This is a genomic window from Waterburya agarophytonicola KI4 (assembly GCF_020640915.1).
Lineage (GTDB): Bacteria > Cyanobacteriota > Cyanobacteriia > Cyanobacteriales > Xenococcaceae > Waterburya > Waterburya agarophytonicola.
In genome coordinates this window covers 1-115343 of sequence record NZ_JADWDC010000001.1, presented here as the reverse complement: position 1 = coordinate 115343, position 115343 = coordinate 1, and the positions used below count along the sequence as shown (strand labels likewise).

The 115343-nt window shown below is 38.8% G+C and carries 84 protein-coding genes (1 of these 84 running past the window's edge); 45 read left to right on the top strand and 39 right to left on the bottom strand.

All coding sequences use genetic code 11. The features are described 5' to 3' along the window. On the bottom strand, positions 1–53 hold the beginning of the coding sequence (locus I4641_RS00420) for a hypothetical protein (RefSeq protein WP_229638443.1). It extends 241 nt beyond the left edge of the window; only the first 53 of its 294 coding nucleotides appear in the window; it begins with the start codon at positions 51–53; the stop codon falls past the left edge of the window. A 263-nt stretch (positions 54–316) separates the two neighbouring features. Here I4641_RS00420 and psb29 point away from each other — a divergent pair, with 263 nt between their 5' ends. After that, a complete protein-coding gene (gene psb29 / locus I4641_RS00415; RefSeq protein WP_369426696.1) occupies positions 317–1039 on the top strand; it encodes a photosystem II biogenesis protein Psp29 in 723 nt (240 codons plus the stop codon). A gap of 62 nt (positions 1040–1101) precedes the next feature. Here psb29 and I4641_RS00410 read toward each other — a convergent pair whose 3' ends face one another. Further along, complete coding sequence (locus tag I4641_RS00410) at positions 1102–3426, bottom strand: ATP-binding protein (protein WP_229638441.1); 2325 nt, start codon at positions 3424–3426, stop codon at positions 1102–1104. Positions 3427–3539: 113 nt separating this feature from the next. Between I4641_RS00410 and cobN the strand changes: the two genes are divergently transcribed. After that, complete coding sequence (gene cobN / locus I4641_RS00405) at positions 3540–7325, top strand: cobaltochelatase subunit CobN (RefSeq protein WP_229638440.1); 3786 nt, start codon at positions 3540–3542, stop codon at positions 7323–7325. A gap of 6 nt (positions 7326–7331) precedes the next feature. On the opposite strand, the gene I4641_RS00400 is transcribed toward cobN, so the two are convergent. The 3 genes from I4641_RS00400 to I4641_RS00390 all read right to left on the bottom strand — a co-directional run bounded on the left by I4641_RS00400 (position 7332) and on the right by I4641_RS00390 (position 11033). Next, positions 7332–8813, bottom strand: coding sequence for a DNA integrity scanning protein DisA nucleotide-binding domain protein (locus tag I4641_RS00400; RefSeq protein ID WP_229638439.1), 1482 nt, complete (start codon positions 8811–8813; stop codon positions 7332–7334). A gap of 64 nt (positions 8814–8877) precedes the next feature. Then, complete coding sequence (locus tag I4641_RS00395) at positions 8878–10386, bottom strand: hypothetical protein (RefSeq protein ID WP_229638438.1); 1509 nt, start codon at positions 10384–10386, stop codon at positions 8878–8880. A gap of 5 nt (positions 10387–10391) precedes the next feature. After that, positions 10392–11033, bottom strand: coding sequence for a TetR/AcrR family transcriptional regulator (locus I4641_RS00390; RefSeq protein ID WP_229638437.1), 642 nt, complete (start codon positions 11031–11033; stop codon positions 10392–10394). A 230-nt stretch (positions 11034–11263) separates the two neighbouring features. Here I4641_RS00390 and I4641_RS00385 point away from each other — a divergent pair, with 230 nt between their 5' ends. The 6 genes from I4641_RS00385 (at position 11264) to I4641_RS00360 (ending at position 22075) form a co-directional block, all read left to right on the top strand. After that, positions 11264–12814, top strand: coding sequence for a M16 family metallopeptidase (locus I4641_RS00385; RefSeq protein WP_369426695.1), 1551 nt, complete (start codon positions 11264–11266; stop codon positions 12812–12814). Positions 12815–13074: 260 nt separating this feature from the next. Next, complete coding sequence (locus I4641_RS00380; RefSeq protein WP_229638435.1) at positions 13075–13692, top strand: calcium-binding protein; 618 nt, start codon at positions 13075–13077, stop codon at positions 13690–13692. Positions 13693–14129: 437 nt separating this feature from the next. After that, positions 14130–14801 (top strand): calcium-binding protein, encoded by a 672-nt coding sequence (locus tag I4641_RS00375; protein WP_229638434.1) that lies wholly within the window; start codon positions 14130–14132, stop codon positions 14799–14801. A 354-nt stretch (positions 14802–15155) separates the two neighbouring features. Further along, on the top strand, positions 15156–19781 hold the full coding sequence (locus I4641_RS00370; RefSeq protein ID WP_229638433.1) for a tetratricopeptide repeat protein: 4626 nt from the start codon (positions 15156–15158) through the stop codon (positions 19779–19781). 40 nt (positions 19782–19821) lie between these two features. Then, positions 19822–20934, top strand: coding sequence for a tetratricopeptide repeat protein (locus I4641_RS00365; protein WP_229638432.1), 1113 nt, complete (start codon positions 19822–19824; stop codon positions 20932–20934). A 199-nt stretch (positions 20935–21133) separates the two neighbouring features. Continuing rightward, a complete protein-coding gene (locus tag I4641_RS00360; RefSeq protein ID WP_229638431.1) occupies positions 21134–22075 on the top strand; it encodes a WcbI family polysaccharide biosynthesis putative acetyltransferase in 942 nt (313 codons plus the stop codon). A 30-nt stretch (positions 22076–22105) separates the two neighbouring features. Here the strand turns inward: I4641_RS00360 and I4641_RS00355 are convergent, their stop codons facing one another. Both I4641_RS00355 and I4641_RS00350 read right to left on the bottom strand, forming a co-directional pair. Next, positions 22106–22765: a M3 family metallopeptidase gene (locus I4641_RS00355; RefSeq protein WP_229638510.1), complete on the bottom strand. Its 660-nt coding sequence runs from the start codon at positions 22763–22765 to the stop codon at positions 22106–22108. Between the two features lie 25 nt (positions 22766–22790). Then, on the bottom strand, positions 22791–23801 hold the full coding sequence (locus tag I4641_RS00350; RefSeq protein WP_229638430.1) for a M3 family metallopeptidase: 1011 nt from the start codon (positions 23799–23801) through the stop codon (positions 22791–22793). A 73-nt stretch (positions 23802–23874) separates the two neighbouring features. Between I4641_RS00350 and I4641_RS00345 the strand changes: the two genes are divergently transcribed. The 3 genes from I4641_RS00345 to I4641_RS00335 all read left to right on the top strand — a co-directional run bounded on the left by I4641_RS00345 (position 23875) and on the right by I4641_RS00335 (position 25650). Further along, positions 23875–24483 carry a DNA-3-methyladenine glycosylase family protein gene (locus I4641_RS00345; RefSeq protein ID WP_229638429.1) on the top strand — a complete coding sequence of 203 codons (609 nt, stop codon included), beginning with the start codon at positions 23875–23877 and terminating at the stop codon, positions 24481–24483. A gap of 106 nt (positions 24484–24589) precedes the next feature. Continuing rightward, on the top strand, positions 24590–25414 hold the full coding sequence (locus tag I4641_RS00340; RefSeq protein ID WP_229638428.1) for a SirB1 family protein: 825 nt from the start codon (positions 24590–24592) through the stop codon (positions 25412–25414). Next, complete coding sequence (locus I4641_RS00335; protein ID WP_369426694.1) at positions 25381–25650, top strand: DUF72 domain-containing protein; 270 nt, start codon at positions 25381–25383, stop codon at positions 25648–25650. Before I4641_RS00340 ends, I4641_RS00335 begins: the two co-directional genes overlap by 34 nt. A gap of 715 nt (positions 25651–26365) precedes the next feature. Here the strand turns inward: I4641_RS00335 and I4641_RS00330 are convergent. After that, on the bottom strand, positions 26366–26896 hold the full coding sequence (locus I4641_RS00330) for a phosphoribosyltransferase (RefSeq protein WP_229638509.1): 531 nt from the start codon (positions 26894–26896) through the stop codon (positions 26366–26368). A 97-nt stretch (positions 26897–26993) separates the two neighbouring features. Between I4641_RS00330 and I4641_RS00325 the strand changes: the two genes are divergently transcribed. Further along, complete coding sequence (locus I4641_RS00325; RefSeq protein WP_439655313.1) at positions 26994–28598, top strand: MFS transporter; 1605 nt, start codon at positions 26994–26996, stop codon at positions 28596–28598. A 193-nt stretch (positions 28599–28791) separates the two neighbouring features. On the opposite strand, the gene I4641_RS00320 is transcribed toward I4641_RS00325, so the two are convergent. Further along, complete coding sequence (locus I4641_RS00320; protein ID WP_229638425.1) at positions 28792–29664, bottom strand: tetratricopeptide repeat protein; 873 nt, start codon at positions 29662–29664, stop codon at positions 28792–28794. A 101-nt stretch (positions 29665–29765) separates the two neighbouring features. Continuing rightward, positions 29766–31718: a DUF8459 domain-containing protein gene (locus tag I4641_RS00315; RefSeq protein WP_229638424.1), complete on the bottom strand. Its 1953-nt coding sequence runs from the start codon at positions 31716–31718 to the stop codon at positions 29766–29768. A gap of 191 nt (positions 31719–31909) precedes the next feature. On the opposite strand from I4641_RS00315, the gene I4641_RS00310 reads away from it, so the two are divergent. The 4 genes from I4641_RS00310 to I4641_RS00295 all read left to right on the top strand — a co-directional run bounded on the left by I4641_RS00310 (position 31910) and on the right by I4641_RS00295 (position 38429). Continuing rightward, entirely contained in the window at positions 31910–33577 is a 1668-nt protein-coding gene (locus I4641_RS00310) for a peptide ABC transporter substrate-binding protein (protein ID WP_369426693.1), read from the top strand. 197 nt (positions 33578–33774) lie between these two features. Then, complete coding sequence (locus I4641_RS00305; RefSeq protein WP_229638422.1) at positions 33775–35991, top strand: calcium-binding protein; 2217 nt, start codon at positions 33775–33777, stop codon at positions 35989–35991. Between the two features lie 54 nt (positions 35992–36045). Next, positions 36046–36567, top strand: a complete 522-nt coding sequence (locus I4641_RS00300; RefSeq protein ID WP_229638421.1) for a PFE-CTERM domain-containing protein — start codon at positions 36046–36048, stop codon at positions 36565–36567. A gap of 41 nt (positions 36568–36608) precedes the next feature. Then, positions 36609–38429: a right-handed parallel beta-helix repeat-containing protein gene (locus I4641_RS00295; RefSeq protein WP_229638420.1), complete on the top strand. Its 1821-nt coding sequence runs from the start codon at positions 36609–36611 to the stop codon at positions 38427–38429. Positions 38430–38454: 25 nt separating this feature from the next. Here I4641_RS00295 and I4641_RS00290 read toward each other — a convergent pair whose 3' ends face one another. The 3 genes from I4641_RS00290 to I4641_RS00280 form a co-directional block, all read right to left on the bottom strand. Beyond that, complete coding sequence (locus tag I4641_RS00290; RefSeq protein WP_229638419.1) at positions 38455–39144, bottom strand: potassium channel family protein; 690 nt, start codon at positions 39142–39144, stop codon at positions 38455–38457. 101 nt (positions 39145–39245) lie between these two features. After that, entirely contained in the window at positions 39246–40580 is a 1335-nt protein-coding gene (locus I4641_RS00285; RefSeq protein WP_229638418.1) for a TrkH family potassium uptake protein, read from the bottom strand. 139 nt (positions 40581–40719) lie between these two features. After that, on the bottom strand, positions 40720–41730 hold the full coding sequence (locus I4641_RS00280) for a glycosyltransferase family 2 protein (protein WP_369426692.1): 1011 nt from the start codon (positions 41728–41730) through the stop codon (positions 40720–40722). Positions 41731–42401: 671 nt separating this feature from the next. On the opposite strand from I4641_RS00280, the gene I4641_RS00275 reads away from it, so the two are divergent. From I4641_RS00275 to mrdA, 7 genes are all read left to right on the top strand, one after another. Beyond that, on the top strand, positions 42402–43037 hold the full coding sequence (locus I4641_RS00275) for a calcium-binding protein (RefSeq protein ID WP_229638416.1): 636 nt from the start codon (positions 42402–42404) through the stop codon (positions 43035–43037). Positions 43038–43204: 167 nt separating this feature from the next. Continuing rightward, on the top strand, positions 43205–45925 hold the full coding sequence (locus I4641_RS00270) for a tetratricopeptide repeat protein (RefSeq protein WP_229638415.1): 2721 nt from the start codon (positions 43205–43207) through the stop codon (positions 45923–45925). 97 nt (positions 45926–46022) lie between these two features. Beyond that, the gene (locus I4641_RS00265) at positions 46023–47486 is read left to right on the top strand and encodes a tetratricopeptide repeat protein (protein ID WP_229638414.1); all 1464 of its coding nucleotides are present in this window, start codon (positions 46023–46025) and stop codon (positions 47484–47486) included. Positions 47487–47513: 27 nt separating this feature from the next. After that, entirely contained in the window at positions 47514–49580 is a 2067-nt protein-coding gene (locus I4641_RS00260) for a tetratricopeptide repeat protein (RefSeq protein WP_229638413.1), read from the top strand. 13 nt (positions 49581–49593) lie between these two features. Beyond that, positions 49594–50238, top strand: coding sequence for a deoxyribonuclease V (gene nfi / locus I4641_RS00255; protein WP_229638412.1), 645 nt, complete (start codon positions 49594–49596; stop codon positions 50236–50238). Positions 50239–50587: 349 nt separating this feature from the next. Next, on the top strand, positions 50588–51751 hold the full coding sequence (gene corA, locus I4641_RS00250) for a magnesium/cobalt transporter CorA (protein ID WP_229638411.1): 1164 nt from the start codon (positions 50588–50590) through the stop codon (positions 51749–51751). 101 nt (positions 51752–51852) lie between these two features. Further along, positions 51853–53631: a penicillin-binding protein 2 gene (mrdA, locus tag I4641_RS00245; protein ID WP_229638410.1), complete on the top strand. Its 1779-nt coding sequence runs from the start codon at positions 51853–51855 to the stop codon at positions 53629–53631. Positions 53632–53641: 10 nt separating this feature from the next. Here the strand turns inward: mrdA and I4641_RS00240 are convergent, their stop codons facing one another. From I4641_RS00240 to ald, 5 genes are all read right to left on the bottom strand, one after another. Continuing rightward, positions 53642–55009 (bottom strand): pre-peptidase C-terminal domain-containing protein, encoded by a 1368-nt coding sequence (locus I4641_RS00240; protein WP_229638409.1) that lies wholly within the window; start codon positions 55007–55009, stop codon positions 53642–53644. 233 nt (positions 55010–55242) lie between these two features. Further along, entirely contained in the window at positions 55243–56715 is a 1473-nt protein-coding gene (locus I4641_RS00235) for a glycosyltransferase family 39 protein (protein ID WP_229638408.1), read from the bottom strand. A 13-nt stretch (positions 56716–56728) separates the two neighbouring features. Beyond that, positions 56729–58519 (bottom strand): SLC13 family permease, encoded by a 1791-nt coding sequence (locus tag I4641_RS00230; protein ID WP_229638407.1) that lies wholly within the window; start codon positions 58517–58519, stop codon positions 56729–56731. 90 nt (positions 58520–58609) lie between these two features. Further along, positions 58610–60121 (bottom strand): DUF8648 domain-containing protein, encoded by a 1512-nt coding sequence (locus tag I4641_RS00225; protein ID WP_229638406.1) that lies wholly within the window; start codon positions 60119–60121, stop codon positions 58610–58612. A gap of 155 nt (positions 60122–60276) precedes the next feature. After that, on the bottom strand, positions 60277–61356 hold the full coding sequence (gene ald / locus I4641_RS00220; protein WP_229638405.1) for an alanine dehydrogenase: 1080 nt from the start codon (positions 61354–61356) through the stop codon (positions 60277–60279). A 186-nt stretch (positions 61357–61542) separates the two neighbouring features. Here ald and I4641_RS00215 point away from each other — a divergent pair, with 186 nt between their 5' ends. Continuing rightward, entirely contained in the window at positions 61543–62694 is a 1152-nt protein-coding gene (locus I4641_RS00215; RefSeq protein ID WP_229638404.1) for an LptF/LptG family permease, read from the top strand. A 30-nt stretch (positions 62695–62724) separates the two neighbouring features. Here I4641_RS00215 and I4641_RS00210 read toward each other — a convergent pair whose 3' ends face one another. Then, on the bottom strand, positions 62725–63318 hold the full coding sequence (locus I4641_RS00210) for a (2Fe-2S) ferredoxin domain-containing protein (protein WP_229638403.1): 594 nt from the start codon (positions 63316–63318) through the stop codon (positions 62725–62727). 187 nt (positions 63319–63505) lie between these two features. Between I4641_RS00210 and I4641_RS00205 the strand changes: the two genes are divergently transcribed. Further along, the gene (locus I4641_RS00205) at positions 63506–67255 is read left to right on the top strand and encodes a two-partner secretion domain-containing protein (protein ID WP_229638402.1); all 3750 of its coding nucleotides are present in this window, start codon (positions 63506–63508) and stop codon (positions 67253–67255) included. Positions 67256–67328: 73 nt separating this feature from the next. Here I4641_RS00205 and I4641_RS00200 read toward each other — a convergent pair whose 3' ends face one another. After that, positions 67329–67742, bottom strand: a complete 414-nt coding sequence (locus I4641_RS00200; protein WP_229638401.1) for a nuclease A inhibitor family protein — start codon at positions 67740–67742, stop codon at positions 67329–67331. A gap of 67 nt (positions 67743–67809) precedes the next feature. Between I4641_RS00200 and I4641_RS00195 the strand changes: the two genes are divergently transcribed. Then, the gene (locus tag I4641_RS00195; RefSeq protein WP_229638400.1) at positions 67810–68220 is read left to right on the top strand and encodes a hypothetical protein; all 411 of its coding nucleotides are present in this window, start codon (positions 67810–67812) and stop codon (positions 68218–68220) included. A 35-nt stretch (positions 68221–68255) separates the two neighbouring features. Here I4641_RS00195 and I4641_RS00190 read toward each other — a convergent pair whose 3' ends face one another. Next, on the bottom strand, positions 68256–69107 hold the full coding sequence (locus tag I4641_RS00190) for an alpha/beta fold hydrolase (RefSeq protein ID WP_229638399.1): 852 nt from the start codon (positions 69105–69107) through the stop codon (positions 68256–68258). 175 nt (positions 69108–69282) lie between these two features. Here I4641_RS00190 and I4641_RS00185 point away from each other — a divergent pair, with 175 nt between their 5' ends. The 6 genes from I4641_RS00185 (at position 69283) to dxs (ending at position 75633) form a co-directional block, all read left to right on the top strand. Then, on the top strand, positions 69283–69564 hold the full coding sequence (locus tag I4641_RS00185) for a hypothetical protein (protein ID WP_229638398.1): 282 nt from the start codon (positions 69283–69285) through the stop codon (positions 69562–69564). Between the two features lie 146 nt (positions 69565–69710). Then, complete coding sequence (locus I4641_RS00180; RefSeq protein ID WP_229638397.1) at positions 69711–70706, top strand: mechanosensitive ion channel family protein; 996 nt, start codon at positions 69711–69713, stop codon at positions 70704–70706. Further along, positions 70672–71886 carry a hypothetical protein gene (locus I4641_RS00175; protein ID WP_229638396.1) on the top strand — a complete coding sequence of 405 codons (1215 nt, stop codon included), beginning with the start codon at positions 70672–70674 and terminating at the stop codon, positions 71884–71886. The genes I4641_RS00180 and I4641_RS00175 overlap by 35 nt, the downstream gene beginning before the upstream one ends. Before the next feature lie 7 nt (positions 71887–71893). Continuing rightward, positions 71894–72766: a mechanosensitive ion channel family protein gene (locus I4641_RS00170; RefSeq protein WP_229638395.1), complete on the top strand. Its 873-nt coding sequence runs from the start codon at positions 71894–71896 to the stop codon at positions 72764–72766. A gap of 179 nt (positions 72767–72945) precedes the next feature. Next, the gene (locus I4641_RS00165; RefSeq protein WP_229638394.1) at positions 72946–73389 is read left to right on the top strand and encodes a Na-translocating system protein MpsC family protein; all 444 of its coding nucleotides are present in this window, start codon (positions 72946–72948) and stop codon (positions 73387–73389) included. 324 nt (positions 73390–73713) lie between these two features. Continuing rightward, complete coding sequence (gene dxs, locus I4641_RS00160) at positions 73714–75633, top strand: 1-deoxy-D-xylulose-5-phosphate synthase (RefSeq protein ID WP_229638393.1); 1920 nt, start codon at positions 73714–73716, stop codon at positions 75631–75633. 210 nt (positions 75634–75843) lie between these two features. Here dxs and pruA read toward each other — a convergent pair whose 3' ends face one another. Together pruA and I4641_RS00150 are read right to left on the bottom strand one after the other, a co-directional pair. Then, positions 75844–78837, bottom strand: coding sequence for an L-glutamate gamma-semialdehyde dehydrogenase (gene pruA / locus I4641_RS00155; RefSeq protein ID WP_229638392.1), 2994 nt, complete (start codon positions 78835–78837; stop codon positions 75844–75846). 586 nt (positions 78838–79423) lie between these two features. After that, on the bottom strand, positions 79424–79990 hold the full coding sequence (locus tag I4641_RS00150) for a hypothetical protein (protein ID WP_229638391.1): 567 nt from the start codon (positions 79988–79990) through the stop codon (positions 79424–79426). A gap of 467 nt (positions 79991–80457) precedes the next feature. Here I4641_RS00150 and I4641_RS00145 point away from each other — a divergent pair, with 467 nt between their 5' ends. From I4641_RS00145 to I4641_RS00130, 4 genes are all read left to right on the top strand, one after another. Further along, complete coding sequence (locus tag I4641_RS00145; RefSeq protein ID WP_229638390.1) at positions 80458–81855, top strand: glycoside hydrolase 100 family protein; 1398 nt, start codon at positions 80458–80460, stop codon at positions 81853–81855. A 498-nt stretch (positions 81856–82353) separates the two neighbouring features. Continuing rightward, entirely contained in the window at positions 82354–82884 is a 531-nt protein-coding gene (locus I4641_RS00140) for a LabA-like NYN domain-containing protein (protein WP_229638389.1), read from the top strand. Positions 82885–83121: 237 nt separating this feature from the next. Then, positions 83122–84723 carry a 2-isopropylmalate synthase gene (locus I4641_RS00135; protein ID WP_229638388.1) on the top strand — a complete coding sequence of 534 codons (1602 nt, stop codon included), beginning with the start codon at positions 83122–83124 and terminating at the stop codon, positions 84721–84723. A gap of 123 nt (positions 84724–84846) precedes the next feature. Beyond that, complete coding sequence (locus tag I4641_RS00130) at positions 84847–85791, top strand: hypothetical protein (protein WP_229638387.1); 945 nt, start codon at positions 84847–84849, stop codon at positions 85789–85791. A gap of 126 nt (positions 85792–85917) precedes the next feature. Here the strand turns inward: I4641_RS00130 and I4641_RS00125 are convergent, their stop codons facing one another. Further along, complete coding sequence (locus I4641_RS00125; protein ID WP_229638386.1) at positions 85918–87405, bottom strand: TldD/PmbA family protein; 1488 nt, start codon at positions 87403–87405, stop codon at positions 85918–85920. Positions 87406–87542: 137 nt separating this feature from the next. Here I4641_RS00125 and I4641_RS00120 point away from each other — a divergent pair, with 137 nt between their 5' ends. Next, a complete protein-coding gene (locus I4641_RS00120) occupies positions 87543–89300 on the top strand; it encodes a glycoside hydrolase family 9 protein (protein ID WP_229638385.1) in 1758 nt (585 codons plus the stop codon). On the opposite strand, the gene I4641_RS00115 is transcribed toward I4641_RS00120, so the two are convergent. Beyond that, on the bottom strand, positions 89297–91111 hold the full coding sequence (locus I4641_RS00115; protein ID WP_229638384.1) for a hypothetical protein: 1815 nt from the start codon (positions 91109–91111) through the stop codon (positions 89297–89299). The genes I4641_RS00120 and I4641_RS00115 overlap by 4 nt on opposite strands. 220 nt (positions 91112–91331) lie before the next feature. Here I4641_RS00115 and I4641_RS00110 point away from each other — a divergent pair, with 220 nt between their 5' ends. After that, positions 91332–91520, top strand: coding sequence for a hypothetical protein (locus I4641_RS00110; RefSeq protein ID WP_229638383.1), 189 nt, complete (start codon positions 91332–91334; stop codon positions 91518–91520). A 153-nt stretch (positions 91521–91673) separates the two neighbouring features. Here the strand turns inward: I4641_RS00110 and I4641_RS00105 are convergent, their stop codons facing one another. Together I4641_RS00105 and glpX are read right to left on the bottom strand one after the other, a co-directional pair. Further along, complete coding sequence (locus I4641_RS00105; RefSeq protein ID WP_229638382.1) at positions 91674–92960, bottom strand: glutamyl-tRNA reductase; 1287 nt, start codon at positions 92958–92960, stop codon at positions 91674–91676. Positions 92961–93230: 270 nt separating this feature from the next. Continuing rightward, a complete protein-coding gene (gene glpX / locus I4641_RS00100) occupies positions 93231–94268 on the bottom strand; it encodes a class II fructose-bisphosphatase (protein WP_369426691.1) in 1038 nt (345 codons plus the stop codon). A gap of 355 nt (positions 94269–94623) precedes the next feature. Between glpX and tsaB the strand changes: the two genes are divergently transcribed. The 3 genes from tsaB to I4641_RS00085 all read left to right on the top strand — a co-directional run bounded on the left by tsaB (position 94624) and on the right by I4641_RS00085 (position 96109). Then, positions 94624–95259, top strand: a complete 636-nt coding sequence (tsaB, locus tag I4641_RS00095; protein WP_229638380.1) for a tRNA (adenosine(37)-N6)-threonylcarbamoyltransferase complex dimerization subunit type 1 TsaB — start codon at positions 94624–94626, stop codon at positions 95257–95259. 211 nt (positions 95260–95470) lie between these two features. Next, positions 95471–95854, top strand: a complete 384-nt coding sequence (locus I4641_RS00090; protein ID WP_229638379.1) for a CsbD family protein — start codon at positions 95471–95473, stop codon at positions 95852–95854. A 42-nt stretch (positions 95855–95896) separates the two neighbouring features. Then, positions 95897–96109, top strand: a complete 213-nt coding sequence (locus I4641_RS00085; protein ID WP_229638378.1) for a hypothetical protein — start codon at positions 95897–95899, stop codon at positions 96107–96109. Between the two features lie 87 nt (positions 96110–96196). Here I4641_RS00085 and pelF read toward each other — a convergent pair whose 3' ends face one another. From pelF to I4641_RS00070, 3 genes are all read right to left on the bottom strand, one after another. Beyond that, a complete protein-coding gene (gene pelF / locus I4641_RS00080; RefSeq protein ID WP_229638377.1) occupies positions 96197–97678 on the bottom strand; it encodes a GT4 family glycosyltransferase PelF in 1482 nt (493 codons plus the stop codon). A gap of 2 nt (positions 97679–97680) precedes the next feature. Beyond that, positions 97681–99438, bottom strand: coding sequence for a response regulator (locus I4641_RS00075; protein ID WP_229638376.1), 1758 nt, complete (start codon positions 99436–99438; stop codon positions 97681–97683). A 207-nt stretch (positions 99439–99645) separates the two neighbouring features. Continuing rightward, positions 99646–100530 (bottom strand): TetR/AcrR family transcriptional regulator, encoded by an 885-nt coding sequence (locus I4641_RS00070; protein WP_229638375.1) that lies wholly within the window; start codon positions 100528–100530, stop codon positions 99646–99648. Between the two features lie 225 nt (positions 100531–100755). On the opposite strand from I4641_RS00070, the gene I4641_RS00065 reads away from it, so the two are divergent. Then, a complete protein-coding gene (locus I4641_RS00065) occupies positions 100756–101730 on the top strand; it encodes a Rieske 2Fe-2S domain-containing protein (protein WP_229638374.1) in 975 nt (324 codons plus the stop codon). A 166-nt stretch (positions 101731–101896) separates the two neighbouring features. Here the strand turns inward: I4641_RS00065 and clpB are convergent, their stop codons facing one another. After that, entirely contained in the window at positions 101897–104515 is a 2619-nt protein-coding gene (gene clpB, locus I4641_RS00060) for an ATP-dependent chaperone ClpB (RefSeq protein WP_229638373.1), read from the bottom strand. A gap of 345 nt (positions 104516–104860) precedes the next feature. Then, positions 104861–105577, bottom strand: a complete 717-nt coding sequence (locus tag I4641_RS00055) for a hypothetical protein (protein WP_369426690.1) — start codon at positions 105575–105577, stop codon at positions 104861–104863. A 533-nt stretch (positions 105578–106110) separates the two neighbouring features. Between I4641_RS00055 and I4641_RS00050 the strand changes: the two genes are divergently transcribed. After that, a complete protein-coding gene (locus I4641_RS00050; protein ID WP_229638371.1) occupies positions 106111–107304 on the top strand; it encodes an ATP-grasp domain-containing protein in 1194 nt (397 codons plus the stop codon). Between the two features lie 60 nt (positions 107305–107364). After that, the gene (locus I4641_RS00045) at positions 107365–108375 is read left to right on the top strand and encodes a succinate--CoA ligase subunit alpha (RefSeq protein WP_229638370.1); all 1011 of its coding nucleotides are present in this window, start codon (positions 107365–107367) and stop codon (positions 108373–108375) included. Between the two features lie 43 nt (positions 108376–108418). Here the strand turns inward: I4641_RS00045 and I4641_RS00040 are convergent, their stop codons facing one another. From I4641_RS00040 to ilvD, 7 genes are all read right to left on the bottom strand, one after another. Continuing rightward, positions 108419–109489, bottom strand: coding sequence for an acyltransferase family protein (locus I4641_RS00040; RefSeq protein WP_229638369.1), 1071 nt, complete (start codon positions 109487–109489; stop codon positions 108419–108421). Between the two features lie 55 nt (positions 109490–109544). Beyond that, positions 109545–110141: a DivIVA domain-containing protein gene (locus I4641_RS00035; RefSeq protein WP_229638368.1), complete on the bottom strand. Its 597-nt coding sequence runs from the start codon at positions 110139–110141 to the stop codon at positions 109545–109547. Between the two features lie 123 nt (positions 110142–110264). Beyond that, positions 110265–110744, bottom strand: a complete 480-nt coding sequence (coaD, locus tag I4641_RS00030) for a pantetheine-phosphate adenylyltransferase (RefSeq protein WP_229638367.1) — start codon at positions 110742–110744, stop codon at positions 110265–110267. A gap of 29 nt (positions 110745–110773) precedes the next feature. Further along, positions 110774–111835, bottom strand: coding sequence for an AI-2E family transporter (locus I4641_RS00025; protein ID WP_229638366.1), 1062 nt, complete (start codon positions 111833–111835; stop codon positions 110774–110776). Positions 111836–111868: 33 nt separating this feature from the next. Further along, on the bottom strand, positions 111869–112507 hold the full coding sequence (gene trmB, locus I4641_RS00020) for a tRNA (guanosine(46)-N7)-methyltransferase TrmB (protein ID WP_229638365.1): 639 nt from the start codon (positions 112505–112507) through the stop codon (positions 111869–111871). Between the two features lie 27 nt (positions 112508–112534). Continuing rightward, a complete protein-coding gene (locus I4641_RS00015) occupies positions 112535–113074 on the bottom strand; it encodes a DUF4330 domain-containing protein (protein WP_229638364.1) in 540 nt (179 codons plus the stop codon). 180 nt (positions 113075–113254) lie between these two features. After that, positions 113255–114940 (bottom strand): dihydroxy-acid dehydratase, encoded by a 1686-nt coding sequence (gene ilvD / locus I4641_RS00010; RefSeq protein ID WP_229638363.1) that lies wholly within the window; start codon positions 114938–114940, stop codon positions 113255–113257. Between the two features lie 203 nt (positions 114941–115143). Between ilvD and I4641_RS00005 the strand changes: the two genes are divergently transcribed. After that, the gene (locus tag I4641_RS00005) at positions 115144–115293 is read left to right on the top strand and encodes a hypothetical protein (RefSeq protein ID WP_229638362.1); all 150 of its coding nucleotides are present in this window, start codon (positions 115144–115146) and stop codon (positions 115291–115293) included. Positions 115294–115343 lie beyond the last annotated feature (50 nt).

Genomic DNA, 115343 nt, shown 5'->3' with positions numbered 1-115343 from the left:
AATCGAGGACAACTAAGCTTTTGAGTTTGGTTTTGAATAGCGGGTAATCCCATAGATAAGTATTTAAAATTAACAATTGATTTATTTTCGCACAACCCATTTCAACAACTCATTAAAGAGGAAAATAGACCCCTGCAAGATGATCGCGATCGCCCAATTAAATAGGCATAGCATCAAGTCAAATAGTCAAACTGTGACAAAATCGTTGCATAATATAAAGATATGCTAAGAGTTTTATTTTAGTAAATCTCATAAATCTAAAGATAACTAAAATCTAAGACTCGTAGGATAAATAAATTGTTAGATAAAAAAATTAATACTTATTATGAAAACTGTTTCTGATAGTAAAAGAGCTTTTCATGCTGCTTATCCTCGTCCTATCAACTCTATTTATCGTCGGGTAATCGAAGAATTATTAGTAGAGATGCACTTACTATCAGTAAATGCAGACTTTAAGAGCGATCCTATTTATTATTTGGGAATTGTTACTTCTTTTGAGCGTTTGATGCAGGGCTACGAGCCAGAAGCTGACAAAGAGAAAATTTTCAACGCTTTGTGTACTTCTACCGATGCCGATCCTCAAATCTATAAAGCTCAAGCAGGAACATTGCTATCTTTAGCTAAAGACAAATCTACATCTGATTTAATCGCTTGGCTGAGCAATCCAGAAGCAGGAGAAGATACTGGTTATATTGTAGAACCAATTAAAGCGATCTCAGCTAACGATAATTTTAAATATAGTCGTCCTTTTGCTATTGGTATCTATACCCTCTTGGAAGAAAGCGATCGCGAATTAGTCCAAGATCGAGACAAGCGAGATGCAATTCTAGATACTATCATCGAGAATTTTGGTCTTTCTGGAGAAAAGATGAAAAAAGACCTAGAATTGTATCGCGGAAACCTAGAGAAAATGACTCAGTTACTCAAAGTAATTGAAGATGTTTTGGAAGCGAGTCGCAAACAAAGAGAAAAAAGAGAGCAAGAAAAGCAATCTGGCACAACTGAGACTAAAGAAACTGAAGAAGCAACGGCTGAATAGCTTCAGGACTTTTCTTAGTTATGCAATGGTGGAAATTGAGAGGGAGATTCGGGAAAGAAAATCTATTTTTCCCTGATTCCTTGTTTTTCTTGACTTGTTTTGGCGATCAGGCTTTCAATCTTCTCAATCATTTGGGTTGGAGTCATAGTTTTAAAAAGATATTGATCAACTTGATATTGAGAAAACCATCTCTCCTCATCTAAGTTATTTGAATTTGTAGGATAATGGCGATCGCAAAGCAGAACCAAGTCAGTACTGTCTTTGAGGGATTTCCTTTCGATCGCCCGCGCAATGTTATTGACTCCTACTGAATCAAAATCGCGATCGACAATGATCAATCTAGGTTTGACCAATTCAATTTGATTCATTGCCATCCCAGAGTCCATCAACCAGACGACTTGACAGTCAATAGTGTTTAGTAGTTGGCAAATAAAAGTAGCACTTTCTTCATCTTCCGTCACCAGCATAATTGTTGCAGAATTGGGTTGAAATTTACCTGAGATAGCTGGTTTTTGACTTAAATGAGGAGTAAATATCTTTTCTGGCAGATAGACTGTGAACTGAGAACCCTGACCTACAGAGGATTCTACTTCAATACTTCCACCGTGCAGTTCGATCAGTTTTTTAGTTAAAGCCAATCCCAATCCCGTACCACCATGAGTACGATGTTTAAAGTGTTCTATTTGTTTGAATTTTTCAAATAGTAAGGGAATTTCTTCTGGTGCGATGCCAATTCCCGTATCTTCAACCTGAAAAATTACCTGGCGTTTTTCCCTCCAAACTCGAAGTGTTACCTGTCCGTCTTCGGGAGTAAACTTAATCCCGTTGCTGAGGAGGTTAAATAAAATTTCTTTTAATCTAATTTCATCGGCAAAAAAATATTCTTGCTCTATTTTGAGCTTAATTTCTGAATTGAGAGTAATTTTTTTGGCTCTTGCAGTTTCATGAAGTATCTGCAAAGACTGTCTGGCTATATTTGCCAAGGATATTTGTTTGACATCTAATAAATGTTTTCCCGACTCAACATCAGAAAATTCTAAAATATTGTTAATCAACGCCAACAAATGCTTGCCACTTTGTTGAATTAGGTGCAAATATTGCTGTTGTTTCTCTGGAGATAGGGGTATGCTAGATTTGCTAGAAGACCATTGTAACAAAGTACTAGAGAGTCCAATGACACAAGTTAAAGGAGTACGCAATTCGTGGCTCATACTACCCAAAAATTCGTGTTTAGATTTGCTAGCAGCCTCGGCTGCAATCAAAGCATCTTTAATCTGTTGAGCTTGATTTTGAACTTGTTGTTCGAGAAGAGTTTTTTGTTGTTGCAATCGCTGATAAGAGCGATCGCGGTAAATAGCCACAGCCAAATAGTCTGCTATTTGAGACAAAAATTTGAGTTCGAGGTCGTGCCATTGTCTGGTTTCAAAGCACTGATGAGCAATAATCAATCCCCATAATTGCCTGCGGACAGTGATAGGGGTTACTGTTTTGGCTTTTACCTGAAATTTGTGCATCAAAGACTTAAGACAAGGATTCAAATTATGATTTTGGTCTATATCATTGATTACTAAACTAAATCCTTGATGATATTTGCGTTTGCATTGAGTAAATTTACCCCAACAAGCTTCTTGTTGAAAATATAAAGCAGAATCTACATTTTCTTGCTTTGCCTCATAAGTAATAGTGTCTATAGTATTCTCTGTTCCTGAAATATATTCGGACTTCAAAGGTACGTCTAATTGATAGATCAGCAGCCGATCCAAGCCCAGAAAATTACAGCTACGATTTAGTGCTGCTTGAATTATTTCAGATAAGCTTAAATCTCGATCTAACTGAACCTTAATTTGCTCAAAAATATGTTCTTGTTCTACTTGATAGTGTAGTAGTTTATCCATCGGTGGATCGGGGTTAGAAATGTTAATATATTTGCCTTTGTCTTCGTCATCAATCAGTAATTTCACTATTTTTAGGATAAATATAATATGGGAATTATCTTGATGGTCGCTTAATTGATTTATTAAATCTTTTTGTATATATTCAATTACATCATTTTTCCAAGGAGAACACTTTCCTATTTGAATTAGTTTTTGCGTTATTATTTCTCTATCGAAGGTTATGGTTATCCAATTTTGTTGAGATTTTTCTATTCGGTCTATGTGTAGAAAAGCATTGAAATCCAATGCAATTATCAAGAAAAAAGATTCTGTTTCTAATTGTTTATTTAGATAAACTTTATCGTCTTTTTTTGTTAACTTAAATAATGAATCCTGTGTGACTAGTCGATTTTGATTTTCCTGGGACATTGATAGCCAAAGTCGAACCAGTTTTAAAACAACTTGGCGATCGACAATTCTCTTTATAGTTAAAGAATAGGAGGACTCTGACACAATTTATATCCAGCAAAATAATATATTTTTTACTTCTTTTTACCTAGCTTGGCTCATTTTTTGACTCTTAATCTAAACCGTAACTATTTCTCAAGATTAGATACATAATAATTATGCATAAATTAGCTGCTCTCCCAGGAGGCTGGAATCCCAACACAGAGGGAGTAATTTTCGTTTCTCAATCTCCTGCACCTATTGTGTTCCTTACTTATGCAGATACTGACATTCAAACTATTGCTTCAGCCCGTTCTTTGTTAGAGGAAAGTTTTGCCGATATTCGAGTAGTTAATCTGTTAAATTTACAACAGCAATTAAGTATTGATGAATATGTAGAGACAGTATTATCAAAAGCACAAGTAATTGTCCTACGTTTGCTTGGTGGAAGCACTTATTGGAACTATGGATTAGAAAGAATCAAAGAAATTATCGAAATCAACAAGATAGATTTATTTGTATTACCAGGAGATCTTGCCCCCGATCTCGATCTAATTAGTCATTCTACAGTTTCATTGTCAGTAGTAAATCAATTATGGCGTTATTTAATTGAAGGGGGAAGAGAAAATTTTGCTAATGCTTTGCAGTTTATTAGTGATATTTGTTTGCACACAAACTACCAGCCACCAGCACCAAAATCTGTCCCAGAATTAGGGTTTTATCAATGGCAAAAGCAAACCCATGGGACTGCAAAAAATATCCAGAACGGCGATCGCCTTAGCTGTGGGATACTTTTTTACCGCTCTCATTACTTGGCGGGTAATACCCTACCAATTGATTGCTTATGTCAATCTATAGTAGCTAAAAATCTGACCCCAATTCCTATATTTGTCTCTTCGTTAAGAAATATAGAAATACAGCAACAATTATTAGTTTTACTACAAGAAAAACCGATTAAAGTACTATTCAATAGTACTAGTTTTTCTTTGGCTAAAATTAGCGAATCACCGAACCTAGAATTTTGGCAACGGTTAAATATTCCGATCTTGCAGGTAATTCTAAGTAGCAGTACTCTAGAACAATGGTCGTCTAGTTTACCAGGATTGATGCCCAGAGATGTAGCGATGAATGTGGCACTACCAGAAGTGGATGGTAGGATTATTACCCGCGCTATTTCTTTTAAATCGGTACAAACTTGGAACGAACAACTAGAAACCAATGTCGTTGTTTATCAACCCCAAAGCGATCGCATTAATTTTGTGGCAGAGGTGGCAAAAAATTGGGCAAACCTGGCGAATACTGCCAATCAAGATAAAAAAGTGGCGTTGATTTTGGCGAACTATCCCAATAAAGATGGGAGAATTGCTAACGGGGTGGGTTTGGATACTCCTGCAAGCTGTATTAAAATCCTCGAAGCTTTACAGCAAGGAGGCTATACCGTTACGGATCTGCCCGCAACAGGAGATGAATTGATTCGACGCTTGACTGGGGGTATTACCAACGATCCTGAAAGTTATATGAGTCGTCCCAGTTACCAGAGTTTATCCATTGAAGAATATCAGCAATATTGGCAGACATTACCGAATATTGTGCAGCAAGGTATTACGGAGAGATGGGGTGAGATTGGGTCGAAGGGTGATTCATCCTCCCATATTAAAATTCCTGGAATACAGTTGGGGAATGTGTTTGTAGGGATACAACCATCCCGAGGATACGATCGCGATCCGAGTTTAAATTATCACGCCCCCGATCTCGAACCTACCCACGAGTATTTAGCTTACTATCATTGGTTGCGGAATTGTTTTGGGGTACAGGCGATCGTTCATGTGGGCAAACACGGTAACTTAGAATGGCTACCAGGCAAGAGTTTGGCTTTATCTAATAGTTGCTATCCTGAAGTGGCATTGCAAGCTATTCCCAATATCTACCCTTTTATTGTTAACGATCCAGGGGAAGGATCTCAAGCAAAAAGGCGATCGCAAGCGATAATTATCGATCACCTGACTCCCCCTCTGACTCGTGCGGAATTGTATGATGGGTTGGAAAAATTAGAGGCATTAATCGATGAATATTACGAAGCCCAGAGTTTAGATCCGACAAGATTGGCTATTATCAGCGATCGCATTACCCAATTAGTCAAACAAGAAAATCTGGACGAAGATCTTGGCATACAACCCCATGATACTCTATCTTTAGCTCAATTTTTGTCAGTAGCTGATGGCTATCTCTGCGAACTAAAAGAAGCCCAGATAAGAGACGGCTTGCATATTTTTGGTCAATGTCCCCAAAAAGAACAATTACGAGATTTAATTATTGCGATCGCCCGTTCTCCTAGTTACGATCGCATTGGTATTACCCAAGCCATCGCCAAAGATTTTGGTTTAGATTTCGATCCTTTATTAGGTTTTGATGGAGAGATAGGGCGACTGGGGAACAAGACAACTGGGAGACAAGGAAATTGGGGAGATGGTTATAGACAGCAGTTGCAAAAAGCCCGAAATAAAGGAGATGCGATCGCAATATTAGAAGAAATTGCTATTGAATTAGTAGACAAAGTAATCAATAGCCCTTCCCCTTTTCCCTTTGCCCTTTCCCCTTTACTTAAAAATCAAATCCAATGGATACAAAACACTTTATTGCCCAATTTAATCAAAAGCGATCGCGAAATAATCAATTTAATTAAAGCCTTAAACGGTGAATATATACCCAGTGGGGGATCGGGCGCGCCTACTAGGGGTAGACCAGAAGTATTACCCACGGGACGTAATTTTTACTCGGTGGATATCCGAGGAATTCCGACAGAAACAGCTTGGGAAGTAGGCAGCAAGGCTGCACAAGCAGTAATCGAACGCTATACCCAAGAAAATGGTGAATACCCTCAATCTTTAGCTATTTCGATCTGGGGTACATCTACTATGCGTACGGGAGGAGATGATATTGCTCAAGTTATGGCACTGATGGGAGTTAGACCAGTTTGGGATGGTATTTCCCGTCGCGTGATTGATTTTGAAGTATTGCCCGCCTCCCTCTTAAATCGTCCCCGCGTTGATGTGACGGTAAGGATATCGGGGTTTTTTAGAGACTCTTTCCCCAACATAATTAACTTATTAAATAAAGTAACCCAAGCCGTGGCAAATTTACCAGAATCAGCGGAAGTAAATCCGTTATCTGCTGCGGTACGAATAGAACAGCAGCTACTAGAAGATCGGGGGATAGACCCCGAAACAGCCCAAAAGAAAGCCAGTTATCGTATATTTGGTTCCAAACCAGGGGCATACGGTGCGGGGATACAAGGGTTAATTGAAGCCCAAAATTGGCAGAGTGACGCAGATTTAGCGAGAGCTTATCTTAACTGGAGTTCCTATGCTTATGATAGTACTGGTCGAGGTTATGCCGTACCAGAATCTTTTCAACGTCGTTTAAAACAGCTACAGATAGTTTTGCACAATCAAGATAACCGCGAACACGATCTTCTAGATTCTGATGATTATTATCAATTTCAGGGAGGAATGACGGCTGCGGTGCGCAGTTTGACGGGGAAAAACCCCGAAGTATATTTTGGCGACAATTCCCAACCAGCTAACCCCAGAGTGCGGAAGTTAACCGAAGAAATAGCCAGGGTATATCGATCGCGAGTAGTCAATCCCAAATGGATTAAAGGGGTAATGCGTCACGGTTATAAAGGAGCGTTTGAAATGGCAGCAACGGTAGATTATTTGTTTGCTTACGATGCTACGGCTAATTGCGTGGCAGATTATATGTATCAAGGGGTAGCCCAGGCTTATATCTTTGACCCCGAGGTACAAGAATTTATTCAGCATAAAAACCCTTGGGCGTTGCGGGATATGTCCGAAAGACTCTTAGAAGCCCATCAAAGAGGATTATGGCAAAATGTCGATTCTCAGATAATAGATGACTTAAAAGCGATCGCCAACCAAGCAGAAGGAGAAATTGAGGAAATATGAAATCAATTATTGTTTAAGAGGAGGATAAAGATCGACATAACCATCTTCGGAGACAATTAAAGCCAAACAGTTAACTTGACGGCTTCTTTCACCATCTACATAGCGTATGGCGGAGTTGTATCTCGCTCCTCTAGTGGAACTACCATTTTTAGTAATTTTACCGTCAAGAATTACCCCAAAAGCATGAATTATTCCATTGGGTGAAATCAAAATTGCCCCATCGACGCTAGATACATGGGAAATAATCTCTTTGGTAATAACCACAGGCTCTATGACAGTACTTTGAGCAGCTAGTCTGATTGTTTCTTGTTGAGCTTCGGGGGTGATAACTAACATGGTACCGTGACGTTGTTTGACCGCTGCTTCTACCGCTGCGATCAGCCTATTAGCTGTTTCTCGGTTGACTTCAAAGAGTTGGCGTATGCGATCGCAAAATAGTTGTTTGTCAAAACGAGATCGGGGGAGTCTGGGTTGTCGGTATTCAACCCGCAGCATGATATTCTCTGCATGAACTAATTCCCAAGTGTAGTGTTCGGAAAATCTAATTTCAAAGAGGTTTTCTTGACTGGGTTGATAGGTATCGAGGGGAATTCCCAAACCCCATACGCTTTCAATATCGCATAGCAAAGCCATTTGATTGCCCGAGACTTCTAAAAGCTTTCTGATTCCTCGATAGTTGTAGATATCGATGGGAGTTTTTAATTTAACTTTGGCAAAAATATCGGGATGATTGGTTTGACAGATAATCAGTCTACCTTCACTGACTGCACCTTCATAACGCTCTGCTGCGATCGCATTGGCAAAAGATAATAAGTCTATTTTGTTTAATTTGCTAATATGTACTTCGATAGATTGAAGCAAACTAGATGCTGCATCTTCGATGACTCGCTCGCAATTGACTAAAGATCTGGTGTTACTCTCTGATGATTTTTGTAGTTCGTTCTCGCTTTCTTTTAAGACGCGATAGACAATTGCTTCTAAAAAACAGCGATCGATTCTGCGCTTCCGCATAGAAGGAATTTCATGTTCTTGTTTGGTTAAGCGATATTGGCGATCGAAACTTGGACGATCGAGTTGAATGACTGTGATTATCCAGTGGTTATTTTTTTTGACGGGGAAACTACAAAAAGAAGTTTGCTGTCTTTTGTCGTCATGATTGCTGAGGATAGATCGAATAGCATTGCGTAAAGCTTTGGGATAAAGAGAGTCTTTGTGGGCGCGATCGAGACTATCTGCACTCATAAAGAATAGTTGTTCTGGATCGTTGTCAAAGTTATCTTGGGCTTCCGCGAAAACTCCTTTAAAGTCATGGGGGATAAATCCACAATCCGATCTATGTAAAACAATGTCCCCCAGATCGTTACCAGATAGAGGAATAGCGATCGCAAATGTATAGGATACTGTTGATAATTCTAAAGTCTGGAATATTTGTTTGAGAAGATTTTCAACTGCATCGATAAAAGAATATTGCCATTGCCAGATCGACATTTATCAATAAATGAAATTACTTGTTACTTATGTAAGGGCGGAACAGCCGTTCGCCCCTTCTTATTTAATATTCAGGGGATTTGTGAGAAATGTTCCGCAAGCTGCGAGTTTGTTCGAGGATGTCTTCAATATCTTCTTGAGAAAGACGTTCGACATAATTGATTTTTATTTCTTCTAATAAGTCAATTAATAATAATTCTATTTTATTCATGCTTTGTTGTGCCTGTAGTTCATTAGAAAGGCTACTTCCTAAGTTACTCACTAAGCTTTCTAGCAAGCGATCGAATTGTTCGTCTTCGGCTAATGCTGCTTGTAGAGTACTGCTAAAGGCACTGTAAGTTTGTGATATTAATTGATTGCTCAAATTAATAATAGTGCGATCGCCTCCTGGTAAGAGTTTGATTCCCCGATAGGCTGGACTTTCTCGAATAGCTTTATCTACACTGTATTGTAGTAGACTTTCTGCTTCTGGTTGAATGGCGGGTAAGACGCGATCGGCAATTACCTTAGCCAAAATTCTAATTATCTCCGCCGTCTCGTTGGTATTGTTGATATCAACATAAGGGTTGGCTGTTTGTTGGGATAGCAACCGACTGATATCTCCATTACGGATCGAACTTTGTATTTGATTAATTAAGCGAATAATAACTACTTCGGTAATATCTTCGGCAATTCCCGCTACCAAACCTTGACTGAGTTGTTTCTGAATTGAATTGAGATTGATAATTTGTGCTTGATTCAAACGCACCGTGACGGGAATGACTCTCAACCATCGCCAACCAGGAATAAAGAAAAAGAAATCGTACCATCGCCATAGCATGGCATCTAACCAGCTTATATTAATATGACGACGACTAATTAACCAAGTACGTCCCAAAAATTCTACAGCAAAAAATATGCCAAAGGGAAAATCAATAAAACCGAAATAGTCAACATATCCGCCATTTTCACCAACGACGCGGTAGTAATTAGTTTCAAATAGAGGTTTGATTTCGCGATCGAAGAATTCTAATTCTGGAGTGACTTTTCCTTGAAAATTTTTTACCGTCCAATATTGCCAAAATGCTGTCTTGGCTGAATTATCCTTATTGGGCAAATGCGATCGCATTCTGTTTTTGATTCTTTCGAGGTTTCCCGTTTTGTTGGCTTCGGAAAAAGCATCCGTTTGCACAATTTCAATACTGCGACGACGAATATCGCCAAAAAGATTTTGCGCTACAGGGGTATCAACCCCGTTAACGGTTAATTCTGCCCGTAATTGTGCTACTTTGTCGAGATATTCTTCTGTATCTCGATTGGGAATTATCCCTTTAACCGCATCATATTGAGTAATAAAGCGAGAAACGTCTTCAGAAATTAAATCCAACTTAACACCATCGAGTTTAATATATGCCGACTTAATTCCTCCTATGGTAACTTGACCAGATAGCCAAAAATCTCTTAGAGGGACATAACTAAGATCGAAACCGACAATAATTAAATTAATTACTGCCACCAAAGCCATCAATTTCTCGAACCAAATATTCGGTCGATATTTTCTCGTTCTCTTATAAGATCTTGGTACTATAGTCATTTCATTTATTGTTCGTCATTCAGAACACCTCTTAAAAAGATATCAGAAATACCTTCTGCCATTTCTTGCATAGCCTGGGGAGATGCGTCTGGATCGATAATAGTTTCTTCAGAAAAACCTGCGATCGCAAATATACCCAGAAAGACTTTTGCCACTATTTTGGGGTTCATTTGACGATAAATTCCTTTAGACATCGCCGTTTCAAAAAAGGCTTCTGCTACATCCGTCATCTTATTAATTACTTCAGCTTGAATAGTTTCTTTGAGTTCGGGATGATATTGCGCTTCAATAAAACAAACTCGCATCAAATCGCCGTTTTTCCGCATATTGATCATTCGGCGACGCATTACTTGAGACACTGCTTTGTAGCTGCCCATTTCACTCAATTCTGTTAATAAATCCGTGAGAATATCAACCCATCCTGCCGTAGCAACCTCGACTAAAATAGCTTTTTTGCTAGCGAAATGACGGAACAAAGTACCTTCTGCCACCTTAGCGGATTTGGCTAAATCTTTGGTACTCGTGCCATCGTAACCTTGTCTTGCAAATAGTTTCAGTGCTGCCTGTAAAATTTTAGTGCGCGTATCTTCTTCTGTTTGAGGAGTCTTACGCATCTCTCTCCAGGCTTGCTGAGAAAAAACTTGCATGGGCTTTGGTAATTAATTAAAAACTATAGTGGGATTCATGATATAGCAATTTCGTTCGATTAATATTAATTCTCGTGTACCCGCGCTTCAATTATATGAGTAGAATATAACCGCAATGATTATATAGAAGGCAAAGAGTGAGAAATTTCTGGGGATATTTGATGGAGTCTAGCAAATTGAACAGATTATTCATCCAAGATAGTCGAAAATTGGCGATCGCGCCCTCGACGATGAGAAGCAAGGGCTGTTTCGCAAAAATGCGTTGGCTAACTATAGTACTAGTAGCTTGTTTGTTTTGGAACTTTTCAAGTTTGGTTGCTTTGGCAGCACCCCAAGACAGTCAAGCAAAGTCTTCTATTCAACCCTATCTAGATCGAGTACAGGAGCAAATTACCGAATTTACTCTAGATAATGGTCTGAAATTTATTGTTTTGGAAAACCACGATGCACCTATAATCTCTTTTGTTACCTACGCTAATGTTGGTGGTGTAGACGAGCCTGATGGCAAAACTGGTGTCGCTCACTTTCTGGAGCATTTAGCCTTTAAAGGTACTCAACAAATTGGCACTACTAATTATCGTGCCGAAGCGAAACAATTAAATCAGTTAGATCGTTTATTTGCCGATCTTCAAGAAGCTCAAAAGTCGGGAGACGAGAGGAAAATAGCCAAGCTATCCGATAAATTTGTCGCAACTCAATCTGCTGCGAGTAAATATGTCAAGCAAAACGAATATGGCAATATTGTCGATACGGCGGGGGGAGTTGGTTTGAATGCAGCAACTTCTGCTGACTACACTAGCTATTTTTATAGTTTTCCTGCCAATAAATTAGAGTTATGGATGTCTTTAGAGTCAGAGAGATTCTTGCAACCTGTATTTCGCGAGTTTTATCCAGAAAAACAAGTGATTTTAGAAGAAAGACGGATGCGGACGGATAATTCTCCTATTGGCAAAATGATTGAGGAATTTTTAGATACAGCCTACACCGCCCACCCCTACAAAAGACCGGTTATTGGCTATCAAGCAGACATCGAAAGCCTTTCAAGGGATGATGTTCAAAAGTTTTTTCAGGCTTATTATGCACCCAATAACTTAACTATAGCGATCGCGGGAGATGTCGATCCCGAACAAGTGCAACAGCTAGCCCAGACTTATTTTGGACGATTCCAAGCTCAACCCCAACCGTCGGCTGTCGACAAACCCGAACCCCCTCAAACTGAAACGAGGGAAGTAACTCTGAAGTTCCCTTCTCAACCCTGGTATCTCGAAGGCTATCATATCCCTGCATTGAGTCATCCCGACTATCCCGTTTATGAAGTTATTTCCGAACTCCTTAGCAGCGGTAGAACATCTCGTCTTTATCGCTCCTTAGTCGAGGAAAAACAAGTCGCTCTTTCAGCCCAGGGTTTTAGTGGTTTCCCTGGAGATAAGTATCCCAGCCTGATATTGGTTTATGCCCTTACTTCTCCTGGTACTAGTATTGACGATCTGGCGGTCGCTTTAAGAACGGAAATCGATCGCCTCAAAACCGAACCCATCCAACCAGGGGAGTTAGAACGAGTCAAAACTCAGTTAAAAGCAGGTTTATTAAGAACTCTCGATTCTAATATGGGTATGGCACAGATACTAGCAGAATATGATGCTAAAACTGGCGACTGGCACAACATTTTTAATGAATTAACTAAGCTCGAAACCATTACCCCAGGTGACATTCAACGAGTCGCTAACATTACCTTTACTCAGGAAAACAGAACTATCGGCAGATTATTATCTTCTAATTGACCTTAAAAAATAATAAAGATTTTTCCAGCAAAATAACCGCTTTTATGTAATTCCTGGCACATAGGGCTTTGAAGATTTCCGATAACCTAAGTATAAGCAATTAGTTTTTGCCCACGGCATAGTGTTGTTCTATACCTAAAAACGTATGTTGAACTCTGAAGAAATTAAAATAGTTCAAAAGTGCTATAGGTATAAATAGCAAAAAAACTTGAAACGTAGTATAAGTAAAGCAGTTATTTTGGTATTAGGAGTTGGGCATAGTGTCTACAGTAATTGGTAAAATAGATATATCTGCTTTTGATGGCGATGGCTTATTGATCGAAGGTACAGAGGGCAATGATGTACTGCGAGGAACTGGAGGAAGCGATTTGTTTATTGCTTATGGAGGAGATGATGTTATTCGAGCGGGAGGAGGAGACGATAGTATTGTTGGAGGAGCAGGAGACGATCTGATTTTTGGCGGATTCGGTAATGACGTTGTTGAAGCAGGTAGCGGGAACGATACCATTTTTGGTCAATTTGGCGACGATTGCATTCATGGTGCAGAAGGAGACGACTTCATCAGTGGAGGAAAAGGAAAAGACACTATTGATGGCGGTGCTGGCTCGGATACAATGTTTGGTGGCGGAGGTCAAGATGTTTTTCTTTTCGACATCGAAGATTTTGCTGCTGGAGAAGTAGATTTGATTAGTGATTTCCACGTCGGTCAGGATAAGATTGTGATTGATGGTTTGGGTGCTGGAGATACAGTTGCATTCGATCCTTCAAGCAACAGTATCGTAGTTAATGGCAACAGTGTCATTGACCTGAATTTAGTCGATAATTTCCGCGATCCTAAAATAGAAGAAAATGAGGACGGAGATTACGAAATCATCTAGATTGTTAGTTTTTAAATTAGCGATCGCCAATATGTAGTTTGGGCTGCCATGATGCAGTCTATCTTTAAATTTTTATTTATGATTATGCTTTGATGGGCCAGATAAAAGCATTTTTTTGAAATTGACCAGACGCCCTAATATTCAACTGCAATTATTGAAATTCGCAGTTGAATTGCTATACCTGACATAGTATTGTGATGTACGCTACAAATAGAACATTCTAGAAATAAACTTTATTTTTTTTTAATACCTTTAAAATTCCCATTAACTCCCCTCAAATAAAACCTGAAAAGCACTTGAATTAAGAATCGTAGCATCTTACGGCGATCAAATAATTGCAGCATATTAATACAAAAGTATTAAACCAATTTATTGGCAAAAAATAATAAAGGAAATATAAAAGAGTCAGTAAATTTGGTAGGGAGTAATTTGGTATTATGTCTTCAGTCATAGATTCAATAAACGTTTCAGAATTTGACGGCGACGGCTTAAGAATGATCGGTACAGATGGATTCAATGCCTTTAATGGTAGCAATCTTGGAGATCTAATTGATGCCCGTGGTGCAGGGGATTTAATTGATGCTGGTAAGGGCGATGATTTGATTGATGCTGGCATGGGTGATGATTTGATTGATGCTGGCATGGGTGACGATAGTGTTTTAGGTGGCGGTGGTAAAGACTTGATCTTTGGTGAAAAAGGTGCAGATATTATCGTCTCAGGAGAAGGTAATGACGTAATTTTCGGAGGAAACGGAGCCGATCTTATTTTCTCTGGAGATGGCGATGATACTGTGTTTGGCGGCAAAGGCAACGATACTATCAATGGAGGAGAAGGTAACGATGTCCTATTCGGCGATGCTGGAATGGATGTATTTGAGTTTGCCATCGAAGATCTAGATGCTCGATTTATCAACCTGGTTGGTGATTTTGAAGTAGGAGAAGACAAAATTGTGATTACAGGAATGAGCGATAGCAATGATGTAACTTTTGATGCTAACAATGGTTTTATAATGCTTGATGGCGATGCAGTTATTAGCTTAAAAGATGTCAGTAATTCCACTGAAATGAACATGGAATTTAATGAAAGTGGTGATTTTGAGATCATGTAATATAAGTATTTTTTACTGCACTATTAAATGTAGGTAAATTACAAAATAATACTTTATTTCTCTACTGAGTCTTAGCAAACTTAAGGTTTGACTAAGCTCAGTTTTTTTTAGCAAATTTGCCAATATATGTTATTGTTTAAACAATTGTATTGAAAGGTTAATATAAATAGTCATAATGTAACCCGCATTACAAAATTCCCTCTAGAAAGTAAGACCTTATACCTTTTATCTCAAGGGACGGGCAAGATTGTGGCGATTACTATTTGAGTATCGATTTAATCTGTTTTCCAGGACTATCTTTTTTTCATTAAAAGTAAATTTAGTTACCTAATTTCCAACCGATTTATTATTAAGATGATCCCAAACATTTTCGACCTATCAGGGAAAAGTAACAATACTAGCCCTAAGTTTGAGGCAGCAATTTCTTCTAGTTTTGGTCTTGGTGGTAAATCTAAAGACGAACTGACTGGGGAACAGATAGCTAGTGTTGAAAAGGCTGAAAATGAAGTTTGGCAAGGTTTAAAATCAGAAAAAGTCGGAAAACTGGAACTAGCAGCATTTCATTATCGCTCGGCAATTAAGTCTCATCCAGAATGTTCTAAAGCCTATGGATTACTTGCCAATGTTTTGAAAAAAATTAGAACCAGAGGGGAAAACAATTTAGCTGACTCAAAGCCAGAAAAAGCAAAAATTGCGAGTTTGACTGTTGGAGAAGTAGCAAAGGAAAATCAAAAAGTTTCCCAGATAACTATCGAGGAGAAAAAAACTACAACTAATTATGTTATTTCGCCCCCCAAGACGGCAACTGTGCTGTTAACCGAAAATAAGTTTAGTGATTCGATAACTCTTGATTTTTCTCATATAAACCTCATACCTGTTAATATAAATCCCAAAGTGAATCAGATTAATTCATCATTGCGATCGAAGAATGATATTGTCTTGCTACCCAATGTAGAAGTTTCTCCTGCTGGAGACATAGTTTTAGAGGATAACTTAGCTATATCTCAAGTATACATCGAACAAGGTTTAGCTTTTTTCGAGCAAAAACAATGGGACAAAAGTATTGCTGCTTGTAAAGAAGCACTGAGGATTTGCCCTAGCATGGGGACAGCCTACAAAATTTGGGGCAATTGTTTGCAACAATCGGGCAATACCGCTGATGCGATTGGAATTTATGCCAAGGCGTTGGAGTCGCAACCGAATATGGCAGAAGTTTACTGTAACTTGGGCAGTATTTATGCCAAAAGCAAAAAGTGGCAGCAAGCGATTGAACACTATCAAAAATCAATCATCATCGATCCTAATTGTGCTGCACCCTATCGCAATATAGCCAAGGTTTGGGATGAATTGGGGGAATATGAAAAGTCGGAAGAATGCTTTTTCAAAGCCTTGGCAATCAAACCCGAGTTGATATCTGCCAAAAATCATTTCGATTTGGCACATAATTTAGCGGAAGAGAACAAACTAGAACGAGCGATCGCTTGTTACAAGCACTGCATTCATTTAGAACCAGAATTTTTGAATGCTTATGTGAGATTGGCGCAACTTTTAGAGGAAAGCGGACAGACGGAAGAAGCCCTTTATTATTATAAAACCCTGGCTAATTTGCAGACAGGAGTAAAAAATCCAGAAGATCAATCTAGATCTAGAAAACAGATTCGTCAGTTTTTGTCTGGAAAGAAGCAAAAGCCTCTTCCCCAACTTTCCCCTCAGAATCAGGCTAGTATTGTGGGGAATGACTCCAGAAAAACTTTACCTCAGTTAAACCCAGGTAAAAGTCTTACTAGACAAGAAAAAATTCAGCAATATCTCCAAAGGATAAAGCAGCAGCCAGATTCGGCATCAGTACGAATTGAGTTGGGCAATCTTTATTTTCTCGATGGACAGTGGGAATCGGCTATTACTTATTATCTTCAAGCCATTAAACTTGCTCCCCACGAAGCAAAATACTATATAAATTTGGGTAAAGCTTTGTCCAAAGCTGGGGATACGGTAAAAGCAAATCGAGCTTTTTACGAGGGATTTAGCTTAGAACCTGAAAAAGTTACCGCCCAAAATCATTTATTGTTGGGTAATAAACTCCTCGAACAAAAACAGACAGAATTAGCGATCGCTTGTTATCGTCGAGCAATTACCCTCGAACCAGGGTTAGTCGAAGCATATTGGCAACTGGGTATGATCTTACTAAATAGTGGCAAGGCTCAAGGTGCGATCGCTTGCTATCAACAGGCGTTAAAAGTCGACTCCCGCAATCCTCGCAGTTATTTCTTATTGGGTAGTGCTTTCCTAGAAACGAAGCAATTCCCCGCAGCTATCAGTTGTTATCAAAAAGCAGCCCAAATCGAAGGGAATAACGCAGACATATACCACAATTTAGGCGAGGCTTTAGTTAAGGAAAAGAAATGGCAAGAAGCTGAAGTTGCTTACAAAAAGGCGATCGCCATTAATCCTGATAATTCTTGGCATCACAACAATCTGGGCAATGTAATGCTGGAAACCCAACAGTGGCAAGCAGCAATTTTAAACTTCGAGCGCGCTATTGAGCTAAATCCAGGATTTGTTTGGTCGCACTACAATTTAGGAGAAGCATTAGCCAAATTAGAACGGTGGAATGAAGCAGTTGAGGCATATACTGTAGCACAAAAGCTGCGACCAGACTTGCCCGAACCACGACAGAAATTAGGCAGGGTACTCCACCAACGCACTAAGGAAACTCGTTTATCTGCTTTGGCTTTTTCTAAAGAACAGATCGAACAAGATCCAGACAATACAGAACCCTACCATCAAGCAATATCCTTAGATCGAAAAGATCCTGAATTATATCTAGGTTTGGGCAAAGTTCTAGTCAAACAAAATAAGCTGGACGAAGCGATCGCTATTTATCAAACTGGTTTAAAGTTACAACCCCGTAATATTGAATTGGCGATGGCGTTGAGCGAGGCTTTCTTAGTCAAAAATCCCGAACTTAATTTTCAGGATATCATCAACAAATTGACAGGAGAAGAAGCCCAAAAAACTACAACCAAAACTAAAACTAGTTTACTAACTGTTCCTTATAGCGACTCCCCCACAGTTTCGATTATTATTCCCGTCTACAACAAAATTGATTACACTTTTAGATGTTTAGAATCTGTCGTGGCTAACGTTACATCAAATTTGGCGATCGAAGTTTTGGTGGTCAACGATTGCTCTACCGATGATACGGTGGAAGTCTTAGAGCAAGTAGAAGGATTGAGATTGATTAATAATGAAGAAAACCTCGGCTTTCTTCATTCCTGTAATAAAGGAGCATCTTTATCGAAAGGGAAATATATTTATCTCCTCAACAACGATACAGAAATACGTCCCAACTGTATTGAAAGTTTGATTGAAGTCTTCGAGGAAGGCGAAAATGTTGGTGCAGTTGGCTCTAAGCTAGTTTATCCCAACGGTGCTTTACAAGAAGCTGGGGGTATTGTTTGGCAAGATTCTTCTGGATGGAATTATGGCAGAATGGGCAATCCTCACGATCCTCAATATAACTATCTTCGCCCTGTAGACTACTGTTCGGCAGCTAGTTTATTAGTGCCCAAAGAGATTTTTGATAGTTTGGGCGGTTTTGATGCAGATTTAGCCCCTGCTTACTATGAAGACACCGACTTGTGTTTTGCTATCCGCAATAAACTGGGTTTGAAAGTGATGTATCAACCCAAATCAGAAGTGATTCACTACGAAGGAATCAGTTGCGGTACGGATACGGGGGGCGGAGGAATCAAACGCTATCAGGTAATTAACGCAGCCAAGTTTAAGCAAAAGTGGCAAATGGCTTTGGCAAGTCACCTAGAAAACGTCGGTATAGATAATGTACCTGATGCTTGTCGTAGATATCTAGGAGAAAAAAGCATTTTAGTTATTGATGCTTATCCTCCTTGTTACGATCGCGAATCGGGTTCGAGAAGATTGTTTGAGTTGCTCAAAATATTTAAACGACTAAATTATCACGTTATATTTGCCTCGGATAATGGTTATAAAGAAGAACCCTATACCTCTCAAATGCAGAATTTGCAGATCGAGGTACTCTATACCCAGGATGGTTATGGGACTCCCATCTTAGAACAAATTCAAGACAGATTGCCCCTGTTGGATTTTGCCTGGATTTGTCGTCCTGAGATGAATGAAAAATATCTCTCTCTGATGCGCCAGCAACCCAGTATCAAGGTTATCTATGACACTATAGATTTACATTACCTGAGAATGAAAAGAGCTTGGGAATTATCCCCCGCACCCAGATCGATTGAAGCAGCTAAAGAATGGGTGAGAATGGAAAAAAGAGAAATGAAAATGGCACAAGAAGCCGATCTCGTGATTACAGTCACCCCCACAGAAAAAGATATTTTAAATCAGAGAGAAATTCCTCATGTGGAAGTAGTGCCGAATATTCATTATCCTTATATCGGCGAGAAAAAAGACTTCCACGAACGAGAAGGATTGCTCTTTATTGGCGGTTATAACCATACTCCCAATATCGATGCTGTTGTCTGGTTGTGTAAAGAAATTATGCCCTTGGTTTGGCAAAAGTCGCCAGAGATTAAAGTTACTTTGTTGGGTAATAATCCTTCAGAAGCCGTTAGAGAATTGGCGAGCGATCGAGTTGATGTTACGGGCTATATTGAAGATGTCACTCCTTACTTTATCAGCCATCGCGTGTTTGTTGCCCCTTTAACCTATGGTGCGGGAATGAAAGGCAAAATCGGACAAAGCTTGGAGTATGGCTTGCCCATAGTATCTACTGCTATTGGTACGGAAGGGATGAATTTAGTATCGGGAAGAGACGCTTTAGAAGCAAATACAGCTAGTGATTTTGCCGAACAAATTTTACGCCTATATCGAGATGAAAACCTATGGCATCAAATCGAACAAAATGCCCATAATGCCATTGCATCCTACTATCCAGAATCAATTCAGAAGAATATAGCTCAACTGATGAATCAGTTTAGTTAACTCGAAGCAGCACTTATTTTTTACAACTAATGGTATTTCCATGAAAAAAACTGTTTTAATTCATCATCACATTTTCAAAAATGCTGGGACTTCATTTAATTATGCTTTGAAGCAGCATTTTGGCGAGCAATTCTTTGAATACGATTTGCCCGATAGTCAGGTGGTAGATAGTAATGATTTGGCTGGATTTATTGCCAGTCACCCCCAAGCAGCAGCAATATCCAGCCATCATGCTTGTTTTCCTACCCCCCAAGCAGAAGATTATCAAACGATATCTTCGATAATTTTAAGAAAACCTTTGGCTAGAATTAAATCCATTTATAGCTTTGAAAGAAAACAAAATGCTCAAACTCAAGGGGCAATTAAGGCTAAAGAATTAGATTTTAAAGACTACGTACAGTGGCGAATTAAAGCAACTCCAGCAGTACTTTGCAACTATCAAACTCACTACTGTTCTAGAGATAAGAAAAATGCAGCAGTGAAACTAAATCAAGAAACATTAAAGAAAGCTGTTAATAATTTAAAAAAATGTACTGTTGTTGGTACGGTAGAAAATTTTGAAGATACTTTAAAAATAGCCAGGTTAAAATTAAACCAATTCTTCCCTGATATCGATCTTAAATATAGTCGTTTAAATACTGCTGAAAAACCATCTATCCCTCAAGATGAAAGACAAAATTTAATTGATGTTTTAGGGGATGCCATTGTTAGCGAATTAGAAGAGAATAATCAATTAGATGAACATCTATATCGGGTTGCTAGCCAAATAATGAGAGATAATTTGCTATCGTTAAAATCTCTTCAAAAAGATGCTTCGGACTATTTGAACACTGGGAAGCAACTAGAATCAGAAGGTTTTATCACCGAGGCTGTTTCGTGTTATGAGAAAGCGATCGCTCTTAATCCAGACTCACCTTGGGCTTACCACAATCTGGGAGATATTTTTCTCAGGCAAAATAGACTCGATCTAGCTGCTCAATATTATCAAAAAGCGATCGCGATCGAAGATTGCTTGCCTTGGGCATACAATGCCTTGGGAGATATATATAAGCGCAAGAATCAGCTAGATAAAGCATTGGCTTACTACCAAAAAGCTGTAAAACTCAAGCCAGATATTAAACAAAATCTTGTTGGTCTACAAAAGGTAAAATAAAGTTAATTGCTGGGTTAATTAGGCTTACAATAATGTTAATTGGTCATTGGTCATTAGTGATTGGTCATTAGTTGTTGGCGATTAATCGCTCGGTGACTGGTCACTATTGAAAATATAGCAACTTGCACTCAAAACTAAACCCTTGAAGTTTTAAGCTGCCATGACTATTTGGTTTTCTTAGCTAGGAAATAGCATTTTCATGAAAAAGTATTTGATTTATGGCAATTGTCAAACCGTAATCATCAAACAATTATTAGAACAAAATCCTGAATTTAATTCGACTTACGAACAAATCGAACTAAAAGTAGTTCATTTAATGTCAGAAAATGATCTTGATGACTTGGAAAAAGCAGTTTCAGAAACTGATATTTTCGTTCATCAAAATATATCAGATAATTATAAAGGAATCCCCCAACTAGGAACTAATTATCTAAAAACAAAATTAAAAACTGAAAGTAAAAGTATTTCAATCCCCGTATCTTTTTTTACAGGATATAACCCAGAAATGGTTTATATCAAAGATCGCAATAATGTTACAGTAGTATCTGACTTTAGCGACTATCATGATTTTAATTTAATTAAGCTATTTGATTCTGGAGTCTCTCCTGATGAAGCTGCAAAAATAATTCAAGATGTTAATTTTTTTACTCCAAGATATATTCTGAGTAATTTGCACTATAGCATTGCAGAACTGGAAAGAAGAGAAGCAAACATTGATATTAAAATATCGAATTTTTTGCGTAAATATCATAGAAACCACAAGCTATTCCATACTATAAATCATCCTGCCAAAGTTGTTTTAAATTATATTAGCAACGAAATTTTAAACCTAATTGGTTGTTCTGCTGTAGCAACTGAAAGCTTATTTAATGATAATGAAGAAGTTCTAGATACTACCACCTTCCCCATTTATCCCGCAATTGCTCGTCAATTAAATCTAGCATTTTCATCTAAATCCGAATATAAACTCAAATCTAATTTATATTCTCTAGAAGAAGGTATCGCAAAATTCTTTGAATTTTATGAAGCGAATCGAAGCTTAATACAATTAAATATTAATAAACACCAACAAAATTTTTCTGTCTATGGCAGCGATCGCCTAAGATCAGATGCGCGAAATATGTCAATGCTAGTCAAATAGACCACCTTGGCAGGTTGGTCACTTTATTACCTATAGTTTCAAAAACTCCTGCGCCTTATCCACCACATCAGATAACGAACCAGCTTTAAAGGGAGAAACCAAATTAGCCGAACTCACCAAGGCTTGAAAAGGTGCTTTACCCCCGCGCTGACATAGAGCAATATATTCAGTTAAAGTCGATTCAAAATCAACTTCTGCCCTAACCCAAAACTGCATCGCACAACACAACGCCAAAGTATAATCAATATAGTAAAAAGGAGAACAATATATGTGTTGTTTTTCTTGCCATAAACCACCCTGGGCAGGATATTCTAGATCGCCATATTCGCGCCAAGGAAGATAACGCGCTTCCATTTGTTGCCACATTTGATTTCTTTCTTGAGGGGTGGCTTCGGGATTGGCATAAACCAGGTGCTGAAAATGATCGACCGCACAGCCGTAGGGTAAGAATAGAATTGATTGTGCTAAATGAATTTCGCGAAAACGTTCGGCATCATCACCAAAAAACTTATCCATCTGCGACCATGTTAGAAATTCTAAACTCATGGAATGAATTTCACAGGATTCTAAAGTAGGCCAAAGATAATCTATCGTAGGTATGTTGCGACTTTGCCAAGCTTGGAAAGCATGACCCATTTCGTGAGTGAATACTTCTATATCACCTTTTGTACCGTTGAAGTTAGCAAAGATATAAGGGACTCCGACCGTGGGAAAGCTAGTACAAAAACCCCCCCCCCCCCGCTTTACCTTTACGACTTTTGAGATCGATAAAGTCTCCTTGCACCATCATGGCAAAGAAACTACCTAACTCTGGGTGCATAGCATCAAACATTTCTTGTGCTTGTTTGAGCATCCAGTCATGATCTCCTTGGGGTTCGGGGTTTCCTTGGAGATCGAATACTGCTTCATCCCAAAATTGAACCCGATCTAGATTTAACTTTTCTGCTTTTTTGGCAATAATTTTTTGTGCCAGAGGTACTACTTTATCAACTACTTCATCGCGATAGCTGGCTACATCACTTTGATTATAGTCAATGCGCTGCATTCGTTTATATCCCAAAGCAATATAATTCTCATAGCCTAATTTCTGCGCCATTTTGTGACGAAGTTTGACTAGACTATCGTAAATATTGTCTAGCTTCTCTTGATTTTGGTCAAAGAAATTCCAGCGAGCCTTTTCTGCCTCATGACGGGTCTTGCGATCGCTATCTTGAGTATACTTACGAATACCTGATAAGTTAACCGTTTCTCCCTGAAATTCAATCGTTCCAGAAGCTAACAACTGAACATACTCATTAATTAATTTAGACTCTTGAACTAAATCGTCCTCAATGATCGATTCAAAAGTAGTAACATCGGCTGACCACAAACTAAAGGCTTGTTCTCCTAAAATAGATATAAATTCTTCTTGATCTGCACTATCTAGCAACCTTCTTTTCATGGCTACTTCTAACGCTGTCAATTTTGGCTGCAATTCGTCACTATATGATTGAGCTTGTTTGTATTCTTCGTTGCTTGTATCTTGACTAAAATGTAGAGAGGTTATCGCACTCCAGCTATCGAGGCGACGGCGTAAATCTTCCCACTGCTGTAAAGCTTTTTGTTTGGCTGCGGTAGTTTCAGCTTTATCTAAAGCATGATTAATGCTTTTGTATTCTGCCGTGACTCGCTCGATTTGGGGAGTTTCTACTTTTATATTGGCAAAATTAATTGTAGTCTGGCTCATGATCGACAGGGGAAGATAGTTACATTTTAGATTCTAACGAAATTCGATCTTTGGGTTATTGTTAAAATTGGATATGAATCCAGAAGCTTTCATTACAGGTATAGAAGAGTTAATTAAACGCGATCGCGATTTGGCTAAAATAATTGATAATTTGGGGTATCCTCCACAATGGCAAAGAGAACCAGGTTTTCCTACGCTAATGCGAATTATCTTAGAACAACAGGTGTCTCTAGCTTCGGCTAAGGCTACTTTTGATCGCCTTAATAATACAGTTGAAAAATTAACGCCAGCAAGTTTTTTAAGCCTCGATGATGTTGCACTGAAAACTATTGGCTTTAGTCGACAAAAGACTTGTTACGGTAGAGAATTAGCTCGAACTATTGTAGACAAGCAATTAAATTTAAACAGTTTGGCACAATTAGATGATGAAGAAGTTAGAGCAAAATTAACTAGCATTAAAGGCATCGGTGATTGGACAGTAGATATGTATTTGATGATGGCGTTGCAGCGTCAGGATATATTTCCTAGCAAAGACTTAGCTGTAGTTATAGCTGTTAAAGAAATAAAAGACTTATCCACTCGTCCTAAAAAAGCAGAATTAGAGTCTATTGCTCGATTATGGCAGCCTTATAGAGCGATCGCTACTCAAATTCTCTGGCATTATTATCTCAATCGTAACTAATTCCCAAAAGTTTACATTTTCATTTTGATTCAGTAAAAATACGTAACAATTGCCCTAAAAATATTAAGATAATCCCAATGCAGATATGAAACACAGATCTTAAATAATGGATAATCAATTGTTGTGGCATGATTTTTATCAAGAAATCAATCAACCAGACGAGCAAATAGATTTAGCTAAAGCATCTCTGTGTTATGCCCAAGCAGAATATCCCGATCTCGATCTCCAAAAGTATTTGAGTTTTTTAGATGCGATCGCATCTGAAGTACAATCTCAATTAGCGGGGGAGACATATCCTTTAAAAGTAATTAAAACAATTAACTTCGAGCTGTTTGACGGTTTGGGTTTCCAAGGTAACCTTCGAAGATATTACGAGGCTGAAAACAGTTTTTTGAATCGAGTAATAGAACGTCGAGTCGGTATTCCTATTACTTTATCGGTTATTTATTTAGCTGTGGCTCAACGAATTAATTTTCCCATGGTGGGCATTGGAATGCCAGGACACTTTTTGATTCGCCCTGATTTTGAAGAGGTAGGAATTTTTGTCGATGCTTTTAGTCAAGGAGAAATTTTATTCGAGCAAGACTGTCAAAGAAAGTTGAGCAAAATTTATCAACAACCAGTGCAATTAAAACAAAATTGGCTTGTCCCCGTCAGCAATAAGCAAATTTTGGCAAGAATGCTCAATAATCTGAAGTTTATTTATCTTCATCAACGCCAAGTCAATAAAGCTTTGGCTATCATGAGTGGCATTATTAAAATGTTCCCTGATAATAGTGAGGAAATACGCGATCGCGGTTTACTGTACTATCAGACAAATCGTTGGCAAGAAGCTCTAATTGATTTGGAATATTTTTTAAAAATTGCCCCCGATAGCGACGATGCAGAAACAATTAGATTGCTTTTGGAAAAAATAAACCAAGTATCTTAACTCATTATAGCGATCGCCAATATAATCAGTCTTACCTCGAAGAATGGGCGGTTAATCTAAATGATTGGTTGCGTCAAGGGAAAACAATTTATTTTTTTGTTCATTGTCCTCAAGAATTGCGATCGCCGAATACCGCTAACTATTTTCAATCCCTATTAAATCAAAAAGACACCAATATACCTGCATTACCCTGGAATAAGATCGATCCCCACCCGACACAATTGAGTTTATTTTGATTTTTTTATTGTAAATAAATGTAAACTTAATTCCCCAAAACAAATTATAAAATGTTTATAAAGCTTATAATTGGATATAGTGAAGAACAAGCACAGAGAATTCAACTTAATAATTCAATTGCTGTAATTCCAAATTTACGACTCAATCAAGATATTGCTTAACAGTTCTATAAATACAGTCTAGGGATGTTGTTTGGCTGACGACGTCTCTATCTTTTTGTTTAAACTCTCGATTCATCAAAATTCAAGACAGCTAGCTGGTATGTAGATTTTTTTTAACCGCAGAACATCTAACGATTGGCAAGCAATAGGTCGAACTCACAAAAATTAACAATATCTCAAATTACTATCTGAGCTAGACTTGGTTGATTTTCAGGCTTAAAAGAAGGTTCGCTCCTGGTTCACGAAAGCAGACCTCTGACTTACAATAGAAACAATAGAAAGAAGTACATTAAGAGCAGAGAGTAACTTAGGCTCTAAACTAACGGCTCGCTGCTGCTTAAATTTACGACTCGATTCACAGTATTGCTTAACGGTTCTATATGGTTGGTTTTAGGTGTGTTGTTTGGCTGACAACGCTCCTAATTTTTTTTTGCGTTTCTCCAACTAGAATATAAGTTAATAGAAAACTTACTCTAATGTCTTCCGTAAATATACTAGTTTTTCGAGCTAATTTAACCAGTTTTTTTGAAGTTTTGAAGTTTTTTTGGCTAATTTAATCGATTTGCTTGACCTTATCTTCACAAAACTCCCTCGCAAGCCCAGAAATGCTCGTCTTTTCATATTTTTCAAAAGGTTGATTGATCCAAGGACTATTAGACAAATAATCGACATAATAATTGGGTATTTTTACGGAGACACTTTTATACCAAATTACTGCCGTACGAAGATCTGTGATGTTTTCACCGTAGTTAGTTTGCAACCACTTTACCGACTCCGCCAAACTAATCCCAGAATCAACAAGATCGTCTACCAACAAAATGCGATCGCCTAGAGGTTCAATAGTAGAAATATGTTGGGAAAACTTAATCTTACCGCGATCGCGATTATCTTCACCTCCATAAGAAGCCGTAGAGAGAATAGCCAGAGGGACATCGTATAATCGACAAAGAATATCTCCTACTCGCAAGCCACCCTTTGCCAAACAAATAATTTGATTAAATTGCCAATTAGACTGATACACCTTGACAGCCAGGGTTTCAATTTTATGATGATATTCTGACCAAGTGATGTTTAAATCTGTCATATAAAATAGGAACATTGAAAAATTGGATATTACTGAGAAGCCAGTAGACCGAGAAAAGCTCAACTTTTCCACCAAATTAGCTTATGGTTCGGGGGATATGGGTCCTGCTATTACGGCTAATATTTTAGTATTTTTCTTGCTATATTTCTTTACTAATGTGGCAGGATTACCTGCGGGGTTAGCAGGAAGTATTCTCGCTATCGGCAAAATAGGCGATGCCATTAACGATCCGATTGCAGGAATTCTAAGCGATCGCACTCGTACTCGTTGGGGTAGACGTATTCCCTGGATGTTATTTGGTGCAATTCCCTTTGGCATTTTCTTTTTTCTGCAATGGATCGTACCTACCTTTAGTGCAGATCCCGATGTAAACAAGTGGTGTTTGTTTGCCTACTACATTATCATCGCTACGCTGTTTAATTTGGCTTATACGGTGGTCAATTTGCCTTATACAGCCTTAACCCCAGAATTAACTCAAGACTATAACGAACGGACTAGCCTCAATAGTTTTCGCTTTGCTTTTTCGATTGGTGGAAGTATTTTATCTTTAATCTTGGCAGGTTTTATCACCGAAGCCTATCCCATCGATTTAGAACAGAGATATTTAGTATTTGCTTTCATCTCAACTTTGTTATCTGTAATCGCTATCTTGTGGTGTACTTTTCGCATTCAAGAAAAAGGTGCTATTCCCCTATTACCAAAGCAGGGTAAAAAAATACTGGGGTTTATTCTAACTGCTTTAGGGGTCATGGCGATTGTCTATGGCTTAAATTCAATTTCCGAATCGGCAACTTTACCAGCAGCCGAAGCCATTCGAGGTAAAAAATATTTACTTCAAGGAATTGTAGGCATTTTATTTGGCTTACAGTTTATTGGTTTTGGTTTGACGATGATTTTTGCCAAAATAGAAGCACATCTTAATAGTACAGAAGCGATCGCAGCTAAACACGCAGCGGATAATGCGCCAACTCTTCCCATCAAACAACAGCTTAAAATTGCTTTTGCCAACAAAGCCTTTTTATATGTGATGGGCATTTATATGTGTTCCTGGTTGGGAGTACAAATGACAGCTTCAATTCTGATTTATTATGTGGTGGGCTGGATGGGTATGAGTGAAGATGCTTTCCCCACTGTTGCGATCGCAGTTCAAGGAACGGCTTTAGTGATGTTGTTTTTCTGGAAGTTGGTCAGCGACAAACTCGGAAAAAAAGCTGTTTACTATATGGGTAGTGCTATTTGGATAGTTGCTCAAGCAGCTTTATTCCTGATCAAGCCAGAACAAACCACCTTACTTTATATAGCTGCAATCATGGCAGGGTTTGGCGTATCCGTAGCTTATCTAATTCCTTGGTCGATGATTCCTGATGTTGTAGATCTCGATGAATTAAATACTGGCAAAAGAAGAGAAGGTATTTTCTACAGTTTCATGGTATTCATGCAAAAGTTAGGATTAGCTTTAGCTTTGTTTGTGATTGGAATAGCCTTAGAGTGGTCTGGTTTCGTCGAGCGAATTCCAGGAGAAGCCATCCCCATCCAGCCAGAAAGTGCCTTATTTGCTATTCGCGTGGCGATCGCTCCTCTACCTACATTATTCCTGATTGTCGGCATAATTTTGACCTATTTTTACCCCATTACCAAACAAGTTCACGCAGATATCATCAGACAGCTAAAAGCAAGAAAAGAAGAACAAATCATTAGATAATATGGTGTTGGTGAATTAAGGTATGAAACTGAAAAGTAATCTGTTCGTAGCTTATAGCTAAAAGCTAAGAGCTTATAGCTTTTTAATTGACTTGGCGATCGCTAAAATTCTCAAAAGTAAGAATAACTAATTTAAAACTGTTGCTTCAATAGCGATCGCTTGAGTAGTTTAATTTAGTTAGTTCATTTTCAATCTAGCCAGCTTTTTGATAGCATAATTGAGCTTCCGATTCCTTGCCTTGTTTCATCAACACATTCCCCAAAGAACGATATACAACCCTAAAATTTGGTTGAATTTCTAATGCTCTTTGGTAACATCGTATGGCATCATCCAACTGATTCATTTGTTTTAAGACATCGCCTAATTTTTTATAGGCTTTGCTAAAGTTGGGATTTAATTCCAAAGCTCTTTGATAATTGCCCACAGCTTCTTTAAGCAATCCTTGTTTGAAGTAGATATTGCCTACATTCAAGTATTGTTTGTGATTGTTGCCACGCAAGTTGAGAGCTTTTAAATAGTAGATAGTTGCTTGGTTTAATTCTCCTTGCTTCTCTAGCAAATTAGCAAACTTATTATAAAAATCTGCACCCCAATCTGACTTCATGTCTGCTGCTTGTTGGTAAGCGGCGATCGCATCTGAGTTGGTATTATTTACTTGGGATAAGAGATCGCCATAATCTCGATACACCCCAGGATGTAAATCTTGTTTGATTTCTATTGCTTCGGCTAAAGCTGCAATTGCCCCATATACCTTACCTTGCATTTTCAGAGTTCCTGCCAGCTTGATATATGCACTGTGACTATTGGATCTCAACCCGATTATTTTACGGTAGCATCTTGCTGCTTCGAAGTACTTTTTTTGCTGGTGATATATTTCACCGAGTTGATATATTGGTTGAATAAAATCTGGTTTGAGAGCGATCGCTTTTTTATAACAGGCGATCGACTCTTGTTCCATGCCCTGTTCTTTCAATTCATTACCCCGCGTTAGCTTTTCTTTGGCTAAAGCAAGCAAATCATCTGTTTGAGGTTCTTTTTTTAATCCACTACTTTGAATCTCAGTCATTTCGCTTTCTAATATTTTTCTATCGAGCAAGATAGCAGCATTTTACAACTACTTTGCCTAAATCTACTTTTTGTTAAGATAATCATCCATAATTTCCTCCGTCAATCATCAAACATTAATTTATGGTCATTTTCATCTAGGTAAAAGCGATAAAAGAGGGGTTCGTTTTTGAAGTTATGTTCGTCTAGGATGTGGTGAATTATATTTTGTTCGATCATTAGTTGCCCGATCGCGATCGCTTCAGAGAGAGTGGCTTTTTCGTACTGGATCAACCAAGATACTGCTTCTGTTCCTAAGAAAACTTTAGAGTAAGTTTTTAAGCCATAACGACGATCCATAATTTTTACCCCATGTTCCCCTCGCATTGCTGCTACTAAATCATCCCAGTCATATTCATCTCGAATTGTTAATTCTTCTATTGATGGTAAATTGTGATCGCCTGACTCTGTTTTTCCTTGGGGGTAATACAATTTTGGTTGAGAAGGGGCATATATTTTAACTAAATTAGCCACTAATTCATCCAACTGAGGAATATTAAAATTAAGATCTCGCTGAGGAAAAGGAATTTCGATGCCATACTTGCGAAAATTAAGATCAATATGCCGTTGCAGATGGTTTCTAACTTTTGGTTCTTTAAAAGGATCTTTAATAAAAACTACGACGCGAAATAGTAATGAGCGATCGCCAAAATTGCGAAATTTAGCTTTTGGTGGTGGATGTTTAAGAATGTCTGGGTGATAAACTTGGGCTGCTGCTAACAAAGCTTTGTAGACTAAATCGCGATCGGAATCATAGGCTACATCGGCATAAACCTTGACTCTAGTTAATCCGCTGCGGTGCCAATTCCTAACAGTTTCTTCGATAAAACGGGAGTTGGGGATAGTCATAATGTAGCGATCCACGTGAGAAATTTCAGTAGTGCGCGCACCAATATGCAATACTAGTCCCCGATCGTCTCCTACTTCTACCAGTTCACCAATTTTAATCGGTCGAGTTAGGGTCAAGATTATACCGCTAACAAAGTCCTTAACTATATTTTGTAACCCGAAGCCAATTCCCACCCCTAAAGCACTAATAACAATAGTTAGAGAACGAAAATCAATACCCCCCCCATTTAAAATCAATAACATACCGAGAAACAATAATCCGTAGCGAGTCAAAAAAGCGATCGAACTTTGTAGAGTGCTTTCAAATCCTGTCAGGGGGAGTATATTTAACTTCAGCATTTGGGAAAACCATCTGACAAATATCAGCCAGCCAATACCGAGGGATATTAAGATGATTATGCGACGCAACGATATAGCCGTCTCTCCACCAAAGTCAAAGATTTCTGTATTAAAAGTATCGCTGACAGACTGCCAGATATTATATTGCCAAGTTCTAGTCTGGGGAAACAAATAAGTGCAGTAATAGACAAGTATGAGCCAAACTAAAGTTTGTAAGGTCAAAATAGCCAAAATAGTCCAGGAAATCCACCTTTGAGAAGATTCTAGACGTTTGCGACTAAAGTGACGTTTGAGACAAAATAAACCAAATTGAATCCCTGCAACTAGAGTAAAGGCGATCGCTATCATTTTAATTGTCCATTTGAGACGAGCAGGCGATCGCTCTTTGATTCCTTTCTCTAAAGCTAATTCTATTTGTTCTTGCCATATTTCAGCCTGTTCTTGAGCCATTATCCCAGGAATCAAGTCATTTTCGCTAACTGTTAGCAAATGACGATCATTAACGCGAATTACTGTCCAGTCAGATTGTTGAGCGACAGCTACATTTAATTCTTCTGGGGAATTGGCATACTCTTTGAGTTTGTTTTGTAAAAGAGAATTAATTTTTTCGGCTCGTTGAGTAGCTGAAAAATTACCAGAACTACCAATTTCAAATAATTTCTGACCATCTAAAACAATATCAGCCTTGCGAGACAAAGCGTTGTGGGGTTTCACCTCGGCAATAGTCGGAACTAAGTACAAACTGAGAAAAAACCAGCAAGTAATTAAAATAATGACAATTTTTTTGACTTTACGAGGCTTACAAAAAGACTCCAAAATGACATTCATCCGCTTTAATTACTAAATTATTGTTTCAAGAGTTAGTTAACAGTGACGATATCATAGCCTCTGTGTATTAATAACTCATAAGAAACAAAAAGCTCATATAATGTAGCATTCAAGATTAAGACTGGTTAAGGAGTGTAAAGCGATCGCATATGAGTTCATTTTCTAAATTCTGTATATCTTTAGGTATAGCAATGACCATTACCGCTTGTGGTAGTCCATCAGGTACATCGGTTAATCAACAAGATAGCAGCACCCTAAAATTACTCTATTGGCAAGCTCCTACAATTCTTAATCCCCATCTCTCCACAGGGTTTAAAGATGCCGAAGCTAGTCGTATTAGTCTTGAACCCTTAGCTAGTTTTGATAATGAAGGAAGTTTAATTCCCTTTTTAGCAGCAGAAATACCTACTACAGAAAATGGAGGTGTAGCGGAAGATGGCAAATCTGTCACTTGGAAGCTGAAGCAGGATGTCAAATGGTCTGACGGTAAACCTTTTACTGCTCAGGATGTGGTATTTACTTATAACTTTTTGAGCAACCCCCAAGTAGCTGCGGTATCGTCTGGTAGTTATGAAGTAGTAGAGAGCGTTGAAGCTGTTGATGACTATACGGTTAAAATTAATTTTAAAGAGGTCAATCCCGCTTGGTCGTTGATTTTTGTTGGTGGGGAAGGAATGATCCTACCCAAACATATTTATGAACCTTACAACGGCGCCAATGCCAGAGAAGCACCTGCTAATCTTAAACCTGTGGGTACAGGAGCTTACCGAGTAGTAGATTTTCGACCAGGAGATACGGTAATCTATGAGCCTAATCCTGAATTTCGTCAAGCAGAAAAATTAGGTTTTGCCAGAATTGAGCTTAAAGGCGGTGGTGATGCCACATCCGCAGCCAGAGCCGTATTACAGACGGGAGATGCTGATTTTGCTTATAATCTCCAGGTAGAAGCACCAGTACTTGAGAAACTCGAACAAGCAGGACAAGGAAAAGTAATATCTAACTATGGCGCGCTGATGGAGAGAATTATTATCAACCACAGCGATCCTAATAAAGTTGCTCCCTCAGGAGAAAGATCTAGTCTAGATTTTCCTCATCCCTTTTTAAGCGATCGCAATATTCGTCAAGCTTTTTCTCTAGCAGTAGACAGAGACATCGTAGCGGAACAGTTGTATGGCGTTACGGGTAAAGCTACCCCGAATTTTTTGGTCGCACCAACCGAATATGCTTCTCCCAATACTAGCTATGAATACAATCCCGCAAAAGCCCAAAAATTACTAGATCAAGCGGGATGGAAAGATAGCAATGGTAATGGTATTCGCGATAAAAATGGTACGGAAATGCAAATCGTATTTCAAACTTCCGTTAATCCCCTGCGTCAGAAAACCCAAACCGTAGTCAAGCAAGGATTACAATCTATTGGGGTAAGAGTGGAATTAAAAAGTATCGATCCTAGCGTCTATTTTTCTAGCGACTCTAGTAATAACGACACGGTAGAACATTTCTATGCAGATTTGCAGATGTTCACCACGGGAAATACTAGCCCCGATCCTGCTTCTTACATGAATTATATGACCTGCAATCAGATTCCTCAAAAAGCAAATAATTGGTCGGGGGATAATAACTCCCGCTACTGCAACCCAGAATACGATCGCCTGTGGCAAGAAGCTAGCCAAGAATTAGACCCCGAAAAGCGATCTCAATTATTTATTGCCATGAACGATATTTTAATCAAAGATACCAATGTTATTCCCTTAGTTCATCGTGCAGATGTCATGGCTTTTGGTAATAGTTTAATTGGTTACGAGCCAACCGCTTGGGATATGCGTACTTGGGATATTATGAACTGGAAACGAAAATAAGACAGGCATTCTCAGTAAAACCGATCGCCATAAAAATACTGAAGTCCAAACAAAATTTAAGTGTTATAAAGTTGTTGTAAAAACTCAACTTAACTTGATTAGAATCACTTATTTTCAGAATTTAAAGCATTGTTAAATAGATTACTTTAAAACTGAATTAAGTATTTATATCTTCTTCAAGTTTTGACTTATGCAGAATGTTTCCCCAACAATTTAATTTATCCGATCTAGCGAGTTTTAATGGTGGCGACGGTACAGAGGGTTTCATCATTAAAGGCATTGATGGCGGTGACAATCTAGGTATTTCAGTAAACAGTGGGGGGGATGTTAACGGCGATGGTATTGACGATCTGATTATTGGTGCAAGTGGTATTTACGATCCTGATAGTGCCTCAAATCCTTCAGGAAAAAGCTATATCGTATTTGGCAAAAGCACTTTTCAAGCTGAGATAAATCTATCAAATATTGTCAATGGCGACGGTACAGAAGGTTTTGTAATTAACGGTATCGATCGCGGTGATTTTGCAGGCTATTCCGTAAGCGGTATAGGAGATCTTAATGGCGATCGCCTTGATGATATTATTATTGGGGCGCGTAGTGCTGATGGCAAGGATAATAGTAGTCAGAGTGCGGGAGAAAGCTATGTTGTCTATGGTGGTAATAATTTAGGCGAGAAGATTAACTTATCAGATATTGCCAGTGGAGATGGTAGCGATGGCTTTGTTGTTTATGGTGTGGGCAATGGCGATGTTTTAGGGACATCGGTTAGCAGCGCAGGAGATGTCAACGGGGACGATATTGATGACATTATTATTGGGGCTAAATTCGCTGATGGCAATAGTAATGATGATGTGGATTTGGGTGTCACTTATGTTGTCTTTGGCGATCATAATTTAGCTGGAGAAATTAACCTAACCAATCTTGCTAGTGGAGATGGTAGGGATGGTTTTGTGATTTACGGTGCAGATCCCTATGACTTTTCTGGTACGTCTGTAAATGGTGCGGGAGATATTAACAATGATGGTATTGAAGATATTATTATTGGTTCTCGTCGAGGTAGTGGAATTGATAATAAAACCGACTATTCAGGAGAAAGTTATGTTATTTTTGGCGGCAATGCTATTGGCGCGACAGTAAATCTAGGGGATATTATCAGTGGCGATGGTAGCCGTGGTTTGGCGATCTATGGTGTAGATGATTACGACTTTTCTGGTACTTCCGTAAGCGGTATCGGAGATGTTAATGGCGATCGCATTGATGACATTATTATCAGTGCCGAGTCTGGGGGAGGGAAGAATAATAATACGGACTATTCAGGGGAAAGTTATATTATCTATGGCTCGAATGATTTAGGCGCAAACATTAATTTATCCAATATTGTCAGTGGTGATGGTAGTAATGGTTTTGTCCTGTATGGTGTCGATGAGTATGACTTTTCTGGTACGTCGGTAAGTAGTGCGGGGGATATTAATAATGATGGCAAAAATGACATTATTATTGGGGTTCCTAGTGCGGATGGCAATAACAACAGTACCGAAGATTCGGGAGAGAGTTATGTTGTTTTTGGCGGAGATGCTTTAGGTGCAGAAATAAATCTATCAGACATTGTAGGTGGTGACGGTAGTAGTGGCTTTGCACTTTATGGCATTAATGCTGATGATTTCTTGGGTACATCCGTGAGTAGTGCGGGGGATCTCAATGGTGATGGTATTGATGACATTATTATTGGTGCAAATGGTGTCGATCTCAACAATGATGCTCAAGATGCGGGAGCAAGCTATGTTGTTTTTGGCAAATTAGACCCTAATAGTATTACCGATCCTGTCCCCTCTGGAGATAGAAACCTATCTGGAACTGGTGCAGGCGATCGCCTTGAGAGTGGTGCGGGTAATGATATTACCCGTGGAGGTAAGGGGAATGATGCTATTGATGGGGATAACGGTAAAGATCGTTTATTTGGTGATGATGGTGCTGACGATCTCAATGGAGGAAAAGATGATGACTTTCTTCAAGGTGGTGACAGTAACGACCTTGTTAAAGGAGGCAAGGGAGATGATATTGTTTACGGCGATGGGGGAGATGATACCCTTTTGGGCGGTTCTGGTGCGGACACGCTGTACGGAGATGCAGGGGAAGACATAATTGATGGCGGTACTGGCAGGGACAGAATGCTTGGGGGTACAGATGCCGATATTTTTGTTATTCGTCCAGGGGATCTCAATAATATTATCTACGACTTTGAAGATACCAAAGATCTGATTCGTTTAGATGCTGGTTTAACCTTTGGGGATCTAACTATTACTGACAATGGCTTAAATACTGGTACAAGCATTAGTCAAACGAGTACTGGCGATTTGCTTGTTTCCGCGATCGACATTGATGAAATAAATATTACTAGTGCTGATTTTATTTAGCTATTTTTTGTTTGTCTGTATATAAATTTATTGGTTATTCAAGACTCAATTACTATGAACAATTTTATAAAAACTTTAACTTTTTGTAGTCTATTTATTATTTCTTTATTATTAAAAAAATCTCCTGCCATTGCTTTTAGCTTGACTTTAGAAAGCCAGATAAATAATGATTATTCCTACACTATCGATCTGGATGCTGATGATGCTCTTGATCTAGGCGATCGCCTTATTTTAACCAACTTGTCTGGAGTTACCGCTGCTTCTGCTAATAGTCCTTACACCATCGACTCTAGCGATTTTGACCTGACTTCGGCAAATTTTGCAGTGGATACCGCCATTAGTGGCACAAATACTTTGACAGGGGTCATTTCTTTAACTTCTGCCGACGCTTTAGATGGCTTAGAATATCAAGCTTTCTATTCTGATAATGGTACTCCTAGAGTAGCTTCGGGAAATATCGTTGCTGTTCCTTTTAATGTTTCGCCAAATTTGGGCATTCTTATATTGCTATCTGGTTTTGGTTGTCATCGTTTAAAACGCAAATTAATAAGCAAATTAAATAAAGATCTACCTTGATCGAGACTGGCAAAATACAAATATTATTATAGGAAATAATAATGAATCAAAAAGTTACTTGGGTTACAGCAATTATTAGTATTTTAATTAACAGTAATACTGTTTTGGCAGAAACTTTTATCAATAAAAATAACCTTCGAGATACAACGATAGAAAAAAGCTTACTAGCAAGCTTGCCCGTAGTGTCATGCAACACAAATCTCACCGTAGGTGAAGAATATGCCTGTATAGTATCTGGTGCGAGTCAAGGAGCGAGATATTCCTTAAAAAATGCTCCCACTGGAATGGCAATTCAATACGGCAGCGGTCATTTACACTGGACACCTGCCAGTAATCAATCGGGGACTCAAACTGCAACCATCCTTCGCACCCTCGACGGACAACAATCAGAAACCCCCATTACTTTTACCGTCCAGGCGGGTACAACCACATCACAAAACGCTATCTATCTTGCACCCAATGGCAATGATAACAATTCTGGTATAAGCGTAGACCAACCATTACTATCCCTTCACAAAGCTGCTAGCCTGGCACAGCCTGGAGACACAATTTACCTGCGTGGGGGAACTTATACTAATGAGGGGTTTGGTAATAGTTTCATCGGACGCAGAAATAATCTCGCTCGCATTACCAATTCAGGAAGCCCAGGTCAAGAAATTATCATCCGACCCCACGGTAATGAATATGTAAAGTTAAAGTCAGACGTTAATGGCATTGTTTTCAAGGGTGCATCTTACTGGAAAATTCAAGGAATTGAATTTCAGGGTACAGCGCAACAAATAGATCCAGATCAAACTCTGAAACTTTGGTGGGATGATACGGATGCCTCCAACGAAATTAAAGGACAGGGTATTGCCATGAATACCTCTTTTGAGATCGAGATTGTAGACTGTATTGTGCGGGACTTTCCCGGGGCGGGAGTGAGCAACAATGGTGGGGCGAATATTACCCTCAAAGATAGCGTTGTCTACAATAATGCTTGGTGGTCTTTTGCTGGGACTCATGGTTTTGCCAACTCCAAACCCGCAACCCCAGACCAAAATAATCCCACGGATTTTAAAATGACCATGACGGGAAATCTCGTATTTGGTAACCAGTCTTCAATGATTTCCCACGTTTTTAGTAAGGGCTTTGTCAAATTAGAAATTGATGAGGGAAATGGTTTGCATATGCAAAATACGGAAGGGTTGTTCTACGGTCGCTTTTTAGCAGAAAATAATCTTGTAATGTATAACGGCAAAGCGGGCTTGGGACTAAACACTATTGCCAATAGCACCATCCGTAATAATTCTTTCTATCAAAATGCTCAAGCAGTCGATGGCAGTGGCGAACTATCATTACAACCGCCCGATCCCAATTCAAATCCACAGCCTAATGTAATTAAAAAAAATCTGTTTCACGCCCTCCCCGACAGACAAACACTCAAAGTTTTTAACAATGGTCAAAACGATCTTTATGAAGGAATCAGCAACAATTATGCCGTGCCAGCTCTAGATGCTGAAGCAATTAAAGATAATGTAACTCAGGCAAATAGTGTCTTTGTTGATCCTCAGAATCTAAATTTCTCCCCTGCTTCTGGCATCACTGCTGATTATGGAGTCCCCCAAGATACCCTTGATTCTTTTACAGCCAAAATAGAAGAATATGGCATCACTCCCAAGCCAGCCAAGACAAAAGTTAATGACCCATATATCAAGAAATTAAAGATAGAAATTTTCAAAAGATGGCCCGCACCAAATCCCAATGACACCATCCCCGATAATTTAGTTTTAGAAGATGGCGATAGTGGCTTGTGTTATACCTACGAGCAACGAGGGGATTATCCCGCACCACCAAGAACTAAAACACCATGTAAAAAATAGATTATGACCGTTTGGGATTAGTTTTTCATATCGGTAATTTTTGTAAGTTTTTGTTATCGCCAATCACCACCATCACCAAGCCTTTTTTTAGTACTTGTCCTGGGTTGGGGTTGGTGATAAATTTTTCTCCATTACCAATTGCCAGAACGTTTACCCCATAGCACTTGCGTAAGTCTAACTGGGATAGAGTTTTACCATGAAATGCTTCTGGTACTAAGACCTCGACAATACTATTTTCTGTATCTAATTCAAAACGTTCGAGAAATGCGGGTTGAGTTAAGTTAATTGCCAAAGCGCAGCCTGCTTCGTATTCAGGGAAAACTACTCGATCTGCCCCAACTCTGCGCAAGACTTTGCCGTGAATTTCCGATGATGCTTTTGCCACTACTTGTTCTACTCCCGCCTCTTTCACATTGAGAGTAGTAATAATACTTTCTTGAAGGTAGTTGCCAATTGCTACAATTACCGTATCCATCTCAAAAATACCAGCTTCTTTGAGAGATTCAGGCTCGGTAGAATCGAGTTGAATGGCGTGAGAGGCAACTTTTTGAGTCAAGACTTGAGTTACTAACTTTTGGTCGATGTCTGTCCCCAAAACCTCGTAACCCATTTTATGCAAAGAAGTACATACGGCTCTACCAAAGCGTCCTAAGCCGATAACAGCAAACTGACGGTTTTTGCTACGAGAGTTAGTTAAAAAATTGAGAGATTTCAATTGTTGCCTCTGCTTCCTAACTGAATAATTCTAACTATTGGCATTGTAATCTATGGATTTTAATTAAGATAACTTTTTCTCACTTTGCCACGATCGAGTTTTTAACCGACCAACAGATTCTCTTCGGGATATTGCAAACTACTAGGGCTAGGATCGCCAATAATAGCTGCAATAACCATCAAAATGCTAACTCGACCAATATACATCGCCAACACCAAAATCATTTTCGAGGCTACGGCAAAACTAGAAGTAATTCCCGTAGATAAGCCAACTGTGGCAAAAGCCGAAATAACTTCAAACAGAATTGGTAAAAAATCAAATTCTGTATCAATGGCAGAAATCAAAATAGTCACCAAGACAATTGATGCAGCCGTACCAAATACTACTGCTACTGCTTTGAGGATTAGAGTGCTGGGGACTTCTCTTTGATATAAAACTACTTCATTTTTACCCCGTAAGACCGATTTGGTGCTGTTATATAAAATTCTAAAGGTAGTGGTTTTGATTCCGCCTCCCGTACCGCTAGGACTCGCTCCAATAAACATAAAGCCCATAGTGATAAATAATCCTGCGGTGGTCATGTTACCCAAGTCAATGCTATTAAATCCTGCGGTTCGAGTACTCATAGACTGAAACCAAGCAGCGAGAAATTTATCTTGAAAATTAAAATCACCTAAAGTAGCAGAATTGTGTAATTCGGTGAAGAAAAACGCGATCGTTCCTACTATTAAAAGCAATGCGGTAGTGCTGACGACTACTTTAAAATTGAGGGAAAAACAAAATCTCTCGGATTTTCCCTTGATTTTATCGATCGACCACAAATACATCTCAATAATTACCTGATAGCCAATTCCGCCAAAAATAACTAAGCCAGGAATCACTAAATTGATTACCCAAGAGGAACGGTAGCCAACTAAACTATCAGAAAAGAGACTAAACCCCGCATTATTCCAAGCACTGATACTATGAAAAATTGAATACCACAAACCCCCAGACCAACCAAACTCGCGGACAAAAGTGTTTAAGAGTAATAAGATACCTGTAATTTCAAAGATCGCTGTGGTGGCAATAATCGATCGCACTAAATTGTTACTACCCTGCAAAAACGGGCGATCGAATGATTCTTGAATGGCAAATTTCTGTCTCAGATCGAATTTTCTGCCCAGAAGTAAAATCAAAAAAGTAGTGGTCATCATATAACCCAAGCCACCAACTTGAATTAGCAGCAAAATAGTTAATTGTCCCCAGAAAGAAAAATCGCTTCCCGTATCTACTACCGCCAAGCCCGTAACGCAGACAGCAGAAGTAGAAGTGAACAAAGCTACCACAAAACTATTCCAATCTCCTGAAGCCGTAGCAAAAGGCATCATCAGGAGTACTGTTCCAATGACGATCAGAACCAAAAACCCTATACAAATTGTCCGAGCAATAGTCATAAAAAATACGGGATGTGTGGAAACCTAAGTGTGACGTGAAGCTAATCCTTCAAGGCTTTAATTTAACCGAAAAATATATAGTTGACGTTCGTCTATCATCGATCTTTTATTATGATTTGGTCAACCACACAGCGATCGATTATCGATCCCCTTCTACCTGAATTCTCTGCTCTTCAATTAGCCATCGAAGGAACTTCTGCCATTCATCAGAGCTAGTTAAGCTGTAGGCGTTAAACTTTACTCCCCAATTACTAGAAAATTCAGCAAAGCTTTCAATCCAACTGACTACCGTTGTCATTCCCGAATTGGGGCGATAATGCCAAGCTTGCTTGAGATATTCTATAGTTTCTGTTTGATGTCCCGTAAAGTGGAGATACCAAGCAATCCAGACTAACGTACCATAGCGGACAGATTGCTCCATTAACCGCAGGCGATCGGGTAAATCGGGTTGAGCAAAGAAATCGTCTGTAACTGCTGTCAGAGAGAGAGCTTGGGGCAAACCTTTGTGCATGGCACTAGCATCGTGTTGGCGATAGTATACGGTAACTTCTCGTAGCCAAACAGTTTTGCAGCCTTTGAGGGCGAGTTTGAGTACCAAGTTGGTATCTTCTGCGGGAGGAAAACGAGGATCGAAACCTCCAACATATTGCAACCATTCTCGACGAAACATCATGGCACTGGGCAAAACTGGTTTCCAGCGCAGCCAATTTTCTAGATCCAACTCAGGAATATATTCCCAAGGACAGACATCTAATAATTTGTTTCCCTCTGCATCAACTCGCTGCCAACCACTATGAACTATACCGACATCGGGACGCTGCATCAAAATCTCCGCCTGTCGAGCTAGTTTTCCTGGAGCAAAATAATCATCGGCATCGAGAAAAGCAATTAGATTGGCTTGGGCTACTGCTATACCGTGATTGCGAGCTGCTGCAACTCCTTGGTTTTTCTGTTTGATATAGCGAATGCGATCGCGATAGGGCATCAAAACTTGTTCGGTTGAGTCGGTCGAACCATCGTCAATGACCAACACTTCATAGCTACAGCCTTCCTGTTGTAAGACACTTTCTATTGCTTGGACAATATAGCGATCGCAATTATAGCTCGGAATTATTACGCCAACAGTAGGCTCGCCATCGATCGATTCCATCATTCAGAGTTTAATCCTACTCATATGTAATTTTTCTCTTTAATTTTGACTTAATCATTAGCAGTCTGTCACAATTGACCGCTATTTTTTTATTCTCTAGTTTAAAGTCTACCCAATTGACCTCCGTATTAATCGCCATTCTTTGTTTTTTTTAATTGGTTTAAAATATTTTTTATGAGTTATTACTTAGTCAGTTTCACGATCAACTAGAGTTGGATCTTAAATTTGAACAACAAATAAATATTTTATCGATCTTAATGATTATCAAGATCGATAAAATGGCGATATAAGTATTTTTATTTAATTGCTTTTAAATTATTTTATTTTTATGTTTATTTTTAAGTATTACTACTTAAGCATTTAATCTGGTTGTTTTTTTTGACACCCACAATTCTTTACTGGATAATAACTTTAACCATTAAAATATTTGTGATATATTTTTTGCTGATATTTTTAAAGATGAATATTTTGCGGTATTTATCATTGACATTTACACAAAAATAGACACAATATATAAAAAGTAATATATGACATATAGCTTTTTTTCTGCTTTTGTGTTCTACCTTACTAGGATTGAAATAAATATGATTTATCATATAATTGCTTGAGATTTGTTTTTCGAAAAAGATGTTTTTTAGTTATGTTAAACATTACAAAAAGGAGTTTTTATTATGTCAACTATTGTTAGCCCAGAGAACACTGATTTTTTGCAAGAAACACCAAATGCCGATGGCGGAATAAATGTTGTTGGTCAACAAGGTGAAGAAAATATTATTGAAATCAAAGGCGACGCCAAAGTTGGGATCAATGGCGGTTCGATGATGGATATGATTACTACTGGTGCAGGGGATGCAAAGGTTTTCGCTGGAGGTGGAGACGACGTCATTACTGGTGGTGCGGGGGATGATACCTTTAGAGGAGGTATAGGAGACGACATCATCAAAGGTGGTGTTGGTGCAGACTTTATCGCTGGTGGTGCTGGAAATGATGTCTTGATCGGCGGTTTTGGTGGCTTTGACGATGACGGCAATCCAGTGGGCGATACCCTCCGAGGTGGTACTGGAGATGATATTTTCCAATTTGTGGCTGCTGAATTGGGAACTGGAGTCGATACCATCGTCGATTTCAAAGACGATGGCTTTGCTGATACGATCAAAATATTTGGTCTTGGGGCAACCGACAGTGTCGACTACAATACTGAAAACGGAATTGTTTCAGTTAACGGTCAAGAAGCGATAGATATTGGTGGTGGTCAAGACGTGACCATAGAATTTAATGCAGATAAGGATTCTTGGGAACTACTATAAATAAGTTAGATTTCCATTATTGAATCGGTACTATTAGAATAGTGTTTTATTAGACCCACGACTTAAGTTGTGGGTCTAATAGTATATTGAGATACCAATTAAATATAATTATTTAGTTTTCTAAGTTATTTTGTAATTTTAAGCGTGGGTTATTCCATTTACTGTCAATGAGCAGAGGCGCATCCTCAATCAAAAGTGTCAAATCCCATCTTGTCAAAGGAGAATGGGAACAAGTTATAAAAATATGTCAGCAAGAGATATCCCTCGATCCTAGTGCTGTTGACTTCTATCTTTATTTAGCTAAAGCTTATGTGGGACAGGGAAATATAAACGCAGCAATCAGTTCCTATCAAAAAACTCTGGGAACGACAATCGAGCAATCAGAAGTGTATGCAGAATTAGGCTTGCTGTGGAGCAAACAAAAAAAACTAGATCGGGCTGTTTGGCATTACCAACAAGCTTTAGCCCTCAGACCTGATTGGGCAGAACTACAATACAATCTAGGGGTGGTACTCCATCAATCAAATGACTGGAATGCAGCAATTATTGCTTATAACCAAGCCATAGAAATTAAGCCAGACTATGGTGCTGCTTATTTTAATTTGGGAGTTCTCTATGATCAAAAAGGAGAATTAGAAATTGCGATCGCCAGTTACGAACAAGTAATTGTAGTGCAGCCCAATTTTGTCAGGGCATATAGTAATTTGGGCAGCACCTATGCCAGACAAAAAGAATATGACTTGGCGATCGCAATTTTTCAAAAGGGCATTCATCTCGATCCTACTTGGGCAACTCTCCACAATAATTTGGGTCAGGTTTATTGGCTTAATAACGAACCAGGATTGGCGATCTCCAGTTTTGAAAATGCTATTGTTTTAGAACCCAAAATGGCTTTGGCTCATCATAACTTGGGCAAGCTCTGGCAGCAACAGGGCAATTATCCCCAGGCGATCGAGTGCTATCGTCGGGTAATCGCTTTAGAACCAGCTAATATTTTGGCTTATAGCCACTGTTCCGATGCAGAACAGAAATTAGGCAATTTACCAGCGGTGTTAGATTTATGGCGCAAAATTATTAAAATCCAGCCTGATTTTGTGACGGTATATTGTCAGAGACTCTTGGCATCAGAACCCGATGATTTATTAGCTATAGCCAAAAAATCTTGCGCTCGTTTTCTTCAGGCATTACTCGATGAGAAAGATAAGATTGCCTATCATTATCTAGGACAAACTTACGAGGAAATGGGAGATGTTCTGTTTGAGTTTCGCGGATTGACTCAAGCAGAAATTTATTATCAAAAAGCTTTACAACTTCACCCCGAAAAAGCCGATTTGTATCTCAAACTGGGTAATTGTCTGGCAAAACAACAAAGATGGGATGGGGCGATCGCTATTTATCAAACTGGTTTAAATTTGCAGCCAAAATACCCTCAAATTTGTTTCCAGCTAGGTAAAATTTTAGAGCAAACTCAAGATGCGGAACAGGCGATCGATTGTTATGAATCCGTTCTCAATCAAAAGATGCAGAACCCTCAACAATGGGAAAATCTCCCCCGTTTGTTTGCTAGGGAACATAATCTATCTCTGTTGCCAGAGCAAGTTTATCATCACACTCAAGATTGGGTAAGAGACTGTCAGCTAGAAGATTTTGATTACGTTCAAATAGTTTGGTCCGATGTATCTCCCCCAATCAATACAATTAGAGGCATCAGACAACCAGAAGCTCTAAATATTCTACCTCCTGGCAAAACTGCATATTCAGATTGTGGTGGAGTCAACTGTAATAGCTGCATGACCAAACTCATGGAGCATTTTAAACCCCTACAAATTGGCAAAAATGCTTATCAGTGTTCTTTAGAACAACCAGCCCCCATCCAAAGCAGACTGCCCTTTGTGGTAACAATTCCTCAAGGAAGGAGTTGGATTGCACCGCAAAAAAATTCGTGGATTATCTGCGATGCGTTGGCAGTGATTACTCCCGATAATTATTTGTTGGGAGACTTATCTCGCTATTACCCCTGGTTTTTGCCCGAATGTCCCTATCAAGAACGGAACGAGCATAGTATTTTTGAGCTAGAAAGCATTCCTCCTGTAGAAAAAATTGATGGAAAAGTAGCTTTGTTGTCGGGTTTAGCGGGTCATGTTTATTATCACTGGATGTTTGACATTTTGCCTCGGATTGAATTAATCCAGCGCAGTCAAATCGAACTAAAAGATATTGACTGTTTTGTGGTCAATAGTTTGAGTAAACCCTATCAAAAAGAAACTCTAGAACTTTTAAATATCCCCTCTTATAAGATCTTGGAAAGCGATCGCCATTGTCATATTCAAGCCGAAGAATTGATCGTGCCTTCTTTTCCTGGCTATATGGATTGGATTCCTCCTGGGACAATGGAGTTTCTGCGACAGACTTTTATTCCCCTAGTTAATCTTACTGAAATTAATATTGGTAAAAAAATCTATATTAGCCGAGCCAAAAGTAAGAATAGACAGATTATTAACGAGTCAGAAGTCGATCGCTTACTGACAGAACGAGGATTTGAAACTGTCTTTTTGGAAGAGATGTCTGTTCTAGAGCAGGTAGCAATATTTGTCAATGCAGAGGTGATTGTCGCACCCCACGGTTCGGGACTGACTAATTTGGTTTTTTGTTCTCCTCATACTCAAGTAGTGGAGTTATTTTCGCCCAACTATCAAAGAACAGATTATTGGACGATCTCTCAACATCTACAATTACAACATTATTATTTGGTAGGAGAAAATTTTGAATGTTTGCCACTCCGCAATCTAATGTATCAAAACTCCCTAACAGAAGATATCTTAGTTAATATTGCTTCTTTAGAATTGATTTTGGAGCGTATTTTGAGGGATGGCAATGCTCGATCTTGACTCGATCTTGGTCGAGGAAAGTGGCGATAAAGCCCTCAACAGGTAACAATAAATAAAAAAAAACCTAAAAACTAATTAAACTAATTATATATTTCCTGTGGATTCTAGCTATTTAGTTCAAGCGATCGCTCAATGTGAAACGGCAGTAGAAAATCGAGAAAATACCCCAGAAAAATGGCAAGAGGCATTTACTGACTTGGGTAATTTGCTTCAGGGAATGGGACAGTTCGATCGCGCAATTATTTGGCATTCTTTAGCTTTAGAAAGTGAAGCCAGTTTAGGAGAGGTTTATTGTCAATTGGGCGAACTCCACCTGCTAGAAAAAAATTGGTCGGCAGCTTTATCTTGTTTTGAAAATGCTCGGGAATATCTGCCTAATTCGGCTAAGGTATATTCTTCTCTAGCCCAAATCAACGGTCAACTGCAAAACAAAGAGGCAGAGATGAATGCTTGGTATCGGGCAACAGAAATTAATCCCAACTTAGTTAATAATACTGGTTACTACAAGCTAGCAAAAGCTTTAGAAGAAAATGGTAAAATAACCGAAGCGATCGCTTGTTACCAAAGAGCAACAGAAGGAAAAACAGGATTGGCTAACGCTTTTTACGATCTGGGGGAAATCTATCAACGACAAGGCAAACTAGATGAAGCCCAGAGGATCTATGAAAAAATCTTAGAGATCGAACCAACAGAAGCAAGGGCGCAATATAAACTAGGCAATATTTATCTCCAAAGACGCTCTTTTGAACAGGCAATTGATTATTTTCGTCAGACTATTAGAAATGCCCCCGACTTTCCTTGGGCTTATCGAGATTTGGTTAAAACATTTTTGATTTTGGGAAAATGGGACGAAGCAATTTCGACTTGCTATGCCATCTTGAATTTGGTGGATGAGTATCCTTGGGTTTACAGTCATTTGGGTAATGCTCTGCGGGAAAAGGGCAACTTAGCCGAAGCGGCAGTCAATTTTCAGAAAACTTGTGCTTATCGCGGTTGGCAACAGTGTGTGGAAAATGAATATTTTTTTACTCTCGATATTTTTAGTCATCGCATTGAAATTTGGACAAACTATTTACAATCTCTGATAGGCAAAGAAAGGGCTAATGCCCTAGAAGTTGGTTTTTATCAAGGAATGTCTGCTTGTTGGCTACTGGATAATATTTTGACTGGTGCAACGGCAAAATTGACTTGTGTCGACCAAAATTACGCTCCCAAACTCAAAGAAAATATTACCAAAACGGGTTCGGAATCAAAAGTTAGTTTTTTGACAGGCAATTCTCACGAACTTTTGGCTGCTTGCACTCCAAATAGTTTTGATCTGATCAATCTTCAGGATCGTTGTAAATTAATCGACCATTCGGAAAAAAACACGAGTCTGGGTTGGAAGCTTTTAAAATCTGGAGGAATCATGATTTTCAATTATTATGGTTGGCACAATCCTGGGAATGTTCAACAAAACCCCAAAATAGGAATCGATCGCTTTTTAGAATCTGTTAGGGGTCAATGGGAGGAATTATATCAATCGCCCCAAGCATTACAATTGATTATCCGCAAGCTGTAGTAGTATGTGCCTTTTTGTTACAAAAAAATGAAAGAATCTTCCCTCTCTCCCTTAAATCCTACTCAAGTTCAAAAAGCGATCGCCAAATGTACCGAGAAAATAGCCAACGAGCCTAAATCCGCATCAATGCACGCCGATTTAGGTCATTTATACCTCCAGCAGAAAAAGTGGCAAGCAGCAAAAAATAGCTATGAAGAGGCAATTAAAATCGATCCTGAATTTGCCGAAGCTCATGGTTATCTAGCCGAGATTTGGACTCATCTGGACAATCCCTATAAAGCTGCCGATAGCTTAGATTTGGCATTTAAGTTAAAACCAAATTCTGCTACTGCTCGACAACACCATGAATTAGCCAAAACTTTACAAGAGCAAAACAAACCAGGCAGAGCAATTTCCGCTTATCGTCGTGGGATCAAAATCAACCCTGGCTTTTTGAGTGCTTATCGCAGTTTGGGCAAATTTTTTTTTCAACGAGAAGAATACCAGCAGGCGATCGCTTTATATCGTCAAGGAGTAGCGCAAAATCCTCAAAATCCTCGATTCCATCTTGCTTTGGGACAGGCTTTGGCAGATCTCGAAAAATGGTTTCAGGCAATTGAAAGCTATCAAACCGTCGCTCAACTCAACCCTAATTTACCCGAACTTTATTGTTATTGGGGTCAAGCTTTAGTCAAGATCGATCGCACCGCCCAAGCAGAAGAGTTTTATAAAAAAGCGATCGCCTTAAAAGCAGATTATTGGCAAGCTTATTATCAGTTGGGTGTTTTGTGGCAAAAGCAGCAAAAATGGTCGCCAGCACTCCTGGCTTATAGAAAGGTTCGCTCGATCGAACCCAATCGAGTTAATATCTTGAATAAAATGGCCGTGGTTTATCGCCATCTCCAACAATACGATCTGGCTATTGCTTGTCATCGCGAGGCAATCAAAATCAGCCCCGAATCATCTCCATCAGAAAATACGGCGATCGCAGCCTATCAAAAAACTCTAGCCATCTATCCCCATGTCACGATCCAGCATCACTATCAACAAGCCAAGCTTTTAAGGGCAAAAGGACGTTTTGTCGAAGCGATCGCAGCCTATCAAAAAACCATCGAGTTAGATCCTCAATTCAAACTGGCATATATCGATTTGCAATATATTCCCATTGCCAAAGATCGACTCGATGAATTGATTGAGTTTTATCGTGGCATAGTAGCTCAAAATCCCAACATTACCATCGCCTGGGGCAACTTAGGAGATGCCCTCAGCCAACAAAATCGCGTCCCAGAAGCTATTGAATGCTATCGCAAGGGTAGTTACGAACAAGCTATTCAAAAACAGCCCCATTTAACTCAATTAACCTGGAAAGAAAAACAAGAATCTGGACCAGATTTTATCATTGCGGGGGCATCTAAAAGCGGAACATCTTCGATCTACTATTATTTGGGCTGTCATCCTCAAGTTTTGCTATCCCACAAAAAAGAAATAGATTTTTATTGGAAAAACTTCCAACGGGGAATTGATTGGTATCTAGCTCATTTTCCCACGATTACCGATCGCCCTGATTTTTTGACAGGAGAAGCCACGCCCAATTATCTCCGTTTTCCTGAAGTGGCGCGCCGAATTAAACAGACTTTTCCTAAAACCAAAATTATCATTCTCCTGAGAAATCCCGCAGATCGAGCTATTTCTTGGCACTATCATAAATTTAATACTGGTTTGACTAATGTAGATTTGACTACGGCGATCTCAGAAGAGATGAAAAGATTAAAAACAGTTACTGAAAAAGAGATTATAGAAACAGGCTTTTATAATCCCGATAATATTCTCAGTAGCCTCTATATTTATAAGCTTAAACCCTGGATCGAGATTCTCGGACGAGAACAGTTTTTAATTCTCAAAAGTGAAGATTTTTATCAAAATCCCGCACTACAAATGAAACAAGTATGGGATTTTCTCGGGTTGCCAAACTATGACTTAGAACAATATCCCAAAGTTAACGGAGGATCATACAATGAAGTGGATTCTTCTCTCAGAAAAACTCTGATCGAATATTTTGCACCCTACAATCAACAATTGGAAGAATATCTAGGGGTGCAGTTCAACTGGCAATAACCACTGGCGATCGATGATAAATGTCAAAACTGTAGCCCAAGCAAAAGAGATTCAAGAACAATTAAGACATAAAGTAATCACTTGCGACCATTTAAAAGAAGTGAAATATGTAGCGGGGGTGGATATTGGTTTTGAAGATAATTATAAAATCTCTAAAGCAGCAATAGCAGTCTTGAGCTATCCAGAATTAGAATTAGTCGAAAAAGCGATCGCTCGTATTCCGACTGCATTTCCTTATGTCCCTGGATATCTTTCCTTTCGCGAAATTCCTGCAATTTTGGCAGCTTTCCCCAACTTAAACCTAACTCCAGATCTAATTTTATGTGACGGGCAGGGTTTAGCCCATCCCCGTCGTTTTGGGCTGGCTTGTCATTTGGGAGTACTTTTAGATATTCCGACTATTGGTGTGGCTAAATCTCGATTTATTGGCGAACATGAAGATATTCCCCTAGAAAAGGGCAGTTGGAAACCATTAATCGATAATGATGAAACGATTGGGGTTGTATTGCGATCGCGCAATAAGGTTAAGCCAATCTACGTGTCGGTGGGACACAAAATCAATTTGCCTACGGCGATCGACTATGTAATGGGCTGTTTGACCAAATATCGTATTCCTGAAACTACGCGCTGGGCAGATCGACTAGCTAGCAGTAAGTAATTTTAAATTTTATAACCAACGTCTAAGCGATCAAAATCACATGACATTAAAATTCCTTAGCGTAAAATAGGTGTAACAGATAATACAGTTATTATTTTTTTACAAATTTACCGTATCTTCTGTTACAATTCTTAGTGAGTCAAAAAGATTTTACAGTTGCTTCGTTTGGAAACGCGCGACTAGAGATTTTTCCAGACTTAAACAACAACAACATTTTATCAAACCAGCGAGGCGATCGCTGGTGTTTTTTTTGGGAATCGGTTATTTCGCGGTTTTTCGATGTAGAGCTTGTGGCGAAATGCCTGGGGCAGTCATAATTAGTTGAGTACTCTTTAACTGGAATTTACTTATGAGCTATGAAAATCAAGTAAACCAAGAAATTGGATTACCGCCAGCACAAAAAGAGGAAGAAGAAGATTTATTTGACTATTCCTACGAACAGCCAGGAAGTATTCCAGGGACGCTCAATATCGAAGCAGACGCAGAAACACCTGACATTGTCTTAATTGATTATAGTAGAGATCACGCTCATCGTATTAACAATTTAACCCCCGAAGCCTGTGCCAAACATCTAAATACGGAGTCTGTTTCTTGGGTTGATGTCAAAGGTTTGGGTAGCGAAGATATTTTACAAAGATTGGGAAAAGTATTTGATTTGCATCCTTTGGTCTTAGAAGATGTAGTTAATGTCCCCCAAAGACCAAAAGTAGAAGACTATACCCAACAACTGGTAGTTATAACTCAAATGGTCGTTCCCAAGCCATCAGGAGAAGGTTTTTGGCTAGAACAAGTTAGTTTGGTCGTCGGCAAAAATTATTTATTGACAGTGCAAGAAAAACCCGAAAAAGATTGTTTTCTCCCAGTGCGACGACGAATTCAATATAACAAAGGTTCGATTAGAGAAATGGGGGCGGATTATTTAGCTTATGCTCTTTGGGACGCGATTATTGATGGTTTTTTCCCTGTTTTAGAAATATATGGTGAAAAAATCGAAGATCTAGAAGATGAAGTTCTGTTTAATCCTAGCAACAGTAGTTTAGCGGATGTATATCAAGTCAAACGAGAATTGTTAGCCCTTAGACGAGCAATTTGGCCCCAAAGAAATGCTCTCAATACCTTAATTAGAGATGGTAGTAGCTTCATAGATCCAGATATTCTGATCTTTTTGAGGGATTGTTACGACCACACCGTACAAATCATTGACATTATCGAAACCTACCGCGAATTAGCAGCTAGTCTGACGGATATTTATCTTTCTGCTATTAGCAATAAAATGAACGAAGTGATGAAACTGTTAACCGTAATTTCTAGCATATTTATTCCTCTAACTTTTATTGCAGGTATTTATGGCATGAATTTTAATAGCAGTATTTCCCCTCTGAATATGCCAGAGTTGGATTGGTACTGGGGTTATCCGATGTGTTGGGGGTTAATGTTGGCCACCGCAGCCTCCTTGATCTATTTCTTTTGGCGACGGGGTTGGTTTGAAGATTTTTCTAAAATACCGAAGTGATTGGATCGTTGTTGAATAATTCAATTGCAGATCGGGAATATTAAAGATTGAGAGTTAACAGCCTCCAACAAAACCAACGCGATCTTATTTTTACAACCTGTATGAGTGCCAAACTAAAAACTAAATCTCAAGATTCCAATAGTCGCACTGTAGGAAATCAATTGCAAGCGATTCCTATCATGACAGTCATTAGCTTAATTTTATTTGGCGGGATTGGTTGGCGTTTAGCTTATTTGCAACTACAACAAGGAGATCTCAATCAAGCCAAGGCAGAACAAAATCGCACTCGCATTGTTCCTAAGCCACCAGTTAGGGGTAGCATTCTAGATCGCAACGGCAAAGTTCTTGCAACCAATCGCCTGTCTCATTCAGCTTATTTATGGCCCAAAGCCCAAAAACAACGAAATTGGTCGACCAATCGCCAGATAATTTCCCAAATATTAGCAATAAAGCCAGAAGATCTGCAAAAAAGAGTCGAAGATGCGGGATATAACTATCCTAGTTTGATTCCGATCGCCCGTAACCTGACTTCAGCACAAATTACCGCCTTAGAAGAATATCGGACTCAGTTAAAGTGGGTTGAAATTGATGTTGGTAAAGTTAGAAGTTATCCCGAAGGTAAGCTTGCAGCCCATATTATTGGCTATACGGGGGAACTGAATCGAGAAGAGTTACAAGAACGAAAGTCTAAAGGCTATAGACTGGGGGATGTGATGGGCAGAATGGGGGTAGAATCTGCTTATGAGTCTCAACTTCGAGGAACATGGGGTGGTTTGAAGTTGGGGGTTAATGGTGCGGGGCGTATTCTCCAACTCTTGGGAGAAAACCCCGCAGGAGTGGGAGAAGATATTACTTTAACCATCGATGCAGAGGTTCAAAGGGCTGCGGAAAAGGCGTTGGGAACTACCAAAGGGGCAATTGTGGCACTAGATCCTAAAAATGGTGCGGTATTAGCCATGGCTAGTTATCCTAGTTTCGATCCGAATATTTTTTCTGCCCCTATTACTAATGATATTTGGCAGGAGTTACAAGCACAGGGTAATCCTTTTTTGAATATGTCATTACGGGCGTTTCCCCCTGCTTCTACGTTTAAGATCGTTACCGCCACCGCAGGATTGGAATCGGGTAAATATCCCCCCAACACTGTTTTGGGGACATATCCTTATATTTCTGTAGGGGGAACGAGATTTAGAGAATGGAATAAGCGCGGTTTTGGACCGATGGGATACGTATCTTCCCTTGCTTGGAGTAGTAATACTTTTTACGGTCAAATTGGTCGTGGTGTGGGGGGAGAAAAATTGATTGAGTGGGCGCGTAAATTTGGCTTTGGTCAAAAGACAGGTATCGAACTGCAAGGGGAAACCAAAGGATTAATCGCCGACGATGGTTGGAAACGGCTTAATTTTAATAATTGGGGCTGGACTACTGGAGATACGGTTAATATGTCTATCGGTCAGGGATTTACCGCTGCAACTCCTTTACAGGTCGCTGTGATGTTTAGTGCGATCGCCAATAATGGTTATCGAGTACAACCTCATTTATTGCAAACGGATAACGAATCAAAACAAGCTCAAAGGGTAAGTTTGAACCTCAAGCCAACTACCCTCAGCACTATTAAACAGGGGCTGAGAGCCGTAGTAGATGGAGGTACGGGAGCGAGATTAAATTCTCCCCATACCCCCCCTGGTGCAGGAAAAAGCGGGACAGCAGAAGCCCCTCCAGGAGACTCCCATACTTGGTTTGGGGCATATGCACCCTTCGACAAGCCAGAAGTTGTAGTTGTGGCATTTGCCGAACATTCTGGTGGTGGGGGCGGTTCGGTTGCTGCACCTCTAGTCAGACAAGTAATGGAGGCTTATTTTAAACCACGCAAAATTTAGTTGATTATTTTTAGATCTCAATTGGTTGGACGTAGTAAGCAATTCCGTCTTCTCCCCCTTCGGGTTGATATTCAGCAGAAGCCAGAAATTGGTCTCTTTCGGCAATGGAAGGGGTATAAAAATGAGCATCTAAACCAGGATTATAAAAACGGTATAGGGCTGTCGAACCCTCTACTTGAGATTCATAACCATAGTAGGATATTCCCTCTGGGGTATAGTTGGGCAGATTGGCTGTAACAGCATCTCGCTCTATTTCTGAAGCTGTATATAGATGAACTCCCGTACTAGTATTGAAGAAGCGATAAACAGGAAGTACTCCCGTGATGTCATTTTCGGCTGAATTGGGCGCGCCAATAAAAGATTCGCCCTCAAATTGATAGTTGGGTAAATTATCTATAATTGAATCTCGCTCGACTTCTGAAGTGGTATAAAACTGAGTCCCTGCTTCTGTTTCCCGAAATCGATAAACAAGATCTCCTTCTCCTAGAAGGGAGTCGCGATCGCCTTCTGTTTCATTTCCACCAGAGTCCGATCCGCCATCAGATGAGGTTTTAGTGATACTAAAACTGTAACTAGTTTCTACGTCTCCTTCCCCTGTAATAGAGGCGGTATAAGAGCCTGGGGCAAAATCGGCAGCAATAAATTCTGCTTGATTTCCCGATTCGGCAGAGGAATAAAGAGTATTTCCTTCTCTATCGGCGATCGATAAATCTAGATTGGCTTCTAAATTCGTTAGTTCTACATCATAAGTTCCCGATTGCGCAATTTCAAATTGATAGGAATCTTCTTCGCTACCGCGTTCGTAGGTATTAACAATAACGAAATTATTTTCTATTACTTGACTATTAACGTCTCCATCATCAGATTCGGGAAGGTTTATTATTCCGTCTTCTAAAGGAATGTCTATTTCTGTATTGTCTGTATTTACATTCTCATTATCAACAACAGTATCCGCAGCCAAAGAAGTAGGATTGATATCCAGGGTGTAGTTTACGGTAAAACTGAGATCTGAAACATCGGTTTCTAATTCAGGAACGGGACTAACTAATATAAAGTACTTCCCAGGAGATAAGTTTGCTTGGAATACTTCTTCACTTTCTTCTAAAGATTCTAAATCAGAATAACCAAGACCAACTAGATCCCCAGCTTCATTATTTACTTCGTTAGCAACTAGAAAACTAACTCCATAAGGGGATTCGGCAGATGTATCGGCATCGGCACTAATTGTAATACTAGTCGGGCTATCTAGAGAAAAGGAATAAGAGTCGAAGAAGTTTCCAGTTTCTAAATCTCCTCCATTAGCATTTAGGTCAAATAGTACATCATCACTTTGACTGACGGGGGTATCATTCAAAATGCCTAATTCAATAGTCTCCATAATTGCTATTTCTATTTAGTAAATTTACTTGTTAAATTTTCCAGGCTTCTCTAGGGCGCGGTGTTTTGTAGCTCATAGGCTATAAATTAAATTTAATCTAAAAAGTTCTATAGATAGGGTTCTAATAACTAAAAAATTAGAATTAATTACACTAGTTATGTCTTAAATAATTGTTTTTTTTGATTTTAAAAATGTTATGGCATGGCAAGCTAAAATTAAAACATAGTTGGCTATCAATTAGCCGATCGCAAGTATAATTTGGTTTTACGATCTTGTTTTTTTAGGTCGTATTTTTGTTCGAGAAAAGCGATTAGTTTGGGCAACTCAAATCTTTTGAGTAGTATTTGTTCTGGTTGATATTCTTTGGTGATCTCGATCAATCGATCTTCAGTGATATTTCCTGTTTCCAACTGCTTCCAAGAAAGAACTGCGGTAGAAGGAGGTACAATTATGCCCCCACGAAAAGCAAACATGGGAGAATCAGTAATCATCCATTTTGTTGAAGAATTGTTTTTCGTAATCTCCCTCAAAAATTGTTGCTCGATAGAACTAGATTCTAGATGACTAATACTTGCTTCATACCAAGAATCGATCGCTTTAAAGGTAGTTTTTGTTTGTTCTCCAATTAATAGTATGGAACAGCCCAATACAATGAAGCTAAAAATCAAGAAAGAGACTTTTGTTTTCGATTTGCGACGAGAATAACCAAGCCGAATAGATTTAGTTATCATTTCTCCCAAAGCAAATCCCCCTAAAGAGATCGCGGGAAGATAAACTAGTATTCCGTGGTGATACCAGACTGGTCTATGATGCTGGAGTAATAAACAACTGGCGATCGCCCAAGCTGCAAAATATAGCATTTGCCACTGTTTTTTATAACAAGTAAATAGAATTCCTAAAGAAGTTAAACCAAACAGAAAAATTCTATAGTTGGGCTTGATGACATCTTCTAAAGAAATATTTTGAAAAGAGGAGATCGTTCTAGCATCTGTGTGGTTGTTTATTAAAAAGGATAAGTTGTCATAGCCAATAAATACAGCTATCAAAAGAGAAGCAAATATTAAAAAAGATACACTCCATAAGATAATTGACCCGAGTTTTTTTTGCCAACTAACCAGATGAGAATTATTGATTCCATCTATTAAGATACCCAGAGCAATAATAGGAGCTAAAAAAAAGGTGAATAATTTAGTCACCACGGAAAGACTCAAACATAATGCCGAAAAAATTAGCCATTTATTTTGTTTTTGCTCGTGCCAAAAGATAATAAATAGTATTGCTGTCATTGCCAAAACTAGCGAAGGCAAACCAATCATTACCGAAACACTAAGTTTTAAATAGCTAGGGGATATTATTAAGAGTAGCGATCCGACTGAGGCAGCATTTATTCCGCCAAACCTAAATAAAATTAGCCAGTTCTCCCAAATTAGTACGACAGAAAATAATAGAATTAAAGTTCTAGCTATATCAACCCTAGGTTCAAAAATATTAAATAATCCAGCTAACATATAAGTTAGGAATGGGGGTTGATCGCTCCAAATTTCTGAGTATAGTGAATAATTATGTTTGACTAGCAAAGCTTTCATCAAATTAATTCCTTCATCTGGATCGAATTCAAAAATATTAAACCGATAAATAATAATCAATCCAGCAATCAGAAAAATACTCGGAATTAGAAAAGATAAAAAGCGTTTGTTATTACTCATTACTCATTACTCATTACAGTCCATAAAGCCAAATAATCAACCCAGGAGTAATCAAGCCGACAATAACACTTAAAGGTGTTCCCAAACGAACAAAATCAGTAAATTTATATCCTCCTGGCCCATAAATCATCGTGTTTGTTTGATAGGCAATGGGAGTCATAAAACTATTAGAAGCTGCAAATGTTACCGCAAACATGATCGCAAATGGATTTAATTCTAAGGTTTGAGCAACTTGAACTCCAATGGGAATCATCAATAAAACTGCTGCATTATTAGATAAAATCGAAGTCAAAATAGTAGTAATAAAATAGAAAAATAATAATATCCAATAGCCCGACAAATTACTCCCAACTAGCAAAATTGGCTTGGCTAAATATTCTGTCGCTCCAGAATTTTGCATTGCCGTCCCCAAAGGAATTAAACCAGCCAAAAGAAAAATTACATCCCAACGTACTGCCCCATATATTTCCCCTGGTTTGAGGCAATCTGTTAAAACCATTAAAACAACCCCCGCTAAAGCACTAACTAAAATAGGAATTAAATTAAATGCGGAGGCGACAATTACTCCCAAACAAATTGCGATCGCAGTTTGAGCTTTATCTATTCTCAAATTCTCGACATCTTTTTGTTCTAAAACTAATAATTCTCGCGAAGTTTGTAAACCAAGAAAGCTTTGCTTCGGACCTTGAACTAATAACAAGTCGCCAAAACGTAGAGGAACTTTGCCCAACCTTTCTCTTAATACTTCTTCCCCTCGACGAATAGCCAAAACTGTCGCATTACGACGTTGACGGAAGCGTAAATCTTTGAGAGTTGCCCCAATAAAACGAGAATTAGATAAAATTAATACTTCGCCAATTTTTTCTTCTCCTGTATTTAATTCTGTTTCCAATTGTTCCTGATTGAACTTGACATCGGGAAGAATTTCGATGCCTCTTTCTGCTTTGAGTTGAATCAAAACATCTTTACTGCCTCTAACTAGTAAAATATCTCCCGACCTAATTTTTTTGTCCGCAATAGGTTGGGGAAAATGTACTCCTTGATGGATTATTTCTAATACGTCAATGTCAAACTTACGTTGAATTTCACTTTCTCTTAAAGTCTGTCCGATCAAACTCGAATCCCGAGAAACAACCACCTCGGTAACATAATCTTTAATTTCATATTCTTCGCTTAAGATACCGCTTTTTTTGCTTTGACGATTGCGTAGAATTCTTGGTGCTGCGATCGCGATATATAGTAAACCAATTATAAAGACGATAATACCTAATTTAGTAAACTGAAACAGGGAAAATTCTCCCAGTCCTAATTTAGCCGACAAGCTACTGGCTAAAATGTTGGTCGAAGTACCAATTAAAGTTAATGTTCCTCCCAAAATAGAAGCAAAAGACAGGGGCATCAGTAATTTAGAACTAGCAATTCCTTGTTTTTTGGCAAAATCTTCAATAACAGGGATAAAAATAGCTACTACTGCGGTGTTATTAATAAAGGCACTAATCGGCCCAACAATCATACCCATTACTATAATTTGCTGAAAGGCATTTTTGCCTCCCCATTCCAATAGCAGATCCCTAACTACTTGAATTGCACCAGTCTTACCTACTCCCGCACTCAAAATAAACATTGCCATCACCGTAATGGTTGCGGTGTTACCAAAGCCAGCTATTCCCTCTTCGGGAGTCACTAGCCCAAGCAGCATTAAGACTATTGCCACCATAATGGCGGTTAGATCTACAGGAAACCATTCAAAAATAAAGGCAATTAGGGCTAATGTCAGAACGCTGAGAGTCAGAATAATTTCCATGAAGCCGAGTCTGAGTATTAGGGTAATTAAACCTGTTAATTATACTCAAGCTATATTAAATTGCACTCCAACTCGCGCAAACGTCAAAAATCATGTCCCGTGTTCAATTAATTCCATGACTTGTAAATAGGCAGGATCGTCTTCCTGTAAGTCCCTTTCTTCCAACAACTGTTCGTCACAAATTGCTCGCTTGGCATTTTCGGCAATGACTGCATTAGCAATCAACTCTAGAGCATCTAGGCGATCGATGCTGTTTAATGCGTCTGCATACTTGCGACTATGAGTATGTCTGACTGATTCTTGGCAATAATTAGATAATTCTCTACTTTCAGTCATTACGGCAAAGGCAAATTCTTTTTCTATTTCGTTGCCATACAACCCTTTATGAAGAAGATTGATCATTGAAGCATCATGACCAGGGATAGAATATTTTTCTTCAATCTGCGACCAATATTTCAAGGCTTTTAGCCCTTCTAATGCTCCTTTATTAAGACCAGCATTTTCACACCACTGTTCAAATTCTTCTATCGTATTGGGGCAACGTCCATGCTCTTGTAGTCCTTGACCTAAGACTCGTCCTGCTTGAAAGTTTCTAGTAGGTTTGCCAGTTACAGGAAGCATCATACTACCTCGCACATCTGCAACAATTGCAGTTAATTGAGAAAAAGTATGATCTCTTACCTGCTCGGTAAAACCTCCTTTATTCAAAGTTGCTTCAATTCTGGGTACAGCGTAACCCAACTCAGTTAATGCTATGGGTTGCTGTTGATATAGTTGATAACGATCTTGTCGAAACATAGAAACATTAGCAGCTTGGTCGAGACATTGGTTCAATAACAGAGTTAACAAAGTTGGTAAAATACCTGGATTTTTATCGTGATATTCATATCCAAATCCTGCAAAAATAGATGCCATATTTTTTGCAGCTTTGATGTACTGGGCTTCTACATTATGAATACCAGGAGAAACTTGAATATTAGGAGAGAGTTTATTCAGCATTTGCGCGCCAATGAGTGCAGTTAAAGCATTGGAATGGCAAAAATTGGCGGTAAAACTATCTACAGGATCTCTCAATGCACCATGTCGATGGAAACCAGAGAAAAAGGCTAAATTTGGATATTTTTCACACAAAACATAAGAATTATTTGTTTTCTCATCATGATTGAAAGAACCAGCCAAACAAGCTAAGACTACGTTAGATCGGTTTAGTTTCTTCCTAACTGCAAGGGCTTGAGCCAAGTCTTGCTCGATATATTTACTATTGGCAGTCAATAATACCAGGTCGCATTTAGCAATTAAATATTCTAAATCATTGCAAACCGATTCTTCCCCTTCTTTATGGTGAGACATTCGATTCATTTTTACTACGTGCCTAGAATCCATGCCTCTTATTTCATCTTCTGAAAATGCCCCCATCAAGTCTCTACCAGGACGAGGAGCAAGCAATAGAGACTTTTCGCTCTTTTGCATAGCAGAATTATAAGCTAGGGAAGCGGGATATAAACCAATACTATAAAAGCCAATTTTTGCTTTGGTTAGCTGACGAATTCGTTGTTTTATTACTCTCTTATTTAATGAATCATTGAAAAAGCTATTAAACATTCTTTTCGTATTTTGTTTATTTGATAGGCTATAGCCTTTGTAGTTTATCAAGATTTAAGGTGCGTCATCATTACTAAAAAATGGTAGATAGCGATCGCTTTGTTATGCTTATCTACCACAGCAGAATTATGATGGATATTTGTAATTTAATTGCTTTATAAATCTGGAAAAACATCTTTAACTGCGGGATGAACGATCTTGCCAGACTGGATATTTAAACCTTTAGCCAAAGCTCGATCTTTATCTAATGCAGATATGCCATGATTCGCCAACTGCATCACATAGGGCAAAGTACTGTTATTTAAGGCTTGGGTGGCAGTCCAGGGTACTGCGCCAGGCATATTAGGCACGCCAAAATGAACCACTCCTTCTTCGGTATAGGTAGGTTGGCTGTGGGATGTCGGACGTAGGGTTTCAATACAGCCTCCTTGATCTACTGCCACATCAACAATCACCGAACCCGATCGCATTTGGGCTACGAGATTGCGAGATACTAGTATGGGGGCTTTTTTACCAACTACTAACACCGCGCCAATTAGTAAGTCTGCATCAGCAACTGTCGTTTCGATAGTTGCAGGGCTACTATAAAGCAATTCTACTCTCGAACCAAATAAATTTTCTAGATAGCTCAAGCGATCCACATTGATATCAATAATCTGAACTCTTGCACCCATACCAATGGCAATTTTGGCTGCTTCTGTGCCAACTACACCACCGCCGAGAATTACTATCTTACCAGGGCTAACTCCTGGGACACCGCCCAATAATACGCCCCTTCCTCCCTGTTGCTTTTCCAAATATCTCGCACCAAACTGGACTGATAAACGTCCTGCAATAATGCTCATGGGAGTCAAGAGGGGCAGACTACCATTGTTCAATTCTACAGTTTCATAGGCGATCGCAGTTGTCCCCGATTCTCTTAAAGCTTTTGTTAGGTCGCCATCGGCTGCTAGATGAAGATAGGTAAATAACAATTGTTGCGGTTTGAGATATTGATATTCGCTTTTTAAAGGCTCTTTTACTTTAACAACTAATTCTTTGTCCCAAGCTCGATCTGCACTATTAACAATTTTCCCCCCAGCTTGTTGGTATGATTCGTCGGTAAAACCCGACCCCATACCTGCCTGGGTTTCAATGAATACAGTATGATTTTGGGACAATGCGCGAACGCTACTGGGGCTTAAGCCAACACGAAATTCCCGATCTTTGGTTTCTTTAGGAACACCTATTTCCATGACTATTTCCCCCTCTATTTTTGGCTAAATACTGTTTGATGACTCAAACATAACAAACCTCGGCAAAAGTGGTGTTTTATTTACGTTTAACACAGATCTTGCACCTAATATGTGATTTTTTTGTGCTATGAGGGTTAAGGGTTAAGGACAGTAAAATGGATTATATTAGCTGATGTGTCAATAAAATTGAATTTTAAAATCATCGATCGCATATTAAGTCATCGACTATCTTTAGTAGATCGCTATATTATCAATCAATTGGGTTTATTCTTTTTGTTTAGCGTGGGTTTATTTTCTTGTTTGGGAGTAACCATTGGTACGGTATCGGATTTAGGTTATAAAGTTACTGAATATAATTTACCTATTCCCATAGCAGTCTTAATTTTTTGCTATAAAATTCCCGAATATGCTGCTTATGCTTTGCCTATTTCTATTTTATTATCTAGCTTAATTATTTTTGGTCGTTTAAATAGCGATCGCGAATTAATTGCCTTGCTGAGTTTTGGCATTAGTTTGAAACGAATCATTGCCCCAGCTTTAGTATTTAGTTTATTTATTACAGGCATAACTTTTTTGTTTAATGAGTTAATTGTTCCTGCTGCTAATTATCAAGCAAATTTATTACAAAATCCCTTTATTGCTAAAACAGAATTAAACTTACAAAAAAAAGATATCTTTTATCCTGAATACGAATCAGGCAAAAATCAAGAGTCATCTAGAATTTTAAAAAGAATTTATTTTGCTGAAGAATATCGCGATCGCACTTTGAAAAAAGTCACTATTATTACTCTAGAACGGGGGGAAATCTCCCAAATTATTACTGCTAAACTAGCAAAAAAAGAACAAGGACGACAAGTTTGGAATTTGATTGAAGGAGAAATAAATCAAATTAATAATCTTAATGGCAACATCAATACCGAAGAATTTCACCATAAAAAGATCCCCTTATCTACTACCCTGTTTGAAATAGTCCAAAAAGAACGTAGTCCCGATGATATGAATATTCGCCAAGCCAAAGAATATTTAAACTTGATTAAAGATAGCGGGAGAAAAATAGATATAGCCAAATTTACTGTCAGAATTCAACAAAAATATGCCTTTCCTTTTATCTGTTTAATCTTTGCTTCCATTGGTTCTGCTTTGGGTACAAAATATTCTCAAGTTAATCGTTCCCAAGCTTTTGGTTTTTGCGTGGCAATAGTGTTTATTTATTACTTTCTCGGCTTTACTTTTGGTTCTTTGGGAATCACAGGAGTCTTATCACCATTTTGGGCAGCCTGGATTCCCAATTTCTTAGGCATTGGTACGGGAATCTGGCTTTTAACAATTAATTATTAATTTAGACTCTTATGGCTTATAATTCATAGCCTAAGATCCCAATGTCAGTTCGGACATATGCGCGTCAACAATGGCAGGTATTTGTTTAGGCTTAACTCGAACATATTGCTTTTTATCGGGCAACATAATTACATTTGGAGCCTTTTTACATCTCTTGAGGCATCCTGTAGTTTTAATCTCCACATTCTCTGCAATGCCTCTTTTCTCTAATTCCGATTTTAATTCCTCATATACCTCTTTTCCGCCTTTATTCCAGCAATTAGCTTTTTGGCAAATTAGTACTTTGGCTTTTGGTTGCTTCGATTTACTGGGTTTGGCAGTGGAAACTTCTTCTTGGGGAACATCTTCTACTGTTGCGGGAGTTAACACTTCGATAGAATAGGCTTTATATTCTGCCACGTCTTGTTTAACTTTGCGCTTGAGCATTCCCTTAACTTTTAATTCGCATCCAAGATTTAGCTTTTGGTGGAGATTCTTTGGTTGATCTTTAGCCACCTTAATCCAATATTCTTCTTGTTCGGTAGACAACAGCAAATATTTAATTCTCCCATCAGATTTGGCACTGAGTTCTTTTAATTCACCAGTTGCTATAAATTCAGAGATTAAGGGGGTTATGGTCATCATAAACTTGATTATTTCTTCTTGCTTAATTTATAGTAGTTGATTTTTATTATCAATAACTAATTGCTAATCCACCCGTAAAACATATTCACTTTCAAGGGAAGATAAACTTATGTTGCCCATTTGTCGTTGCAATAATACAGATATGGATATAATTTGAGTGCAACCAAAGCTTGGAAACAAAGCTCGAATGAATAAGAAATTATTTCTGCTACTATCTTTAGGATGCTCTGCGGTAGTCAGTCTTTTATCTTGTAGCACTGCTAAGTCTCAAGTTACTACAGACGGAACTACTAGTACTACTGTTAACTCAGTTGAGAATAGCAACTTCACCATCGAAAATGGCGATCGCGCTGGAGGCAATCTTTTCCATAGCTTTCAAGATTTTTCTGTTCCCAACGGAGGTTCGGCAGTATTTAATAATGCAGTTGAAATTGAGAATATATTCAGTCGAGTCACGGGGGGAAATATCTCCAATATCGATGGTTTGATTCAAACCAATGGTAGTGCAAATTTATTTTTAATCAATCCTGCTGGAGTTATATTTGGGGCAGGTGCGAGGTTAGATATTGGTGGCTCTTTTTATAGCGGTAGTGCGGATAGTATTTTGTTTGAAGATGGGGAATTTAGCGCAACAGATACAAATGCACTTACCCTTACTATTAACGCACCCATTGGTTTGGGCTTTCGGGATAATCCTGGGGATGTAGTCAATCGTTCCAATTTTGGCTTAACTACTACCGTAATCGACGGCGAGATTAATTCTTCTTTTGAAGGTGCAGAATTTACTATTAGAGATGCAGTCGGTTTAGAAGTCGCAGCAGGAGAAACCATTGCTTTAATCGGCGGTAATGTAATTCTAGAAAATGCAGGGGGAATTACGGCATCGGGGGGAAACGTTGAATTAGGAGGATTAACTCAAGCAGGAGAGATAAACCTCAACGAAGATGGAAGCCTTACTTTTCCTGAAGGAATAACTAGAGGAGATGTTACTCTAACTCAACAAGCCAGGGTACAGGTTGCTAGTAATGGTGGTGGTTCAATAAATGTTAATGCCAGAAACCTAGAATTACGGGAGCAAAGCGAACTATATGCAGGTATTGCCGAAGGAGTAGGTTCTCCTGAATCACAAGCAGGAGATATCAGTATAAATGCTACAGAATCGGTAAGAATAATTGGTAGTGGAGGAGTCGGCGAAGATACTTCCGACATAAATAATGCGATCGCTTTATTGTTTAACGATTATGATACGGCAATTCGCAATGTAGTAGGATTTCGTCCTAATATTCCAGGGGATTTTATTCCAAATTTGTTGAGAAATCCTAACCCCGAAAGTAGTGCGATTGGAAATGCAGGAAATATTAATATTGAAACTGCCTCTTTAGAAATCAGCGATCGCGGTTCATTAACCGCAAAAGTCTATGGACAAGGGAATACGGGCAATATCGACGTTTTAGCCACCGATATTATTATTACGGAAGGAGATGTTTTAAATCAAGTTATTTCGGGTTCGGGAAATACGGGAGATATTAACTTTGATACCAATAATTTAAGAGTTGTTGGTTCTCCCAACAGCATTGATGGTGACGCTTCTTTTATTTTGGCAGATACTCGCAGTTTAGGAGATTCAGGCAAGATTAATATTACGGCTACCAACCAAATCGATTTAAATGGGGTTAGTTTATTGCAAACTCAAATTCTGGAAGAAGGAAATGGAAACGCAGGAGATATTAATATTAGTGCTGTGGCTTTCAATGCTAATGGTGCTTTTCTACAAACTAATAGTTTAGGTATTGGTAATCCAGGGAGCATTAATATAGATGTATCAGGAGACATTGTTTTTGAGACAGTACTGCTTAATTCTGCATTAGCTAACGAAGGTACGGGTAATAGTGGCAATATCGTAATTAGTGCCCTTAATTTAGATCTAATTAACAGTTCTAGAATTCAAGCGAATACAGAAGGAGAAGGCAATGCTGGTAATATTGTCCTGACTGTAGAAAATGCGATTAATTTTGATAATAGTCAGATAATCTCCCAAGTAGACGATGGTGCGGTAGGAAATGCAGGAACGATTGAAATTACTGCTAATACTTTAAATCTAGATAACGAATCAGAATTCAATACTCAAACTCTGGGACAAGGAAATGCAGGTAATATTACTATTAATGCGATCGAAAGTGTCTCTTTAGATAATGAGAGTACAATCGAAAGTAATGTTGATAATCCCGATGTCAGAGAAGAAAACAGCGACTCAGAAATCCTCAACAATAGTGCTGTAGGCAATGCAGGAAATATTACTATTACTACAGGAGAATTAAGACTAAACAACGATTCAGAATTAAGCAATCGTAGTTTTGCCAGGGGCAATGCAGGTAATATTACCGTCAATACTAGCGGTGGCTTGTTTCTAGATGGTAGTAGTGCATTCCTGAGCGATGTGAACGATCTTAGTAGTGGCGAATTCGATGCTATTGGTAATGCAGGTACGATTAATATTACGGCAGGAGAAGTAATCGCCAACGACAATTCTACTTTTCAATCTTCTACTAGCGGACAAGGTAATGCGGGGAATGTAATTATTAACGCTACGGGTAATGTTAGTTTTGATAGCAACTTTTCGGGAATCTTTTCTCAAGTTAGGGGCGAAGGAGTTGGCGAAGGGGGTAATATTTCCATTACCGCAGGGGATTCTATCTCAATTACCAATCAGTCTATCTTGCTGGCTAATACAGCAGAGGAAGGACAAGGTAACGCAGGAAGCGTGACTCTCAATGCAGGAAATACTTTTTCTGCGAGCGAAAGCCTTATTTTAAGCCAGATTGAAGGAGAGGGGCAAGGGGATGCTGGAGGTATAGATATTACAGGTAATACGATCGATATTGGTAACTTTTCTTTAGTCTCTACCAACGTCCAAAGAGATACTATGGGTTCAGCGGGAAATATTAGCCTCAATGCTGCCAACATTATCGTTCGAGAAGGTTCGGTTGTCGATGCTTTAACCGAAAATGGTTTTGCTGGGGGAAGTATTAGTCTCAGTGGTGGTAATTTAGATCTTGTTTCTGGTGGTGCGATAGTTACTTCCACCGATAGTGCGGGGGATGCGGGTAACATTACTCTCAACCTAACGGGAGATATTACCATTGATGGTGAGGGGACAATTCCTCGCCCCGAAGAAGTCTTTGAATTATCCGAACAAGCATTGAACGACTTACAAGAGTCTACAGGCTTATTTTCTACTAGTATTACCGACTCACCAGGAAGCAGTGGCAGTATAGAGAGTACTAACTCAGGTGCTCTTTCTCTGCGTAATAACGGTACTATTTCTGTTGAAACTATTTCAGGAAGTGGCGGAAATATCAATATAAATACTGACTTTATCGTAGCATTCCCCAATCAAATCGATGGCAATGGCAGCGATATCATTGCTAGTGCAGTAGGAGGAGATGGAGGCAATATTACCATTAATGCAGATGCTGTGTTGGGTATTGTAGAACAAGATGCGATCGCCGATAATAATTCTAACGACATCGATGCTAGTTCTGATTTTGGCTTAAATGGTACAGTGTCTATCTTTACTCTCAATAATGATGCTCTAGAAGGAACGACCGAATTACCCCAAAACGTAGTAGCAGCAGAACAAATTACGGCTAAAGCTTGTGGTGTCGGTCGAGACAATATTGCTGCTCAAAATAGTTTGGTCATTAACGGGAAAGGCGGGATTCAAATCGAACCAGGAATGCCTTTGAGCGCAGATTCTTTGTTCGCTAGTGAAGAACAAGCCAGCCAAGAATTACCCGCACCAATTTCCACCGCTAAAGGTGAAATTATCGTAGCCAGGGGCGTAGAAGTTAAAGCCAACGGCGATATCTTTTTAACTCCTTACGCAACGCAAAACAATTTATCTACTGAAAATTCTAAATTTGCCAATTGTAATTAAATCTCTTCATATGGAGTTGTTTAATAAGTACGAGCGAACGTCTGTTCGCCTGTACATAAGTAATAACCAATTATCAAGTTGCAATAAGTTTGGTAGATAACCCAATAACTGTATTGCGATCTAATTTACCCAAAACAAAAACATCAATTTCTGTTTTTCCCACTAAAAAAACTCGTAGATCCTCTAAATTATCGTTCAACAAATCGTACAAAATTTGATAGCGTTTCGTTTCTGTTTGTTCTATCTCATCATGCCATTCTTGCTCTAAGATTGCAGAGGCAAAAAATGAATCCAAAGTTGTAGTGGCTATTTCAATCTCAGGAGGATAATTATAGCGTTGTCGCAAAATATGGCGCTCGCAATTACTTTCATTTTGCCAAGACACTACCTGCCAAGGATAGTCCGATTCACTCAGCCATAGCAAGCCTGAGACTGCTTGATTTAATTGTGCGATTAATTGTTCTTGATCGATCTTGTTATTTTCCATACATTTCAACTGTTAATTTAAGCTATTAGCTTTTAAGATTAAATATCCTCAATCGATCTTTAAAGTTATGGCTAATTTACAACAAATTAAACAGGTAGCTGCTCAACTCCATCTCAATCTAGATAATCCTAACTCGGTGCGGGAGCAACTCAAGGGGATTAATCAATCTCTAGTACAACTCCACAAACTAAGACAAGAAGTTAATACTAAACTACAAAATCTCAATCAACCCAACCAAGCTTTTGGTTTAGATGAAGCAGCAGCTATTGGGTTGCATCTCTTGGGCAAACATGGTGTCGCCCGACAAGTAACCAGACAGGGAAATAGAGCCGAGCGCCAGGAGAAAAGACAACAAAACAATGCTCGCCAACCCCACATCAAAATGAAAAACTTGATTGATAATTATGTCTTTGAGGGAGATCGCTTGAAACTAATGGCACAAAATTATTTAAAAGAACAACAATCAAAAGAAAAATAGAAAATAGAAAATAGGAAATAGGAAAATATTGCCCGTCAAACTACCGCACTTTCAACCTGTAAAAACTCTTTGACTACTTGGAGATAAGCCTCTGGATCTTCTAGCATAGGGAAGTGGGACGTTTCGGGCAATTCTACGTATTTAATGCCATCGTTTAAAGCTGCTGCTTGTCTGCCCATTTTCGCGGGGATAATAATATCTTTTTCTCCCGATACCATTAGGGTAGGCACTGTAATTTGGGCAAACTCCTTCGGCATAATTTCTACTGCGGTTTTACTGACAGAAGTATAAATTGTGCCTACTGCTGCTTCATAGTCTGCCAGTAAAAAATCTGCTAAAAATGCCATGCGATCGCTTTTTGCAATGGGACGATGTAAAAACCGCGACATAAACATTCTGTCCGCTAGAGGGAATTTGAGAAACCAGTTGTAGCGGAATTTAACGACATATCCCCCAAATTTATGAAAAGCAGCAAATGCCCTGGCATCATATTCAAAAATACCATTACAAGTCAGAATTGCCCGAGCTATTCTATGACTATAACGATTGATAAATAAAGTTGCGATCGACGCTCCCATAGAATGAGCATTCAGACATACTCGATTTAGATTTAACTTATCTAGTAATACTGCCAAATCTTCGGCATAGTCTATCATATCGTAGCCCAAGTTAGGATTATTCTCCTCCAAAACCGAACGACCGAATCCCCGCATATCGTACAATAAACAATCAAAATCTTCTGCCAAAGCTTCTGCGGTGCTGCGCCAATATCTTCCAGAGCCTCCCCAACCATGAAGAAATACCATTACAGGCTTATCAAATTTGCTTTGAGGATGGCGAATCCATTCGTAATAATGGTTGACTCCACGAACATCGATTAGAGGCATAGGAATTAAGTAAATTAAGTAATTAATTAAATTAAAGTCTCAAGTCTTAAGTAAAAAGATTAAGATTTACTAAAATTTAAAACGTCTATTCAACATCTGCTATAAACGCCTAAATAGGTAGGATATATTGGTCGAATGAAAATAAATAAGTTAATCATATTAAAACAGGCGAGCTATGAGCGATACGGATGTAGAACGATGGTGTCAAGCAAATAATTGGAGCGAACCGAGACAACTAGAGCTAGGAATTTGGGTTGCGTTCCCCCCAGGAGGAGTAATTGAAACACCTCTACCTTTACAAGTACAAAAATCTAAACCCAAACTAATTGAAGATCTTTTGGATTTTTTTCTGCTAACCATAGTTACCACCATTGTATTTGCGATCGCCGTAATTATCTCCCCCTGTTTTATTGAGCCAATAGTCAGTCTTCGCCGAAATAGTTTAGACGAATTCTAATTTGACTATGCCTCAGGATAGAGATAAATTCTCTAGAACAAAAAGCATCCCTACTCTAAGATAGATTTTTTATTGAAACTTTTCAATTAGTCTTGTGTTTACGTAACAAGACCAAATCAAGATAAATTATTAAGTATAAATATATTATGGGATCTCTTAATCCACTACAAACTGCATGGCAACAGTTATTGCAGATGGTCAAAGGGACAATCGAACTGCTGCCGAATATAATAATTGCAATTGTTGTTTTTACTGCTTTTTGGTTTGTCGCTAAATTCTCCAGAAGACTAATTAAAAACCTGACCCGAAAAAAACAGTCTCGTAATCTGGGTTTAGTATTGGCGCGACTGTCCCAAGGATTTATCATCCTGATCGGTACATTTGTCGCCTTGGCAATTATCATTCCTTCTTTCAAGCCAGGAGACTTAGTACAGTTACTAGGAGTAAGTGGAGTTGCCGTTGGATTTGCTTTCCGCGATATTCTGCAAAATTTCCTCGCAGGTATTCTAATTCTAATTACCGAGCCTTTTACTCTCAACGATCAGATTATATTCAAAGAATTTGAAGGTACAGTAGAGAATATTCAAACTCGCGCCACCATTATTAGAACCTATGATGGACGTAGAATTGTCATTCCTAATGCGGAACTATTCACCAATTCAGTTACCGTAAACACGGCATTTGATAAACGTCGCTTGCAATATGATATTGGAATTGGCTATGGCGATGATATTGCAGAAGCCAAAAAAATTATTTTAGAAGTGCTGCACAACAATACAGATGCTCTCCAAGATCCACCTCCAGAAGCATTAGTAGTAGATTTAGCGGGTAGCACGATTAATATCCGCGCTCGTTGGTGGATTAACCCCCCTCGTCGTGCTGATGCGATGGATACTCAAGATGCGGTTTTGACCGAGCTAAATAATAAACTAGTAGCTGCGGGGATTGATTTACCCTTCCCCACCCAACAAATTCTCTTCCACGATCAGACAGAAGAAACAGATGGCGATCGCACTCGTCAGCGAGAAGGATGGCCCGCAGCTAAAGGAAATAACCCCGAACCCAGACGCATTGGTAATTCTTTACAGCAATTAGCTCAAGCTAGTAGTGGCGGAGGAAACGATCGCACAAACCATAGCTAGGATGTTAACAAGATTTAGAAGTTGGCTCGCAAATCGACGTAGTTTTCTTTTTTCTTGGTATACCAAAGATAGAAAAGAAACTCAAGAGCCAGAAAAATCTCTACTTCAGTTGCCCCAAGCAATCAAGAAAAAGCTAGGGTCAGCTGTCGAAAATCTTCCTAGTAACCCCGCCGACCAAAAAGCGATCGCCGAAGCTTTGAACAAAGTTTACGATCGCTGGCGAGACGAGCCTGATGGTGCGGACAACTCCATTGTTATTTTAAGCAGTCCCGTTACTACAGTGTCTCGTATTCTCTCGGAAACTCTTCAAGAATGGGCGGACGAGAAGCAAGTTCCGATGAAACTATTACCCTTGACGGCAAGACCTCATGCCATTGAAACTACTCGATCGAAATTAGAACATCATCTCAAGCAGAAGTCTGTCGAAGATGATTCGGAAGAAACACCCTTAGAAGTGGTAGTGATTCCCAATCTTAGTTGGTGTTTTTTGCGCTCTCTTGAAGGTTTAGAAGGTATAGAATACTTACAGTATTTGCTCTGTAATGGTTCTAAAAACCGTTTTTGGATTATTGGCGCGGGTCAAGTCGGTTGGCAATATTTAAACTCAGTCTGTAGTCTAGAGGCCTATTGTGGAGAGGTATTTTCTTTGCCCGCGATCGCTTCAGAAGATTTAGAGCAGTGGCTTACTCCAATTTGCCAAGATTTAGATATAGTTTTTGACAAACCGAGATTGGATCGACAACTTCTAGATGGAGATAAAAATAACCAGACTAACTATTTTGCAAGTTTGGCTTCTATTTCCAAAGGGGTCAGTACTGTTGCCGTACAGGGCTTTCTCAAATCTATTCGCTATCAAAAACCAGAAGGAGATGAAACGGAAGACCAAAGAAAGCAAGAGTCAAAATTGGTCGCCCAGATCCCCAAACTGCCAGAATTACCAGAGCTTGAGCAAGTAGATCGATATCTTTTATACTCTCTATTGTTACACGGCGATTTAACTATATCTGCATTGGCCGAAAGTTTGGGAGACGAAGAAGCCGAAGTGCAAGCAAGAATTGAAATATTACGGCGCAAAGGTGTCGCCGAACAAAAAGATCGCGTCGTCAAAATCAACCCCATTTATTATCCCAAACTAAAACAAGAATTATCCAGTAATAACTTCATCATCACTAGGGAGTAACTATCGAGTGTCCGCTATCAATTATCAATTCTATTTATTAGCTCAGTCTGCGGGAGATGCAGCCAAAGAAACAGCGGAACAAACTAGAGAAATTGTTTCTAAAATTACTACGGGGAAAATCGCTCAAGGAGTGTTTATTCTTCTGGCTGCATACCTGACTCTAAAAATATTAGACAAGTTAGTACTATGGCTGTCAGAGAGAATCGCTAAAGAATGGCGTTTGCGAGTCAAACAATTTTTGCCTTTTCTGCGGATGATCGTATTGACTACTGCTACTGTGGTTTTGATGAACTTGTTTCTCAATCTTTCCAAAGAGAACATTCTGGCAGTAACAGGTACGGTAGCCGTAGCTTTGGGCTTTGCCTTTAAAGACTTTGCCAGTTCGATTATTGCGGGAATTGTGGGCTTATTTGAATCTCCCTATGGAGTGGGCGATCGCATTAAGATCGGCGAACATTATGGAGAGGTGGTTAGTTATGGTTTGCGATCGGTACAAATCCAAACCCCTAACGATAATATAGTTACTATTCCTCATAATAAAATCTGGACGGAAGCACTATCCAACTCCAATGCAGGTGCGCTAGAAGCTCAAGTGGTGACAGAATTTTATTTTGCCCACGAAATTGATGTTAATCTGGTGCGTAAAATTCTGTATCGAGTAGCCCAAACCAGTAAATATACTGCCTTAAAATTGCCCATTGCAGTGGTAATGACAGAAAAACCTTGGGGAAGTTCGTTCAAACTAAAAGCCTATCCCCTCGATGCGCGGGATGAATTTATCTATCAAACCGATTTGACCGTTAGAGCAAAATGTGCTTTTGCCAAACACAAACTTAGCTATCCCCGTATGTTTGATGTAGAAAATAAAAATATCTCATAATATACGGTTATCACTCACGCCAGTGAAGTATAAAAACTTCAATCCTTAGCTAAAATCATAAAAGTTAACTTAACAAAACAAAATTTTTCCTCACGATGCACCCTGAGGAATCAAACACCATTTATCGCTGTTTGATTGATGTTCTTACCCTAATCGGCAAACCTCTTTAACAGTGGACTATGAATAAAATGGTAAATACTCTTCCTACTCGTGGTGAAATAGAACGCAATCTTTCTCAATCTATTCAAGCTTTTTATCGCAATCAGCTAGGATGTCGTACGGACAAAGTAAGTTGTCATTTATTAAACGAGCAAGTTGCGATCGCAATCAGAAATCCGATTACCCCTTTAGAGCAATTGCTTAATAACTCCAATGAAGATGGTTTTGTCCAAAATTTACGCGATCGCATTGATACTCTCATCAAAAATGACTTGATTTCTACTATGGAAAAAGTCTTGGGGGTTGAAGTTCTGGCGATGACTATCAAGACAACCGTAAATAACAATCTCACAGGTATCGTTGCTTTGCTGTCTCAAAAGCCGGAATTAAGGGATGTCAAGCGTATTTCTAACAAGCTCAAGGTCAATAGCAATAGCTGCGAGTCAATTGATCGCACGAGTTAATTGACCAACTTTAGCCACCAACTCATCTAGATCGAATGGCTTGTACAGAATTCCATCGGCCTTGCTGTTATTTAGTTGCTCGTCTTTAAGGCGATCGACAGCAGAAACTAAATAGTATCAGTAAAGACTTATATTCCTGCTGTTGCTTGATGTCGCGAGCAACTTGCAACCCATTAAATTCTGGCATCATAATGTCTATTAAAATCAGACTTTTTTAGACTCAAGGATTGAGAAAAGTATCTAACTTTAGCTTTATGTACAAAGAAAGTAGGATAATTATCTCAACCTAAGAATAAATAATCTGTTATTAGAGAAAACGGCAGTATGCATTTAAGCGAAATAACTCACCCCAATCAGTTGCACGGTTTATCAATCCGCCAACTAGAGGATGTCGCCCGCCAAATAAGAGAAAAACATTTAGAAACCGTCGCTACTAGTGGAGGTCATTTAGGGCCAGGACTGGGCGTCGTAGAATTAACTATTGCTCTATATCAAACTTTAGATTTAGACCGCGATAAAGTCACCTGGGACGTGGGACATCAAGCCTATCCTCATAAATTGCTGACGGGTAGATACAACGACTTTGATAGTCTGCGTCAAAAAGATGGTGTCGCGGGCTATCTCAAAAGAAGCGAAAACAAGTTCGATCATTTTGGTGCTGGACACGCCTCTACTAGTATTTCTGCTGCCTTGGGGATGGCAATGGCTAGAGATGCTAAAGGAGAAGATTTTAAATGTGTGGCAATTATTGGTGATGGTGCTTTGACTGGAGGAATGGCACTAGAAGCAATCAACCACGCAGGACATTTACCCCACACGAACTTGATGGTGGTGTTGAATGACAACGAAATGTCTATTTCTCCCAACGTAGGTGCAATTTCTCGCTATTTAAACAAAGTTCGCCTATCTGACCCCGTACAGTTTCTTTCTGATAACTTAGAAGAGCAATTTAAGCAGCTACCTTTTGTTGGCGAGTCTTTGACTCCCGAAATGGAAAGACTCAAAGAAGGCATGAAACGCTTGGCAGTACCCAAAGTAGGTGCGGTAATCGAAGAATTGGGCTTTAAGTATTTTGGCCCAGTTGATGGTCATAATCTAGAAGAATTAATCTCCACCTTTAAACAGGCGCATAAAGTACCAGGTCCTGTGTTAGTTCATGTGGCAACGGTAAAAGGGAAAGGATATGCGATCGCTGAAAAGGATCGAGTAGGTTATCACGCTCAAAGTCCTTTTAATTTAGCGACAGGAAAAGCTATTCCTGCAACTAAGCCCAAGCCGCCCAAATACTGTAAAGTGTTTGCCGATACTTTAACTACCCTGGCAGAAAATGACCCCAACATTGTGGGTATTACTGCTGCTATGGCAACAGGCACGGGTTTGGACATCTTACAGCGCAAATTGCCCAAGCAGTATGTTGATGTGGGTATTGCCGAACAACACGCTATAACCTTGGCAGCAGGTATGGCTTGTGAAGGGATCAAACCCGTAGCTGCTATTTATTCTACTTTCTTACAACGAGCCTACGATCAGATTATCCATGATATCTGCATTCAAAAATTACCCGTTTTCTTCTGTTTAGATCGGGCGGGAATTGTCGGTGCAGATGGCCCTACTCACCAAGGAATGTACGATATTGCTTATCTACGTTGTATTCCTAATATTGTAGTCATGGCTCCCAAAGATGAAGCAGAATTGCAACGAATGGTAGTTACAGGCATCAACTATAATGACGGGGCGATCGCTATGCGCTATCCTCGTGGTAATGGTGTTGGTGTTCCTTTAATGGAAGAGGGATGGGAAGCTATTGAAATCGGGAAAGGGGAAATTCTTCGCAGCGGAGACGACCTACTTCTTGTTGGTTATGGAACTCAGGTATATCCCGCACTACAGGTAGCAGAGATCTTAAGCGAACACGGCATCGAAGCGACGGTAATTAATGCCCGCTTTGTTAAGCCTCTAGATATGGATCTTATTGCTCCTTTAGCCAAACAGATTGGAAAAGTTGTTACTATGGAAGAGGGCTGCTTGATGGGTGGCTTTGGTTCGGCAGTATTAGAAGCTCTCCAAGAACAAGATATTCTCGTTCCTGTCAAACGCTTTGGCGTACCCGATAGATTAGTCGACCACGCTACTCCCGATGAATCTAAGGCTAGTTTGGGCTTAAGTAGTCCTCAGATGGCAGAAAATATCTTAAATACTTTCTTTGATAGCAAGAAAAAAGAGCCTTCTGTAGTTAGTCAATAAGAAACACAATAGTAGTCAGGTGTTAATATTATGACGATATATAAACTGTCACCCAAATATCACATATATCTGGTAAGGACTATAAACTATTAATTGTGTGTGAGGAGTAAGTGTAAGAGAAAAAGGTTTTGGGGTCGAAACACGGCAAGACTCCCGAAACCTTTTTCATTGGGATTTTTTTAGATAGTTTTACAGAAAGGACGAGAGTAATTATTCATTTCCTTCAATGGGTGCAAATCCCTGACGCTGAATATTCTCTGTCACTACCCGAGGATCGAGAAATTGCAGTAAATAATCGGGTCCCCCTGCTTTTGAACCAACACCAGATAGTTTGAAACCACCAAAGGGTTGACGAGCAACAATCGCCCCAGTAATGTTGCGGTTGATATAAAGATTGCCTACTTCAAACTCGCCAGATGCCTGTTCGATATGACTGGGAGTGCGGGAATATAAGCCACCAGTCAAGGCGTAATCTGTACCGTTAGCTATCTCTAAAGCTGTATCAAAATTATCTGCTTTGATTACGGCTAATACAGGGCCAAAGATTTCCTCTTGAGCAATAGTATGGTCTGGTTCAACTCCTGCAAAGATAGTCGGGGGAATATAGTAACCGCCTTCAGGAGTGGGCAATTCTAATACTAGCTGACTTTGTTGTTTGCCAGCCTCGATGTATTCTAAAATGCGATCGCGTGCTGTAGCATCAATTACCGAACTCATTTGCACGCTAGGATCGTCTGATGCACCAACATTGAGAGACTTGGTAGCTTCAACCAGCCTTTCTAAGAAAGCATCGTAAATATTAGACAAAACAATTACTCGCGAACAAGCAGAACACTTTTGACCGCTATAGCCAAAGGCTGATTGGACAACTCCTACTACCGCTTGATCTAAATCGGCACTTTCATCAACGACAATGGCATTTTTACCACCCATTTCCGCAATGACTCGCTTGAGGTGTTTTTGTCCTGGTTTTAATTTGGCTGCTTCGGCATAAATACGACAGCCGACTTCTCTCGATCCCGTAAAGGCAATTACGTGGGTGTCTTTATGTTCTACTAAATATGAACCAACTTCCGAACCCTTACCAGGGACATATTGAAAGACTCCTTTGGGAATGCCCGCATCGACTAAAATCTCGGCGATTTTCGCAGCAATAACAGAAGAAGTCGCAGCAGGTTTGAGCAGGGTACAGTTACCTGTTACCAAAGCAGCAACAGTCATTCCAGTGGCGATCGCAAAAGGAAAGTTCCAGGGGGATATGACTACCGCAATACCTTTGGGTTGATAGAAGTAGCGGTTGTTTTCTCCTGCGATATCATAATTTATGCCACTGTCTAATCTTTCCATTTCGCGAGCGTAGTAGCGACAAAAATCGATCGCCTCGCTAACTTCCCCATCTGCTTGAGGAATTATTTTACCTACTTCTAAACAGATCCAGGCGTTTAATTCGTTCCGCCTTTCTTCCATTAGATCGGCAGCTTTACGGAGTATATTGGCTCTATAAGTCGCAGGAGTTTTTTTCCAAGATTTGAAAGCGGTTTTAGCAGCATTCATCGCTTCCTCTGCTTGTTTTACCGATATTTGTCCTACTTTACCGACTAGTTCGCTATCTCTAGATGGGTTAACCGAATCAAGATAATTAGCGGTTTCTACATATTCGCCATTAATTAAAGGTCGATAGGTTTTGCCCAACTGTTGTTTTACTTTCTGTAATGCTTCTTCTGCTTTGGTACGTTTTTCTGTATCTGCATAATCAGTATCGGGTGCGCCTTGAAAATCATCTGGGTGGGAGAACAGCCGTTCTCCTTTACCATCATCATGATTAACAACGGGGGGTGCAATTAACTCCTCAACTGGTTTGTCTGATTGATTTTGCTTGATAAAGGAACTATTTGCCGTATTCTCCAATAATCTACGAATCAAGTAAGCCATTCCTGGTAACAATTCACCATAAGGTGAATATACTCTTACCCTATGTCCCCGTTTAACCAAAGCCTGTGCTAACTTATCTCCCATGCCATATAAAACCTGCATTTCAAAGCGACGGGGAGGAATATTAAGAGTTTCGGCGATCGCACAAGCTAAAGCCTGGGAGCGCACATTATGGCTGCCAATTGCTGCATATAAATATTCATGGTTTTCGAGCAACAATTGGGTCATGCCCTCGTAATTTTGATCTGTTGCTGCTTTATCGTTATATACGGGCTGTTGCCAGTGATTTTGCTCTGATTTAATGGTTTCTTGATCCCAATATGCTCCTTTTACTAATCTAACAGTTAAAGGATTTCCTCTCTCTTTTGCCCAGGCAATTAAACCTTGCAAGTCTTGATAAGAATCCCTTAGATATGCCTGGAGAGTCATACCTAAATCTGTACGGCTGCGAAATTCTTCTTCCATCAATAACTCTTTAAGAATCTGTAGGGTAAGATCCTTGTAGCGATATTGTTCCATATCAAAATGGATTGCTGCGCCCAATTCTGCTGCTTTACGTAACAAGATGCGAATGCGATCGCATACTTGCTCTTTACTACCTACAGGATCTAAGGGATCAAACTGGGAATAAAATGCAGTTAGCTTAACCGACACCTGTACCTGGGGTAACTCTTCCCCGTCAGCTAGATCGATTCCTTCTTTACGTTGCCAATTTTTAGCCTGTTGGGTCAACTGTTCGATTAAATCTAAATAGCGTTGTAGATAATCTTGGGCTTCGGTTTCGGTAATTACCGCTTCGCCTAATAAATCGATAGAATAGGTCATCCCATCTTTACGCAGACGTGCGATAGTTTTCATCACCTCATTAATATTTTTCCCCGATATATATTTATAAGCCAGGGTTTCTACTGCTTTAGTAATAGTAGCTGCTGCGGTTTGGGCTGGTAAAGACTCAGCACTGCTAAAATTAATCATCCCCTTCAGCGCGCTGGGTAACTCAACCTCTTCTGCACTCATATATTGCTGGAAGTGATTGGCGATTTCCGCTTTACTTTGCAGTGAGGGAATCGTATCGATAAAGCGGAACATTTGTACCCGCAAACCAGGGTTTGCCATAGTCCAGTCCAAGACTTTATCATCCCAACGCATACTGTCGCGCATTTTGCTAAAGATATTGTTATCCCTAGTGCTTTTGATTAATTCTTTAGCAATCTCTTGGGTTTTTGCTTCATAGCGATCGCTTATTTGAACTTTATTTGCTTGGACTACCACTTATTCACTTACTCCGAATTACGAACAACTGATTGAATTTTGTCTATATCGATCTCGATAGATTCATACATCCCAATATTACGGATTGTCTAATTTTATTTATTCAGTCCCAGGTAATAATTTTAGATGCACTGTAGATCAATAATCTTGATTGTTGGATGTTACTTGGCTTTACCCAGCTCGATCTCTTAGTAAAATTCTCGAACAAGCTTATAATTATAGAATCTATAGGCTTTCAAAACGATAAATGTTAGAGATTCCAGACATTTTCTGGAAAGAGAAAGGCGATCGCTATTTTCTATAGAAGTTGCAGTTTGAGAAATAGAATTCCAGACTACTAAAGAACTATTACCAAAAATTCAACTAAAGAATATAGTTTCACTCCAAAATCTAAAATTAGCTTCCTTTCGCCAAGCATTTATTTGAAGATTATTAATTTGTGTTAATTCTAGTTTTTTAACAAAATTAGTTATATAGGAAACTAGATAATATTGGTTAGGAGCTTTGTTACTTTGAAGAGTAATTTGTAGCCAGTCATTTTTAATTATTACTGTTGCTGTTGTTTGGCGATCTTTGAGAAGATAATTTAAAGAATAAGCAATTGCTTCAGCATCTCCTTGTTTAGCAAAGCTAATTTACTGGCTGTTGAAGAAATAGCTACGGATGGTCTAGTAATTTCAGGAGATTGGAATTTCTCTTTATTAAATTCTTCTAACCAATCAGGAAAATCGTCATTCGTTAGCTGACTGCAAATTCTAATTTTTTTACAATTTTCTATATCTAAGTCAAAAATTTTATTTTTAATCGTAGAAGCAAACTTTGGTGAAAGCTCTTTCTCGGATACAAGCGTTATTCGCAAGCAATCATCTTTCCAGCTAGCTTTGACATCAATTGCATTTGTATTTAAATCGCCATAAAGCACAGCAATAATAGATTCAATATTTCTTTTTTGTGCAAGTTCGGTAATATTGACTGTAACTTTATTGCTGATAGTTAGTTCAGTCGTCCATTCAGGAAAATGCTCTTGTTTTTTACGCCCATAAACTTTAATACTATCTATTTTACTTTCTTGGGATTCAGTTAGTATTTTCTTGATTAATGCAAGACATTTTCTTTTTCCTAGAACATTTTCCGATTCGAGTAAAATTTCCAAGTAATTTTTTTTACTACTGATTTTAATGTCTATTTCTTTGATTTGAAAATATAGTTCTAATCTAGATTCAAATAACTTTAAGTTTAAATTATTATTATTACCGATAGTTAGTTCCGTTGTCCATTTAGGAAAATGCTCTTGTTTTTTGCGCCCATAATCATGGTGAGTGTATCTAAAGTGTGAAGTTAAATTAAATCTATACTTTGTTTGTCATCACACTTATAATTCCCACTCAACATTTTGAATTTAACAATTTTCCTTGGATGTGAATTTGCGATCGAGATAGACACTTTTAGAGTAAAAAAAATTACCGATCTAAAAAAATAAATAGCGATCGCGATAAGATTGCAAGCAAACCATCTTATAATACGAGTGTCTTTGCTCCAAATGGGTTTATATATCTTAAAAAAAATAAATATTTATTCCTATAATTAATTGGCAAAATTTATTTTAGTTATTTTTCAATTATGGTCTTAATCGCAAAAGAAACCATCGAACAACAAGCAAACAAACTTTTAGAACAATCAATTATTTATTATAAAGAACAAGCTGTCGGGGCTGTAGCAGCTACAGATTCAGAAAGAGATGCTCTAAATTACGATCAGTGTTTTATTCGCGATTTTATTCCTGCTGCTTTAGTATTTTTGATTCAAGGTAAGACAGATATTGTTTATAATTTCTTGATTGAAACTGTTGTATTGCAGAAGAAAAAAAGGCGCATCGACTGTTATCAACCACCCACAGGTTTAATGCCAGCCAGCTTTAAAGTAGAATCTCAAGGAGATAGTCAATACCTCCATGCGGACTTTGGGGATAAGGCGATCGGGCGAGTTACGCCGATTGATTCTTGTCTGTGGTGGGTTATTTTGTTACGAGCTTATGTCAAGGCTACGGGAGACGAGACACTGGCTAAAAGCGATAGTTTTCAAGAAGCTCTCATCTTTATCTTAGAAATATGCTTGGGCCCTCAATTCGAGATGACTCCTACCTTACTCGTCCCCGATGGTGCTTGTATGATTGATCGCCCGATGGGATTGAGCGGACATCCTCTAGAAATACAGTCTCTATTTTATATGGCTTTGCGGGCTGCTCGCGAAATGTTGGTCAATGATGAAGCTGGTCAAGCTTTAACTGACAAAATAAACAATCGCTTGGGTAGTTTAAACTTTCACCTAAGGGATTATTATTGGCTCGATCTGCAAAAATTAAATCAAATTCATCGTTACGAAGCAGAACAATTTGGGGAGTCGGTAGTTAATAAATTTAATATCTATCCCGAATCTATTCCCTATTGGTTAACGGATTGGATGCCTGATGTTGGAGGTTATTTAGCAGGAAATTTGGGGCCAGGAAAAATGGACTTTCGTTTTTTCGCCTTGGGTAATCTAACAGCCATTATGGGATCTTTGACTACAGAAAAACAGTCAGAGGATATATTAAACCTGATCGAGCATCGCTGGTCAGATTTGGTCGGAAAAATGCCAATGAAGCTATGCTATCCAGCTATTAAAGGTTTGACTTGGAAAATTATCACTGGTTGCGATCCCAAAAATACCCCTTGGTCTTATCACAATGGCGGTAGCTGGCCAGTATTATTGTGGATGATGATGGCTGCTTGTCAGAAAATGGGACGGGGGGATTTAGCAGACCGAGCCATGGAGATTGCGGAAATACGCTTGATGAACGATGAATGGCCCGAATATTATGATGGTAAAAATGGTCGTTTGATCGGAAAATCTTCTCGTAAATTTCAAACATGGACGATCGCGGGATGGCTACTGGCAAAATTATTAAGAGAAAATCCAGACTGTCTCAATTATGTCTGTTTTGAAGAAGATACAGAAGCGATCACCTGTACGATCTAACTATTAAGAAAGTTCAAAAAAACTACACTTTTTATGATTTCTTGATTTAAAAGCGATCGCTCTCTTCCAGGATAGTAAGAATGCTTTTTCTTATTCGATTTAATAAATTTAACTCAATTAGTTGGCGAGAAATTTACTTTTTGTTCGCTAGATTACAGGTAGAGATGTAAAAAAATCTTGCATTAGCAAATTAAATTGTTATACAGGTTTTTTTTGTCCTAAACTGGGATATATATGAAATATGCCTAAACTAATTTTTATTCGGGTTTTTACACCATAATAAATTAATGCTTATCGTCCAATATTAATATTTAAAATACTTGGTCGTGGTCATTTCTGCGGGTTTATTCATCTAAAGATGTTGCGATCGTAGTCTCAATCCCAACAATCTATCGCGCTGGTTATTTTAACCGACAATCATTCCAGGTTTCGTCTAAATTAAGGCGAGTTAATCTGTGGTGACTAAATATATTTAAGTTCTTATAGGAAAAAAGTTATATGGAATCTCATGGAAAATACGTTAGAGATCGCTTGTCTATCTTCGTAGATGGCAATAATATGTTCTACGCTCAACAGAAGAATGGTTGGTTTTTTGACCCCAGAAGAGTATTAGAATATTTTACCCAAGATCCTACAGTAGTTTTAATCAATGCTTTTTGGTATACGGGTTTAAAAGATGCTCAAGATCAAAGAGGCTTCAGAGATGCTCTGATTAGTTTGGGTTATACAGTACGAACCAAAATCCTTAAGGAATATTATGACGATGCTTCTGGTCGTTACTCCCAAAAGGCTAATCTAGATATAGAAATTGTTGTAGATATGTTCAACACCGTCGAACAATACGATCGCGTGATCCTATTCAGTGGAGATGGAGATTTTGAACGAGCGATCGAACTATTGCGTTCTAAAAATACTCATATTACCGTAGTTTCTACAGAGGGCATGATTGCCAGAGAGCTACGCAACGCCACAGACAGATATATAGATCTAAATGATGTGCGGGGTCATATAGAGAAAAGCGACTTTTAAATTAATTGATAATTAACAATTGACAATTTTTCGGAATGCGATCGCCTTATAATAAGGCGATCGCATTTCTACTTCTTCTCTTGGGAAATATAGCCTATAATTCTTAAGTAATGTTGCTCAATCGGGATTCAAAAAACAACCCGATGGCTTTTTAGCAAGTTAATAGCTATTAGCCTAAGAATCAAGCAACACAAAACAAGCAACGATCTATCAACAACGATCTACAAAGTTTAGATTATGGACAATTCACAAGACCGCATTATTATTTTCGACACTACTTTAAGAGATGGAGAACAATCTCCTGGCGCGACTCTCAATGTTGAAGAAAAACTAGAAATTGCCCATTCTCTATCCCGTCTGGGAGTTGATGTAATTGAAGCTGGATTCGCTTTTGCTAGTCCTGGAGATTTTGAAGCAGTACAGAAGATCGCCAAACAAGTGGGTACGCAAGATGGTCCAGTTATTTGTAGTTTGGCAAGAGCAATCAAGGCAGATATTAAGGCTGCTGCTGAGGCATTAGCACCTGCTGCAAAAGGAAGGATTCATACTTTTATTTCTACTTCGGATATTCATTTGGAGTATCAGCTAAAGAAATCTCGCTCGGAAGTCTTGGACATCGCCCAAGAAATGGTGGCTTACGCGAAATCCTTTATGGAGGATGTGGAGTTTTCGCCGATGGATGCAGTGCGGACAGATTCCCAGTATCTTTATCAAGTATTAGAAGCTGCGATCGCAGCAGGGGCAACTACAATTAATATTCCCGATACTGTGGGTTACACTACTCCTACAGAATTTGGCGAATTGATTAAAGGTATTTGCGAAAATGTGCCTAACATCGATCAAGCAGTGGTTTCTGTCCACGGACACAACGATTTGGGTTTGGCTGTGGCTAACTTCCTCGAAGCAGTTAAAAACGGTGCAAGACAGCTAGAATGTACCATCAATGGTATCGGAGAGCGTGCGGGAAATGCAGCCTTAGAAGAGCTTGTTATGGCTCTCCACGTCCGTCGTCAGTATTTTAATCCTTTCTTGGGCAGACCAACCGAATCAACCGCACCCTTAACGAATATTGATACTAAGCAAATTTACAAGACTTCTCGCCTAGTATCTAACCGTACGGGGGTTATGGTACAGCCTAACAAAGCTATTGTGGGAGCGAATGCTTTTGCTCACGAGTCGGGCATTCATCAAGACGGAGTGCTTAAAAATAAGCTAACCTACGAAATTATGGACGCGGAGTCTATTGGATTAAGCGATAACAAGCAGATTGTTTTAGGCAAACATTCTGGACGCAATGCTTTTCGCACTCGCCTAAAAGAATTAGGCTTTGAGCTATCAGAAACTGACCTCAATAAAGCCTTTGTCCGCTTTAAAGAGGTTGCAGATAAGAAAAAAGAAATTAGCGACTGGGATATTGAAGCTATTGTTAGCGATGAAATTCGACAACCCCCCGAATTATTCCGTTTAGAACTAGTACAAATTTCCTGTGGCGATCGCTCTCGTCCTACTGCAACCGTAACTCTTCGTACCCCAAATGGGGAGGAATTAACCGATGCAGCAATTGGTACGGGGCCAGTTGACGCAATTTATAAGGCAATTAACCGCGTGACAAACATCCCTAACGAGTTAATTGAATTCTCCGTCCAATCCGTTACCGCAGGTATTGACGCTATTGGCGAGGTAACGATTCGCCTCCGTCATAATGACAGGGTTTATTCGGGACGTGCTGCTAATACGGATATTATTGTTGCTTCTGCTAGGGCTTATATCAAGGCGTTAAATCGTCTCTTTGCTGCTTTGCAAGAAGAAACTAAAGTCGAGTCTCAAGTAGGCGTTTAGTCCGATTGAAAATGATTTTTAACAAGCGATCGCATTTACTGATAAAGCGATCACTTTTTTTTGCCAACTAATCCTAAATTAAATATTATTGGCTATAAATCAAGATAAATAGGAAACTAGATTGTGACGGATATATATCAACAGATTTGGAATTGCGATCGTCATAAGTTTTTAGTTAGTCCTCGGGATCTTAACGGACAATGGATCGACCCCAATGCAGATATCCTACTAGACGAACAAATTGCAGCCTCCCGACGACAGGATCTAGATTTGGCACGCAAACCACTGTTTTATCGAGTTAATGAAGAAAAATTAAATACTATTCCTACTTATGTGAGTTTGATTAAATTGTTGGATAACTATCAATTCGACAATCAGAAATCAGAAGTAGTTACTAAATTAGAAAAAGCAGAAATAGAGCAGTTTATTGATGATATTTTGCCAACCAAACCAATCGAAATTGCGCGCAATTATATTTATCGCAATCTTAATTTTGAAACATCTATAGCTAATTTTGAATTAACCTTAAAAAGTATTTGGTTCGATTTATATACTAATTATTTTGGCAATTTTTCAGTTAGGGATACTTCTGGATTTGAACATATATTTGTTGGGGAAGGCAAATACGATCTCAAGGAAAAAACAAGCGATCGCATTTCTGGAGAGATTTCAGGCTATCATTCTTGGGTTAAGTTTTATCTGGACGAACAACAACAACAAGTTAATTATCGAGGTCACAATTATGAACTTCAAGGAAATATAGGTATTGATAATCCTTATGTGGTGGCGGTGCAAATGCTTTGGCAAGATTGTGATGTGAAAAGTAATCTTGCTATAGAATTATTTAAGAAAAAGGGTTGCTTTTTTGTTGGTACGAGTCCAGAATGCGAAATAGCAATGGGAACAGTAGCTTATTATGAAAGTTTAGCTAACTATAAATTTGAAAAAGAAAAAAGAAGAACAACTATTAATGGTGCAGTTTATGACTTGGCACTATATCGAAATATTGAGTTGGATGGTAATCGGGGTAATTATATTCGCTCTTTTTATCCTAAATTTATACGATAAAAAAATATTAATAAGTAATAAGTAATAAGTAATAAGTAATAATTAATAATTAATAATTAATTATTACTTATTACTTATTACTTATTTGGGAGCGAACAGCTATTCGCCCCAGCAAGCCCTAGCTATTTAAGAACCCCGTCCTACATGAATATCTTTAACTCTAACGGGTACGCAAGCATGGGTCATTTGAGCTATTTGCATCGGCTCTCCTTTACCGCACATATTAGTACCACATTGAACTAATTCAGACTCCCCACCAATAGCATCAACACTATTCCAAAAATCCGTAGTCATGCTGTGATAAGTAACGTTTTTCAGCATTTGAGTAACTTTACCGTTTTTGACCGACCAAAAAGCATCGCCACCGAATTGAAAGTTACGTCGTTGTTGATCGATAGAGAAACTACCAATACCATCAATTAAAATACCATCTTTGGTATCGGCGATCATTTCTTCTAAGGTTGCGGTGTGGCTATCTCCTGCTTTACCTGGCTCTAAACCTAAGTTGGGGATGCGTACCATGGGCGTACTCGACCAACTATCTGCATAGGCACTACCATTACTGCTTCCTCTTCCCAAACGATAGGCGGTTTCTCGATCTGTTAGGTAGTCATTGAGAATGCCGTCTTTTACCACGTACCATTTTTGGGCGGGTACGCCTTCATCATCATAAGCCATTGTACTGCGCCCTTGAGGTTGAGTGCGATCGGCAACAAAATTTACCCAAGGTGCTGCGTATTGTAGTTTGTGAAGATTATCGGTGGTAGCAAAACTCGTTCCTGCAAAGTTGGCTTCATAACCATACACTCGATCTAATTCGGTGGGATGTCCTACAGACTCGTGGATAGTTAGAAAAAGGTTGCTTGGTTTTAATATTAGAGTTGTTTTGCCCTCATTGCTAAACTCTGGTGCGTAGACTTTCTCGATCGCTTGATGGGCTACTCGTTCGATATTACCTAATAAGTCAGCAGCATCTATATGTTCATAACCAATATTAAGGGGTGGACGTTCGTAGTTTCTCTCTTTGGCATCACCATTTGCGATCGCAGTACAACCCATGCCAGGATAACTACGATAAATGGTTTGTTCGATCGCCGAGCCAACAGTAGAAGCAAATATTTTCTCTTCTTTAGTAAAACTAAGGAAAGAATAGGCTTTTTTGATTCCTTTGTCCTCATAAGAGAGAAATTGCTCGTTGATATTTAATAGTAGTTCGGCTTTCTCTTGAATAGCTACTTCAAAAGGATCGATTTTAATAGGAGTAATATATTTATCTTGATAAGCTTCGACGGGGACTAGTTTAACTGGTTGTTGTTGGGTGAGGTGGCTTCCTTTAGCAGTTTCTATGGCTAGATGGACTACTCTGTTGATTTCTTCTGGAGTAATGCGATGAGAAGCAACAAAACCCCACGCGCCATTTAATAAGACTCTAATACCAAATCCAGAATTAATATTATCGGATAGTCTGGTTAAAGAGCGATCTCGCGCGGATAAGTTTTGCTGGCGATAGTGAGCGATCCGAATATCGCCATATTCGCAACCAGCTTGGCGAATTGAGTCTACCGCTATAGCAGCTAATTCTCGATCGGTTTGTTGAGGAGGAGCTTGTACCATTATGAACTTGAAGGAGTGTTGATTGCTTATATTTTATACATTTACAGTCGTGGAGCGTAAAGACTATGCAGGAACAATTGCAGGGGTTAGTTATTCTATTAGCTAACAACTGAAAATATAAATTTATTAAGTAAATCATGAAATTTAGATGGAACAATTATCTATTGCCGATCGTTGTCGGTGTTATTTTATTCGGCATATTGTTTAGTCTAGATAGCGATGTTGAAACTTTATTACAAGGTAGAATACCAAACAAAAAACCAGGAATTGTTGTCAACCAAGTAGGGTATTTGCCTCAATGGCAGAAAAAAGCTTTTTTTCGTCATAATACGGGCTTAGACAGTCAAGTAAAACTGCAAAATACCACCCAATTAATCGATCGCGATACCAATAAAGAAATTGCCACTTTCTCTTTAACACCAGAAACAATCGATCGCGATAGTGCAGATGGGATCTCAACCATTGATTTTAGCGAGATTTCGCAACAGGGTAATTATTATCTCCGCAATGGAAAATTTAAGTCTGTACCCTTCGCCATTGGTACGGATATTTATCGAGATCCCTTAATTAAATTATTGCGATCTTATTATTTACAGCGATGTGGTGTAGCCATCGACGATCCCGTGTCGGGGATTTCTCATCCTCCCTGTCATGTGAGAGATGGCATTTTAGCCAATGGAGATGAACCAACAAAAATCGATGGGGTAGGGGGCTGGCACGATGGAGGATCTTACAATAAGTATGTTGCTACAACTACCGTTAGTATAGGGCGTTTATTGACTCTCTACGAGGAAAACCCCAATCTGTTTCCCGATAGTCAATTAAATATCCCTGAAAGCGGAAACGGAAGATCGGATTTATTAGACGAGATGGAGTTTGGTTTAAACTGGTTGCTCAAAATGCAGCGGGCTGATGGTGCGGTATATCGTAAGGTGGCTGGTGCTACTTGGGCATTGAATTTAGCCCCCGATGAGGATATTCAACCCCGCTATGTTTATGGTATTTCTACCCCCGAAACGGCAAAGTTTGCTGCGGTAATGGCGATCGCCAGTCGTAATTTTGAATTGATTGATCGCGAATTAGCCGATAAGTATTTAACTTCGGCTAAGTTGGCTTGGGAATATTTACAAAACCAACCCCAGATGCAGGTTGACTGGAAAGCAGAAGACGATCTCGGATCGGATAAGTATCTGGCTTCTCAATTTAATACAGAAAAAAGTTTGACTACGGATATTGACGATCGCCTGTGGGCAGCAGCAGAATTGTATATTACGACGGGGAAAGATAATTTTGCTAATTATTTTAGCGATAATTTAGATAAGGTTGAATACGATGTATTTGAATGGAAAAATCCCGTTTCTTTAGGGGCGATCGATTATCTCAGACAAAAGCGTCAACCAGTCTCAACAGAAACCATCAGCCAGATCGAAACTAAAGTCAAACAACAGGCAGATCGTATCTTAGAGATAGTAAATCAAAATCCTTATAATATTGCCAGCGATCGCTTTATTTGGGGTTCAAATAGAACAGTTGCCGAATCGGGAATTGCTTTGATTTATGCCTATCGAATCACTGATAATACTCAATATCTCAATGGTGCAATTGCTCAACTAGATTATCTTTTAGGGCGCAATCATTTCAATCAAACTTTTATTACCGATATTGGGACAAATTCTGTCCAAAACTTAAGTAATTTATATACTAGAGCTAAACAAATTAAAATTCCTGGGGTGGTAGTATCAGGAGCAAACGCTACTGCTCAAGATAGTAAAGTATATAAAGACAAAGGTCATTTAAGTTATTCCGATGACGAGCTTTCTTATGCTACTAATGGCAATGCCACTGATTATAATGCTGCGGTTATTAGTTTGATTGTTAATTTATTAGAGAATTAAAAAGGTAGAAACAAACCCGCACCAACACCAATATTATTATCCTCTCGCACTCTTAATTGATGCCAAGTAGACGCACCCACTCGATTAGTCAAATATAGCTCTAAATAAGGATCGCTATTATTATTACTAGCTTCTCTGTTTAATAAAGATAATGGCAGCCAACGCACCCCAATATTCCAGGGAATTTTATTCTCTCGTCTTCCATCTACCAGGCTATTTCCTTCTCCACCAAGATTTGCCCCTACTTCTCCCATCAATCTAATCTCTTCACTTAATGCGATCGCACTTCCTAAGTTAAACCCACCGATCTCTAATCCCAATCGTTGGACATAACCTAAAATAGGAGTAAACCAGACTGCCGTACCGCGATCTATTTCATAATGTACGGGTAAGGCTAAAGTCAGAATTAAGAGTTCTCGGCGATCGCCATTATCTCCTCCTGGGGTAAAAATAGGAATAGTTTTATTAAAATTACTATCCTCAAAAGCATTGCTATCGTTTTCAAAAAAATTGATCAAGACTTCGTTAGTTAAACTAGCCGTAGCAGCACCACTAATAGTCAAGGGTGCATTATTTCCTTGGCTCAGAAAGCGTACTTTTCCGCTAATCCCCTGTTCCGATTCATCTACATTCCCTCCTATATAATCGAGAAAGATACCTCCTGTAAAATCTGGGAGAAAGCCATAACGTAAAGCAGTTAAAACTCCTTGACTACCCCCTTGTAACTGTAGGGAAAAGTCACCACTGGGTATAGTTCCACCGTCAAAAAAAGCCAAACCATCAGTGGTTAAAGATTCTACTTGTGAAGTATCAGAAAAGAGATCGGAATATTTCTGATTTGCCGATATAGCATCGGGCATAAATACCAAATTAGCACCCAAACCGAGAAAGTCGCGATCGGCAGTTAAAGACAAAGGTGCAAACCTAGCAAAAGTATTTGTAGCATAAAGATCTAAAGCCAAACGGGGATTGGTAAAAAAACGCAATCCTGCATTATAGGCGATCGCTTTATCTGGCGATCCAGAATCCCGATTAATACTGTTATTTCCAGTTACAGGTACAAACACATCGCTAACTAAAAATAACCGCGAGTTTGCTCGATATGAAACTCCTGCGCCCAAACCCAAAACCGTACCAAAAAAACTATCTTCATCATCGGGAAGACGATGGAAAAACACGGCACTTTCATCCTTGAAAAATGCCACTGTGGGAGATACAGTAAATTGCCAGCGATCGCCCATACTAGTGGTAAAGGGAACTGCTAAAGAGACAAATACATCTCGATTATTAATTTCAGTTTCTTCTCCCCCCCTAGTAAACATAAACCCGCGAGTACCCCAAGAAGCAGCAATAACCCCGCTTAATTTTTGGGTTTGAGCCTCATTACTCCAGAGATTGTGTTTGAGTTCCATCACCGCTTCATTATCTTCGGTGCGTTCGGAAATAAAGCCTCCTTGTTTTACGGGAGAGCTACTATCTACGTGCTGAAACTGTAGAGTGAGTTGCAGATTGTCATTTATTCCCCAGCTAAAACCAGTATTAAAATTAACCGCACTGTCTTCATTATCTACCCCACCAGAAACTAAATCGGGAAACAAAAAAGTACGAGTATCAAGATTAATTAGTACTTCTCCCTGACTTAAATGTTGGGCGGTGGGTTGACTAAATAATTGCGCTGCCAAAGGAGTAAAAGTTATAGATGGGGGAGAGTTTTTTTGAGATAAATTTGAAGAGTCTTGAGCGTGAACCATAGTGGGATAGAAGATCGGCAAAATAGTCAAACAAATAAATCTTACCCACCATATTTTCATGCGATCGTTCTCCACCCTATTAAACAAGGCTAAATTCTATCAGTTATCCCATCTAAATCCAGATAATATAAAACCGCTGCAACTAAATCAACAGGAATCGCGACAGAGTTCATATTTTGATAGTGACTTTAGTCACTGGTTATCTAAAAAGACAACTTTATACTGGCTTTATAGACAACAAAAACACTTTAAAAAACTTTTATAAACCCAGGTCAAAATCATGAAAAAACACTTATCCCTTGCTCTATTAACTCTTAATATTCTCACTCTTAATATCCTACCTGGACAAGCAGCAACAAATAGTGTGGAAAGTGACGCAGCCAGCGAAATTAGTGAATCTACTGTTGTTACCGATGGCAACTGGTGCGTACAACTTCCTTGGATGGGTATTTTCTGCTACGATTTTTAATTATATTGAGCATCGATAAATTATTAATATAATCTTTTAAAACTTATAATTCCTATTAATTAATATTTTAAAAAATAACTATAATATCAAACGCGACTCAGCTATTTGGGAGTCGCGTTTTTGTTGGTTGATTAAATTAAATTAAGAGCTAAATCAGCTATATTGTTCTTCTGTATCTAGATCGAATAGCATCTGTAAAGAGCGCAAACAATGACGACGAGCCTCTATATCTTGTTGCGCTCTTAACTGTACCATCGGTTCGTGAAGAATTTTATTCACAATTCCTCTGGTTAGTGCTTCGATTACTTCTTGATGTTTTTCGGCGAACTCCGAACCCAAACGAGATAGAGCTTTTTCCATTTCTTGCTCTCGAATGCTTTCTACTTTGCTACGCAAACAGCTAATGGTGGGGACTGTTTCTAGCGATCGCCACCAGGTAATATAGCCAGCAACTTCTTGTTCGATGATTCCTTCTGCTTCCCGCGCCATTTCTCTACGGTTTTCTTGGTTTGCTGCGACTACAGCTTTAAGATCGTCAACGTTATAGACACTAACACAGCCTATTTCATTCACATCCGCAGCAATATTACGAGGAACAGAAATATCTACCAACATCAGATCTCGCTCTAAAGTTAGATGATTTTCTAATTTAACTCGGTTTAGGATAGGTTCTGTTGCACCAGTACTAGTAAATACTAAGTCCGATGTTGCAACGGCTTCCATCATTTCACTAATGGGATATATTTTTAAATTAGCACTGGCAAATTGGTCGCAGAGTTTTTGCGCTCGTCGGTGAGAGCGATTAACAATAGAAATATCTGTCACGCCTTTAGAAAGCATATGCTTGACTAGCAAGCAAGCCATCTTACCCGCACCAATGATAGTAATACTATAAGAAGGTAAATTATCTACCTTCGTATAGACTAATTCTACCGCAGCAGAACTGATAGAAACCGCCCCCGTACCAATACTAGTTTCGCTACGAACTCTTTTACCTGTAGAAATAGCTTGCTTAAATAATTTATCTAAAAGCCTACCTAAGCCTTGATACTTTTGACCTAGCTTGTGAGTATTTTTGACCTGAGCGAGAATTTGTCCTTCTCCTAAAACCAAACTCTCCAAACCAGCAGAAACGCGCATCAAATGGCGCAGAGCATCTTCCCGCAGCAGGGTAAATAGATTGGGACGGAGTTGTCTTAAGGGAACTTGAGCTTTTTCCGCCAAAAACTGACTAATTTCCTTAACACCTTGTTCGATATCTATGGCTACACTATAGATTTCTAAACGATTACAGGTACTGATAATCGCTATTTCCTTAATGTGAGGATAACCTTTGAGAGTGGCGATCGCTTCTTCTATATTTGCTTCGGGAATGCTTAATTTTTCGCGTACATCCACCGAAGCAGTTTTGTGACTTAAACCAACAACTACAATATTCATATTAGTTTTTTACAAATTTTGCTTTAACCTTCAAGATTGAGGTTGGGCAAAAGATTTCTTAATATTTTATAACTTTGTTTCAACCAGGTTTTTTTTATAAAAAACAGAATTAAGAAAAGGCAATAGCAACAGGTCAACCCTCTCACTATTTGCCTTTATCCTTATCAAGTTATACAGTCTTGTCGTATCTTATTACCGCAGATCGCGATCGGGATTTACATATCTTTAACTATCTAAGGTTGATACTTTAATTTGAAGCTCAATCTGCTTTTACTTTAATTGTAAAGTCTTGGGCTGATCGAACATATGTACTGTGTCAACAAACCGAGCAGTTTTGGACTGAGAAGAGATAACTAAACTTTCAGTTCTCGCACCACCTTTGAAGAAACGAACGCCATTCATCAAAGTACCAGGAGTGATACCGCAAGCTGCAAACAATACTGTGTCGCCACTAGCTAGTTCTTCAGCACTGTATACTTTGTCTGGGTCATTAATACCCATACCAGCTAATCTTTCGAGGTTGCTCTCTTTACTCTCACCAATGAGACCAGTTTTAACAATCGCAGGATCATAAATCAATTGTCCTTGGAAGTGTCCGCCCAAGCAACGCATTGCAGCAGCAGAAATTACCCCCTCAGGGGCAGCACCAATACCCATTAGACCGTGGATGTTAGATCCAGAAAAAGCGCAGGAAACCGCAGCAGATACGTCACCGTCGGCGATCAATCTAACTCTAGCTCCAGCATCGCGAATTTCTTTGATTAGACCTTCGTGACGAGAACGATCCATCACTACAATCACTAAATCTTCGATGGAACGGTTGAGACAATCAGAGATAATTCTTAAGTTCTCAGTAGCAGATTTATTAATATCTACGTGACCTCTAGCTGCTGCTGGTGCTGCTAATTTTTTCATGTAGAAATCAGGTGCTGCAAATAAGCCACCTTTTTCGGCGATCGCCAAAACAGCCATCGAACCATTTTGACCGTATGCTACGAGGTTAGTTCCCTCGCAAGGATCGACTGCAATATCGATTTCAATTAGTTCGTCTGGGTTGCAATAGTTTTTAGCATCGGGCTGAGTACAAATACCTACTTCTTCTCCGATATAGAGCATAGGCGCATCATCCCGTTCTCCTTCCCCGATCACGATCCGACCGCGCATGTTGATTTTGTTCATGCGTTCGCGCATTGCTTCTACTGCTACTTCATCAGCAGTATCCTTTTCGCCTTTTCCCATCCATTTGGCAGAAGCGATAGCAGCTTGTTCTACTACCTCAATAATTTCTAAACCCAGGGTATTTTCCAGCAAGGTCTTCCTCCCTAATTGCTCGTTGTTAAATTTTTTTTCTAAAGCGATGCTTGCTCAAGGAAAAAGTCTACCACCAGAGGTATATATCCGATCTTTATTAAATTTTAATAAGCCTCAATCTATTGTTCGAGGTCTATTGAAACATCATGTGACTTTTTTATAATTAAAGTTATTAAGATTGGAGACGACTTTTAAATTGAGATCGGCTTTTCGCCATCAAGTAGGTATTTTATTATATTTTGGGGCAAGTTCAGCTTCTGTTTTGCAACACGCCACAGTTTATACTTAATTCGATCAAAGAGTTTGAAAATAGATAATAATTGAGAAAATCAAAAATTAGTAGCTTTAATGTATGTCCATCTCGAATCAGAATAAATATGCGATCGCCCTGCATACTAGTACGCCACAACTAGGCATAGCGATTAATAATTATGCTGGAGATCGTCGCGATCGCCTATGGGATTTAGGCAGAGGATTGGCATCTGAACTACATCAGTATTTACAAGAAATTATCGCGCCTCAAACTTGGCAGGATCTGAAATTTATGGCAGTAGCGAAAGGACCGGGAGGCTTTACTGGCACTAGAGTAGGGGTGGTTACGGCTCGTACTATAGCCCAACAGTTGAATATTCCTTTATTTGGGATTTCTAATTTGGCAGCAGTTGCAGCAGCACAAAACGATGGCAGTGCTGATTTACTAGCGGTAGAAATGGATGCTAGACGAGAACAATTGTTCGTCGGGATCTATCAGTTAGATAGTCAGGGAAACCTACAAACCTACCTTGAAGATTCTTTAATGACTGTTCAAGCTTGGCAAGATACTTTAGGAGATCTCAACTCTTCCTATCAGTTAATTAAAGCAGAAGAAAATATTGCTGCTACCGTAACTAATGTTTTGGATTTAGCTCATGTGAGTTGGCAAAAAGGTACAGTTTCTCATTGGTCGGCAGTAGTGCCTTTTTACGGTCAACATCCAGTTAATAATTAACTATACTCCACCACAATTAACCGAACCTAAGGGAATGCGATCGCCTAAGCAACTAGATATTGATCGCAACCTTGAATTTGATTTTATTAATTATTATTATTTTTCCGAGTAATTATACTCATAGTAAAGAGATAAATCTAACCAATGAAAGATGAAAATAAAATTAATATTGAATATCTTAACTATATAAACTTTCAAGGAATCATGAGATATGCTACACACTCAAACAACTACTTCCGATCTATTTAAAATCTATACCCGAAAAGTCGCGATCGCATTAATGGCAACCGCGATAGTTATTTTGGCATGGTCAAATCTTTTCTTTAACATCAGTATAAATGCAAATGCTGCTACCTTAGACGGAGTTAGCGACCAAATAGAAGGAAAAGTTCAAAAAGATATTGGCACAACAAGACGCGGTGTAGGGGATCTTTTAAATAATCCCACAGAAGAAGGTAAGGGCGCAATAACTCAAGCGAAAGGTAAAGCCAAACAAGATATTGGTACTACTAAAAACAAGTTAAATGATGCTCAAGATGCAGTAGAAGATACTTCCGAAAGCTTGGTTGATTCTGTCAAAGACTTCTTTAATTAATTTATTCAAGATGTAAATAGATCGTTGAAGATAATTGAGATTATGCAAGAACCAAATTTAGACAATACAAGTCGTCCTGTAGCAAAAAATCATCTAGAGATTGGAGACACTTTTCAAGATGCAGGAACAAGACCGATTGAACAAAGTCCCGATTTTTTGGTATCCAAGGAAGAAAATATTGATAATATAGATAGGCAAAATATTTCTCGAAAAAAAATAGTTCGCAAGATAAATAGGAATCCTCCCCTTGATTGAAATACTTGATAATTTGAGTTTAAAAAATTAAGTCAAAAGATACAAAATAACCATAATACTTGTTGTTGTGGTTATTTTTTAAATAGGTCACAGTGATAAAGCAGAACTATTTAAAAGTTTGTCATAGACTTCTCTATGTTCAGCTAAAAAAGTCTCTTGAGTAAACAATTTCAAAGAACGTTCTAAGGCTTTTTCACCGTATTGTGATCGCTCTTTTTCATCCATTAATAATAACTTTAAAATAGCCTCTGCCATTTGTTCGGAACGACTGGCGCGAACTAACAAACCCGTATCGGCGATCGCTTCGCGGACTCCCCCCACATCAGTAGAAACAATAGTTGCTCGACTAAGCATGGCTTCAATAATAGCAAAAGGAAATCCCTCAGAAATACTTGCCATGGCTACTACATCGGCTTCGCTATAGGCTCGCCAGGGTTCGCTCGTAAAGCCAGCAAAGTTGATGGTATTTTCTAATTTATGTTCTTTAACTAATGCTTCGCATTGAGCAAAATAGTTTTCATCGGAAGCTTTGCCATAAAAAATAAACTCCACATCGGGAATTTGTTCGCGAACTATTATAGAGGCTTTAATTAAATCTAATTGACCCTTGAGAGGAAAGATTAACCCCATATTCATTACTTGGGGGCGTTCTTTTTTTATGGGTGGGGTAGGGTGAAATTTCTCTGGATCTGCACCGTTATAAATCACTTTAATCTTTTCTGGAGGAACTCCCCACCATCTTTCCCAACGAGCGTTAAACTCGCATACAGGAGAGATTAGGTCGGCATAGTGGAAGTTTACTTTAACCACTGCACCCATCAGGCGATAGAGAAACTTACGCACATATAACGAAGGGATATTTTGATTGAGGTTCAGATATTGCTCGCGGATATTAATACCATGTTCCGTAAGTAGATAGGGAGTACCCCGTTGCAGTTTGGCAATTACACAAGGAAGTCCGCAAAAAGCTGCTGCGGAAGAGTGGGTAAGATCGGTTTCTGGTACGGGGAGATGAATAGTAATTAAAAACCGATATAGCAAGCGCATCACTTCGGTTAATTCGGTTAAGGTGACTCCAGTTAGATCTTCTTGTTGACAATAGTCCCAGGCTAGATGTTTGTAAGTCGACCAAACCCAAGAAGAATTCATCGTCTTGTGGTAGTCATAAACTAAGAAATATTTGTGGAGAGAGAGAATCAATTTCCCTAAAGATTTGGCTTCTACTTCTGCACTCAGAATGGAACGTAAAAAGGATGACCATAAAGGAAGAAAAGTCTGTTTAATCAGATTGGGAGTGACTCCTTGTTTGCTATGAAGCGCGGAGGAAAAAGGCGATCGCCAGCTATATTCTACTGGATCGTCCATACCCCATAAGGGGATTTTTGATACTTCCAAAACATTTGGACTTAACTCATAGCGAATTTCCTGATAGGGATTTGCTACCACAGCCAGAAGTTTAAAATCGATTTCTGGTAACTGTTGAGTTAAAACATGACACCAAGTACTCACTCCCCCTTTAGCAAAAGGATAAGTTCCTTCTGTAGTAAGGAGTACGCAAGGTCTAGCCAAATTTATTTTCCTCCAGCAATTGTCTGAGGCATAAACTGTACCCGAGCTAATTGACCGACTAATAATTCATCAGTCGAGTTGGTAAATTCCACTTCAACTAAATAATTCAATTTTTCGGTGGGTAACGGATTTACAGTCGTAATTTTACCCTCAAATTTTTGGGCTGTCACTCCCGAACCTAATTTAATTATTGCTGCTTGTTCGAGAGATAGGGCATTAATCAGACGAGCGTTAACGGGAATGGTAATTTTGAGTTGCTCTAGTTTGGCTAGTTCGACTACGGTATTACCACTATAAATTTGTTCTCCTTCTGTCACGGGCAATTTTGCCACAATTCCCGCCTCGGTGGCTTTGATTACCTTATGAATTTCAGGAACTTGGTATTTGTTTAGTTGGGTTGCTTGTTGGCGCAATAGTGCTAATTTGGATTCCGCTTGTTGATATTCTAATCTAGCAGTCTGCTTCTGCTTTTCTAAGGATGCGATCGCATCTTCTTGTTCTTGGAGAGCTAGTTTTTCTTGTAATTGAGATAATGTTCTTTGGTTTTGGGCTAATTCTGCATTGGCTGCTGCTGCGGCGATCGCCATATCATAGTCTAACTTGGCGATCTCTAGTTCTGACTGGGCTTGTTCTAGTTTTTCTAGGGAAATTGCACCCTGTTGATATAAATCGGATAAACGATTAAAGTGAGCTTGAGATCTTTGATAGACAGCTTTGGTTCTAGGTACGGAGTCTTGGCGTTGGCGTAGAGGAAGTTTATCCGCATCACTTTTGGCTAAAGATACTTGTAGGTTAGCCTGGGCAATTTTGGCTTTGAGAGGGGCTAAATTATATTTGAGGCGATCTATTTGTCGATCTAGCTCTAATAGTCTTTGTTGGGCTGTTTGTTGCTGTTGCAGTACTGTTTGTTGCTGTTGTTTGGTAAGTTGCTGTTCTTGAATTATTTGTTTTTTCTGGGCTTCTGCGGATAGGTTTTTGAGAGTTAATAAAGGTTGACCGATTTCTACTTTGTCTCCTACCTGCACGTATACATTATCGATTATTCCAAGATCGATCGCTCCTATTTTAAAAGTTTTTGCTGGTACTAATTTCCCGCTAAACTCGGTAGTTGCTATATTGTCAGATTGTTGAGTATGACTCAATGCAGGTAAAGGTTGTCTCAGCCACTGACGAAAAGTATATATTCCCGCAGTCAAACTAATAGTAACGATTAACCAAGCCAATATTTGTTTTTTTTGCGAAGTTGTTTTGGTTGGAGTTTTTTCTACTGTAGACGGGATAGCTAGAAAAGACGAATCTAGAGTTAGCTCTTCTTCAATAACTAAGTCGAGGGATGAAGAATGATCCTCTACTATGGGTAACATTTTGGCAAATAATCCAGCACCGAAATGAGTGCAGCCCTTGGATACAAATCGAATAGCTTGTTCGATTTCTTCGTCAGGTGAACCTTTGAGTAAATATCCCGTTGCTCCTGCTGACATTGATTGACTCACATATTCTTGTTTGTCGTGACTGCTCAATACTAATATTTTGATGTTGGGAAAGTCTTTGGAAATTAGCTTTGTTACCATTAAACCACTAATTTCAGGCAATTCCATATCTAGCAAGACAATATCAGGCTGTAATACTTGCACTTGAGCGATCGCATCTGAGCCATTTTCGGCAATGCCAATTACGTTAAAATCTGTCACCGATTGTACTAAGTATTCGAGTCTGGCGCGTACACTTTTTTGATCGTCGACAATTAAAATATTAATCATAATTGCTATATTTACCTAATGGTTGGGAGATATATTTATAAGTTTTTTTATTAGATCACTCGGAATTTTTCTGTTTTTACGTAGAAGATTTCACTGAGTTAATACTAATTTGGCTTACAAACAAAGAAATTAGGTTAAGTAGCAGTGAATTATTCATGAAGTTTGTGATAATCTCAGAATAATCGATCCCGCCTTAGGGTTTTGTCATTAGTTGTCACTAGTTAGCTTTTGATTGAAACAATAACATCGTCGATCTGTATTTCCTTGAGGGAACAATAATTGATGCTGAATCAAAACTTTTAAATCTCTTTGGAGAGTGCGCCGAGATACATTATCAAACATAGCTTCGCAGTTTTGAATGGTTATTTCTGAGGCGTTAGCAGCGTAGCTTAAAATGAGACTTTGACGAGAAGTAAGTTGATATAAATCAGCCAGTCTATCTATCGGTTGAATGTTGCGATCAATCGCATCATCTCCCAGATCGTTTTCGAGATATTTTTTGAGTAAAATTTCGATTTCGCTAAAAATTTCCTGGCTGTGAGAGCGATCGCTGCGTAAAGCTAATAAGATTAAGGTATTGATGCCGTGTACGCAGATTTCTCCTAACAATTGGCTGCGCTTGTTGGATAATTTGGGATTGCGGGTTTTGAATAGTTTCGCGATAAATTGGATGGCTTCTTGAGTGAAGCTAGTATCGATATTTTTAAAGATTGCGGGGGAAGTAAAAAACTGTGAAAAGACAATCTTAGAGGTAGGTTGTTCAAATAGTTTTTGAAACTCCCTTATCAAAGTATGAATAAAATCAGCAAAGGGTAGACTGAATATTTCGGGGCGCAATAGTCTTTCCCAGATGACATAAACGCGATCGACGTGGCGTAACTCCAAAGCATTAAAAATTGCCAGCTTGTTAGGGAAAAATTGATAAAGCGAACCTATTGCAGTATTAGCACGAGATGCGATCTCGTGGGTAGTTGCAGCTTCAAAACCCACTTCATCAAATACTATGGCTGCTGCGTCTAAAATTTTTTCGACTCGCTCTTGACTGCGTTGTTGTTGGGGTTGACGACGCAGAGATTTTTTTTTAGTATTCATTTGACAAAAGTGAATTATATCTCATATATTTGAAATATATAAAAGGTAAAATTTAATTTTCTTCTATAGCTTCTCTATCAACAGCAAAAGCAATATGTAGATAGCAATAGTAGAACTTAGATCGTAAACTTGCGACAACATTATAACTATTTTGTCGCTCATAATTGTTCGACAACTGTTTGTCAAGTCAAAGTTAGTATTCCACCATCCAAAATTAACAACAATATGACTATGTTAAAAGGTGCGCCTTGGCTATTGGCGCATAAATCCATGCTACAAATAAACCAGCCCCAGAAAGTTTCCCTCTATGGTGAAGACTACGTTATCTGGAAAGACAAAGCAGGAGAAGTTAATGCTTTATCAAATATATGTCCCCACATGGGTGCAATGCTGTCAGAGGGTTGGTGTGAAGCTAAATCAGATAACTCTAGTACGGTGGTATGTCCATTCCACGCTTTAGAATTCGATCGCGATGGCCGTACGATTTTACCAGGTACGAATAAAAAAACTTTGCCTCAGTTAAAGTCTTTAGAGTTGATTATTAAAGATGATTTTATTTGGTCTTATGGCGATTGTAAACCGAAGATTCCTATTCCCGATATTTTAGATCGAATTAGCCAAGATTATGAATTTATTGGTTTTACTGCCGATACTAGTGTAGAAACAGACTTGCGATCGATGCTATTAATCATGCACGATTATAATCATCAGAATGGTACCCATCGAGATTTATTTGAAATTACTGAAGTTCAGTTTAAAGAATTTATTGATAATGGCTATCATTCGGAAGCTTTTTTTAGTACTCCCACAGCATCTAAAACTTTCTGGGAAAAACTCAAGCAACCAAAGCAATTTTTAATTCCTGATGTAATTGAAGCTCATTTGTCAAATTACTTTCCTAGTATCGTTATATTTTATGGCGATATGCCATTAGGAAAAATTGCCCAATGTCATCTTTTTGTTCCCGAATCAACAACTCAAACTCGAACCTACGTCTTACTATTTGGCAAGTCAAATAATCCTATGGCAAAACTTTTAAATAATCAATTTTTGGGAGCAAGTAAAATTGTCGTAGAACAAGATGCTAATGTTTTGAACAAAATTTATGCTAATGCACCACAAAAAATCAAATTAAACAACGAAGTAGGAATGGATTGGGTTAAGAATAACTGCGATCGCTGGTTGAAAGATAATAATTAAACGCCGTCCATGTTGAAAACTGGAGTTTCGTAATGATCATGAAGTTTAAGTAGGAAAAATAAAGAGTAACTTACTCAAGAAAAAACCTAGTTCTTAAATATCAATTCTCATTCTAAATCATCACTTCTACAGCACTACCTATTTTTTGCAATTTCCTTAACCGATTTTAGCTGGTTAATATCCCTGCTGATAGACATTTGAAAGTTAATCTTTCTCCTTCCACATCCACAAAGATCGTATCGCCACCTTGATATTCACCCCGCAGGATTGATTTGGCGATCGCCGTTTCTAAATACCTAGAAATAGCACGTTTTAATGGTCTTGCCCCATACACGGGGTCGAAACCGAGATCCGCTAGATAATCTAAACCACTATCGGAGATTTTTAAGGAGAGTTTTTGTTCTGACAAACGTCTTTCTAAACCTTTAACCTGTAGCTGAACGATATTGCGTAATTGAACTTTGGTTAAGGCATGGAAAATAATGATGTCATCAATACGGTTGAGAAATTCGGGACGGAAGCTATCCCGCATTGTCATCATAACTCGCGATCGCATTTCTTCGTATTGGCTATCATCTCCTGCTACATCGAGGATATACTGCGAACCAATATTACTAGTCATAATGATAATAGTATTGGTAAAGTCCACCGTGCGTCCTTGAGAGTCTGTCAGTCTGCCATCATCCAATATTTGCAGCATAATGTTGAAAACATCGGGATGGGCTTTTTCAATTTCATCAAACAGAATTACCGAATAGGGGCGACGGCGTATAGCTTCGGTTAATTGTCCCCCTTCGTCATAACCGACATATCCTGGAGGCGCGCCAACTAAACGAGAGATAGAATGTTTCTCCATATATTCGGACATATCGATCCGCACCAAGGCTTCTTGAGTATCAAACAAGCTTTGAGATAGTGCCTTAGCAAGTTCAGTTTTACCCACCCCAGTTGGACCGAGGAAAATAAAGCTAGCCGTAGGACGTTGAGGGTCTGCCAGCCCTGCGCGAGAACGTTGAATTGCATCTGCTACAGCGGTTACAGCTTCTTCTTGTCCGATTACCTGTTCGTGTAGTTCGGATTCTAGATTGAGCAGTTTAGATTTTTCCGACTCAATAAGCTTTCTAAGGGGTATGCCAGTCCATTTTGCAATAATTTCGGCAATATCAGACTCCAATACCTCTTCTCGTAATAAAGACTTGCCAGAGGTTTGTCTTTGGGCTAGTTTTTGTTCGATTTCAACAACTTGTTCTTGGAGTTGATTTAATTTACCGTACCGTAATTCCGCAGCGCGATTGAGGTCATAATCTCTTTCTGCTTGCTCGATTTCGATGGTTATGGCATTGATATCGTCTTTAAGGACGCGAATTTGGTCGATTACTTCTTTTTCCGACTGCCATTGAGCGTTTATTTCCGATTGATCTTCCTTCAGATTTGCTAGTTCTTTTTCTAACCTGTCCAATCTCTCTTTAGAAATAGGATTATCTTCTTTTTCTAAAGACAGTCTTTCCATTTCCAACTGAAGGATTTTGCGATCGAGTTCATCTAATTCTTCGGGTTTGGAAGTAATTTCCATTTTCAACTTAGCAGCAGACTCATCCACCAAATCGATCGCCTTGTCGGGCAAAAAGCGATCGCTGATATAGCGGTTAGATAGGGTTGCAGCAGCCACCAAAGCAGTATCGGTAATACTTACCCCGTGATGTCCTTCATAACGCTCTTTTAGCCCCCGTAGAATGGAGATCGTATCCACCACGTTAGGTTCGTCTACTAAGACAGATTGAAAGCGTCTTTCTAAGGCTGCATCTTTTTCAATATACTTGCGATATTCATCTAGGGTAGTCGCCCCAATACAGCGCAACTCTCCTCTGGCTAACATGGGCTTGAGTAAATTCCCCGCATCCATCGAACCTTGGGCCGCCCCCGCACCAACAACAGTATGAATCTCATCAATAAAGAGAATTACACTACCATTCGATTCGGTAACTTCTTTTAAAACAGCTTTAAGACGTTCTTCAAATTCACCCCGCAGTTTTGCCCCTGCAATCAACGCACCCATATCTAAGGCTACCACAGTGCGATCGCGCAAAGATTCGGGAACATCTCGGTTAATGATGCGCTGGGCTAACCCTTCAACAATTGCCGTCTTACCAACACCTGGTTCGCCAATTAGGACGGGATTATTTTTAGTCCGACGGGATAGGATTTGAATGGTACGGCGAATTTCTTCATCCCGTCCAATTACGGGGTCTAGTTTGCCTTCTCTAGCTAGTTTGGTTAACTCTCGCCCGTATTTTTCTAAAGCATCATATTTGCCTTCGGGATTTTGGTCGGTTACTTTTTGTTTTCCCCGCACTTGTACGATAATTTCTTTAAGTCTGTTTTCTGTAACGCCGACTTCTTGGAATAGCTTCCGTCCAAAGCGATCGTCTTTAGCAAAACCAAGTACCAAATGTTCGATAGAAATGTAGTCATCGTCAAATTCAGTACGGTATTTTTCTGCTCGATCCAATAAGGTATCTAAACTACGTCCCAAGAAAACACTACCGCTGGAATTACTAATTTTGGGCTGACTGGTAATAAAGCTATCTACCTTGTCTTGTAGTCTTTGAATACTTAGATCCGCTTTGTTAAAGATACTATTCGCCAGTCCTTCTTGTTCGAGCAAGGCTTTAAATAGGTGTTCTGTTTCTACCTGTTGTTGCTGACTTTGTTTGGCAATATCTTGTACTCGGGCGATCGCTTGCCAAGCTTTTTCGGTGAATTTTTGTGGGTTACTGGGTTGCATCTGTTCTTTCTCCCTATGATTAGAAAATAAAAACTGTAATTTAGTAAGTTTGATTTATGAAGGTAATTAGTAATTAATAATTGAATGCTGATATAAATATTCGACTTGATATTATTGTAGCGATAAGGATCTATATAGCCTGGTAGGATACCCCAACTATTTAAGTCTGGTTTTCCCGATTAAATATTAAATATGAAATAAATTTCCCAATCTCATCAAAAACATCAAAGTCCCCTTGAAATTGTGGGACTATTTTTTGATTTGTCGATCGCGGCTGATTCACAACTAAGAAATATTGAGGCTCTCCCATCATTTATGATGGGAAGCATCAAGACACCTAATCTCTCAAATAGGCATAGCATCAGAAACATTAATATCTGGAATGGGTTGTTTCGTCAGACAGTGCCAATGGCAGGTAAATAGGTCTGGTTTTTGAGTTTTGAGAGTTATCAAAGCAGGTGCAGCAGGAAATGGCCACAAGCGATCAAATACGATTTCACCATTGTGCAAGCTAAACTGTAGCAAATAAGTGGCAGGAGGTGCATCCAAAGAATCTAGAAGTTGCTCTGCTAAACCATGAATAGATTTCCTCTGACGACTGGGGATGGGTATGGGTTGTTCGTAGGAATTTGGCATCGACCCCTCACCAATAACTTCGGCAAAAATGGGCTTATCGGTCAAAACGATAGGTAACCACAAATGTCCCAGCCAGGAGTCGCCAAAACTAGTTTTAAATCCTAGGGTCTTTTCTACCCATCTTCTTCTGGCATTTACATCTTTGCAATCGGAATAAATTTGCTTTTGAGGAAAGTCAAAATACTCTGGTAACTGAATTGTCAGAGGAAAGTAAATTGCTGGATCGTCTTGGCTTTTCTTGATGTTTATTGAATGTTTAGACCACAGAGTTGCCGCAGACACAATTTCTACAACTGTTGATGGACTGGAATATTCAGCAATACTACGTTGCAGGGCTTCAACCATCTTTTGAGTTACTGGCGACGCTGAAATTAAATTTCCTTTTTCGCTAACTTCGGCGTTGATAATAATTACAACTTTTTCCATTCCCCTTCCATAATCACGAGATTTTGTCATAGCTTTTATGAGTTGAACCTGATTTTCCCAGACGTTAAACGCTTTGTTGGTGAGTTGCTAATATCGCTACTTTTACAGTGTGAAAAAATAGTTCGTGGTAGTTGTAGGGCATAGTTGAATAGGTGAATCTATTTTAGTTGAGAGTTTAATGGTTGTAGCAAATAGAACCAAAGTAGTTGGCATTGAGAGATACTAGAACATAAGTATAAAATATCAGCCGAAAATATCAACAAAAGTGCAACATTTGTTACTTTTGAGCAATAATTTTTATTTAAGATGGTTCTGGCTTAAAACCGTACCCATAATAATTGCTTCTTGAGTGGATTTTCAATCTAGACTAACAAATAACTGAATATTTTAATAATGTAAACAATATAGCGCAGTGATATGTGCTTTTAAAATGCCTTGGCACTTTTGAATATTTTTAATTAATCAAGAGTTGGTATTGTGACTTATTGCCACCTAGAAAAGTATATATAGTAATTTATCGATCGCAACACCTCATGGAACTACTAGAATATCAAGCTAAAGAATTATTTAAAATGGTAGATATTCCTATTCTACCGTCTCAGACTATCAAAGATTCTAGAACGATCAAACAATTACAAATTCCTTATCCTGTGGTTTTGAAGTCTCAGGTGAGGTCGGGAGGAAGAGGAAAAGCTGGCGGCATCAAGTTTGTGGCGAATACGATTGATGCGATCGCAGCAGCACGGACGATTTTTAATCTTTCTATTTTGGGAGAATACCCCCAGGTTATTTTAGCTGAAGCTCATTACAACACAGAAAGAGAATTTTTTCTAGCAATTGTCTTAGATTACGATCTCCAATGCCCCGTACTATTGGGTTCGGCATGTGGAGGAATGAATGTTAATTCTCTCTTGGCAAATTTACAGCAGGTAGTAATAGATGACGAATTTTCTTTGTTTTATGCCCGTCGTTTGGCTGCCAGCATGGGTTTGTCGGGACAATTAATCTGCTCGGTGAGTGAAATTATTGCAAAAATGTATCGTCTATTTCAAGAAAAAGATCTAGACTTGATTGAAATCAATCCTTTGGGGGTCAACAAAAATGGAGAATTGATGGCATTAGATGGAAAAATTACGATCAACGACCACGCTTTAGGAAGACAGCCAATTATCGCCACCTTGAATTTTCCTCAAGACCAAGTAAAAAATGCTTTAGATCGCCCTAATTGGCATTGGTTAGATTGGCAAAATAAGTCGGGTAAAATTGCCGTTGTTTGTAGTAGTTTCGATCTGGCATTGCTATCATGGGATTTACTGAATCAAAATAGGCTCAGTCCTGCTTGTGGCATCACGATCGATCATAATTTTGTCGATTTAGAAAGTCGTTCTCAATTTTATCGAGATAGTCTACAACAAATTTTGGCAGAATTGGAGTCCATCGAGGGACTAAAAGCTGTTTTAATTAATATTTGGGAAAGTGAAGCAATTAATGGCGAGATTATAGAGACTATTGCCGATTATATTCGAGCTACCCAAGAATCAAATTTACTCTCCCAACAAGAAGAGACAGACTATAATAGCGATCGCTCTCAAACCCTACCTAAATTTATTTTAAGAATCTTAAAAGGGGAAAATTTTAGCAATCTGAAGATTGAAGAAAATATGTATTTGTCTAGTAGTCTAGAAGACTCCATAGATAAAGCGATCGCTGTGGTTAAATCTAGTTAAAGGAATTATTGTCTAAACCTTGCTAGAAGAGAAGTAGATTCAAAACTGTAACTCAAAGAAATGAATTTGCCTCCCGATATTTACTACTCTAATTTGGACGATTCTTTTGCTACTATTAGACCCCTCGAATTCGATCTCCCCGATTATTTACCTGTCAATTATTCTAATTTTATGAATTGGTCGTCTCCAAATAAAGTCATTATTCAAGGAATCACAGAATTGGAAGCTGCTTTTTATGCAGTACAAATGAAAACCTACGGTACAGAGGTTATTGCAGGAGTCAGCCCTGGTCGAGGAGGAACAAAGGTAGAAGATATACCTGTTTTCGATCTGGTAGAACAGGTTTTGACCATCACAGATAAAATAGATACTAGTTTGATTTTTGTTCCTCCCTATCAGGTTTTAGATGCAGTCAAAGAAGCGATCGCCACAGGAATCAGAAGAGTAATCATCTTGACTTCCAATATTGCACCCCTCGATACTATTGAAATTATTAAACATGCCCAAGCCCACAATACTTTAATTTTGGGTCCTGGTAGCGATGGCATCACTTTACCCGATCAAGTTTGGCTGGGTAGGTTGCAGCCCCATTTTTATCAACCAGGCAATATTGGCTCGATCTCAACTAGTCGGGATTTATCCTACGAAGTAGCAGCAGAATTAAACCAGGCGGGTATGGGACAATCAATAGTTGTTGGTTTGGGAAACGATCACATTATCGGTTCTAATTTACTTCAATGGTTATCTATTCTTGAGGAAGATCCTCAGACTGACGCTATTATTTTTATTGGAGAAAGAATTAAACAAACCGAGGAAATCTTAGCCCATTGTAGGGATGCAGGTTGCCATAAGCCAATTATTGCCTATGTTGCGGGGTTAAAAACTCCTCAAGAAAGGATATTTCGCGATGCAGTCACTATTATTAGCAACCATTTATCTGCATCAATTCCCGTCGCAAGTCAAGAACGACGTATTATCAATAAATTGAAAAAAGTAGGAGTCAGAGTAGCTAAAAGACCCAGTGAAATTCCTTCTCTGTTATCGGAAATGCTGCACAGCAATAAAATATAGTCTATTTTTGTAGAATCAAGATTTTTTTCTGATTTTTTCTTGACTACCAACCGATGATGTAACGACTATTACCCTTAAACACTAGCTTTAATAAATGGGCGATCGCTATAGAGACAATTACTACTAAAAAAGTAGCTACAATCAAAGTGAGTATGTTTCCCTGGATGCCTAATTCTAAGCTTCTAACCAATTTTGTTATCGGCTTGAGTAGGAAGGGATGAATAAAATAAATAGCAAAACTAGTTTCAGCCGTTTTTTTCATGGCTGTAATATCTGTATCCTCGTATTTATCTAAAACAGACATCAATAAAAAGCACAACAATATTTTTTGTAGTAAATTCACATCTGGTACAGTTATCGACCAAAAACCTTTACTAAAGTTACCGTGGACGTTAAATATTAAAACTTGAATTAAACCCAAGGCAATTGCTAAGAACAAAATGGTAATTTTAACCTGATTACTTTTTAAGAAAGCATATATTTTCTTTTGGTTAATCGAGCTATATATTCCTAGTAGATATATCGGTAAAAAATAAACCAGAGAATGAACGGGATTAGTATTGTGTATTGGTCGATGGACGAGCATCGAAATTGGAATTAGACCCAGAGTTATATATATTAAATATTTGGATTTTATGATGGCATTAATTAAAGGAGAGATCGCAAAGATTAAGATAATCATCGGAATATACCAGTAGGCATAAACTGCTCTCCCTGTGGCTAAAAACCAGAGTATTGCTAGGGTCGGTTTATCTTTGAGACTATCTAATAGAAAACCACCTTCTATATCAATAAAAACTGCATACAAAATTGGCAATATAGAACAAACTAAATAAGGAATTAGAACATATTTAGCTTTTTTAATCATAAATTTTTTATAGTTAAATCTGGGATAAAAAATGTGGTTGTATAAAAACCCAGAAATGAACATAAAAAACACGCTGCCATTCAAATTCAAAGCATAAAAAAACTTTTCAAACAGAGTAGGATCTTGATAAACATTCCAGTTAGCTATACCATAAGAATGAGCGGCAACAATAATAATAATTGCAATTCCTCGAAAATAGTTGATTGAGTTTAAAAACTTTTTTTGGGGAGGAGATACGACTATCATTATTCAGTATTTTTGTTTTAAATAAAATTAATCTCTAAACACTTGAGACAATTTATTATAGATCCAATTGCTGACGCCCGTTTTGCACGATGGTTAGCATTTGCGCCAATCTCTCCTCCAAATCTTTTAAAACCCTGTCTGCATAAAGATCGACGTCTTCTTCAATGTCCTGACATTCGGCGATCGCATTTTGTTTTAATCGAGCTACTTCAGTTTTAGTTGCTTGTTGCAATTGTTCGCATTCTTGTTCGATTCTGAGACGAATTTTGGCAGCATCTAATTCTGCCTGACGTAAGATAGCCGACTCTTGTACTATCTGATGAGCTTTTTCTTCCGCAGACTTAACGATCAAACAAGCATAACCTTGAGCATCAGCAATTATCTCTTGTCGGCGATTAACTATTTCCACCGCCGTCCCTAACTCGATCGGTAAGTTCTCTTGTATTTGTAAAATTTGTTCTAGCAAAAGTTCCCGATCAACGATCGCCAATTCGGTAAGAGGGATGTGAGAACTACTCAAGATTAGTTCTTTTAAACGATCTAATTCTCCTTCAATTGCAAAACCAGTATGAGAATTATTAGTAATATCTACTGCTGTTTGGGACTCGTTATACTGTGTTTGAGGATCGTGGGAATAATTTTCTTGTAACATTATTAAATAGAATTATCTGAGTATATTTGTAACTCAGTTAACCAATATTTGCCAACATTATATTTAAGACAATCAAACATTTGAATCACGAAATGTTGTTTTGATGGCAACCGTGCATTTAAACTAGTTTTTTTGATATTTTTGATGCATATCTCTAGCAATATTTGCTGACACTAAATGATCGACTGACCCTCCAAATTGAGCGATTTCTTTGACAATACTACTACTCAAAAAACTATATTCTTTAGTGGTGGCTAAAAATACTGTTTCAATGTCTTGATTGAGGGTTTTATTAGTATGAGCCATCTGCAATTCTTTCTCAAAATCGGATAGGACTCTCAAACCTCTTAATAATACCCCTGCATTATGCAATTTGGCATATTCTACAGTTAGTCCAGCAAAACTATCAACTTCTACATTACTAATGTGTTGAGTACATTGAGTAATTTGCTCTAATCTTTTTTCAACGCTAAACAAAGGATTTTTACTAGGATTAGAAAGCACAGCTACAATAACTTTATCGAATAATTTTGCCCCTCTTTCAATAATATCTATATGTCCTAAAGTTACAGGATCGAAACTACCGGGATAAATGGCAATCATTTTTTTAAATTACTTACCTATTGATATTCTTAAACTTCTACAGGTATTTCAAGATGTTCGTTGATGGACTTAAAAATAGTCCATAAACTTTTGATAAAACTAGCTACGGGGACTGCCAAAATTAAGCCTAAAAAGCCTCCTAATTGTGCGCCAATCAACAAAGAAACTAAGACCAGAACTGGGTTTAAACCAGTGAATTCTCCCAACAAACGAGGGGCGATCACACTTTCAACAATTTGCTCGACGACAAAAGCGATCGCCAGTACTTTCAAGCCCAACCAAATACTTTTTAGTGCCATCAAAAAACTAACCAAACTGATACTCAAACCCGCACCAAAAGGAAACAGTGCCATGATTCCCACTGCCAAACCAAATAAAAATGCAAAGGGGACTTGGATAATAAAAAAGGTAATAGTAATTACTACTCCCATCACCGAGGCAACAGTTAATTGTCCGCCAAAATAATTATTAAAAGTTTGTTTTAAGGAGGCGCGAATTTTATCTGCTGTCTCTTCAGGAAAAATCCGAAACAAATCTTCCCATAGTTCGTTACCGTGTAGTAACAAATAAAAGGTCAAAACAATAGTTAACAGTAAATCGACTAAGCTACCCAACACAGAAAAGACACTACCCAAAATCTGCCCGCTTAACTGTTGCAATTGATAGGATATGCGACCGAGAGCATCGGCGACTATACTACTAACGCTAACGGGAAAATTGCGTTCGTCAGCCCAAATTTCGAAGGCTTTTGCCTGTTCGCTACCAGATGCAACGTAACTGGGTAAACGATCCAACAGTCCATTAAGCTGATCGATCAAAATGGGGATAACCGTTACGCCGATAATGCTGAAAAGTAAAATACCCATCAAGAGAACAATGAGAATTGCGATCGCTCTTTTGATGCCTTTTTTTTCCAGAAAACGTACGGGATAATCCAAAATAAACGATAACAGGGTAGCCGTAGCAAAGATAGTAATCAAAGATTGAAAATATTCAAATACTAAGATTAATAACCATCCATTAAGTACTAATAGTGGTAAAACTAAACCTCTAGTAAGCCACTTCGGTAATTTAGAAATTGTGTCGAGCATAAAATAAAAAAGAGAGAAGAAAGAGGAATAAACTTACGTTGAGGATTTATAGAACATAACTCTATAGACGGGTAGATTTTGTTCTAGCACATACAGTTCTCTTTCTGTGGCTACTGAAAAGGGGTTTGCATCTAACCAGGTTGTTGTATGTTGTAGAATTAATCGAGAATCAGCCGTAAAGCGATCGCGCATTTCTTTTGCTACTTCTTCAATATCTGATTGCAGAAAAACTCGCCCTCCTTCTCCTAGGTAGTTTACTAAAACCCGAACTAACTCATTTTGGACGACTCTGCGTTTATTATGACGTTTTTTGAACCAAGGATCGGGGAATTGTACCGAAATGGTTTTGAGAGCATTACCAGGAAAAGATTTTAATAGCACTTCCGCCGAACTATTCATATTACCAAAGAGATAATGGAGATTCGCTATGCCCAATTCATTCTTCAGTTGATTAGCAGCAGAAACTAAAGGCTGACGAATTTCAATACCTAAAAAATTAATTTCGGGGTGTTGTTGCGCCATTTCAAGCAAAAAACCACCCCGCGCACAGCCAATATCCAAATGTATATCCTGTTGGGGGTTTTCCAAGACTTCTTGCCAGTTGGGTATTGTTATTGGCTGTTGAAATTTACGCGCGAGGGGATTGACGTGCTGACGAATACGAATTGGCATATCTGGAGAATTAGTAAAAACGAACCTTTAGGAATCTTTTAATTCTATAGAAACGACAGTACCATTAAAGTCGTAAGTATTGCCTTGTAATTGAATAGAAGAACCTATTTTTACTTTTTTACTTCCTGGCAAAACAAAACCAGTACTAGTCGCTTCCGCCTTTCCTTCGACAGTAACCAACATATCTCGAATCATCATAATTTCAGGGCGCGGATCGGGCAATGCTTTCACTGTACCGTCTGGCTGTGGTACGGGGGTTGTACGAGGTAAAAGTTCATTGCCAACTATTTTTACCTTTCCTGCGGGTTGGTTGCGAATCACAATATCCGCCTCTTGGTTTTCTTTAAATTCTTTAAATAAACTATCTAAATTAGTCACACCCAATCCCCTAACTAATATTTCCACTTCAATGGGCTTTTGTTTGGTTTGAGCGACAATATTATTAGTTAAAGGAGTACCAGGGAAGAAGAAAATACCGACAGCGACTAACCCAATTACCCCAGCAGCAGCAAAGTCGAGAATGCTTAACTTACCGAATAGTCTTCCTTTGGAATCAATAATTTTCATAATCAGCCGTCAGATATTTTAATATCCAAAATAATTTCGTTTACATTATACGCATCCCAGTTGTAATGAGGTTATAAAGACTTAATTCTTCGGGCTACTTCAAACATTAATGTAACAAGTCGTTAAGAGGCTAATCTATAAAAGCTTTTATTAATGACTTGTTACCGAAGCGCAGCGATGTTACCCTAAACCCAAATCAGTTACGCCACCCAAACTACTAGAAGAAACTAGCTTTGCATACTTCGCCAATACCCCTCTGGTATATTTGGGTTTTCTGGGAGTCCATTGACTACGACGCTTAGTTAATTCGGCATCGTCTACATTAAGTTGTAATAATCTTTGACGAGCATCAATAGTAATACTATCTCCTTCGTTTACCAAGGCAATAGTACCGCCTACAGCTGCTTCTGGGGCAACATGACCGACAACCATGCCATATGTACCGCCAGAGAAACGACCATCGGTAATTAAGCCGACCGAATCGCCCAATCCAGCACCAATAATAGCAGAGGTGGGGGCAAGCATTTCCCGCATTCCTGGTCCACCTTTTGGTCCTTCATAACGCACGACGATAATATCTCCTGCGTTAATTTTGCCATCTAGAATGGCATCTAAACATTCTTCTTCTGATTCAAAAACTCTAGCTGGACCAGTTATCACAGGGTTTTTGACACCACTAATTTTTGCCACCGATCCTTCACTGGCAAGGTTCCCTTTAAGTACTGCTAGGTGTCCTTCGGCATAGACAGGTTTACCCCACTGGCGAATCACATCCTGGTCTGAGGGAGGATGATCAGGGACATCGGCTAGGGTTTGGGCTATAGTTTTGCCTGTAACAGTTAGTGCATCCCCATGTAGCAAACCATTAACCAGAAGCATCTTCATTACTTGAGGAATCCCCCCTGCATTATGAAGATCGACCGTGACGTATTTTCCTGATGGTTTGAGGTCACAAATTACGGGGACTCGCTGACGAATAGTTTCAAAATCGTCAATAGTTAAGTCAACCCCCATAGTATTGGCGATCGCCAGTAAATGCAATACAGAATTAGTCGATCCCCCCACTGCCATAATTACGGTAATGGCGTTTTCAAAGGCTTTGCGAGTTAAGATCTGACTGGGTAGAATTTGTTGCTTAATTGCTTCAACTAAAGCAAACGCAGACTTTTCGGTACTTTCTGCTTTCTCTTCATCTTCTGCTGCCATAGTCGAAGAATAGGGTAAACTCATCCCCATTGCCTCAAATGCAGAAGACATGGTGTTGGCAGTAAACATTCCCCCACAAGAACCCGCTCCAGGACAAGCTTTGCGTTCGATCGCATCTAATTCGGCTTGGTCAATTTTTCCCGCACTAAACTTACCAACTGCTTCAAAAGCACTGACGACGGTTAAATCTTCACCATTGTGCTTGCCTGGTTTAATTGTGCCACCATAGACAAATATACTGGGAATATCCATTCTAGCGATCGCCAACATTGCTCCAGGCATATTTTTATCGCAACCACCCACAGCCAACACTGCATCCATACTTTGACCGTTACAAGCTGTCTCGATGGAGTCGGCAATTACATCGCGGGATACTAAGGAGTATTTCATTCCTTCTGTACCCATAGAAATCCCGTCACTAATAGTAATTGTGCCAAACATCTGAGGCATTGCTCCCGCATCTCTTAGGGCAGATTCCGCACGCAAGGCTAAAGTATTGATACCCATGTTGCAAGGAGTAATAGTGCTATAGCCATTAGCCAAACCCACAATGGGCTTATTGAAATCATCATCACCAAAACCTACTGCTCGTAACATAGCACGGTTAGGCGATCTACTATCTCCTTTGGTTACTTCTTGACTTCTTCGATTATCAGCCATTTATTTCTCCTGATATTATTTCGGCTATTGACTATGAAATGTGTTTTAGCTATTAGCTGTTAGCTATTAGCTATTAGCCATTGAACTAATATTTATTGAGCGATTTATTATTCCGCTACTGTATCTGTGGATAAACAAAATTATAATCCCCCGTATATCTATTAAAGATAGACAGAAGATTAAATTAAACATAGATTTTCTCTATGTATGTTCAAAAAGCTTTAGATAATCCTGCTAACGAGTTTGTGGCTAGTTTTGTCGGTAGTTCCCAGTTAAATCCTCATCCAAAGATTCATCTGTCTTTAGGCAGGAAACCTCCTGCTACGCAGGGGGAGGAATGCCTACTCAGGTAGGGTGTTGATTTTGAGGTTGATTAACAGATAAAATGTCATATGAGTTCTCT

Excerpts from the sequence above, each read along its gene's own strand:
- I4641_RS00190 (WP_229638399.1), bottom strand. The coding sequence starts at position 69,107 with ATGCCTCTAATCGATGTTCGTGGAGTCAACCATTATTACGAATGGATT.
- I4641_RS00125 (WP_229638386.1), bottom strand. The coding sequence starts at position 87,405 with ATGGTACAAGCTCCTCCTCAACAAACCGATCGAGAATTAGCTGCTATA.
- ilvD (WP_229638363.1), bottom strand. The coding sequence starts at position 114,940 with ATGGCTGATAATCGAAGAAGTCAAGAAGTAACCAAAGGAGATAGTAGA.
- I4641_RS00230 (WP_229638407.1), bottom strand. The coding sequence starts at position 58,519 with ATGGAAATTATTCTGACTCTCAGCGTTCTGACATTAGCCCTAATTGCC.
- I4641_RS00325 (WP_439655313.1), top strand. The coding sequence starts at position 26,994 with ATGGGTCCTGCTATTACGGCTAATATTTTAGTATTTTTCTTGCTATAT.
- I4641_RS00140 (WP_229638389.1), top strand. The coding sequence starts at position 82,354 with ATGGAATCTCATGGAAAATACGTTAGAGATCGCTTGTCTATCTTCGTA.
- I4641_RS00085 (WP_229638378.1), top strand. The coding sequence starts at position 95,897 with ATGCAAGAACCAAATTTAGACAATACAAGTCGTCCTGTAGCAAAAAAT.
- I4641_RS00235 (WP_229638408.1), bottom strand. The coding sequence starts at position 56,715 with ATGAGTAATAACAAACGCTTTTTATCTTTTCTAATTCCGAGTATTTTT.
- I4641_RS00370 (WP_229638433.1), top strand. The coding sequence starts at position 15,156 with ATGATCCCAAACATTTTCGACCTATCAGGGAAAAGTAACAATACTAGC.
- I4641_RS00180 (WP_229638397.1), top strand. The coding sequence starts at position 69,711 with ATGGGATCTCTTAATCCACTACAAACTGCATGGCAACAGTTATTGCAG.
- I4641_RS00005 (WP_229638362.1), top strand. The coding sequence starts at position 115,144 with ATGTATGTTCAAAAAGCTTTAGATAATCCTGCTAACGAGTTTGTGGCT.
- I4641_RS00365 (WP_229638432.1), top strand. The coding sequence starts at position 19,822 with ATGAAAAAAACTGTTTTAATTCATCATCACATTTTCAAAAATGCTGGG.
- ald (WP_229638405.1), bottom strand. The coding sequence starts at position 61,356 with ATGGAAATAGGTGTTCCTAAAGAAACCAAAGATCGGGAATTTCGTGTT.
- I4641_RS00090 (WP_229638379.1), top strand. The coding sequence starts at position 95,471 with ATGCTACACACTCAAACAACTACTTCCGATCTATTTAAAATCTATACC.
- I4641_RS00115 (WP_229638384.1), bottom strand. The coding sequence starts at position 91,111 with ATGAAAATATGGTGGGTAAGATTTATTTGTTTGACTATTTTGCCGATC.
- I4641_RS00350 (WP_229638430.1), bottom strand. The coding sequence starts at position 23,801 with ATGAGCCAGACTACAATTAATTTTGCCAATATAAAAGTAGAAACTCCC.
- mrdA (WP_229638410.1), top strand. The coding sequence starts at position 51,853 with ATGAGTGCCAAACTAAAAACTAAATCTCAAGATTCCAATAGTCGCACT.
- I4641_RS00240 (WP_229638409.1), bottom strand. The coding sequence starts at position 55,009 with ATGGAGACTATTGAATTAGGCATTTTGAATGATACCCCCGTCAGTCAA.
- I4641_RS00305 (WP_229638422.1), top strand. The coding sequence starts at position 33,775 with ATGTTTCCCCAACAATTTAATTTATCCGATCTAGCGAGTTTTAATGGT.
- cobN (WP_229638440.1), top strand. The coding sequence starts at position 3,540 with ATGCATAAATTAGCTGCTCTCCCAGGAGGCTGGAATCCCAACACAGAG.
- I4641_RS00300 (WP_229638421.1), top strand. The coding sequence starts at position 36,046 with ATGAACAATTTTATAAAAACTTTAACTTTTTGTAGTCTATTTATTATT.
- I4641_RS00295 (WP_229638420.1), top strand. The coding sequence starts at position 36,609 with ATGAATCAAAAAGTTACTTGGGTTACAGCAATTATTAGTATTTTAATT.
- I4641_RS00135 (WP_229638388.1), top strand. The coding sequence starts at position 83,122 with ATGGACAATTCACAAGACCGCATTATTATTTTCGACACTACTTTAAGA.
- nfi (WP_229638412.1), top strand. The coding sequence starts at position 49,594 with ATGATAAATGTCAAAACTGTAGCCCAAGCAAAAGAGATTCAAGAACAA.
- I4641_RS00120 (WP_229638385.1), top strand. The coding sequence starts at position 87,543 with ATGAAATTTAGATGGAACAATTATCTATTGCCGATCGTTGTCGGTGTT.
- clpB (WP_229638373.1), bottom strand. The coding sequence starts at position 104,515 with ATGCAACCCAGTAACCCACAAAAATTCACCGAAAAAGCTTGGCAAGCG.
- I4641_RS00200 (WP_229638401.1), bottom strand. The coding sequence starts at position 67,742 with ATGGAAAATAACAAGATCGATCAAGAACAATTAATCGCACAATTAAAT.
- I4641_RS00105 (WP_229638382.1), bottom strand. The coding sequence starts at position 92,960 with ATGAATATTGTAGTTGTTGGTTTAAGTCACAAAACTGCTTCGGTGGAT.
- I4641_RS00390 (WP_229638437.1), bottom strand. The coding sequence starts at position 11,033 with ATGCAAGTTTTTTCTCAGCAAGCCTGGAGAGAGATGCGTAAGACTCCT.
- I4641_RS00400 (WP_229638439.1), bottom strand. The coding sequence starts at position 8,813 with ATGTCGATCTGGCAATGGCAATATTCTTTTATCGATGCAGTTGAAAAT.
- I4641_RS00275 (WP_229638416.1), top strand. The coding sequence starts at position 42,402 with ATGTCAACTATTGTTAGCCCAGAGAACACTGATTTTTTGCAAGAAACA.
- dxs (WP_229638393.1), top strand. The coding sequence starts at position 73,714 with ATGCATTTAAGCGAAATAACTCACCCCAATCAGTTGCACGGTTTATCA.
- I4641_RS00385 (WP_369426695.1), top strand. The coding sequence starts at position 11,264 with ATGAGAAGCAAGGGCTGTTTCGCAAAAATGCGTTGGCTAACTATAGTA.
- I4641_RS00310 (WP_369426693.1), top strand. The coding sequence starts at position 31,910 with ATGACCATTACCGCTTGTGGTAGTCCATCAGGTACATCGGTTAATCAA.
- I4641_RS00025 (WP_229638366.1), bottom strand. The coding sequence starts at position 111,835 with ATGCTCGACACAATTTCTAAATTACCGAAGTGGCTTACTAGAGGTTTA.
- I4641_RS00280 (WP_369426692.1), bottom strand. The coding sequence starts at position 41,730 with ATGGAATCGATCGATGGCGAGCCTACTGTTGGCGTAATAATTCCGAGC.
- I4641_RS00205 (WP_229638402.1), top strand. The coding sequence starts at position 63,506 with ATGAATAAGAAATTATTTCTGCTACTATCTTTAGGATGCTCTGCGGTA.
- I4641_RS00070 (WP_229638375.1), bottom strand. The coding sequence starts at position 100,530 with ATGAATACTAAAAAAAAATCTCTGCGTCGTCAACCCCAACAACAACGC.
- tsaB (WP_229638380.1), top strand. The coding sequence starts at position 94,624 with ATGTCCATCTCGAATCAGAATAAATATGCGATCGCCCTGCATACTAGT.
- I4641_RS00285 (WP_229638418.1), bottom strand. The coding sequence starts at position 40,580 with ATGACTATTGCTCGGACAATTTGTATAGGGTTTTTGGTTCTGATCGTC.
- I4641_RS00165 (WP_229638394.1), top strand. The coding sequence starts at position 72,946 with ATGAATAAAATGGTAAATACTCTTCCTACTCGTGGTGAAATAGAACGC.
- I4641_RS00395 (WP_229638438.1), bottom strand. The coding sequence starts at position 10,386 with ATGACTATAGTACCAAGATCTTATAAGAGAACGAGAAAATATCGACCG.
- I4641_RS00225 (WP_229638406.1), bottom strand. The coding sequence starts at position 60,121 with ATGTTTAATAGCTTTTTCAATGATTCATTAAATAAGAGAGTAATAAAA.
- I4641_RS00330 (WP_229638509.1), bottom strand. The coding sequence starts at position 26,896 with ATGACAGATTTAAACATCACTTGGTCAGAATATCATCATAAAATTGAA.
- I4641_RS00210 (WP_229638403.1), bottom strand. The coding sequence starts at position 63,318 with ATGATGACCATAACCCCCTTAATCTCTGAATTTATAGCAACTGGTGAA.
- trmB (WP_229638365.1), bottom strand. The coding sequence starts at position 112,507 with ATGCCAATTCGTATTCGTCAGCACGTCAATCCCCTCGCGCGTAAATTT.
- I4641_RS00065 (WP_229638374.1), top strand. The coding sequence starts at position 100,756 with ATGACTATGTTAAAAGGTGCGCCTTGGCTATTGGCGCATAAATCCATG.
- I4641_RS00375 (WP_229638434.1), top strand. The coding sequence starts at position 14,130 with ATGTCTTCAGTCATAGATTCAATAAACGTTTCAGAATTTGACGGCGAC.
- I4641_RS00315 (WP_229638424.1), bottom strand. The coding sequence starts at position 31,718 with ATGAATGTCATTTTGGAGTCTTTTTGTAAGCCTCGTAAAGTCAAAAAA.
- I4641_RS00145 (WP_229638390.1), top strand. The coding sequence starts at position 80,458 with ATGGTCTTAATCGCAAAAGAAACCATCGAACAACAAGCAAACAAACTT.
- coaD (WP_229638367.1), bottom strand. The coding sequence starts at position 110,744 with ATGATTGCCATTTATCCCGGTAGTTTCGATCCTGTAACTTTAGGACAT.
- I4641_RS00040 (WP_229638369.1), bottom strand. The coding sequence starts at position 109,489 with ATGATAGTCGTATCTCCTCCCCAAAAAAAGTTTTTAAACTCAATCAAC.
- I4641_RS00195 (WP_229638400.1), top strand. The coding sequence starts at position 67,810 with ATGGCTAATTTACAACAAATTAAACAGGTAGCTGCTCAACTCCATCTC.
- I4641_RS00035 (WP_229638368.1), bottom strand. The coding sequence starts at position 110,141 with ATGTTACAAGAAAATTATTCCCACGATCCTCAAACACAGTATAACGAG.
- I4641_RS00050 (WP_229638371.1), top strand. The coding sequence starts at position 106,111 with ATGGAACTACTAGAATATCAAGCTAAAGAATTATTTAAAATGGTAGAT.
- I4641_RS00045 (WP_229638370.1), top strand. The coding sequence starts at position 107,365 with ATGAATTTGCCTCCCGATATTTACTACTCTAATTTGGACGATTCTTTT.
- I4641_RS00055 (WP_369426690.1), bottom strand. The coding sequence starts at position 105,577 with ATGGAAAAAGTTGTAATTATTATCAACGCCGAAGTTAGCGAAAAAGGA.
- I4641_RS00015 (WP_229638364.1), bottom strand. The coding sequence starts at position 113,074 with ATGAAAATTATTGATTCCAAAGGAAGACTATTCGGTAAGTTAAGCATT.
- I4641_RS00270 (WP_229638415.1), top strand. The coding sequence starts at position 43,205 with ATGAGCAGAGGCGCATCCTCAATCAAAAGTGTCAAATCCCATCTTGTC.
- I4641_RS00260 (WP_229638413.1), top strand. The coding sequence starts at position 47,514 with ATGAAAGAATCTTCCCTCTCTCCCTTAAATCCTACTCAAGTTCAAAAA.
- I4641_RS00110 (WP_229638383.1), top strand. The coding sequence starts at position 91,332 with ATGAAAAAACACTTATCCCTTGCTCTATTAACTCTTAATATTCTCACT.
- I4641_RS00075 (WP_229638376.1), bottom strand. The coding sequence starts at position 99,438 with ATGATTAATATTTTAATTGTCGACGATCAAAAAAGTGTACGCGCCAGA.
- I4641_RS00340 (WP_229638428.1), top strand. The coding sequence starts at position 24,590 with ATGGATAATCAATTGTTGTGGCATGATTTTTATCAAGAAATCAATCAA.
- I4641_RS00185 (WP_229638398.1), top strand. The coding sequence starts at position 69,283 with ATGAGCGATACGGATGTAGAACGATGGTGTCAAGCAAATAATTGGAGC.
- I4641_RS00360 (WP_229638431.1), top strand. The coding sequence starts at position 21,134 with ATGAAAAAGTATTTGATTTATGGCAATTGTCAAACCGTAATCATCAAA.
- I4641_RS00345 (WP_229638429.1), top strand. The coding sequence starts at position 23,875 with ATGAATCCAGAAGCTTTCATTACAGGTATAGAAGAGTTAATTAAACGC.
- corA (WP_229638411.1), top strand. The coding sequence starts at position 50,588 with ATGAGCTATGAAAATCAAGTAAACCAAGAAATTGGATTACCGCCAGCA.
- I4641_RS00320 (WP_229638425.1), bottom strand. The coding sequence starts at position 29,664 with ATGACTGAGATTCAAAGTAGTGGATTAAAAAAAGAACCTCAAACAGAT.